This is a genomic window from Methyloversatilis discipulorum (genome assembly GCF_018780585.1).
In the GTDB taxonomy this organism is placed as follows: domain Bacteria; phylum Pseudomonadota; class Gammaproteobacteria; order Burkholderiales; family Rhodocyclaceae; genus Methyloversatilis; species Methyloversatilis discipulorum_B.
Genome location: NZ_JADMJL010000013.1, coordinates 1 through 89235 on the forward strand (window position 1 = coordinate 1; position 89235 = coordinate 89235).

The 89235-nt window shown below is 67.3% G+C and carries 86 protein-coding genes and 1 riboswitch; of the genes, 30 read left to right on the forward strand and 56 right to left on the reverse strand.

What is annotated here, in order from left to right:
- Positions 1–83: 83 nt before the first annotated feature.
- The 8 genes from IV112_RS05220 to IV112_RS05255 form a co-directional block, all read right to left on the reverse strand.
- Positions 84–635, reverse strand: a complete 552-nt coding sequence (locus tag IV112_RS05220; RefSeq protein WP_304001500.1) for a cohesin domain-containing protein — start codon at positions 633–635, stop codon at positions 84–86.
- A gap of 58 nt (positions 636–693) precedes the next feature.
- On the reverse strand, positions 694–3642 hold the full coding sequence (locus IV112_RS05225) for a fibronectin type III domain-containing protein (RefSeq protein WP_304001502.1): 2949 nt from the start codon (positions 3640–3642) through the stop codon (positions 694–696).
- A 183-nt stretch (positions 3643–3825) separates the two neighbouring features.
- Positions 3826–4392, reverse strand: a complete 567-nt coding sequence (locus IV112_RS05230) for a PqiC family protein (RefSeq protein ID WP_304001504.1) — start codon at positions 4390–4392, stop codon at positions 3826–3828.
- Positions 4389–6029 carry an intermembrane transport protein PqiB gene (locus tag IV112_RS05235; protein WP_304001506.1) on the reverse strand — a complete coding sequence of 547 codons (1641 nt, stop codon included), beginning with the start codon at positions 6027–6029 and terminating at the stop codon, positions 4389–4391. The genes IV112_RS05230 and IV112_RS05235 overlap by 4 nt, the downstream gene beginning before the upstream one ends.
- Positions 6022–6669, reverse strand: a complete 648-nt coding sequence (locus IV112_RS05240) for a paraquat-inducible protein A (protein ID WP_304001509.1) — start codon at positions 6667–6669, stop codon at positions 6022–6024. The genes IV112_RS05235 and IV112_RS05240 overlap by 8 nt, the downstream gene beginning before the upstream one ends.
- On the reverse strand, positions 6666–7298 hold the full coding sequence (locus IV112_RS05245; RefSeq protein ID WP_304001510.1) for a paraquat-inducible protein A: 633 nt from the start codon (positions 7296–7298) through the stop codon (positions 6666–6668). The genes IV112_RS05240 and IV112_RS05245 overlap by 4 nt, the downstream gene beginning before the upstream one ends.
- Before the next feature lie 87 nt (positions 7299–7385).
- Positions 7386–7847 (reverse strand): TerB family tellurite resistance protein, encoded by a 462-nt coding sequence (locus IV112_RS05250; protein ID WP_304001512.1) that lies wholly within the window; start codon positions 7845–7847, stop codon positions 7386–7388.
- A 102-nt stretch (positions 7848–7949) separates the two neighbouring features.
- Positions 7950–8852 (reverse strand): LysR family transcriptional regulator, encoded by a 903-nt coding sequence (locus IV112_RS05255; protein WP_304001678.1) that lies wholly within the window; start codon positions 8850–8852, stop codon positions 7950–7952.
- Positions 8853–8999: 147 nt separating this feature from the next.
- Between IV112_RS05255 and IV112_RS05260 the strand changes: the two genes are divergently transcribed.
- The 3 genes from IV112_RS05260 to IV112_RS05270 all read left to right on the forward strand — a co-directional run bounded on the left by IV112_RS05260 (position 9000) and on the right by IV112_RS05270 (position 11220).
- On the forward strand, positions 9000–9866 hold the full coding sequence (locus IV112_RS05260; RefSeq protein ID WP_304001514.1) for a pirin family protein: 867 nt from the start codon (positions 9000–9002) through the stop codon (positions 9864–9866).
- A gap of 110 nt (positions 9867–9976) precedes the next feature.
- A complete protein-coding gene (gene ycaC / locus IV112_RS05265) occupies positions 9977–10600 on the forward strand; it encodes an isochorismate family cysteine hydrolase YcaC (RefSeq protein WP_304001515.1) in 624 nt (207 codons plus the stop codon).
- A 101-nt stretch (positions 10601–10701) separates the two neighbouring features.
- Entirely contained in the window at positions 10702–11220 is a 519-nt protein-coding gene (locus IV112_RS05270) for a metal-dependent hydrolase (RefSeq protein ID WP_304001517.1), read from the forward strand.
- A gap of 85 nt (positions 11221–11305) precedes the next feature.
- On the opposite strand, the gene IV112_RS05275 is transcribed toward IV112_RS05270, so the two are convergent.
- From IV112_RS05275 to IV112_RS05285, 3 genes are all read right to left on the reverse strand, one after another.
- Positions 11306–11758 carry a PRC-barrel domain-containing protein gene (locus tag IV112_RS05275; protein WP_304001520.1) on the reverse strand — a complete coding sequence of 151 codons (453 nt, stop codon included), beginning with the start codon at positions 11756–11758 and terminating at the stop codon, positions 11306–11308.
- Between the two features lie 122 nt (positions 11759–11880).
- Positions 11881–12888, reverse strand: coding sequence for an extracellular catalytic domain type 1 short-chain-length polyhydroxyalkanoate depolymerase (locus tag IV112_RS05280; protein WP_304001522.1), 1008 nt, complete (start codon positions 12886–12888; stop codon positions 11881–11883).
- Between the two features lie 75 nt (positions 12889–12963).
- On the reverse strand, positions 12964–13752 hold the full coding sequence (locus IV112_RS05285) for an SDR family NAD(P)-dependent oxidoreductase (protein ID WP_304001524.1): 789 nt from the start codon (positions 13750–13752) through the stop codon (positions 12964–12966).
- A gap of 116 nt (positions 13753–13868) precedes the next feature.
- Between IV112_RS05285 and IV112_RS05290 the strand changes: the two genes are divergently transcribed.
- The 6 genes from IV112_RS05290 to IV112_RS05315 all read left to right on the forward strand — a co-directional run bounded on the left by IV112_RS05290 (position 13869) and on the right by IV112_RS05315 (position 17752).
- Positions 13869–14768 carry a LysR substrate-binding domain-containing protein gene (locus tag IV112_RS05290; protein ID WP_304001526.1) on the forward strand — a complete coding sequence of 300 codons (900 nt, stop codon included), beginning with the start codon at positions 13869–13871 and terminating at the stop codon, positions 14766–14768.
- Between the two features lie 112 nt (positions 14769–14880).
- Positions 14881–15750 carry an RNA polymerase sigma factor SigJ gene (gene sigJ, locus IV112_RS05295; protein WP_304001529.1) on the forward strand — a complete coding sequence of 290 codons (870 nt, stop codon included), beginning with the start codon at positions 14881–14883 and terminating at the stop codon, positions 15748–15750.
- Positions 15751–15837: 87 nt separating this feature from the next.
- The gene (locus IV112_RS05300; protein ID WP_304001531.1) at positions 15838–16290 is read left to right on the forward strand and encodes a carboxymuconolactone decarboxylase family protein; all 453 of its coding nucleotides are present in this window, start codon (positions 15838–15840) and stop codon (positions 16288–16290) included.
- Positions 16287–16697: a cupin domain-containing protein gene (locus tag IV112_RS05305; protein WP_304001533.1), complete on the forward strand. Its 411-nt coding sequence runs from the start codon at positions 16287–16289 to the stop codon at positions 16695–16697. Before IV112_RS05300 ends, IV112_RS05305 begins: the two co-directional genes overlap by 4 nt.
- 75 nt (positions 16698–16772) lie before the next feature.
- Complete coding sequence (arsC, locus tag IV112_RS05310; RefSeq protein ID WP_304001536.1) at positions 16773–17132, forward strand: arsenate reductase (glutaredoxin); 360 nt, start codon at positions 16773–16775, stop codon at positions 17130–17132.
- Positions 17129–17752 carry a 3'-5' exonuclease gene (locus tag IV112_RS05315; protein ID WP_304001538.1) on the forward strand — a complete coding sequence of 208 codons (624 nt, stop codon included), beginning with the start codon at positions 17129–17131 and terminating at the stop codon, positions 17750–17752. The genes arsC and IV112_RS05315 overlap by 4 nt, the downstream gene beginning before the upstream one ends.
- Before the next feature lie 327 nt (positions 17753–18079).
- On the opposite strand, the gene IV112_RS05320 is transcribed toward IV112_RS05315, so the two are convergent.
- From IV112_RS05320 to IV112_RS05355, 8 genes are all read right to left on the reverse strand, one after another.
- Positions 18080–18589, reverse strand: coding sequence for a GNAT family N-acetyltransferase (locus IV112_RS05320; protein ID WP_304001540.1), 510 nt, complete (start codon positions 18587–18589; stop codon positions 18080–18082).
- A 71-nt stretch (positions 18590–18660) separates the two neighbouring features.
- Positions 18661–19935: a mechanosensitive ion channel family protein gene (locus IV112_RS05325; protein ID WP_304001542.1), complete on the reverse strand. Its 1275-nt coding sequence runs from the start codon at positions 19933–19935 to the stop codon at positions 18661–18663.
- 124 nt (positions 19936–20059) lie between these two features.
- On the reverse strand, positions 20060–23743 hold the full coding sequence (gene metH / locus IV112_RS05330; RefSeq protein WP_304001544.1) for a methionine synthase: 3684 nt from the start codon (positions 23741–23743) through the stop codon (positions 20060–20062).
- Positions 23744–23827: 84 nt separating this feature from the next.
- Positions 23828–23906: riboswitch (SAM riboswitch) on the reverse strand.
- Positions 23907–23936: 30 nt separating this feature from the next.
- Complete coding sequence (locus IV112_RS05335) at positions 23937–24320, reverse strand: c-type cytochrome (protein WP_304001546.1); 384 nt, start codon at positions 24318–24320, stop codon at positions 23937–23939.
- A 171-nt stretch (positions 24321–24491) separates the two neighbouring features.
- The gene (locus tag IV112_RS05340) at positions 24492–24863 is read right to left on the reverse strand and encodes a hypothetical protein (RefSeq protein ID WP_304001548.1); all 372 of its coding nucleotides are present in this window, start codon (positions 24861–24863) and stop codon (positions 24492–24494) included.
- Between the two features lie 40 nt (positions 24864–24903).
- Positions 24904–26178 (reverse strand): THUMP domain-containing class I SAM-dependent RNA methyltransferase, encoded by a 1275-nt coding sequence (locus IV112_RS05345; protein WP_304001549.1) that lies wholly within the window; start codon positions 26176–26178, stop codon positions 24904–24906.
- Between the two features lie 3 nt (positions 26179–26181).
- Positions 26182–26610 (reverse strand): CopD family protein, encoded by a 429-nt coding sequence (locus IV112_RS05350; RefSeq protein ID WP_304001551.1) that lies wholly within the window; start codon positions 26608–26610, stop codon positions 26182–26184.
- Positions 26611–26621: 11 nt separating this feature from the next.
- Positions 26622–27560: an SDR family oxidoreductase gene (locus IV112_RS05355; RefSeq protein WP_438362228.1), complete on the reverse strand. Its 939-nt coding sequence runs from the start codon at positions 27558–27560 to the stop codon at positions 26622–26624.
- Positions 27561–27582: 22 nt separating this feature from the next.
- Between IV112_RS05355 and IV112_RS05360 the strand changes: the two genes are divergently transcribed.
- The gene (locus tag IV112_RS05360) at positions 27583–28596 is read left to right on the forward strand and encodes a CDP-6-deoxy-delta-3,4-glucoseen reductase (protein ID WP_304001555.1); all 1014 of its coding nucleotides are present in this window, start codon (positions 27583–27585) and stop codon (positions 28594–28596) included.
- An 8-nt stretch (positions 28597–28604) separates the two neighbouring features.
- Positions 28605–29741 (forward strand): EAL and HDOD domain-containing protein, encoded by a 1137-nt coding sequence (locus tag IV112_RS05365; RefSeq protein WP_304001557.1) that lies wholly within the window; start codon positions 28605–28607, stop codon positions 29739–29741.
- A gap of 59 nt (positions 29742–29800) precedes the next feature.
- Here the strand turns inward: IV112_RS05365 and ruvA are convergent, their stop codons facing one another.
- The 7 genes from ruvA to IV112_RS05400 all read right to left on the reverse strand — a co-directional run bounded on the left by ruvA (position 29801) and on the right by IV112_RS05400 (position 36149).
- Positions 29801–30376, reverse strand: a complete 576-nt coding sequence (gene ruvA / locus IV112_RS05370; RefSeq protein ID WP_304001560.1) for a Holliday junction branch migration protein RuvA — start codon at positions 30374–30376, stop codon at positions 29801–29803.
- Positions 30377–30419: 43 nt separating this feature from the next.
- Positions 30420–30956 (reverse strand): crossover junction endodeoxyribonuclease RuvC, encoded by a 537-nt coding sequence (gene ruvC, locus IV112_RS05375; RefSeq protein WP_029644358.1) that lies wholly within the window; start codon positions 30954–30956, stop codon positions 30420–30422.
- 5 nt (positions 30957–30961) lie between these two features.
- Entirely contained in the window at positions 30962–32710 is a 1749-nt protein-coding gene (ptsP, locus tag IV112_RS05380) for a phosphoenolpyruvate--protein phosphotransferase (RefSeq protein WP_304001562.1), read from the reverse strand.
- The gene (locus IV112_RS05385; RefSeq protein WP_019915688.1) at positions 32711–32980 is read right to left on the reverse strand and encodes an HPr family phosphocarrier protein; all 270 of its coding nucleotides are present in this window, start codon (positions 32978–32980) and stop codon (positions 32711–32713) included.
- Positions 32967–33374 carry a PTS sugar transporter subunit IIA gene (locus IV112_RS05390; RefSeq protein ID WP_019915689.1) on the reverse strand — a complete coding sequence of 136 codons (408 nt, stop codon included), beginning with the start codon at positions 33372–33374 and terminating at the stop codon, positions 32967–32969. Before IV112_RS05390 ends, IV112_RS05385 begins: the two co-directional genes overlap by 14 nt.
- A gap of 79 nt (positions 33375–33453) precedes the next feature.
- The gene (locus tag IV112_RS05395) at positions 33454–34269 is read right to left on the reverse strand and encodes a symmetrical bis(5'-nucleosyl)-tetraphosphatase (RefSeq protein ID WP_304001567.1); all 816 of its coding nucleotides are present in this window, start codon (positions 34267–34269) and stop codon (positions 33454–33456) included.
- Positions 34266–36149, reverse strand: coding sequence for a polysaccharide biosynthesis protein (locus IV112_RS05400; RefSeq protein WP_304001681.1), 1884 nt, complete (start codon positions 36147–36149; stop codon positions 34266–34268). The genes IV112_RS05395 and IV112_RS05400 overlap by 4 nt, the downstream gene beginning before the upstream one ends.
- 362 nt (positions 36150–36511) lie before the next feature.
- Here IV112_RS05400 and waaA point away from each other — a divergent pair, with 362 nt between their 5' ends.
- Entirely contained in the window at positions 36512–37771 is a 1260-nt protein-coding gene (gene waaA, locus IV112_RS05405; protein ID WP_304001569.1) for a lipid IV(A) 3-deoxy-D-manno-octulosonic acid transferase, read from the forward strand.
- Here the strand turns inward: waaA and IV112_RS05410 are convergent.
- Positions 37764–38966, reverse strand: a complete 1203-nt coding sequence (locus IV112_RS05410) for a TIGR03790 family protein (RefSeq protein WP_304001570.1) — start codon at positions 38964–38966, stop codon at positions 37764–37766. The two genes, waaA and IV112_RS05410, sit on opposite strands and share 8 nt — an antisense overlap.
- 144 nt (positions 38967–39110) lie before the next feature.
- Here IV112_RS05410 and IV112_RS05415 point away from each other — a divergent pair, with 144 nt between their 5' ends.
- The gene (locus tag IV112_RS05415; protein WP_304001573.1) at positions 39111–40121 is read left to right on the forward strand and encodes a zinc-dependent alcohol dehydrogenase family protein; all 1011 of its coding nucleotides are present in this window, start codon (positions 39111–39113) and stop codon (positions 40119–40121) included.
- 47 nt (positions 40122–40168) lie between these two features.
- Here the strand turns inward: IV112_RS05415 and ypfJ are convergent, their stop codons facing one another.
- The 8 genes from ypfJ to scpA form a co-directional block, all read right to left on the reverse strand.
- Positions 40169–41044, reverse strand: coding sequence for a KPN_02809 family neutral zinc metallopeptidase (ypfJ, locus tag IV112_RS05420; RefSeq protein ID WP_304001575.1), 876 nt, complete (start codon positions 41042–41044; stop codon positions 40169–40171).
- 37 nt (positions 41045–41081) lie between these two features.
- The gene (locus IV112_RS05425; RefSeq protein ID WP_304001594.1) at positions 41082–43934 is read right to left on the reverse strand and encodes a CHASE domain-containing protein; all 2853 of its coding nucleotides are present in this window, start codon (positions 43932–43934) and stop codon (positions 41082–41084) included.
- A gap of 32 nt (positions 43935–43966) precedes the next feature.
- Positions 43967–44350, reverse strand: coding sequence for a response regulator transcription factor (locus tag IV112_RS05430; protein WP_304001597.1), 384 nt, complete (start codon positions 44348–44350; stop codon positions 43967–43969).
- Positions 44351–44498: 148 nt separating this feature from the next.
- Positions 44499–46490 (reverse strand): acetyl-CoA carboxylase biotin carboxylase subunit, encoded by a 1992-nt coding sequence (locus IV112_RS05435; protein WP_304001598.1) that lies wholly within the window; start codon positions 46488–46490, stop codon positions 44499–44501.
- Positions 46483–46608, reverse strand: a complete 126-nt coding sequence (locus IV112_RS05440; protein ID WP_304001601.1) for a hypothetical protein — start codon at positions 46606–46608, stop codon at positions 46483–46485. The genes IV112_RS05435 and IV112_RS05440 overlap by 8 nt, the downstream gene beginning before the upstream one ends.
- 68 nt (positions 46609–46676) lie before the next feature.
- On the reverse strand, positions 46677–48209 hold the full coding sequence (locus tag IV112_RS05445) for an acyl-CoA carboxylase subunit beta (RefSeq protein WP_304001604.1): 1533 nt from the start codon (positions 48207–48209) through the stop codon (positions 46677–46679).
- Positions 48210–48227: 18 nt separating this feature from the next.
- Entirely contained in the window at positions 48228–49202 is a 975-nt protein-coding gene (meaB, locus tag IV112_RS05450) for a methylmalonyl Co-A mutase-associated GTPase MeaB (RefSeq protein ID WP_304001608.1), read from the reverse strand.
- The gene (gene scpA, locus IV112_RS05455; RefSeq protein WP_304001611.1) at positions 49199–51352 is read right to left on the reverse strand and encodes a methylmalonyl-CoA mutase; all 2154 of its coding nucleotides are present in this window, start codon (positions 51350–51352) and stop codon (positions 49199–49201) included. Before scpA ends, meaB begins: the two co-directional genes overlap by 4 nt.
- A 209-nt stretch (positions 51353–51561) precedes the next feature.
- Between scpA and IV112_RS05460 the strand changes: the two genes are divergently transcribed.
- The 7 genes from IV112_RS05460 (at position 51562) to IV112_RS05490 (ending at position 59427) form a co-directional block, all read left to right on the forward strand.
- Complete coding sequence (locus IV112_RS05460) at positions 51562–52227, forward strand: GntR family transcriptional regulator (RefSeq protein WP_304001612.1); 666 nt, start codon at positions 51562–51564, stop codon at positions 52225–52227.
- A 177-nt stretch (positions 52228–52404) separates the two neighbouring features.
- Positions 52405–53220 carry a spherulation-specific family 4 protein gene (locus tag IV112_RS05465; RefSeq protein ID WP_304001615.1) on the forward strand — a complete coding sequence of 272 codons (816 nt, stop codon included), beginning with the start codon at positions 52405–52407 and terminating at the stop codon, positions 53218–53220.
- Positions 53221–53399: 179 nt separating this feature from the next.
- Positions 53400–55091, forward strand: a complete 1692-nt coding sequence (locus IV112_RS05470; protein WP_304001617.1) for a SulP family inorganic anion transporter — start codon at positions 53400–53402, stop codon at positions 55089–55091.
- Positions 55092–55362: 271 nt separating this feature from the next.
- Complete coding sequence (locus tag IV112_RS05475; RefSeq protein WP_304001620.1) at positions 55363–56403, forward strand: aliphatic amidase; 1041 nt, start codon at positions 55363–55365, stop codon at positions 56401–56403.
- The gene (locus tag IV112_RS05480) at positions 56400–57230 is read left to right on the forward strand and encodes a CbbQ/NirQ/NorQ/GpvN family protein (RefSeq protein WP_304001623.1); all 831 of its coding nucleotides are present in this window, start codon (positions 56400–56402) and stop codon (positions 57228–57230) included. Before IV112_RS05475 ends, IV112_RS05480 begins: the two co-directional genes overlap by 4 nt.
- Positions 57214–58887 carry a nitric oxide reductase activation protein NorD gene (locus tag IV112_RS05485; RefSeq protein ID WP_304001625.1) on the forward strand — a complete coding sequence of 558 codons (1674 nt, stop codon included), beginning with the start codon at positions 57214–57216 and terminating at the stop codon, positions 58885–58887. The genes IV112_RS05480 and IV112_RS05485 overlap by 17 nt, the downstream gene beginning before the upstream one ends.
- Positions 58888–58941: 54 nt before the next feature.
- Positions 58942–59427 carry a tRNA (cytidine(34)-2'-O)-methyltransferase gene (locus IV112_RS05490; protein ID WP_304001627.1) on the forward strand — a complete coding sequence of 162 codons (486 nt, stop codon included), beginning with the start codon at positions 58942–58944 and terminating at the stop codon, positions 59425–59427.
- On the opposite strand, the gene IV112_RS05495 is transcribed toward IV112_RS05490, so the two are convergent.
- Genes IV112_RS05495 through IV112_RS05515 form a run of 5 tightly spaced genes read right to left on the reverse strand, consistent with a single transcriptional unit; the run spans position 59415 to position 62122 of the window.
- Positions 59415–60464 (reverse strand): NAD(P)H-dependent glycerol-3-phosphate dehydrogenase, encoded by a 1050-nt coding sequence (locus tag IV112_RS05495; protein WP_368500328.1) that lies wholly within the window; start codon positions 60462–60464, stop codon positions 59415–59417. The genes IV112_RS05490 and IV112_RS05495 overlap by 13 nt on opposite strands.
- 16 nt (positions 60465–60480) lie before the next feature.
- Positions 60481–60927, reverse strand: a complete 447-nt coding sequence (locus IV112_RS05500) for an SH3 domain-containing protein (RefSeq protein ID WP_304001683.1) — start codon at positions 60925–60927, stop codon at positions 60481–60483.
- Positions 60927–61409: a protein-export chaperone SecB gene (gene secB / locus IV112_RS05505; RefSeq protein WP_019915744.1), complete on the reverse strand. Its 483-nt coding sequence runs from the start codon at positions 61407–61409 to the stop codon at positions 60927–60929. The genes IV112_RS05500 and secB overlap by 1 nt, the downstream gene beginning before the upstream one ends.
- Positions 61410–61443: 34 nt before the next feature.
- Positions 61444–61701 carry a glutaredoxin 3 gene (gene grxC / locus IV112_RS05510; protein ID WP_019915745.1) on the reverse strand — a complete coding sequence of 86 codons (258 nt, stop codon included), beginning with the start codon at positions 61699–61701 and terminating at the stop codon, positions 61444–61446.
- Between the two features lie 4 nt (positions 61702–61705).
- Positions 61706–62122, reverse strand: a complete 417-nt coding sequence (locus IV112_RS05515) for a rhodanese-like domain-containing protein (protein ID WP_020163033.1) — start codon at positions 62120–62122, stop codon at positions 61706–61708.
- Between the two features lie 264 nt (positions 62123–62386).
- Here IV112_RS05515 and gpmA point away from each other — a divergent pair, with 264 nt between their 5' ends.
- The 5 genes from gpmA (at position 62387) to IV112_RS05540 (ending at position 67214) form a co-directional block, all read left to right on the forward strand.
- Positions 62387–63208 (forward strand): 2,3-diphosphoglycerate-dependent phosphoglycerate mutase, encoded by an 822-nt coding sequence (gene gpmA / locus IV112_RS05520; protein ID WP_020163032.1) that lies wholly within the window; start codon positions 62387–62389, stop codon positions 63206–63208.
- The gene (locus tag IV112_RS05525) at positions 63196–64428 is read left to right on the forward strand and encodes a murein hydrolase activator EnvC family protein (RefSeq protein WP_304001634.1); all 1233 of its coding nucleotides are present in this window, start codon (positions 63196–63198) and stop codon (positions 64426–64428) included. The genes gpmA and IV112_RS05525 overlap by 13 nt, the downstream gene beginning before the upstream one ends.
- Positions 64429–64484: 56 nt before the next feature.
- Positions 64485–65873 (forward strand): S41 family peptidase, encoded by a 1389-nt coding sequence (locus tag IV112_RS05530; protein WP_304001636.1) that lies wholly within the window; start codon positions 64485–64487, stop codon positions 65871–65873.
- Between the two features lie 65 nt (positions 65874–65938).
- Entirely contained in the window at positions 65939–66400 is a 462-nt protein-coding gene (locus IV112_RS05535) for a hypothetical protein (RefSeq protein WP_304001638.1), read from the forward strand.
- A 55-nt stretch (positions 66401–66455) separates the two neighbouring features.
- Positions 66456–67214, forward strand: a complete 759-nt coding sequence (locus IV112_RS05540) for a HesA/MoeB/ThiF family protein (protein WP_304001641.1) — start codon at positions 66456–66458, stop codon at positions 67212–67214.
- 40 nt (positions 67215–67254) lie between these two features.
- Here the strand turns inward: IV112_RS05540 and IV112_RS05545 are convergent, their stop codons facing one another.
- The 13 genes from IV112_RS05545 to IV112_RS05605 form a co-directional block, all read right to left on the reverse strand.
- Complete coding sequence (locus tag IV112_RS05545) at positions 67255–68577, reverse strand: NAD(P)/FAD-dependent oxidoreductase (protein WP_304001643.1); 1323 nt, start codon at positions 68575–68577, stop codon at positions 67255–67257.
- A 125-nt stretch (positions 68578–68702) separates the two neighbouring features.
- Positions 68703–69182, reverse strand: a complete 480-nt coding sequence (locus IV112_RS05550) for a disulfide bond formation protein B (RefSeq protein WP_304001645.1) — start codon at positions 69180–69182, stop codon at positions 68703–68705.
- A 36-nt stretch (positions 69183–69218) separates the two neighbouring features.
- On the reverse strand, positions 69219–70541 hold the full coding sequence (gene hslU, locus IV112_RS05555) for an ATP-dependent protease ATPase subunit HslU (protein WP_304001647.1): 1323 nt from the start codon (positions 70539–70541) through the stop codon (positions 69219–69221).
- 26 nt (positions 70542–70567) lie between these two features.
- Positions 70568–71107 (reverse strand): ATP-dependent protease subunit HslV, encoded by a 540-nt coding sequence (gene hslV / locus IV112_RS05560; RefSeq protein ID WP_304001649.1) that lies wholly within the window; start codon positions 71105–71107, stop codon positions 70568–70570.
- Between the two features lie 67 nt (positions 71108–71174).
- Positions 71175–72383, reverse strand: a complete 1209-nt coding sequence (locus IV112_RS05565) for an STAS domain-containing protein (RefSeq protein WP_304001651.1) — start codon at positions 72381–72383, stop codon at positions 71175–71177.
- A gap of 203 nt (positions 72384–72586) precedes the next feature.
- Positions 72587–74590: a TonB-dependent receptor gene (locus IV112_RS05570; RefSeq protein ID WP_304001652.1), complete on the reverse strand. Its 2004-nt coding sequence runs from the start codon at positions 74588–74590 to the stop codon at positions 72587–72589.
- Positions 74591–74686: 96 nt separating this feature from the next.
- Positions 74687–75016, reverse strand: a complete 330-nt coding sequence (locus IV112_RS05575; RefSeq protein ID WP_304001655.1) for a hypothetical protein — start codon at positions 75014–75016, stop codon at positions 74687–74689.
- A gap of 19 nt (positions 75017–75035) precedes the next feature.
- Positions 75036–75473 carry an RNA polymerase-binding protein DksA gene (gene dksA / locus IV112_RS05580; RefSeq protein WP_019915761.1) on the reverse strand — a complete coding sequence of 146 codons (438 nt, stop codon included), beginning with the start codon at positions 75471–75473 and terminating at the stop codon, positions 75036–75038.
- 70 nt (positions 75474–75543) lie between these two features.
- Positions 75544–76758: a class I SAM-dependent rRNA methyltransferase gene (locus tag IV112_RS05585; RefSeq protein ID WP_304001657.1), complete on the reverse strand. Its 1215-nt coding sequence runs from the start codon at positions 76756–76758 to the stop codon at positions 75544–75546.
- Positions 76759–77070: 312 nt separating this feature from the next.
- Positions 77071–77721 carry a DUF484 family protein gene (locus IV112_RS05590; RefSeq protein WP_304001658.1) on the reverse strand — a complete coding sequence of 217 codons (651 nt, stop codon included), beginning with the start codon at positions 77719–77721 and terminating at the stop codon, positions 77071–77073.
- Positions 77722–77728: 7 nt separating this feature from the next.
- The gene (gene dapF / locus IV112_RS05595; RefSeq protein ID WP_304001659.1) at positions 77729–78562 is read right to left on the reverse strand and encodes a diaminopimelate epimerase; all 834 of its coding nucleotides are present in this window, start codon (positions 78560–78562) and stop codon (positions 77729–77731) included.
- Entirely contained in the window at positions 78559–78987 is a 429-nt protein-coding gene (locus IV112_RS05600) for a CoA-binding protein (RefSeq protein ID WP_304001661.1), read from the reverse strand. Before IV112_RS05600 ends, dapF begins: the two co-directional genes overlap by 4 nt.
- Before the next feature lie 5 nt (positions 78988–78992).
- Entirely contained in the window at positions 78993–79868 is an 876-nt protein-coding gene (locus IV112_RS05605; RefSeq protein WP_304001663.1) for a lysophospholipid acyltransferase family protein, read from the reverse strand.
- Between the two features lie 169 nt (positions 79869–80037).
- Here IV112_RS05605 and metK point away from each other — a divergent pair, with 169 nt between their 5' ends.
- Positions 80038–81201, forward strand: a complete 1164-nt coding sequence (gene metK / locus IV112_RS05610; protein ID WP_020163016.1) for a methionine adenosyltransferase — start codon at positions 80038–80040, stop codon at positions 81199–81201.
- Positions 81202–81279: 78 nt separating this feature from the next.
- Here metK and IV112_RS05615 read toward each other — a convergent pair whose 3' ends face one another.
- Complete coding sequence (locus tag IV112_RS05615; RefSeq protein ID WP_304001665.1) at positions 81280–82359, reverse strand: TRAP transporter substrate-binding protein; 1080 nt, start codon at positions 82357–82359, stop codon at positions 81280–81282.
- Between the two features lie 2 nt (positions 82360–82361).
- Entirely contained in the window at positions 82362–83702 is a 1341-nt protein-coding gene (gene pmbA, locus IV112_RS05620; RefSeq protein WP_304001668.1) for a metalloprotease PmbA, read from the reverse strand.
- Between the two features lie 72 nt (positions 83703–83774).
- Between pmbA and yjgA the strand changes: the two genes are divergently transcribed.
- Together yjgA and mog are read left to right on the forward strand one after the other, a co-directional pair.
- The gene (yjgA, locus tag IV112_RS05625) at positions 83775–84353 is read left to right on the forward strand and encodes a ribosome biogenesis factor YjgA (protein ID WP_304001669.1); all 579 of its coding nucleotides are present in this window, start codon (positions 83775–83777) and stop codon (positions 84351–84353) included.
- The gene (gene mog / locus IV112_RS05630; protein ID WP_304001670.1) at positions 84346–84945 is read left to right on the forward strand and encodes a molybdopterin adenylyltransferase; all 600 of its coding nucleotides are present in this window, start codon (positions 84346–84348) and stop codon (positions 84943–84945) included. The genes yjgA and mog overlap by 8 nt, the downstream gene beginning before the upstream one ends.
- 341 nt (positions 84946–85286) lie before the next feature.
- On the opposite strand, the gene IV112_RS05635 is transcribed toward mog, so the two are convergent.
- On the reverse strand, positions 85287–86498 hold the full coding sequence (locus tag IV112_RS05635; RefSeq protein ID WP_304001671.1) for a hypothetical protein: 1212 nt from the start codon (positions 86496–86498) through the stop codon (positions 85287–85289).
- 204 nt (positions 86499–86702) lie between these two features.
- Between IV112_RS05635 and IV112_RS05640 the strand changes: the two genes are divergently transcribed.
- Positions 86703–88250 carry a type I restriction-modification system subunit M gene (locus tag IV112_RS05640; RefSeq protein ID WP_304001673.1) on the forward strand — a complete coding sequence of 516 codons (1548 nt, stop codon included), beginning with the start codon at positions 86703–86705 and terminating at the stop codon, positions 88248–88250.
- Complete coding sequence (locus IV112_RS05645) at positions 88247–89191, forward strand: restriction endonuclease subunit S (RefSeq protein ID WP_304001675.1); 945 nt, start codon at positions 88247–88249, stop codon at positions 89189–89191. The genes IV112_RS05640 and IV112_RS05645 overlap by 4 nt, the downstream gene beginning before the upstream one ends.
- The last annotated feature ends 44 nt before the right edge of the window (positions 89192–89235 follow it).

Consider the following 89235-nt stretch of genomic DNA (forward strand, 5'->3'; position numbering starts at 1 on the left):
ACAAGCTATTCCTACGCTTGCCAGGGCAGAACATACAAGCGAGCTTGATCGCGATGCGGCCGACGCCAACCAGCCGGCGTCTCTCAGCCGCGGCGACGCACTGCCAGCGACAGCAGGCCGAGGCCTGCCAGCAGCATCGCGTAGCTGCCGGGCTCGGGCACGGCGAGCGCCAGCGCATGCGACGCCTGCACGTCCAGCGTCGGCGCCATCGCGTAGAGCAGGCCCTGATTGAAGTCGCTCGCCGAATCGCTGATCACGCCGACCGAGGTATTGCCACTGCCCAGCACCTCGAACGACAGGGTCGCCAGCGTCAGCGAGGTCTGACCTGCGTCGACCACACCGGGGAAGGCGGAACCGGACAGCACGAGGCCGGTGAAGGCCGAATCGTCGCTCCAGCCGTCGGCAAGCGACACACCCAGCAGCTTCAGCAGGCTGCTGTCGAAGGACAGCGCCAGACCGAAGGCGAGCAGTTCGTCGCCGGCGCGTTCGCCGTCGAAGGGCTGCAGCAGCGACACATCGAGCGTGAAGGTCTGGCCGACAGCCGCGCTCGCGGTGCCGGACAGCGAGACGGTGGCGGCTTGGGCCGACAGGGTGCCGGCGGCGATCAGCGCGGCGACGAGGGTCTTGATCATCATGTGGATTCTCCTTGCGGGGCGGCGCCGTCAGGCGCCGCCGCCTGTGGTCACTGAGCGCTCACTGCTTGGTGAACAGTGCGTACCAGAGCTTGTAGTCGGCCTGGGTGATGCAGCGGTCGCTGTCGAAATCAGCCAGCGGCTGGTAACGCGCATCGCCGTCGCAGCTTCCGAGCGCGGCGCGCTGGGCATCACGGTCGGCCACGTTGATGACGCCGTCACCGTTGATGTCGCCACGCTTGCGCACCGCGAAGGGCACGCGGGCGGCGGCTTCCTCGTAGCCGTCGTTCAGCAGGAAGACCGCGTAGTACTCGCCGGCAGCCAGACCGCTGAACGACGCCGTACCTGCGGCCCCGCCGGCATAGCGCCACAGCACCGACGGGCTGCTGCTGCCCGGCGTCTGGGTCGAGCGGTAGATGCCTATCCAGTCCTTCGCATTGCCGGGCATGCCCGACCAGTTCACCTCCAGCGTGTCGCCGGTGCGGATGAGGTTGCGGGTGACGCCGAGCACGCGCGGATCCGGTTCCGGCTCGCTGCCCTCACCGACCGTGAATTCCACGCGGTTGGATACTTCGGTGTAGGAGTCGTTGATGTACAGCGCGAGGAAGTACTCGCCATCCGGCAGCGGTTCCGGCGGCGACAGGCTGCCGCTGGCGCGGCCATCGACGTAGTAGTAGTTCACCAGCAGGTCGATGCCCGGCACGGCGCCCTTGCGGAACACGCCGATATAGTCCTTGGCCGTGGCCGGACCGTCGGAGAAGCGGATGTCCAGACGCTCGCCACTGGCCAGTGCGGTCTTGACCAGGCTGACGCTCGCGATCTCGCTGCCCACCGCGAACGGCACGCGGTCGGAAATTTCGAAGTAGGCATCGTTGATGAAGAAGGCCGCGTAGTAATAGCCCTTGTTCAGCGAGCCCAGCGTGACGCTGCCGGACTCGGTCGGCGTATAGGCCCAGGTGGTGGAACCAATGCCGCCCGGCGTCTGGCCGACGCGGTACACGCCGATCCAGTCCTTGGCGCCGGCCGGCGCGCCGCTCCAGCTGAAGGCCGGCCGCTCACCGACATTGAACTGGGTCTTGTTGATCGTCAGTTCCGGCATGTTGCCGACATAGAAGGCCACGCGCGGCGCGATCTCGACATAGCTGTCGTCGGTGAAGAAGGCGGCGAAGTATTCGACGCCTGGCGCCAGTCCCGAGAACGCCATCTGCCCGCTCACGCCCGACACATAGCCCCACTTGATCGACGGCGTGGCAGAACCCGGCGTCTGACCCTTGCGATAGATGGCCACCCAGTCCTTGGCCTTGCCGCGACCGTTCAGGTACTCGACGGTGACAGGCTCGTCCGGTGACCACACCTTCTTCGCCAGACGCAGAGCCGGGTCGCCGTCGGCGCTGCCTTCGACCTTGAAGCTGCGCGCCTCCGACCACGGCGACCATTCGGCATTCGCGTCGCGGTGGCGGGCGCGGATGTAGTAACTGCCGTTGTTCAGGCCGTACTGCTGCACGGTATAGGTTTCGATATCGACGCCGGCATGGATGTCCACCGGCTCGTAATCCGGTGCGCCGGTGTCGCCGTAGACGTTCTCGACGTCGCGGATCAGGTCGACCACGGTGCTGGAGAAAGCGGCATCGCGGGCGATCTGGAACTGCGTGCTGTTCAGCGCCATGCCCGACATCGACATGAAGGGCGACAGCTTGAACGACTGCGGCAGCGTGACCGCCGCGCCATCCGGCGCGCCGTTCAGCTCCGGCTTCTCCGGTGCGGCCGCATCGAGGTGACGTTCGAATTCGTCGATCAGCCGGCTGTTGTAGGCGAAGCCCAGCTTCGGGTGACCTTCGGCATAGGTCGACACCTTCATCGAGCGCGCGTCGAGATCGAAGTCGATCAGCTGCCAGGTCCAGTTGGCGATGGTCTTCTGCACGTCATCCATGTCGCGCTCGGTCGACTGGCCCCAGAACTGGTCCCAGGCGGTACCGCCGCTGATGATGTGGTAGATCGGCCAGTCGCGGGTCTGACCACGCGCGTACAGGTGGTGGTGGGCGCCGATGTTCAGCGCGTGCTTGCGCGTGCCGGCCAGTATCGGCATCGCGGTGTCGCGGAACCACTGCGAAATGTCGCCGACGTACTGTTCCGCCTGATAGGGACGATGCACGACGCTGATCACCCAGTCGACGTCCGGATCGGCGTCGGCCGCGGTCACCACCTTGCGCAGCCATTCGGCCTGTGCCGAAAAGCCCGATTCCGAGTTCAGATACACCAGCAGTACGCGACCAACCTGATGCGCGTAATAGCTTTCGTCGGCCGCAGCGGCGATGCCCTTGTAGCTGATCTGGTCGTAGAAGTTGTGCGCGCGCCAGTTGGCCAGACCCGGGTCGTAGTAGGTTTCGTGATTGCCCAGCGCGGTCATGATGGCCAGATTGCCGGACACCACGGCCGACGGCTTCATGTGCACGAATTCGTAGTGATCGAGCGTGCCGACGTCGACCTGGTCGCCGTTGTTCAGCATGAGCTGCACCGACTCTTCCAGCGGCAGACCGGTCAGGGACTGGATCTTGGCCTTGGCCGCCTGCAGCAGCGGTGTGTGGCGATCGTCGTTGCGCAGCTGATGGTCACCGGTGAGCAGGATGCGGAAGTGACCGCTCTTGCGCGCCGCCGTGGGCTGGGTGCGGAAGCGGAACACTGGCGACACCTGGCTGCCGGTGCGCACGCGGTAGGTGTACAGCGTTTCCGGCTGCAGGCCGGTGAGCTGTACGCCGTGCAGGCGGTAGTTCGCGGCCAGCGTCTGCGCCGAGCCGGAGGCGGTGCGGTTCAGCGGTCCGCCATCCACGCCGTATTCGACGACGGACTCGTCGCCTTCGGCGGTTTTCCACGATACCCAGATCGAGTTCGCGGTCGGCGTCTGCAGGTAGGGAACGATGTCGGCTGCGGCTGCGCTCAGCGACGCGCAGGCGCACACCAGCGCGGCGACGGCGATGCGCAGCCGTCGCAGGAATGCGGCATGGAAGTTCATGGTCGGTACATCCGGAAGAAAACCGCCGGATTACAGCGACCCCGGATTACATCTTCGAACGGCTTACCGCCTCGCGGGTGAGCCGTTCGGATCATCCATGCGGCGAAAACATCGACAGCTCAACGGCTTGCACGTCCCGCACACTGTACCGGTCGCGCAACCGCTACAGCCGTGCGCAGACGCTCAGCGGATCGCGGCTGCGATGTCCGCGGCCAGCGCATCGGCCAGCCGGCCGTGCGCCTCGACCAGCGCTTCGTAGGTCTGCGCGCGTACCGGTTCGCTGCGGCTGAAGCGTCCGCTGCCGATGTCGTTGCCATGGCCGCGGACGGCCCACACGGCTTCCAGCGTGACTGACGAGAAGCCGTCGGCATCGAGTCGCAGCACGTCCACCGGCACCGTCAGATCGGGCCGGGCGACGCTGTTCTGCGGGGCAGCCACCACGCGCGCCAATCCACGCTCACGTGCGATGGCGGTGGCGAGCCGGCGAGCCAGTTCGGCTTTCAGCGACCCCGCCCAGCGGTGACCCTGTGCCGGCTCTGCGCGCGCACCGGCGACGCGCTGCACGATCTGCAGGCGGTCCACCGCTTCCGGCAGGCTGATCGGACCGACGACGACGCTCGGTGACGCTGCGCCGGCAGCGACCGGCGCTTCGCCGGTGGTGAGCGTGTAGTGGCGTACGGTGGGCGAACTGCCGCATCCGCCAAGCAGCAGTGCGACGATGGCGACCGGAATCAGACGAAGAAGGATCACGGTTTCTCCTCGGGCTTGCCGCGCAACAGCGCTTCCGGGTTGCGTTCAAGCGTGTCGGCGAGATGGCGCAGCGACTGCGCGGCGCGCGACAGCTCCTGCAGGCTGTCGCGCAGGTCCTGCTGCAGCGGCGCGTCGCTGGCCAGCAGGCGGCGGCCGTCGGCGACCGCGGCGCGCGCCTCGGCCATGGTCTGCTGCGTTTCGGCGACGGCGGCGCGCACTTCGTTCGATGCCAGTCCGTCCAGTCGCTGCATCAGCGCCTCGGTGCGCTCGACCGCGCTGGCCAGACCGGCGATGGCGCGGCGCGTTTCGGCGGCGATGTCGTCCAGCGGCAGGCGGTCGATCTTGGCGGCGATGCGGCTCAGCGTCGCCTGCAGTTCGTCCAGGCTGCCGCGCTGCGTCGGCAGCTGCGGCGGCCGCCCGGCCCAGTCGACCTTCGCCGTGTCCGCATTGGGAAAGAAGTCCATCGCGACATAGAGCTGACCGGTGACCAGGTTGCCGTTGCGCAGCTGGGCGCGCAGACCGCGCTTGATCAGGCGGTCGACGAAGGCGCGGAAGTCGGCCTCGCTCATGTCCTGCGTGGTGTCCTTGCGCGACTGCATGCGCTCCGGGAACACCGCGATGTCCACCTGCAGGCCGACGTCGGCGGCATCGACATCGACGTCGGGCGAGATCGCGATCACCTCGCCGATCTGGATGCCGCGGAAGTCCACCGGCGCGCCGACCGACAGGCCGCGCAGGGTTTCGGTAAAACGCAGCTGCCAGATCTGCGCGTTCGAGCTGGGCTGCTTGAGCGCCTCGGCGCGGGTCGAGAACAGACGGAAGTCCTGGCCCGCCGGGGCTGCGTCGGTATCGCCTCCGGGCGGTGTTTCGAAGGCCAGCCCGCCGGCCAGTATCGCGGTGGCCGATTCGGTGTTCAGCTGCAGCCCCTCGGCGCCCAGCTTGAGATCGATGCCGCTGGCGTTCCAGAAGCGCGTGTCTATCGTGACGAAGCGGTCGTACGGCGACTTGATGAACACCTGGATGTCGAGATGCTGACCGGCGTCGTCAAGCTTGAAGGCGGTGACCTGCCCGGCCTGGATGCGCCGGAAGTACACCGGCGTGCCGACGTCGATCGAGCCCAGCGAGTCGGCGTGCAGCGCAAAGCTGCGCCCGGGCACGCCGAGCGACACCACGGGCGCATCCTCCAGCCCGACGAAATCGCGGCGCGCCTCGCCCGACTTGCCGGCATCCATGCCGACATAGGTACCCGACAGCAGCGTATCGAGACCCGACACCGCGCTGCCCGACACCTTGGCGCTGACCACCCAGAAGCGCGTGTCCTCGACCAGCAGCGGTGCCGCCTCGCGCGCCATCTGCGCGATGGCGACGACGTGGCTGCCGTCCTCCGCCAGCCGCACGGTGCTGATCTGGCCCACGTCGACGTCCTTGTACTTGATGCGCGTCTTGCCCGGCTCGAGGCCGGCGCCGGTGCGGAACTGCAGCGTCACCACCGGCCCCTGTTCGTACCAGGTGCGGGCGGCGAGGAAAAGACCGATCAGCGCGGCGACGATGGGAATGACCCAGACCAGCGGGATGCGGAAGCGGCGCGGCGGGTCGACCACGGCGGTGGGCAGCGCGGGCGGAGTCGGGTCAGACATGGGTGGCAGGTTTCCCGGGTTCGGTGAGGGGGTCCCAGATCAGTCGCGGGTCGAAGCTCATCGCCGCAAACATGGTCAGCACGACGACGGCACCAAAGGCGATCGCCGCCGGCCCCGCCTCGATGGTGGCGAGGCCACGGAAATTGACGAGTGCCACCAGTATCGTGATGACGTAGATGTCGAGCATGGACCAGCGGCCGACGAATTCAACGACGCGATAGAGCCGCGTGCGCTGCATGACGCTGCGGCGCGACCGGCGCTGCACCGTCACGGTGAGCCAGGCGAGCGCGATGATCTTCAGCAGCGGCACCATGATGCTGGCGAAGAACACCACCGCTGCCAGCGGCCACGAACCGCTCTGCCACAGGAACACGACGCCGCTCATGATCGTGTCCTGCTGTCGACCGAGCAGTGAGGAAGTGGTCATCATCGGCAGCAGGTTGGCCGGCACGAACAGCACGGCCGCGGCGATGATGAGCGCCCAGGTGGTCGATACGCTGGCCGGCTTGCGCGGGTGCATCGGCGCCCGGCAGCGCGGGCAGCGCAGCAGCGCCGCGTGGTCAGCAGGAATGTGCGCCAGCTGGCCGCACACGTGGCAGCTCATCAGCCCGGCTTCGCGTGCGGTCAGGTCGCGCCTCATCCGTTCGCGCCCTCCGGCGGCACCTGCCACAGCAGCCGCGTGTCGAAGGCGCGCCCGGCCAGCGTCAGCGCGACGATCAGCGTCGCCATCGCCCAGAAGGCGGTGCCGAGCAGCACGGTCGCCATGTGCGACAGCTTCACCAGCGACACCAGCATGCCAAGCAGGAACACCTCGACCATGCCCCAGGGCTGCACCGAACGGACCAGCCGGAAGAAGGGCGCCAGCCGCGGTGACACGCGGCCGAGGCGCAGCGGCAGCAGCACCATCAGGATCATCAGCAGTTCGAGCAGCGGGAACAGCAGCGCGGTGCCGAACACCAGCGCGGCGACCGGCGTCATGCCGTCCTGCCACAGCACCTGCACCGCGCCGATCAGCGTCACCTCGACGCGCCGGCCCTGCAGTTCGAGGCCGACCAGCGGATAGACGTTGGCGATCACGTACAGGATGGCGGCAGTCAGCGTCAGCGCCAGCGTGCGATCGAGGCTGTCCGGCGGGTTGCGTGCGAGGAAGGCGCCGCAGCGCACGCAGCGCGCAGTCTGCCCGGGCGCGAGTTCGGGCTCGGTCTGCAGCAGATCGCACTCGTGGCAGGCGATGGTCTGGGCGGGCAGCGTGGGATGCGCGTGGGACATGGGCATTACCGTGGAATCAGCGACGATTGTGCGGGCCGCTGCCCCGCCACGCAACGAGGTCGCCGCCGGAGCGCCTGCAGTGCGGCGTCAGCGTACACCGACGCCGTCGCGCGCCGCCAGCTTGGCGGTGATGTAGTCGGCGTGAGGGATGTAGAGCAGATCGGCCACCTTGCGCATCACGTGCGCCTCGTGCGCGTGCAGGTGACCGTCGGCATAGGCGACCTGCCACATCAGCTCGATCACGCGCAACTTGCGTGCGGCGTCGAAAGCGCGGTTCAGCTGGCCGGTGAAGCGCTGGTAGTCGTAGGCCTCGGCCGCCGCGGTGGTGGCCAGTTCGATCAGACGTTCGATCTCGTCGTCGGCGAGCGCGAACTTGTCGCGCAGTGCCTGCATCGCGGCGGCACGCTCGTCGTCGCCGATGTCCGGGTCGGCGCGCATCACTTCGACCAGCAGCACGGCGGTGGCCAGCTGCAGCTGGTGTTCGGTGGCAACCGGATCGACCGCCGGTGCGGCGAAGCTGTCGAACAGCTCTTTCAGGGTACGGAACATCCATTCATCCTCGTTCGGGCCGGCGCAGGTCGCCGGCCGTGTTGTGCAGAGTGTGCATCGGTGCGGCGTGTTCCCGCCCGCGCCGCATCGGGCGACGGACGATCACGCCGGAAGCTGCGCAAACTCGCGCGCCAGATGATCGACCAACCCGCGCACCGCCGGCAGCAGGCCGCGGCGCGACGGGAACACGACGTGGGCGATGCCGCAGCGCGGCGCCCAGTGCGGCAGCACGTCGATCAGACGGCCGCTGGCGAGGTCGTCGCGCACCATCATGGTCGGCAGCTGGGCGACACCGACGCCGTGCAGCGCCGCGCTGCGCAGGGCGGCCAGATCGTCGGTCACCAGTCGCGGCGCGTGGCGCACCTGCGCGCTGGCCCCGTCCGGGCCTTCCAGCATCCACGCGTGGTCGCGCTGCGCCGGCCCCCAGGCCACGCTGGGCAGCGTTGCGAGATCGGCCGGCACGCGCACCTCGCCCAGCGGCGCGATCAGGTCCGGGTGAGCGACCAGGCGTTGCAGGCTGTCGCCCAGTACCTTCATCACGAGGTCGGTGTCCTCCAGCGGCGGAAAGCGCACCCGGATCGCCAGGTCGAAACCTTCGCGGATCACATCCACGCGTCGGTTGGTGCTCTCCAGATGGATCTGCACACGCGGGCAGGCCGCCATGTAGCGGCTCAGCATGTCGGCCACCTGGTATTCGAGCAGCGCGGTCGGACAGGCCAGCCGTACGATGCCCTGCGGCTCGGCGCGCGTGCGCTCGACCGCCTCCTGCGCCGCCTCCGCCTCGACCAGCATGGCGACGCAATGACCGTAATAGGCCTGGCCGATCTCGGTCACCGCGAAGCGGCGCGTCGAGCGCTGGATCAGGCGCACCCCGAGACTGTCCTCCAGCAGCGCGATGCGCCGGCTGAGCTTGGACTTGTGCATGTCGAGCGCGCGCGCCGCCGGCGCGAAGCCGCCGTGCTCGACCACGCGGGCGAAGTAGTAGAGGTCGTTCAGGTCCTGCATCTCAGTTGCCACACCGCCTCCATCGTTCCATCAATAGAACACTGAATAGCGATTTTGCCGTCTAGTGCGTCGATTGTCCCGAATCTAGTATTCACCTCAACGCAGCACGGTTCAGACGGAACGGTGCGAACGAACAGGAGAAACACCATGAAGAAGATTGCAGGTCTGTACAGCGCACCGCGCCAGCACTGGGTCGGCGACGGTTTTCCGGTGCGTTCGCTGTTTTCCTACGATTCGATGGGCCGCCACGTGAGCCCCTTCCTGCTGCTGGACTATGCCGGCCCGGCGAACTTCGAGCCGTCGGACACGCCGCGCGGTGTCGGCCGCCACCCGCACCGCGGGTTCGAGACGGTCACCATCGTCTATGAGGGCGAAGTCGCCCACCAGGACTCGACCGGCGCCGGCGGCGTGATCGGCCCGGGCGACGTGCAGTGGATGACCGCCGGTGCCGGCATCATCCACGAGGAATTCCATTCGCCGGACTTCACCCGCCGCGGCGGCCCGCTGGAAATGGTGCAGCTGTGGGTGAACCTGCCGGCGCGCGACAAGCGCGCCGCGCCCGGCTACCAGCACCTGGCGAAGAAGGACATTCCGGTGGTCGAACTGCCGAACGGCGCCGGACATCTGCGCGTCATCGCCGGTGAGTACGCTGGGCACAGCGGCCCGGCCCGCACCTTCACGCCCATCAATGTGTGGGACTTGAAGCTGAAAGCCGGCGCCGACCTCGAACTGACGGTGCCGGAAGGTCACACGCTGGCGCTGGTGGTGCTGCGAGGCCTGATCCGTGCCAACGGCAGCCAGCCGGTGCGCGAGGCGCAGATGGCGCTGTACCACCGCGAGGGCAGCCGTTTCTCGATCGCCGCCGAAACCGACGCCACCGTGCTGCTGCTGGCCGGCGAACCGATAGACGAACCGATCGCCGGCTACGGGCCCTTCGTGATGAACACGAAGGACGAGATCCGCGAGGCGATCGACGATTTCAACAGCGGGCGTTTCGAGACCGCGACCGCCTGAACCGCCTCACCCCCTGCGCGCACCGGGGCGCGCAGGGATCACTCCGCCGGGAGCCACAAAGGCCAAAGCCACCCACCCGGCACCCAACCTCAACTGCAAGGAGAATTGCCATGACCACGAAGACCTACAAGAAGCTGAACAAGGACGACGCCGTGATGCTGCTGGTGGACCACCAGGCGGGCCTGCTGTCGCTGGTGCGCGACATCGATCCGGACAAGTTCCGCAACAACGTGCTGGCCACCGCCGATCTGGCCAAGTACTTCAAGCTGCCCACCATCCTGACCACCAGCTTCGAACAGGGCCCGAACGGCCCGCTGATGCCGGAACTGAAGGAGATGTTCCCGGACGCGCCCTACGTCGCCCGCCCCGGCCAGATCAACGCCTGGGACAACGAGGACTTCGTCAAGGCAATCAAGGCCACCGGCCGCAAGCAGCTCATCATCGCCGGCGTGGTGACCGAAGTGTGCGTCGCCTTCCCGGCCCTGTCGGCGATCGAGGAAGGGTTCGACGTGTTCGTCGTGACCGACGCCTCCGGCACCTTCAACGACATCGCCCGCCATTCGGCCTGGGACCGCATGTCGCAGGCCGGTGCACAGCTGATCAACTGGTTCGGCGTGGCGTGCGAACTGCATCGCGACTGGCGCAACGACGTCGAAGGCCTGGCGACGCTGCTGTCCAACCACATCCCGGACTACCGCAACCTGATCACCAGCTACAACGCGCTGAAGGGCTGAAGCCCGGAGGCATGAGGGCGGGTCATCCGGACGGATGACCTGCCAGCGTCATGTCCGGCGATATCATAGGCACGCTCTGAACCGCTCGATGCCCGCCGCCTATGTTCATCGCCCATGCCCCATCGGGCTATCTTCTCGCCACGCAGTTCGTCGATCGTGCGCGAACGCTGCCCGTCCGCGCGAGCGTCGCCGTGGCGGCCGGGGTGATCGGCGCTCTCGCGCCGGACTTCGACATGCTGTGGTTCTACCTGGTCGACGCCCGGCAAACCCACCATCACAAGTACATCAGTCACTGGCCTGTCTTGTGGCTGTCGCTGCTTCTGCTTGCACTGCTGTGGCGGCACACGAGGCCCTTGAGTGCGGGCGCCGCCGTGCTCGGCATCTTCTCGGCGGGAGGGTTGCTGCATATGGTGCTGGACAGTGTCGTCGGCGACATCTGGTGGTTCGCACCCTTCATTGACCGCCCGTTCGCGCTGTTCACCGTGCCTGCGCTGCACACGCCCTGGTGGCTCAACTTCCTGCTGCACTGGTCGTTCGCGCTCGAACTGGCGATCTGCGTCGGTGCAGTGATTACCTTTCGCCACCGCCGCCAGCGCAGCGGTGTCCCGGCCAAGGTCTGAACCGGTGCGCGAGACGCACCGCCGGACGGAGGTCCCGCCGGCACTTGCGTGAATCACGCTGCAGGTGCCGGCAGGGTCCGCACGATCAGACGATGGACGACGTGTCCGCCTGACCGTAAGGCCGGGTGCCGTAGTAGGCGTGAATGCCCTTCTCCCAGGCGACGTCGGCCATATCGGGCCAGTGGTTCTTGTCGAAGCCCGGTGCGCTTTCGAGGCGCTCCTTGTTCACGTCGAGCACGAAACGCTTGTTCTCGGTGTCCAGCTTCAGCGCGTCCCACGGGACAGCGAACAGCTTCTCGCCCATGCCCAGAAAGCCGCCGAAGGACATCACCGCGTAGCTCACGTGGCCGGTGCGCATGTCCAGCATGATTTCCTTGATGTCTCCGAGTTCTTCCGACTGCTTGTTGTAGACCTCGTTGCCGATGAGGGTGTCAGCCCCCATCAGATGGGGCCCGGGGCCGGTGTGCGCATCCGGTCCTGCTCCGTTGTTTCCTGCCGGCTTGTATATGCCGTAGGCGTCGCGATCTTCATAGTTCATGGTCATCTCCTGTCGAAGGTGTGCAGTCGTCGCAGCGGAACCCGCCGCGTACCTGCTTCCTCCTGCAGCAGACTAGGCGCCCGCGACAACGCGGTCTGTTCGGCAGCCCACGCAGCCACCGCTCAGGCCCGGAACTGCGCCGCCGCGAATGCCCAGACCATGCGTGAGGCATCGGGCCCGCGCGGGTCGCTGCTGGGCAGTTGTGCGGCACCGCCGCTCCATGCGTGCGCCAGTCCGTGGATCTGGACCAGCCTGGACACGAGGACGCTGCCACGGCGGAAGTCGGTCACCGTCATCGCGTACCGCTGACCGCGCTGCACGCTGCGCGACGGCCGGGCGCGGGCGCCCAGGCCCTCGGCCCACTGCTGCGCGGCGGCGTGGGCGTTCTGCAGCGCCACCACCCTGTCGGCGTCGCCGTGAATGACCAGCAACGGCGGCCAGCCGCTTTCCTTCTCCAGCGGCGTCGCCTCCAGTGGCTTCGTGGCGCGATGGCCGTGCATCGCGCCGAGCGCTGACAGGCTTGAATGGGCGGTGCCCGGCGGCACGCCGGAGTGCATCACCACGGCACGGAACCGTGCGGGGTGACGGGTCGCCAGCAGGGCCGCCATGCTGGCGCCGGCTGACAGTCCGGCGATGGCCACCCGCCCGGAGTCGGCCGGGTGCAGCAGGCACACCTGGTCGATCATCTTCATGATCAGCGCCGCTTCGCCACTGGCGCGGCCGGCGGTGGCGTCGAACCAGTTCCAGCACCCCTGCGCGTTGGCCAACCTGTCCTGCTCCGGGTAGAGCACGAGGAAGCGCTCGCGCATCGCCACCCGGTTCATGCGCGTGCTGCGGGCGAAGGCGTTCGCATCCTGGCCACAGCCGTGCAGCATCACCATCAGCGGCAGGCGCTCGCCGATCGCGACACCGGGCGGTCGATAGAGCCTGAAGCGGCGCGCACCGGCGACACCGGTGGCAATGCCGAGCACCCACGCCCCGTCGCCCGGCGGTGGTGTGCGCCGGCTGACCACCGGCTTCATCGCCCGCCCCACTGCGCGCGCGCCGGTCTTCATTGCGCTGCGGGTGATGGCAACCAGGCTGCGTTCGAGACTTCGGGCCCAGACCGACTTGCGTGTGCGTTTTTTCATCGGTCCATTATGCGGTGCCTTGTGCGACAGCCCTGCGCATGCCGACGGATCACCGTGTCATCGGCGCGTCGCCGGTCAGAAGGCCGTGCGCACCAGCCCGCCCTCGGCACGGATCGCCGCGCCATTGATCACCGCGGCGCGGGCGCTGGCGATGAAGGCGACGACGGCGCCGATTTCCGCCGGGTCGATCAGCCGCGCGATCAGCGACGACGGCCGGTTTTCGGCCATGAAGCGGCGCTGCGCCTCGGCCGGTGCCAGATCGGGAAACAGGTCCTGGATGAATTTCTCGACGCTTTCGGTGCGCGTGGGGCCAGGCAACACCGCGTTCACCGTCACCCGCGTGCCCTGCGTCAGTTCCGCCAGCGAGCGCGACAGGCCCAGCTGCATGGTCTTGGTCGCGCTGTAGTGCGCCATTTCCGGCGCCGGGCTGATGCCGGATTCGCTGGATATGAACACCACGCGCCCGTCGCCGCGGGCCAGCATGCCGGCGAGGTAGTGCCGGGCCAGCCGCACACCGCTCAGGATGTTCACCTCGAACAGACGCTGCCAGTCGGCGTCGCTCTCGTCGAAGAAGCCGACCGCCTCGTAGATGCCGAGGTTATTCACCAGAATGTCGACCTCCGGCAGCGCGGCCAGCGTGGCGGCACACCCGTCCGCCGTGCCGTTGTCGGCCACCAGCGGCAGCAGGTCGGCCTGCGGATGGCTGGCGCGGATGCTGGCGACGCCGGCCTCCACGCTGGCCGCGCTGCGCCCGTTGATTACCACCTGCGCACCTTCGGCCGCCAGCGCGCGGGCGATTTCCAGCCCGATGCCATTCGACGACGCGGTGACCAGGGCGCGCCTGCCCTTCAGTTCGAGATCCATGTGCAGCTCCTTGCAGTTGATGTGCCTGCAAGTGTGCCGCCGGCTTATCATTTCATTAACCGTCGAAAATACAATTGATTGTTGACTGTGCGTCAAATATCAACCGGACCACGCCCATGACGACGCGCACCGAAGACCTGCTGGCCTATCTGGCGGTGGTCGATGGCGGCTCGCTGACCGCGGCCGCCGAACAGCTCGGGCAGACGGTGTCCGGCGTCAGCCGTGCGCTGGCACGGCTGGAACGCGGGCTGGACAGCACGCTGCTCGTGCGCACGACGCGGCGCATCGACCTGACCGAAGAGGGCCGGCTGTTCGCCGACCATGCGCGGCGCATCGTCGCCGCGCTGGCTGAGGCGGAGGAATGCATGGCCATCCGCCGTCAGCGCCCGGCCGGGCGGCTGCGCGTGGACGCCGCCTCGCCCTTCGTATTGCATGTGCTGGTGCCGCGCGTCGGCGCGTTTCGCGCGCGCTACCCGGACATCGAACTGGAGCTGCACAGCAACGACCGCATCACCGACCTGATCGAACAGCGCACCGACGTCGCGCTGCGCATCGGCACGCTTCCGGATTCGACGCTGCACGCGCGCCTGCTCGGCCGCTCGATGCTGCGCATGCTGGCATCGCCGGCCTATCTGGCCGTACACGGCGAACCGGCTGACGCGGCGGCACTCGCCGCGCACCGGCTGATCGGCTTCACCGCGCCGGCCCATCTGAACACCTGGCCGCTGCGCACGGCGGACGGCGAAGGCTGCGCGATCCGCCCGTCGCTGTCCGCGTCCAGCGGCGAAACGGTGCGCCAGCTCGCGCTCGCCGGCGAAGGCATCGCCTGCCTGTCGGACTTCATGACCGAGGACGACCGGCGCAGCGGCCGGCTGGTCGAGCTGCTCGCACCGCTGCGCGTGGCGAGCTTCCAGCCGGTGCATGCCGTGTATTACCGCAACACCACGCTGGCCGCACGCATCGCCTGCTTCATCGACTTCCTCGCCGAAAGCTGGCCGGCGCCTGGCGGGGATTGAAGGCGACGGTAGGGCGGGCGGACAATCTGCCCTATTTCGCTGAGCGCGCTGTCACAAGTGCAGGCGCTGGCGCGTCTTCGACGCGTATCCACTCCCGCTCTGGCGCCCGCACATGACCTTGACCACCCACACCTTCGATCAGCACCGCCGGCGACTGACCGGCATCGCCTACCGCATGCTCGGCTCGCGCGCCGACGCCGACGACGTGCTGCAGGACGCCTGGCTGCGCTGGCACGAGTCCGCCCCGGCCGACCTGCGCTCCGCCGAAGCCTGGCTGGTCACCGCGGTGACCCGGCTCAGCATTGACCGGCTGCGCGCACGCAAGGCCGAAGCGCAGCACTACGTCGGCCCCTGGCTGCCGGAACCGCTGGCCGAGCACGACCTGATCACGCCGGAATCGCGGCTGGAGCGAGCCGACGACCTGTCGTTCGCCTTCATCGCGGTACTCGAACGCCTGAGCCCGGACGAGCGCGCCGCCTTCCTGCTGCGCGAAGTGTTCGACTACGACTACCCCGAGGTCGCACAGGCGCTGGACAAGAGCGAGGCGGCCTGCCGCCAGCTGGTGCATCGCGCGAAGACACGGGTGGGCGAACAGCAGCCGCGCTTCACCGTCGACCGCGAGGCCCATCTGCGCGTGCTGCGCCGTTTCATGGCCGCCGCGCAATCGGGCAAGCGCGACGACATCGAAAGCCTGCTGGCGGACGACGCGATCGCCGTGTCGGACGGCGGCGGCAAGACCTGGGCGACCCTCAAGCCGCTGCACGGCGCTTCGCGCATCGCCTGGCTTTACTACGCGGTCGCGCGCAATCCGAACATCAGTCTGGAATGGCGCGAGGGCCTGGTGAACGGCGAGCCGGCCATCCTGCGCTTCCGCAACGGCGTGCTGCACTCGACGCTGTCCATCGTGACCGACGGCGAACGCGTGCTCGCCCTGTACGGCGTACTCAATCCGGACAAGCTGGGCAGCTTCCGCATCGACTGATACAGGCGGCTGTCACACCGGGCGGCCGGTCGTCGTCTTGTCCATGAGCGCATCGATTCCGCTGCGCCCTCACATGGAGAAGCTCTCATGCACGGCCTGCGTCTGCCCTACTTCCGCCTCGCGCCGGAAGCCTACAAAACCCTGTACGCCCTGTCCGACCAGATCGGCCGTGGCGCGCTCGACAAGAAGCTGGTCGAGCTGGTCTATCTGCGCGTGTCGCAGATGAATGGTTGCGCCTTCTGCCTCGACATGCACGCCACCGCGCTGCGCGGGCTGGGCGAGGATGCCCAGCGCATGGACGTCGTCGCCGGCTGGCGCGAGTGCAGCTTCTTCAGCGACGCCGAGCGCGCCGCGCTGGACTGGGCGGAAACGCTGACCCGCATCGGTGACGGCGCACCGGAGGACGCGCAGTTCGACGCGCTGAAACAGCACTTCGCCGACGCGCAGATCGCCGAACTGACCTTCGCCGTCGCCACCATCAACGCCTGGAACCGCATCGCCGTATCGATGCAGCAACCGATCGAGCGGAGGGCGTCATGATGCGCCGCGCGTCGCTGTTCACCGCGCTGCTGTCGCTGGCGTTCATCGCGCCGCCTGCCCCCGCGCACGAAGCCGGTCACGGCGGCGGCGGCGTTGCGCAGCGCCTGAGCCAGCCGTTGCAGCCGGGTCTGGACGAAGGCGTGCTGCTGGTCGTCACGCTGGCCCCCGGCGAAGCCAGCCCGGCGCATCGCCATCAGGCGCATGTCTTCGTCTACATGCTGGAGGGCGAAGTGCTGATGCAGGTGGCGGGCGGACCCGAGCGCCGGCTCAAGCCGGGTGACGTGTTCGAGGAAAAGCCGGACGACATCCACACGCAGGCGCGCAACCTGAGCAGCACGGCGCCCGCCCGTTTCGCCGTGTTCATGGTGAAGAAACAGGGCGTGCCGGTGGTGCTGCTGGCGAACTGAGCGACCGCCGTTCCGCGGCGCGCCGCGGAACGCAGTCTGCTATCGTCCCGACGCTCCGACATCACGGCAAGTCTCATGAGCGTCATCACCGTCTATCACAACCCGAAATGCAGCAATTCGCGCGGCGCGCTCGAACTGATATGCGAACGCGGCTTCGAGCCCCAGGTCGTCGAATACCTGAAAACCCCGCTGTCGACCGCGGCGCTGCGTGCGCTGGTCGCCGCCTGTGGCGTGCCGGTGCGCGAGCTGATGCGCAGCAAGGAAGCGCTGTATGGCGAACTGGGCCTCGACGACCCGTCGCTGGACGACGACACGCTGATCGCTGCGATGGCCGAACACCCGGTGCTGCTGAACCGGCCCATCGTCGCCACGCCGCTCGGCACCCGGCTGTGCCGACCGCCGGAACGGGTGCTCGACATCCTGCCCGCGCGATGAGAAAGACCGGGCCGGGCAAGGCCGAAACCGATCTGATGCAGCCGTTCGAAGGACTGACGCTGAAAGACATCGTCATTCCCGACACGAGGGAAGCCGTCGCTGCCGCGGTCGCTGAGATCCGCGAAGCCGGTGAAGCCGGCTTCGACACCGAATCCAAACCCACCTTCAAGCCGGGTGAAGTGAGCAGCGGGCCGCACCTCGTGCAGTTCGCGCTGCCCGACCGCGCCTTCCTGTTCCAGATGCACGACAGCGCCAGTCGCGATGCGGCGTCCCTGCTGCTGGAGGATCCGGCGGTGCTGAAGATAGGCTTCGGCCTCAGCGCCGACCGCAGCCAGATCCACGCGAAGCTCGGCGCCACGCTGCAGTCGGTGCTCGACCTCGATCACCTGTTTCGCCGTCGTGGTTACAACAACTCGCTGGGCGCACGCGCCGCCGTCGGCCTGGTGCTGGACCGCAATTTCCGCAAGTCGAAATCGGTGACCACCACCAACTGGTCGCTGCCCCGCCTGAGCGATGCGCAGAAGCTCTATGCCGCCAACGACGCCTACGCCGCGCTACGCGTATACCTCGCGCTCACGCTGACGCCGCAGGAAAGACAGGCGCTGCTGCCTGGGCGCTGAGCGCGTCTTGTCGCGGTCGGAAGACCGCTCCTGCAGCCTCCCGAGGCTCAAGCCACGAGTCTGGCGCCCTCCTGTGGGAACGGCCGTGGCCGCGACACGGCCACTGCAGTCCGCAGGCTTCGATACAGGCCGCAGTCGGGGTCAGAAGACCCCTCCCACAGAAACCCGGCTCCGGCCACCGACCGCGAGTCTGGCGCCCGCCTCTGTGGGAGCGGCCTTGGCCGCGACGCGACCGCTGCGGTCCGCAGGCTTCGATACAGGTCGCAGTCGGGATCAGAAGACCCGCCCCCTCTCTCAGAGACCCGCGAAGCTTGCCCGTGCTGCGCCTCAGCCGAGCACGCGGGTCATGTAGCAGGCACCTTCGCCATAGCTTGCAAGCGCCTGCACAGGCACAGTCCCAAGCGCCGGTCGGTAGCCGCGCTGCGCCCAGTAGCCGGCGGCATCGCCGACCGCCACCAGGGCGGCACAGCGAAGTCCGCGGCATACCGCCGCATCGTGCGCCGCCTCGTACAGCGCGGCCGCCACGCCGCTGCCGCGGGCCGACGCGGCCACCGCGCAGTCATGCAGATACCAGCGCGTCGCCGGCACCGGCAGCGCGGCAAGTTCGGTGTCCAGCGCCGGCGGCTTGCCGTCGTGCCACGGATGCGAAACCAGATAGCCGAGCAGATCGCCGGCCGCTGACTGCGCGACCAGGCAAAGATCCGGCGCCAGCCTCATGCGATTCCGATAGACGGCCGCGCCCTCGGGTACGAAGGCCGCATCGGCATAGGCGATTGCCTGCAGCGCAAGCACGGCGTCGACATCGTCGGCGCGCATCGGGCGGATGAGCGGATGCATCGGTACTGCAAAGCCTCAGAAAGTGAAATGCGCGTCGGCACCTGGCGGCGTTGTGACCCCTGCGCGCCGTCTCACGACGCGGCGCGCAGCTCTGACCGGTGTCCCGCAGCAAGACGGCGACCGATCTCGCGCAGATCCACACCGATCGGATGCTGACTCACGCGCAGACCGAACTCCGGCAGGATGGCCAGCAGATGGTCGAAAATGTCGGACTGTATGCCTTCGTACTCAGCCCACACGGTCGTATGGGTGAAGCAGTAGATCTCCAGCGGCAGGCCGTCCGGCGTCGGTGCGAGCTGACGCACCAGCAGCGTCATGTCGCGGTGTATACCCGGATGCGCGCGCAGGAAGCGCTCCACGTAGGCGCGGAAGCAACCGATATTGGTGATGCGGCGGTGATTGACCGGCGCCTTGCCGCGCGCTTCGAGCTGACGGTTCCAGTCGTCGATCTCGCGCTGTTTCTCGCCCAGATAGTCCTCGAGCAATGCAAAGCGTGCCAGGCCGCGCCGCTCCTCGTCGGACAGGAAACGCACGCTCTGCTGGTCGAGCAGCAGGCTGCGCTTGATGCGGCGACCGCCCGACTCCTGCATGCCGCGCCAGTTCTTGAACGGGTCGGTGATGAAGCGTTTGGTCGGAATGGTGGTGATGGTCTTGTCCCAGTTCTGCACCTTCACCGTGTGCAGCGCGATGTCGATCACGTCGCCGTCGGCGTTGAGCTGCGGCATTTCCACCCAGTCGCCGACGCGCACGATGTCGTTCGACGAAATCTGCACGCTGGCCACCAGCGACAGCAGCGTGTCCTGGAACACCAGCATCAGCACCGCGGCCATCGCACCGAGACCGGACAGCAGGATGAGCGGCGAACGGTCGATCAGCGCCGCCACCATCAGGATGGCGGCGACCGCGTACAGCAGTATCTTCACCACCTGGATATAGCCCTTGATCGGCTTCAGGTGGGCGCCGGGCCGCCGCTCGTACAGCGCGTTCAGCCAGCTGAGCAGCGCACCGAGCGCGAGCGCGACGGTGAGCACCATGAACGCGCCGGCGACGTTCTGCACCACGGTGACCGCGGTCGCCGGCATATCGGGCAGCAGTGCGATGCCGTTATGCACGATCAGTGCCGGCACGACATTGGACAGCCGCCGCACGACGGTATCATCGAACGCGGTCTGCCCCTCGGCCACCGGCAGCATGCGCAGCGCGCGCGACAGGAGGCGCAGCAGTACCTTCTTGACCACCCAGTTGGCCACCCAGGCCAGCAGCGCGATCAGCGCGATGCCGATCAGCGCGCGCAGCTCCGGCGGGTAATGGTCGAAGGCCTCCATGAGCTCGAGGTAGCTCGTCATTGTTGTCTCCCTGTGAATGGCCGATGGCGGCGGCGCCGCGAAGGCGCGCCGGCTCTGTCGGCATGCAGGACCGACAGCCGCCCACGGCAGGGGTTCCGCAAGGCGGGGGCTGACCCCGCCCGCGTCAGATCACCGGCGCCAGCCAGCGCTTCATGATGGGCTCGGGCATACCCTTGCGCGCCGCCAGATCGGCCACCTGATCGGCACCGACCTTGGTGATCGCGAAGTACTGCGCGTCCGGGTGGGCGAGGTAGAAGCCGCTTACCGCGGCCGTTGGCAGCATGGCGTAGCTTTCGGTCAGCGACACGCCGATCGCCGCCTCGGCGTCGAGCAGGCGGAACAGATCGCCCTTCTCGGTGTGGTCCGGGCAGGCAGGATAGCCCGGCGCCGGGCGGATGCCGCGGTACTTCTCGGCGATCAGCGCGGCGTTGTCGAGCTGCTCGTCAAGCGCATAGCCCCAGTCCTCACGCCGCACCTTCGCGTGCAGGTACTCGGCGAAGGCCTCGGCCAGACGGTCGGCCAGCGCCTTCAGCATGATGCTGCTGTAGTCGTCGTGCGTCTTCTCGAACTCGGCGAGCTTGGTTTCGATGCCGATGCCGGCGGTGACGACGAAGGCGCCGGCCCAGTCGGCCACGCCGCTGGCGCGCGGCGCCACGAAGTCGGCCAGGCAGTAGTGCGGCTTGCCGGCCGGGCGCTCGTGCTGCTGGCGCAGGTTGTGCCAGGTCATCGCGGTATTCAGGCGCGTCTCGTCGCTGTAGAACTCGATGTCGTCGCCGCGGCTGTTGGCTGGCCAGATGCCATATACGGCGCGCGCGGTGAGCCACTTGCCGGCTATCACCTGCTGCAGCATGGCCTGCGCGTCGGCGAGCAGCTTGCGCGCCTCCTCGCCGACGATTTCGTCGTCGAGAATGGCCGGATACGGACCCGACAGTTCCCAGGTCTGGAAGAACGGACCCCAGTCGATGTAGTCGACCAGCGCCGACAGATCCTGGTCCTCGATCACCTGGCGGCCGATCTTCTGCGGCCGCTCGGGGATCACCTCGCTGCCCCAGCCGCAGCAGTAGGCGTTGTCGCGCGCGTCGTTCAGCGACACCAGCTTCTGGCCCTTCTTGGCCGCATGCTGTTCGCGGATCTTCGCGTAGTCGGCCGCCACTTCTTCGGCATAGGCCGCGCGCTGATCCTTCGACAGCAGGCTGGTGGCGACGCCGACCGCGCGCGAGGCGTCCGGCACATACACGACCGGAGATGCGTAATGCGGCGCAATCTTGATCGCGGTGTGTGCACGCGATGTGGTGGCGCCGCCGATCAGCAGCGGAATGTCGAAGCCCTCGCGCGTCATTTCCGACGCGACGTGGCTCATCTCTTCCAGCGACGGCGTGATCAGGCCCGACAGGCCGATGATGTCCGCCTTGTGCTCGCGTGCGGTCTGCAGGATGCGGTCGCACGACACCATGACGCCCAGATCGACCACGTCGTAGCCGTTGCAGCCCAGCACCACGCCGACGATGTTCTTGCCGATGTCGTGCACGTCGCCCTTCACCGTCGCCATGACGACGCGGCCCTTGGTTTCGCCGACCTTCTTCGACGCCTCGATGTAGGGCTGCAGGTGGGCCACCGCCTGCTTCATCACGCGGGCCGACTTCACCACCTGCGGCAGGAACATCTTGCCGGCGCCGAACAGGTCGCCGACGTGGTTCATGCCGGCCATCAGCGGACCTTCGATCACCGCCAGCGGCGGCTTGCCTTCGGCTTCCAGCCGCGCGCGCACCTCTTCGGTGTCCTCGACGACGAATTCGGTGATGCCCTTGACCAGCGCGTGCTCGAGGCGCTTCTCGACCGGCCATTCGCGCCAGGCCAGATCCTGCGTCGATTCCTTGGCCTGTCCCTTCACCGTGATCGCGAACTCGACCAGCGCGTCGCCGGCACCGGGGTGGCGGTTCAGCACCACGTCCTCGACCTTGTCGCGCAGCGGCTGCGGAATGTCTTCGTACACGCCGAGTTGGCCGGCGTTCACGATGCCCATCGACAGGCCGTTGCGGATCGCGTGGTACAGGAACACGGTGTGGATGGCTTCGCGCACCGGGTCGTTGCCGCGGAAGGAGAAGCTCACGTTGGACACGCCGCCCGAAGTCTTCGCGTACGGCAGGTTCTTGTGTATCCAGCCCACCGCCTCGATGTAATCGACCGCGTAGTTGTCGTGCTCGGCGATGCCGGTGGCGATCGCGAAGATGTTCGGATCGAAGATGATGTCTTCCGGAGGGAAGCCCACCTGTTCGGTCAGCAGCGTGTAGGCGCGCTGGCAGATTTCGGTCTTGCGCTGGTAGGTGTCGGCCTGGCCCTTCTCGTCGAAAGCCATCACGATGACCGCCGCGCCGTAGCGGCGTGCGAGCTTGGCCTGGCGCAGGAACTCCGCCTCGCCTTCCTTCATCGAGATCGAGTTGATGACGCCCTTGCCCTGGATGCACTTCAGGCCGGCTTCGATCACGCTCCACTTCGACGAATCGAGCATGATGGGCACGCGCGAAATGTCCGGCTCGGAGGCGATGAGCTTGAGGAAGCGCTCCATCGCGGCGACCGAATCCAGCATCGCCTCGTCCATGTTGATGTCGATGACCTGGGCGCCGTTCTCGACCTGCTGGCGGGCCACCGCCAGCGCGTCGTCGAAGCGCGATTCCAGAATCATTTTCGCGAAGGCGCGCGAGCCGGTCACATTGGTACGCTCGCCGACGTTCACGAACAGCGAGTCGGCGCCGACATTGAACGCTTCCAGCCCGGACAGGCGCAGCTTGCGTTCGATCTCGGGTACGGCGCGCGGCGGCATGCCGTCCATCGCCTCGGCGAAGGCGCGGATGTGGTCGGGCGTCGTGCCGCAGCAGCCGCCGACGATGTTCAGGAAACCCGACTGCGCCCACTCGCGCAGGTGATTCACCATGTCGGCCGGCGTTTCGTCGTACTCGCCGAAGGCATTCGGCAGGCCGGCGTTCGGGTGGGCGGACACGTGGGTGTCGGCCAGGTGCGCCAGTTCCTCGACGTGCTGGCGCATGTCCTTCGGGCCGAGCGCGCAGTTGAAGCCGAAGGAGATCGGATTCGCGTGGCGCAGCGAGTTCCAGAACGCCTCGGCGGTCTGGCCGGACAGCGTGCGGCCGGAGGCGTCGGTAATGGTGCCGGAAATCATGACCGGCCAGCGGCGACCGACCTCGTCGAAGAACTTCTCGACCGCGAACACCGCGGCCTTCGCGTTCAGCGTATCGAACACGGTCTCGATCAGCAGCAGGTCGGCGCCGCCTTCGGTCAGGCCACGCGCGGCGGCGACGTAGTCATCGACCAGCTGGTCGAAGCTCACGTTGCGGAAGCCCGGATCGTTCACGTCCGGCGACAGCGAACAGGTGCGCGAGGTCGGGCCGAGCACGCCGGCGACGAAGCGCGGCTTGTCCGGGTTCTTCGCGGTGTACTCGTCGCACGCCGCGCGCGCGATGCGCGCGCCTTCGACGTTCAGCTCGTGCACGATGGCTTCCAGGCCGTATTCGGCCTGCGAAATCACCGTGGCGTTGAAAGTGTTGGTTTCGATGATGTCCGCGCCGGCCTCCAGATAGGCCGCGTGGATGCCGCGGATCACGTCCGGCCGCGTCAGCAGCAGCAGATCGTTGTTGCCCTTGAGGTCCTTCGGGTGATCGGCGAAGCGTGTGCCGCGGTAGTCAGCCTCGACCAGCCGGTGCTTCTGCACCATGGTGCCCATCGCGCCATCCAGAATCAGGATGCGGCGGGCCATCAGGGCCTTGAGCTGTTCGGTGCAGTCTGGACGAATCATCGGTCTCTCCGTGGAGCGGCGACCCGTGATCATCGAATGGCGGACACAAAAGCGAAAAACCCGCCGAACGCGGAAAGCGTGCTGACGGGTCGTGGGCAGCTCGCTTTAGCGGCATTTATAACGCGCCCGCAAGCTGGAGGCTCAAATCGGCGCGGACCCGCACCTTAAGGGGGTGCGGGGTTCAAGTCAAGTTTCAGCGGACGTCCATCGACAGTATCCAGCCGACCAGCTTGCTGGCGTCGGCTTCGTTGATCGCCACCGCATTGGGCGGCATCGCCAGACCCGCGGCCTTGCCCTTCCAGTGGCTGTCGTAGGGGTTGGAGCCCTTCATCACCGTCTGCACCAGCTGCTTCTGCGCGTCCTTGATGCCGTAGTAGCGCGCGGCGACGTCGCGCCACGGCGGGCCGACCGGCTTGTCCGCCTTGTTTGACGGCTCGACGCTGTGACAGACGGTGCAGCCACTGCTGGCGGCGAGCTTCAGCATGGCGGCATCCTTGGACGGATCGGCCATCGCCGGGCTGCTGCCGAGCGCGAGCGACAAGGCGCCTGCTGCAACTGCGTAACGGAAGGTGTTCATGGTCTTTCTCCCTGATGAATGTAGGCGTCCGGTACCGTGACGGTTCTCGTGAAACCGTTGCGGCATCTCATGTCGCCACGCTAATCCCACACGCTTGATAGGGGATTGACGTGCATCAAGGGCGTGCTGCGGCGCAAAAACTATCGCTTCGCACGCGAAAGACCGACCTGGTCAGAAGCAGTTCGCCTCGGCCAGCCCGAGCCGGCAGCTCCACTGGAACTGTTCGCGCGCCTGCTTGATCGAGCGCTGGAACATCGCGGTCGGCTCGGCCAGGATGGCGTCCGGCAGCGGCACGGCCGGGACCGCACCGCTGCTGTTGGTGAAGAAGCGCAGGAAGCAGGTTTCTTCCTTGTCGCAGCTCTGCTCGATCACGCGGTTGTAGTAGGCGCGGTCGCGCGCGGACGCTTCGGGCACGACGATGAACTGCATCAGGCCGAGCCGGCCGGCGACGATCCAGTCCTGCGTGTTCGCCGGCGCCTGCCCGGCAGTCGCGCCGGCAGACAGCGTGAGTGCGCAGAACAGCGCACACAGCATGCGTTTCATGGCTTCTCCTCCGGATCGGCGCAAACGCGCCGCTTGCCGGTCAGACCGGCCCGGCGCTGCCCGGTTCGTCGTCGGTGCCGGCGCGGCGCGTGCGCAGGCTGCCCTCGACCATGCGGTACTCGAACAGCCGGCACTCGAGCGCGCCATTGAACAGCGGCGTGCGCCGGCTGGCCTTCAGCTTGATCAGCTTAGGGAAGTCCGGGTCAGCCGTGATGAAGTGGCAGCGCCAGCCGGCGTAGCGCTGCTTCAGCAGGTCGCCCAGCTTCGGGTAGAACGCGTCCAGCGCCGGTTTGTCTTCCAGCCGCACGCCGTAGGGCGGGTTGGTCACCATGACGCCGTGGTCGGCCGGCGGATCGCGGTCAAGCACATCCGCGCCCTCGACCCGCACCACCCAGGGCAGCTTCGCCGCCTGCAGGTTTTCCTTGGTACGTGCCAGTTCGCGGCCGGAAATGTCGGAGCCGAAGATGGGCAGTTCGCGCGGCGTCTGCGCGCGCGCAGCGGCGGCGTCACGCACCGTCGTCCATACCGCGGCGCTGAACGGCGTGAGCTTTTCGAAGGCGAAGCTGCGACCGAGGCCGGGCGCGATGTCGAGCGCCATCTGCGCGGCTTCGATCAGGAAGGTGCCGCTGCCGCACATCGGGTCGAAGAAGGGCTCCACCCGGTCCCAGCCGGACAGCATGATGATGCCGGCGGCGAGGTTTTCCTTGATCGGCGCCTCGACCGCGGCCACCTTGAAGCCGCGCTTGTACAGCGGCTCACCCGAGGTATCGAGGTAGAGCGTGGCTTCGCGGTCGGTCAGGAAGACGTGGGCGCGCACGTCCGGATTGGCGGTGTCGATGCTGGGCCGCTGCCGGGTCTGTTCGCGCATGCGGTCGCAGATCGCGTCCTTCACGCGCAGCGTCACGAAATCAACGCTCTTCAGCGGCGAGCGCACCGCGGTCGTGTAGACGCGCAGCGTGCGCTTGGGGCTGAACCAGCGCTCCCACGGCAGGCCGTAGGCGAGCTTGAAGATGTCGTCTTCCTTGCGGTACGGCCCCTGGCCGACGCGCCACAGCACGCGGGTGGCGATGCGGCTTTCCAGGTTGACGGTGTAGGCCAGCTTCCAGTCGCCGGTGAAGCCGACGCCGCCCGGCACGACCTTGACGTCGGCCGCACCGAGCCGCGTCAGCTCGTCGGCCAGCACGGGTTCGAGGCCGCGCGGACAGGGCGAGAAGAAATACTGGCCGGACTTCAGTTCCGGCTCCTCGCGGACCACGCGACGGACGGCGCGCACGCCGGGCTTGGGGGCATTCGATGCGTTCGGTGGTGTGTTCATGGATCAAAAGGGCTTCAGCACGACGAGGATGACGACCACGAACAGCACCAGCACCGGCGCTTCGTTGAACCAGCGGAACCAGACGTGGCTGCGCGTGTTGCGCCCGGCCTCGAAGTCGCGCAGCAGGCGCGCGCAGTAGTGGTGATAGCCGACCAGCAGCAGCACCAGCGTGAGCTTGGCGTGCATCCAGCCGCCGGAAATGCCTTCGCCCAGCCACAGCCAGAGGCCGAAACCGACCGCCAGCCCGGCCAGCGGCCCCATGAAGCGCAGCAGCTTGCGCGACATCAGCAGCAGGCGGTCGCGCACCGCGGTTTCGTCCGGCCCGAGCATGGCCAGATTGACGAAGATGCGCGGCAGGTAGAACAGGCCGGCGAACCAGCTGGTGACGAAAACGATGTGCAGGGCCTTGGCCCACAGGTAGCTGCTTTGCATGGTCGACAGGATCAGGAGGTCGTGGAAGGGGTTTTCAGTGCGGCGGCGAGCACGGCGTCGACGTCTGGCCGGGCCAGCCGGACGCGCAGCTCGCGCTTCATGCGGCGGTTGTCGAGCACGCGCGACTCACCCATGAAGGAAAGCGTCATCGGCGACAGCTTCTGCGCCGCTTCCGCGCGCGTAACGCGCGGCGGGCGCGGCAGCGCGAAGGCGTCGGCGACGCGGTCGAAATAGTCGGCCATCTTCAGCCGGGTGTCGTCGCTGGCGTTGAAGGTGCGGCCGCCGCGGGCGCGATGCAGCGCGGCCCAGGCCAGGCGGGCGAGATCCTCGGCGTCGATGTGATTGGTGTGCACGTCGTCGTCGGCCTGCAGCACCGGATCACCACGCTGCAGCCGCTCCAGCGGCAGGCGGTCCGGCCCGTAGATGCCGGGCGCCCGCAGGATGGACACGGCAACGCCGCGCCGTGCCAGCGTGCGCACGGCGCGCTCGGCATCGACCCGTCGCCGGCCGCGCGCGCTGGCCGGCCGCAGCGGCCGGCTTTCCGGCACCAGCGCGCCGGCGCAGTCGCCATAGACGCCGCTGGTGCTGATGTAACAGAGCCGGCGCACGCGACCGGCGCGCGCCAGCGTGTCGACCAGCGCGCGGCTGCGCGGATCAGTCGCCGCGCCGGAATTCGGCGGCGGCGCAAAATGCCACACCCAGCCGGCAAGCGACGCGACGCGGCGCAGGCTGCGCCGCTCGTCGAGGTCGGCGCGCACGCAGCGCACGCCCAGCGGGCGCAAATCGGCCGCCGCGGCGTCGCTGCGCACCAGCGCCAGCACGCGGATCCGGCGGGCAAGCCACGGCAGGGCGCGACGCGCAACGTCGCCACAGCCTACAATCAGCAGTCTTGACCGGGCGCCACACCAGTTTGCGGGGGTGGCGCGTCGCGGTCTGCTCTTCATCTTCATTAACGGATTGTCTCACGCAGCCATGTCCTATCAGGTCACGCTCCAGCCCAGCCAGCACCAGTTCACCACCGATTCCGAAACCCGCCTGCTCGACGCCGCCCTGGCCGCCGGCTTCAACCTGCCCTACGGCTGCCGCAACGGCGCCTGCGGTTCGTGCAAGGGCAAGGTGCTGTCGGGCACCGTCGATTACGGCAAGTACCAGGCCGCCAAGCTGACCGAGGCCGAGAAGGCCCAGGGCTATGCGCTGTTCTGCGTCGCCACCGCCTGTTCGGACCTGCAGCTGGAATGCCGCGAAGTGGGCGGTCTGAAGGACATCGCCGTACGCACGCTGCCCACGCGCGTGCAGGAGATGCAGAAGCTCGCGCCCGACGTGATGCTGCTCAAGCTGAAGCTGCCGGCCAACGAACGCCTGCAGTTCCTGGCCGGCCAGTACATCGACTTCCTGCTGAAGGAAGGCAAGCGCCGCAGCTTCTCGATCGCCAATGCGCCGCACGACGACGAATTCATCACGCTGCACATCCGCGAAGTGCCGGGCGGCCATTTCACCGGCCACGTGTTCGGTGCGATGAAGGAACGCGACATCCTGCGTTTCGAAGGCCCGCACGGCAGTTTCTTCCTGCGCGAGGACGTCGAGCGGCCGGTGGTGATGCTGGCCGGTGGCACCGGTTTCGCGCCGATCAAGGCGGTGATCGAGCACGCGATCAAGATCGGCTACACGCAGCCGATCACGCTGTACTGGGGTGCGCGCACGAAGCAGGATCTGTACATGCACGAACTGGCCCAGAGCTGGGTCGGCGCCCTGCCCGGCTTCCGCTATGTGCCGGTGCTGTCGGAGCCGGCAGCCGGTGACGCGTGGGACGGCCGCACAGGCTTCGTCCATCAGGTCGTCATGGCCGATCTGCCCGACCTGTCGGGTCATCAGGTCTATGCCTGTGGCGGCCCGGCGATGATCGATGCGGCGAAGGAGGACTTCACCCGCCAGTGCCGTCTGCCGATAGAACACTTTCACGCTGACTCCTTCACCTATTCAACGTAATCGACGTAATGGACCAGGACGTTTTCTTCACCCGGGAACCGGTGGTCAACAAGCAGCGGGCGATCACTGCCACACGGCTGCGCGTGCACGCACCGGACTGCGCGACGGCGGTGGCCGCGCTCGAATCGATCGGCGATGACTGGCCGCTGGCGCGCCCGGTCTTCGTCGGCCTCGCCGGCTGCCGGCCGGACGCCACGCTGGCCGACTGGATCGCGCCGGAAGGCGCCATGCTGGAGGTCGCCGCGCCCTCGCTGGCCGACCCGGTGACCGCGCAGGCGGTGTCGCAACTGGCGCAGTCAGGTCTGCCGCTGGTGCTGTCCGACTACAAGGCCGGTACCGAAATTCCTGCCGGCCTCGCCTTCCGCTTCGTGATGGCCGACGCCCGCGTGCAGCCGGTCACCATCCGCGTGCCGGGCATCCTGATCGCCACCGGCATCGACGAGCCGGCCGCCTTCGACGCCGCAATCAAGGCCGGTTACGGCGGTGCCGCCGGCTGGTTTTTCAAGGCCGGACAGACCACGGCGAAGAAGCTCGCACCGGCGCACGCACAGATCGTGCGCGTGCTGAATCTGGTCCGCCGCAACGCCGACCCGAAGCAGATCGAGGACGCGATGAAGCAGGACGTGGCGCTGTCCTTCAAGCTGCTGCGCTACATCAACTCGGCCGGCTTCGGCCTGATGTGCCAGGTGCAGTCCTTCCGCCACGCCGTGGTCATCCTCGGCTACGAAAAGCTGAACAAGTGGCTGTCGCTGCTGCTGGTGACCGCCGGCAAGGACCCGTCGGCGCCGGCGCTGATGCAGGCGGCGATCGCCCGTGGCCGGCTGATGGAAGTGCTGGGCGCCGAGTTCTTCCCGCGCGAGGAACACGACAACCTGTTCATCACCGGCGCCTTCTCGCTGCTTGACCGCCTGCTGGGTGCGCCGATGGACAAGGTGCTGGAAGAAATGTCGCTGCCGGACCGCATCAGCGACGCGCTGCTCGGCCAGGACGGCGCCTACACGCCCTTCCTGAAATTGGCCCGCGCCTGCGAGGACGCCTCGGCGGACGGGCTGTCGGAATTGACGCACGCACTCGGCCTGAGCGCCGATGCGGTGAATCGCGCCCAGCTGTCGGCGCTGAAGTTCGCCGATACGCTGGAGTTCTGAGTTCCGGTTCTGAAGGCCGCGCAGCGGAGGCCGGTCCCGCAGTGTGAGTCCCGGCCGTATCAGGCCTTTGACAGCGCCTTCAGGGCCTGGCGGATGCCATCCGACACGCTGACGCCTTCCGGCAGCGTCTTCAGCGCCGCCTGCGCCTCGCGGTCGCTGTAGCCGAGCGCCATCAGCGCGTTCAGGATGTCGGCGCCGGCATCCGGCGCGACCGCGGCGGCCAGCGACGCGGTGGGCATCAGCTTGTCGCGAAGTTCCAGCAGCAGGCGCTCGGCGGTCTTCTTGCCGATGCCCGGTATCTTCGTCAGCCGCCCCGCCTCCTGCATCGCCACCACGCGCGCAAGTTCATCGACCGACATGCCGGACAACACGGCCAGCGCCATGCGCGGGCCGATGCCGCTGATCTTCACCAGCTGGCGGAAGGCCGCCAGCTCGGCCGGCGCACCGAAGCCGAACAGGAAGTGCCCGTCCTCGCGGACGACGAAATGCGTGTGCAGCGTCACCCTCTCGCCGATGGCAGGCAGGTTGTAGAAGGTGCTCATCGGCACATCGACTTCATAACCCACACCCTGCACATCGAGCAGGATGCGCGGCGGGTTCTTTTCCAGCAGTGAGCCGGTGAGGCGACCGATCATGAAAACTCCGGGAGACTGTAGGCGCTTGCCGCGACGAATGCGGTCAGGCCGGACGACGCGCGATGATACGCCCGCCGCGACGGCGCGCACCGGGGCCGCCGATGGCGCCCATGCCGCGTGCGGCGTGCGCGTGGCAGATGGCGCAGGCCAGCGCGTCAGCGGCGTCGGTGCCGGGCGCCGCGGCGAGCGCGAGCAGGCGGGCCACCATGTACTGCACCTGTTCCTTGTTCGCCTTGCCGTGCCCGACCACCGCCTGCTTCACCTGCAGCGCGGTGTACTCGGCGACCGGCAAGCCGGTGGCGGTCAGCGCCGACAGCGCGGCGCCGCGCGCCTGACCGAGCAGCAGCGTAGATTGCGGGTTCACGTTCACGAAGACGATTTCCACCGCCGCGTGCGTCGGCTGCCAGGTATCGACCACCTCGCGGATACCGGCGAACAGCGTGGCGATGCGCGACGGCAAGGGCTCGCGTTCGTTCGAGGTGATGCGGCCGCTGGCGACGTAACGCAGCTTCGCACCCTCGGCTTCGAGCACGCCGAAGCCGGTGATGCGCAGGCCGGGATCGATGCCCAGGATGCGCATGTCGCTCACTGCACCATGCCGCTGCCGACGTTGATGCGTTCGAGTTGCTCGCGGATGCGGATCGGGTCGTCGGAACGCAGCAGCTTGATCACGCGCGGCGCGATGTCGCCGCAGTCGCAGCGCAGTACCTCGCGTTTCACTTCCAGCAGCTGCGACGGATGCATCGAGAACTGGCGCAGGCCCATGCCCAGCAGCAGGCGCGCGAACTGCGGCTCGCCGGCCATCTCGCCGCACACCGCCACCGGCATGCCGGCCCGCTTGGCCTGCGCGATCACCTGCTGCACCAGCCGCAGCACGGCCGGATGCAGCGGGTCGTAAAGGTGCGCCACCGCCTCGTCGGCGCGGTCGATCGCCAGCGTGTACTGGATCAGGTCATTGGTGCCGATGGACAGGAAGCTGAAGTGGTTCATCAGCGTGCCAAGCGCCAGCGCCGCAGCCGGAATCTCGACCATGGCACCGATCTCGACACGGTCGTCGAACTTGCGGTTCGCTTCGCGCAGCTGCTGCTTGGCCAGCGCGACCATCGCCAGCGCCGATTCGATCTCGTGCTGGAAAGCCACCATGGGCAGCATGATGCGCACCTTGCCGTAGTGCGCGGCGCGCAGGATGGCGCGCAGCTGGGTGACGAACATGCGCGGTTCGGCCAGGCAGTAGCGGATCGCGCGCAGGCCCAGCGCCGGGTTCGCTTCGCTGCGCTCGGCGCCACGCAGCGCCTTGTCGGCACCGATGTCCAGCGTGCGCAGGGTGACCGGTTTGCCCTTCATCGCCTGCACCACGCTGCGGTAGGCCTCGAACTGTTCGTCTTCGTCCGGCAGGTCGTCGCGGTTCAGGAACATGAACTCGGTGCGGAACAGGCCGATGCCGTCGGCCTCGACCTCGCGCACCTGTTCGACGTCCTGCGGCAGTTCGATGTTGGCGAACAGTTGCACCGCCTCGCCGTCGAGCGTGGTGGCAACGGCGCCGGTCAGGCGCTTCAGCTTCGAGCGCTCGATCTCGATCTCGCGCGCACGCAGCCGGTATTCGTCGAGGATGCGCTCGTCCGGATTGATGATGAGCACACCGCGCACGCCGTCGACGATGAGCATGTCGTCGTCCTGGATCAGCCGGCGCGCCTGATGCATGCCGACCAGCGCGGGAATCGCCAGGCTGCGGGCGACGATGGCGGTGTGCGAGGTGGCACCGCCGAGGTCGGTCACGAAGGCCGCGATGCGCTGCGCCTTGAACTGTATGGTGTCGGCCGGGGACAGGTCGTGTGCGACGACGATGCTGTCGGTGTCGCGCCGGCGGGTACTGACGCGATTGCGCTTGCCGGCCAGCGCCTTGATCACGCGCTCGACCACCTGCACCACGTCGGCGCTGCGGCTGCGCAGGTAGGCGTCGTCGATCTGTTCGAACTGCTCGACCAGCCGGTCCATCTGCCGCTTGATCGCCCACTCGGCGTTGCAGCGGCGGCTGCGGATGTACTCACCGGCCTCGTCGAGCAGCAGCGGATCGTCGAGAATCATGCTGTGCAGGTCGACGAAAGCGAGCAGTTCGCCGCGCGCCTCGGTGCCGTCGTTCAGCAGGCCGCTGCGCAGCTCGGCCAGTTCGGCGCGCACGGCGTCGAAGGCGCGGCCCAGCCGGACCACTTCGTCATCGACCTTGCGCGGCGGCAGCGAATAGTGGGCCACCTCGAGCGTCGCGTGCGACACCAGATAGGCGTGGCCGATCGCGATGCCGCCGGAAACGGCGAGACCGTGCAGCGTGAAGGTCACTTACTCGCCCTCGCCGAACTTGTCCTCGATCAGCGCGACCAGTGCAGCCATGGCAGCGTCGGCGTCGGCGCCTTCGGTCTCGATGACGATGACCGAGCCCTTGGCGGCCGCCAGCATCATGACACCCATGATGCTCTTCGCATTGATGCGTCGCCCATTGCGCTCCAGCCACACCTCGCAGCCGTGGCGGCTGGCGATCTGGGTCAGCTTGGCCGAGGCGCGGGCGTGCAGGCCCAGCTTGTTGGTGATTTCGATCTCACGTCTTGGCATCGCGCCCCACCTTCATCGCCATCACTCCGTCGCGGCCACCGCTGACCGCCTTGTTGACCAGCCCGTGCAGCGTTTCGCGCTCGCGATAGGTCAGCGTGCGCAGCAGCATGGGCAGATTGACGCCGGACACCGCCTCGACCTTGTCCGGCACGCAAAGTTTGAGCGCCAGATTGGACGGCGTGGCGCCGAAGATGTCGGTCAGCAGCAGCACGCCTTCACCGCTGTCGACGACCGACATCATCCGCCGCGCCAGCGGCAGCAGGTCCAGCGGATCGTCCTGCCCGGACACGCCGAGCTGCGCGATCTGCGCCGGCCGTGTGTTGAGCACGTGGCAGGCGCACTGGATCAGCGACTCGCCGTAGCTGCTGTGCGTAATCAGAAACAGGCCGATCATGTTTTGAATTCTCCCTTGGCGGCATTCTAAGCGCTGCAACCGGCTTGAACCGGGATGCCGGCACGGCGGACTGCGCAGATCAGAAGCGGGCGCAGCGCTCGCAAGGCACCTGCACCACGGCGTGGTCTTCCAGCCGCACCGCGGTGAGCTCGCCGCCCCACAGGCAACCCGAGTCCAGCGCGATCAGATTGGAAGCGCGGCGATAGCCCAGCGCCGACCAGTGGCCGCACACGACGGTGTGCGTGCGCCAGCGCGCGGCCTCGACGTCGAACCACGGCAGGTGTCCGGGCGGCGGCTCGTCCGGCGCCCCCTTGCTGAAGAACTCCATGTGACCGGCCGGCGTGCAGAAGCGCATCCGTGTGAGCGCATTGACGATGACGCGCAGGCGGTCCCAGCCGGTCAGCGTGTCGCTCCAGGCTGCCGGTTCGCTGCCCCACATGCGATGCATGAACTCGGCGTGCTGCGGCCCGCGCAGCGCGTCCTCGACCTCGCGCGCGAGCAGCATCGCCTGCACCACGTCCCACTGCGGCAGCAGGCCCGCATGCACCATCGCGAATCCGCCCTCGACGTGCATCATCGGCCGCTCGCGCAACCAGGCCAGCAGCTCGTCGCGGTCAGGCGCGTCGAGTACGTGGTGGAAGGTGTCCAGCCGGTGCTGTTTGCCGTGACCGGCGGCGATCATCAGCAGCGACAGGTCGTGGTTGCCGAGCACGGTCACCGCAGCGTCGCCGAGATCGCGCACGAAACGCAGGGTTTCCAGCGACTTCGGACCACGATTGACCAGATCGCCGACAAACCACAGCCGGTCACGACGGCGATCGAAGCCGCAGCGCTCGAGCAGCGTTTCGAGCGGGTCGAAACAACCCTGCAGATCGCCGATCGCCCAGGTGCTCATGCGCCGGTACCGCTGCGAACCTCGCCGGACGGGGCCGGCGACGGTGCCGGGCCGTCACCCTGCGGTACGTATTCCGGCACCCATTGCGCCAGTTCGGCGCGCACGGCGGCCGGCTCGGCCGGCAAGGGGCCGGTCAGCCAGCGCTCGAGCCGGCCCAGCCACAGTGCGTCGTCGATCGCCCGCGCACGCGCGATGCGCACCTTCGGGTGATGGGTGGGGCGCGTCGTCTCGTCGCTGGCCAACAGCTCCTCGTACAACTTTTCGCCCGGGCGCAGTCCAGTGAACTCGATCTTCACCTCGGATTCCGACGCACCGGACAGGCGAATCATGTCGCGCGCCAGATCGGCAATGCGCACCGGTTCGCCCATGTCGAGCACGAAAATCTCCCCGCCCTCGCCCATCAGCGCCGCCTGCAGCACCAGTTGTGCCGCCTCGGGGATGGACATGAAGTAACGGATGATGTCCGGGTGAGTGACCGTGACCGGACCGCCACGGGCGATCTGTTCCTGGAACTTCGGGATGACGCTGCCGGCACTGCCCAGTACGTTGCCGAAGCGCACCGTACTGAACAGGGTATCGCCACCGCGCGCCGCCAGCGCCTGGCAGCCCATCTCGGCCAGCCGCTTGGTCGCGCCCATCACGTTGACCGGATTCACCGCCTTGTCGGTCGACACCAGCACGAAACGCGGTACGCCGCTGGCCTGCGCAGCCCGTGCCGCGGCCAGCGTGCCGCCGACGTTGTTGCGCACGGCTTCCGCCGCGTTCACGTCCTCCATCAGCGGCACGTGCTTGTAGGCCGCCGCGTGGAACACCGCCACCGGCCGGAAGCGCTGCATCGCCGCGAGCAGGCGGTCCTCCTCGCGCACATCGCCGATCACAGGCTCGATGCGCACGTGCGGAAACAGCTCGGCGAATTCCTCGACCAGCGTGTAAAGGAAGAACTCGCTGCGCTCGAAGGCGACGATGGCTGACGGCGAAAAACGTGCGATCTGGCGGCACAGCTCGGAACCGATCGAACCGCCGGCGCCGGTGACCATCACCATCTGCCCTTCGATCAGCTGACGCAGCCGCGGCGCATCGATCTTGACCGGATCCCGCCCGAGCAGATCCTCGACCTCGACCTCGCGTACTGCCGCAACCGCCACCTTGCCGCTGATCAGGTCGTCGAATGACGGCACCGTCATCGGCTTTACGCCGGCACGCACGCAGGCGTTCGCCGCTTCGCGCCGCACCTCGTGCGACGCGTTGGGCATGGCGATGATGGCGTGCGACACCTTCAACTCGCGTGCGAAGCGCTCGAGATCACGAATTGCGCCAAGCACCCGCAGGCCATAAAGGGTGCGATCGTGTTTGCGCGCGTTATCGTCGAGCAGGCCGACCACACGCCACTGCCCGGACCGCCCCAGCTCGCGCAGCAGGCTGGCGGCAGCCTCGCCGGCACCGAGGATGAGCACCGGCTTTCCCTTGGCCATCAGCGATCCGAACTCGCGGTGCTCGCGCCAGGCGCGGTAGGCGAAGCGTCCGCCGCCCATGAGCAAAAGAAGCAACATGGGGTCGAGCACATAGACAGAACGAGGTACCACACCCTTGCCTTGCAACAACCACACGACAACCGGACCGAGGACAGCAACGGCGAGAATCGCTCGTACAAGTCGTTGCAGATCGGGCAGGCTGGCAAAGCGCCAAATACCTTGATAAAGCCCAAACATCCGGAACACCACGACCTGCATCGCGACAATGAACGGCGTCGCATATAGCATGCCGGAAACATACTCGTAGGGGATCGAGAGGTTAAATCGCAACAAGAAGGCCCCCCACCACGCAAGCATGGAGAACAAAGCGTCACTTAAAAATACGAGTGCAGAACGGGAAAAGCGCATGTCAACAGGCAGACTCCGGATTCGGTGCTCAAAACCGCCACTACTGTACATTATCGATCTCGCGTAGAGGGAAGGCGCCCCGATCCGTAGTGGGCCATCGGCACAAGGCCTTAACACGGCAAACACTGCACAGTGGGGTAGCAGGCCGTGATAGGCGAAGTTCGAATGCCGGCACTTTTACGCAACAAGGCCGTCTAGAAAACGAGGGGCGATAAAGTAAGCAGTAGCTCAGCGGGGTGACGCACCAGCGACTCGAGTACTGCCCCTGAATGTCCTGGTTTGCCGCCTGCCATGCGTTCACTGGCGTCCGCAATTTGCTTGTTCTGGATGATATGGGCCGCAGATGACGGCCGTTACCTGTCATGAGACGCACCCTTTACTCGCTAGTCTTACTGACCGCACTTCCTTTCATTCTGCTTCGCACTCTTTGGCGAGGCCTGTATGAACCAGGTTACCGTGAGGACATTCCAGGACGTTTTGGTGTAGGGCGGAAGCAGCTTTTTTTACCGACTCTCTGGCTCCACGCAGTGTCCGTTGGGGAAGTACGTGCCGCGGCTCCGCTCATCGCAACATTGCGTCACCACTGTCCTGATCATCGCATCCTGATCACCCAGATGACCGCCGCTGGACGCGCCACTGCCCATCAGTTGTATGGCGATTTCGCCGACATCGCATGGCTACCGTGGGATCTGCCCTGGGCGCAGCGAGCGTTTCTTCGTCGATGGCGCCCGACACTGGGCATCGTGATCGAGACAGAAATCTGGCCGAATCTGTTACACGAAGCCCGCCGGCTGACAGTGCCGGTGGTGTTGGTCAATGCGCGGCTGTCGGCCCGCTCTGCAGCTCGCTACACTCGGGCTGGCGAGCTTACTCGCGAAGTGCTGGCTGACTTCTCCGCCATCATCGCGCAAACCGACGCCGACGCGGCTAGATTTGCGTCTGTTGGTGCGCTATCCGTGGCGGTTGCGGGTAATCTCAAGTTTGACATCAACCCGCCAGCCGGACAGGTCGACCAGGGGCGCCACTGGCACGCTGCATTGGACAAGCGACGCGTTCTCCTGCTGGCAAGCACCCGCGACAGCGAGGAAGCATTGCTGCTCGACGCACTGCTGCCGCACTTGCCCACCGACGTGCTCATTGCGCTGGTGCCCCGTCACCCTCAACGCTTCGACGAAGTGGCAACGCTCGTTACGGCACGCGGACTAAGCCTTTGCCGGCGCAGCTCTGGCGCACTGCCGGCCGCCGACACGCGTGTCTGGCTTGGCGATGCAATGGGTGAGATGTTCGCCTGGTACGCGCTGGCCGACCTGGCGCTGATCGGCGGCAGCTGGCTGCCCCTGGGCGGACAGAACCTGATTGAGGCCTGCGCCGTCGGCTGTCCGGTGCTGATCGGCCCTCACACCTTCAACTTCGCGCAAGCCACCGAAGATGCGATCGCTGCTGGCGCCGCTGTGCGGGTCGACGACGTACACAGTGCGGCCCGCGAGGCAGGCCGTCTGCTGGCGGAGCCGGCAACGCTCAAGGCGATGGGCGAAGCGGGCCGGGCCTTCGCACAAGCCCATCGCGGCGCCACCGCGCGCACGATGGCGTTGATCGAGCCGCTGCTACCCGACGCTACCTGACCCTCACCGCCCCCGCCTCCACCTTCAGTCGCTGTCGTCCATGTCCGGCGGGAATCTGCACGGTGCCGGCCAGGCGATACGGCCCGACCACGCTCGGTGCCACTTCGACCACGGCGCGGCGCCCGGCGGCCGAGTGGCTTTCCAGCCACCAGCCCTTGTCGTCGCGCGTCGTGCGCATGCCGAAGGGCCGCGCCAGCGGCTCGCCGACGAACACGCCTTCGCCGGGCCAGGCCACGCTTTTCCAGTAGGCCTCGATCAGCGTTTCGCCCTCGGCGTAGTAGGTCATCAGGATGCCCGGGTGCGGAAACTTGCCGAGGTGGTTGCACGGCTCGACCACCGTGCCGTAGCTGCCCGTGGCGCCGGCCCGCAACCATTCGAGGGCGCTCATCTGCGTCCGGTTACCGGTCAGCTGGCCGCCGAAGGAGGTCAGATGATCGGCCGGCGCGCCGGGCAGGAAGGTGAGCGTGTCGATCGCCGGCACCCTGACCGCACCGGTGAAATAGCCGATCACGTCGCGCCGCCCGCCCGCCTCGGCTGCAGTCGGTGTCTCGAAATGCAGGCCGCGCACCTGCTGCACGATTTCGTCGAACATGCCGGCGCGCACATTGCGCGCGGAATCCTCGGTGCGCACCAGATAGACGCTGCCTTTCGGATAGCTGTAGTCCGAGGCGATGCCGCGGTCGATCAGCTGACGCACCTGCTCGACCGATTCGCCGGCCAGCAGCATGGCCGGCCGTGGCATCGGCATGTCCTCGCTCATGGCGCGACCGCCATTGAACATCCGACTGGTCTGCGTCGGCCCGCAGCTGTCGGAGCAGAAGCGTTCGTCGTAGCCGAAGGCGAAGGCCGAGGTGATGCTCATGCAACCGGCGCGCCACGGCTTGGTCCACGCCAGCGCGAACGCCTGGATGCCGGACGGCAGCTTCTGCTCGACTTCCGCCTGCAGCGCCTCGAACTCGGCGCGTGTCAGTGCCGCGCGGTCGTGCGGCAGCCGCACCTCGATCAGGTTCGCCTCCGGTATGCCGCGTCGGATGCGGTAATAGGTGCCGGCATCGACGCTGGCCGGATCGGACACATTGACGATGACCGCCAGCTCGCCCGGGCCCAGCGCTCGCGCGACTTCGGCGAGCGGAAGCAGCAGGGCGAGCAGCAGGGCGAGCAGCAGGCAGCGAAGAAAGACAGTGAGTTTCGGCATGTGGCGTCCGGAGCGCATTTCGATCAGGCCGACAGTCTATATAGGCAAGCGCCTGCGAGACACCTGTCCGCGCGCGGGCATGGCACCATCCGGGCGCAGATCCAGCCCTGCGCCCACGACACTATCCAACGGAGGTTCACTCGAATGCGTTATCAAGCCTATCGTGAGCAGTGCAATGCGGACAGCCTGACGATGATCGACGCTGAAGTCCCGCGCCCCGGTCCGGGTCAGGTACTGGTCAAGATGCGCGCAGCGTCGCTGAACTATCGCGATCTGTTCATCCTGCAGGGCCTGTATCCCGGCGTCGACTCGAAGGATCTGATCCCGCTGTCCGACGGCGCTGGCGAGGTGGTCGAGATCGGCGCTGGCGTCGATCGTTTTGCCGCTGGCGACCACGTGATCGGCACCTTCTTCGAAACATGGATCGCTGGCCGGCTGCAGCCGGCGTATTTCGGCAAAACCCTGGGCGGCACCGCACCTGGCGTGCTTGCCGAATACCGCCTGTTCCCGCAGGAATCGCTGGTCGCCAAACCGGCGCACCTGAGCTTCGAGGAAGCGGCGACCCTGCCCTGCGCCGCGCTGACCGCGTGGAACGCGCTGTTCGAAGGCCCGGCCCCGCTGCGTGCCGGCGAACGCGTGCTGGTGCTCGGCACCGGCGGCGTGTCGATGTTCGCGCTGCAACTGGCGAAGGCGGCCGGCGCCGAGGTGATCGCGACCTCGTCGAGCGACGCCAAGCTGGAAAAGGCAAAGTCGCTGGGCGCGACCACGCTGATCAATTACCGCAGCCACCCGGAGTGGGATCAGGAAGTGCGCACCGCCACCGGCGGCGCAGGCGTGAATCACGTGGTCGAGGTCGGTGGCCCGGGCACGCTGCAGCGCTCGATCGCATCGCTGGGCCAGAACGGCCAGGCGCACCTGATCGGCGTGCTGACCGGCGGCGAAATCAACCCGCTGCCGCTGCTGTTCACCACCTCGACCGTGCGCGGCGTGTTCGTCGGCTCGCGCGAAATGTTCGAATCGATGAATGCGGTGATTTCGCTGCACAAGATCCACCCGGTCATCGATCGCGTGTTCGGCTTCGACGAGGCACGCGCAGCACTCGCACACCAGCAGAGCCAGGCCCACGTCGGCAAGGTGGTGGTGAGTATTGGCTGAGGGTAGAGGGGCTAGGGGCTAGCTGCGTCCAGTCTCCCCAGCCCCTCTCACAGCGCCTTCGCCGAGAAGGTATCGCAGGCCGCCATCTCGCCCTGTTCCAGCCCGCGGCGGAACCAGCGCATGCGCTGCTCGGCGCTGCCGTGGGTGAAGCTCTCCGGCACCACATAGCCCTGCGCCTGCTTCTGCAACGTGTCGTCGCCGATGGCGGTGGCGGCACGCAGGGCCTCCTCGACGTCGCCCTGCTCCAGGATGCTGCGCGAGCGGTTGGCGTGGTGCGCCCAGATGCCGGCGAAGCAGTCGGCCTGCAGTTCCATCCGGACCTGCAGCAGGTTGGCCGCGCGCTCGCCTGCGCGCTGTTTCGCACGCTGCACCTTTTCGGCAATGCCCAGCTGGTGCTGCACGTGGTGCCCGACCTCGTGCGCGATCACATAGGCCTGGGCGAAATCGCCGGGGGCGCCGAAGCGGCGCTGCAGGTCGTCGTAGAAACCGAGGTCGAGATAGACGCGTTCGTCGGCCGGGCAATAGAAAGGCCCCATTGCCGCCTGCCCCATGCCGCAGCCGGTCTGCGTGCCGCCGGTGTAGAGCACCAGCCGCGGCTCGCGGTACTCGCCGCCGCCGGCGCGGAACAGCGCACCCCAGGTGTCCTCGGTGTCGGCCAGCACACGCGAGGTAAAGCGCGCCAGGCCGTCCTGCTCGGCCTGACCGGTCGACTGCACACCCGGCTGTACCGGTGCCTGCTGCTGTGCATCCGGCAGGCCACTGCCCATATTGAGCACCACCGACGGATCGACGCCGAAATACATCGCCACCAGCGCCAGCACGATGGTGCCGATGCCTATGCTGCGCCCGCCACCCGGCAGGCCGCCGCGGGTGCCGCGCCTGTCCTCGATGTTCTCGCTTTCCCGTCCGTCGTCCAGTCGCATGCTCGCCCCCTCCTCGCAGACGCACATGATAGGCGGATCAGGTGGTGGCGGTATCCATCACCGGTAGCCACAGCGTGACCGTGGTGCCCGCGCCGGGCGCACTGACGATTTCGATCTCGCCGCCGTGCAGATCCATGATCTCCTTGACCAGCGACATGCCCAGACCGGTACCCGGAATGTTGCCCGAGGGGTCGGCGCGATAGAAGCGCTCGAAGATGCGCGCCTGCTGCTCGGGCGTCATGCCGATACCCTGGTCGCTCACGTGAATGCCGGCCATCAGGCGCGAGTTACGCGTCACCTCGGTCACCGACAACCTGACCTCGCCGCCGTCCGGCGAGTACTTGAAGGCGTTGGTGATGATGTTGCTCAGCGCGCGCACCATCTTCTCGTGGTCGACGCGGATGCGCGGCATCGACTGCGGCATGTCCAGCGACACGCGATGCGTGTCGCCGGGCATCGTCAGACCTTCCAGCGTCGCGTTGATGAGCATCTTGACCGGCAGGTCCTCGTAGCGGAAATCCTGTCCGGCACGCGCTTCGATGCGGGCAAGGTCAAGCAGGTCGTTGATCAGGTTCACCAGCACGCGCGACTGCCGGTGGATGATGCCGTGCATGCGCCGGCGCGCCGTCTCGTCGTACTCGCGGTTCAGCAGCAGTTCGGCGAAACCGAAGATAGACGACAGCGGCGTGCGCAGTTCGTGCGCCGCCGTGCTGAGGAACTCGCTCTTCATCCGGTCGACTTCGAACTGCTGGGTAATGTCGCGGAAGTAGAGCACCGTTTCCGACCGCCCCTGCGGTGCCACGCGCGCACTGCGCTCGAGCACGCGGCGCTCCGGGCGCAGCAGCCACAGCCGCTGCGCCGCCTCGCTCGACCCGTCGAGCGCGAACTCCGGCCAGGGCTGCGCCGGGTCCGACAGCCCGGCCATGCGCCGGTCGAAGGTCTGCGCGTCCAGCCCCAGCAATTCGCTCTGCGCCAGATGCGTCATGCGCACGAAAGCCGGGTTCACATTGGTCAGGATGCCGTCCGCATCGAAGGTGACGAAGCCGTCGGGCGACAGCGCGAACACCGTGTGCAGGCGATTGGTCCGGCGGATCAGCTTCTGCTCGAATTCGACCCGCTCGGTGATGTCGTCGAACACATCGACGTAGTGCGTCACCTGTCCATCGTTGTCGCGTACCGGTGACGAAGACAGCGCCACCCACATCGTGCGCCCGTCGGCCCGCCGCACTTCTGCCGTCGTGCTGAAGGGCTTGCCATGGGCAACGGCCCAACGCATCTCGTCGCCGACGCGGTCGTCCGACGCACCGTCGGCGGCATACGAGAAAGGACGCCCGATGAGCGCCTGCGCACTGCGCCCGGTCAGTCGCTCGAAAGCTGCATTCACATAGACCACGGGCAGGCCGGCGCGCTGCACGTCGCGAATGAGCACCGCCTCGCTCGACGACTCGAGTGCCCGGTCGTGCAGGCGCATGCGCGTCTGCGCGGCAACCTGCTCGCTCACGTCGCGCAGCAGCAGCGTGTGAACCACGCGCCCGTCATGCATGAACCCGCTGGCCGAGACGGTCACCGGGAACTGCCGTACGCCGCCGCGCAAGCCGGTGCAGTCCTCGTGCCGCGCCAGGCGGGCGCCGGATTGCGCATCGTGCAGCCGCGCGGCGAACCACGCGGCGTCGAACTGCGGCAGCAGACGCGACAGCGGCAGGCCGATCACCTCGTCCGGACGGCGGTCGAACATGTCGGCAGCCGAGCGGTTCATGGTCAGCACCATGCCGCTCTCGTCGGTCGTGACGATGCCGTCGGCAGCCGTGTCGAGCACCGCCGACAGCCGCGTTTCGCTGAGTGCCAGTTCGCGCGTCGTTGCCCGCGCATTGCGGTGCGCCCGGGCGGTCTCGGCCAGCAGTCGCAGCAGATGGAAAAGTACCGCGCTCAGCGCGATACCCATCAGCGGCACCAGCCACAGCACCAGATGGTCGGAGCCGAATCCGGCGGGCGCGCAGGTACGCACCGTCCAGACGTGCCCGGCGACCTCGATCTCGCGCACATCCTCCAGGCCGGACAGCTTCTGACCGGCGCCGGCATTGCTGTAGAGCAGCGTCTCCTTGTCCACGCCCCGACCATCGTGAATGGCGACCACGACATGGTCGGCATAGCCGCGCAGCGCGCTGCCGAACAGATCGTGCGCGCGATAGGGGCTGTAGGCGTAGCCGATCAGCGCGCGCCGGCGCGCCTCGACGGTATCGACTGCGGCGCCGCGCGCATACACCGGGTAGTACAGCAGGAAGCCCGGCTGTACGCCTTCCTTGCCCTCCTGCACCAGAACGACGCGCCCCGAGAGCGCGGCGTCACCGCTGTCGCGCGCGCGGCTCATCGCCGCCGACCGTATCGGCTCCGAATTCATGTCGAAGCCGATCGCCCTGCGGTTGCGCTCGTTCAACGGGGCGAGGAAGAGGATGCTGTGATACTCGGCGCGCGGCGTGTCTGGCTTGATCGCGTAATCGGGCATCTGCCGGCGGATCGCCGCCTCGTGTGCCGCCTTGTCGGCCGCCGGCAAACGCACCGACAGACCGACGCCGAGGATGCCCGGAAAGTTGCGCTCCAGATTGAGCTCGTTCACATAGTCGCGCCACTCGTCGCGCGTGACCTCGCGGCTTGCGCGGACGAGACCGGCCGCACCGCGCAGGATTTCCTCATGCGCGACCATGCGCCGGCGCAACTGGGCAACCACTTTGTCGACTTCGCTTTCGAAGCGCTGCGCGGTGGCGGCGTTCAAGCGGTCCCAAAGCAGCGTACTCACCGCCGCAGTCACCAGCAGGCCGAGCGACAGCGACAGCCAGGCCAGCCAGTCGGGAATGTTCAGCCGGTGGCGCAGGCTGGCGTCGGTCGATGCCATCGTCGCGCTCCGGGCCTGCGGCCCGTCAGCCATCATCGCGCCGACGAGCCTCCGAGCAGGGCGGCGATCCGGTCGAGCAGTTCCATCGGGCTGAAAGGCTTGGTGAGATAGGAGTCAGCCCCCGCCTCACGGCCTGCCTCGATGTCCCGCTGCTGGCCGCGGGCGGTCAGCAGGATGACCGGCACCTGCGCCGTCGCCGGCTGCGCACGCAGACGCCGGCACATTTCCAGCCCGTCCATCGAGCCCGGCATCATCACGTCGAGCAGCACCAGATCAGGCGTGTGCTGCTGGATCTTGCTCCAGCCGATATCGGCGTTCTCGGCCTCGCTCAGTTCGAAGTCGCCGAACTCCAGGGTCATGCGGATGAGCTGACGGATTTCGGGCTGATCCTCGATCACCGCGATGCGGGCGCCCATGTCAGTGCGCCCCCAATGCGCTGGCAGGGGTGGCAATGCAGACAGGGGATGCGTTCATCGCAAGCTCGCGGGAAAGGAATCCGGACAGCTTAACGACGTGAACACGAGTTTGCTTGAGTGGTGTGCGGGACCGGCCCGCACCTCGCGCTCAACCCGCCGCGAACACCAGGATGACCTGATCGACGGCCAGGCTCTCGCCCGCTGCGGCCGACACCTTCTCGACCACGCCGTCGCGCTCGGCACGCAGGATGTTCTCCATCTTCATCGCCTCGATCACCGCCAGCCGCTCGCCAGCCTTGACCGCCTGTCCCGGCTTGACCGCGACTTCGCGCAGCAGACCGGGCATCGGTGACAGCAGGAAGCGCGACATGTCGGGTACGGCCTTCACCGGCATGCGAGCAAGCAGTTCGGCCGCGCGCTGGCTCATCACCTCGGCGTCGACGCGCACGCCGCGATGCTGCAGCCGGTAGCGCAGGCCGATGCGCTCGACCTGCACCGCGAAGGGCTTGCCGTCCAGTTCGCCGCGGTAGACCGGGTCCGATACCTTCCAGTCGGCCACCAGACGATGCGGCTTGCCGTCGATGCTGACCACGTGGTCGTCGCCGTCGACATCCAGCTGTACGAAGTGGGCGACGCCGCGCAGGCGCACCACCGCTTCCGGCTTGATGCGGAACTCGTGGCCCGGCATCTGGCCGACGATGCGCGAGGCGCGCTCGTTGTATCGCTGGTGCACGCTGGCCGCCACCGCCAGAAGAAGCGGCTCGTCCTCGAAGGCCGCGGCGGACGGGTCGAAGCCCTGCGGATACTCCTCGGCGATGAAGGCCGTCGTGAAGCGGCCGGCGGCGAAACGCTCGTGTCCCAGCACCGACGACACGAAGGCGATGTTGTGGTTCGGTCCGCGGATGACGAAGGCGTCGAGCGCGTCGCGCAGGCGGGCGATGGCCTCCTCGCGCGTACGTCCGTGGCAGATGAGCTTGGCGATCATCGAGTCGTAGTGCATCGACACTTCGCCACCTTCATAGACACCGGTGTCGACGCGCACGGCATCGGTCTGCACCGGTGGCCGGTACTTCACCAGACGTCCGACCGAGGGCAGGAAGCCGCGCGCCGGATCTTCGGCACAGATGCGCGCTTCCATCGCCCAGCCATCCAGCTTCACGTCGGCCTGATCGAAAGTGAGCGGCTCGCCGGCGGCGACGCGGATCATCTGTTCGACCAGATCGAGTCCGGTGATCAGCTCGGTCACCGGGTGCTCGACCTGCAGCCGGGTATTCATTTCGAGGAAGTAGAAGGACTTGTCGCGGCCGACCACGAATTCGACCGTGCCGGCCGACTGGTACTGCACCGCCTTGGCCAGCTTCACCGCCTGTTCGCCCATCGCTCGCCGGGTGTCGGCGTCGATGAAGGGCGACGGCGCTTCCTCGATCACCTTCTGGTGGCGGCGCTGGATCGAGCACTCGCGCTCGTTCAGGTACACCACCTTGCCGAACGCATCGCCCAGTACCTGGATTTCGATGTGGCGCGGCTCCTCGACGAATTTCTCGATGAACACGCGATCGTCGCCAAAGGCATTGCGCGCCTCATTGACGCAGGACGCGAAGCCCTCGTGCGCCTCGGCGTCGTTGAAGGCCACGCGCAGGCCCTTGCCGCCGCCGCCGGCACTGGCCTTGATCATCACCGGGTAGCCGATGCCGCGCGCGATCTCGACCGCGCGCTCCGGGCTTTCGATCGGATCGTTCCAGCCGGGAATGGTGTTAACACCCGCTTCCTTGGCCAGCTTCTTCGACGCGATCTTGTCGCCCATGGCGGCGATGGCGTGCGTCTTCGGGCCGATGAACACGATGCCTTCGCGCTCCAGCGCATCGCAGAACGATTCGTTCTCCGACAGGAAGCCGTAGCCCGGGTGCACCGCCTGGGCGCCGGTCGCCTTGCAGGCAGCGATGATCTTGTCAGCCACCAGATAGGACTCACGCGCCGGCGCCGGGCCGATGCAGACGGCTTCGTCCGCCAGTTCGACGTGCAGCGCGTTGGCGTCCGCTTCGGAGTACACCGCGACGGTGGCGATGCCCATGCGGCGCGCGGTGCGGATGACGCGGCAGGCGATCTCGCCGCGGTTTGCGATCAGGATCTTTTCAAACATGGCGGGTCTCCGCTGCGAGGTCGCCCTCACACGCTGCGCGTGTGAAGCGGGGAGTGAGGTTCGCAGCGCGACCGCGCTGCGAGTCGCCGCGGTTCGCGATCAGGATTTTTTCAAACATGGCAGGTCTCCGCTGCAACTTGTGCGACCAACATTCTCATCATCATGTTCAACCTTCCTTCCGCACCATCACAGCGGGATGTTGCCGTGCTTGCGCCACGGGTTCTCGATCTGCTTGTCGCGCAGCATGGCCAGCGAGCGGCAGATGCGCTTGCGCGTTTCGCTCGGCATGATCACGTCGTCGATGAAGCCGCGCTTGCCGGCGATGAAAGGGTTGGCGAACTTCTCGCGGTACTCGGCTTCACGCGCGGTGATCTTGGCCGGGTCGTTCTTCTCTTCGCGGAAGATGATTTCCACCGCGCCTTTCGGCCCCATCACCGCAATCTCCGCACTCGGCCAGGCGAAGTTCACATCGCCGCGCAGATGCTTGGAGCTCATCACGTCGTAGGCGCCGCCGTAGGCCTTGCGCGTGATCACCGTCACCTTGGGCACCGTGCATTCGGCGTAGGCATAGAGCAGCTTGGCGCCGTGTTTGATGATGCCGCCGTATTCCTGCGCGGTGCCCGGCATGAAGCCCGGCACGTCGACCAGCGTGATGACCGGAATGTTGAAAGCGTCGCAGAAGCGCACGAAGCGCGCCGCCTTGATCGAGCTCTTGATGTCCAGACAGCCGGCCAGCACCAGCGGCTGGTTGGCGACGATGCCGACCGTGCTGCCTTCCATGCGCGCGAAGCCGACGACGATGTTCTTCGCGTAGTCGGGCTGGATCTCGAAGAAGTCGCCGTCATCGACGATCTTGAGTATCAGCTCCTTCATGTCGTAGGGCTGGTTTGCGTTGGCCGGCACCAGCGTGTCGAGGCTGGGGTCGAGGCGGTCGGTCGGGTCGGTGCTCGGGCGCACCGGCGGCTTCTCGCGGTTGGACAGCGGCAGGTAATTGAACAGGCGGCGCGTGTACATCAGCGCATCGACGTCATTCTCGAAGGCGAGGTCGGCCACGCCGGATTTCGTCGTGTGGGTGGTCGCACCACCGAGGTCCTCGGCGGTCACTTCTTCGTGCGTAACCGTCTTCACGACTTCCGGGCCGGTCACGAACATATAGCTCGAATCGCGCACCATGAAGATGAAGTCTGTCATCGACGGCGAATACACCGCGCCGCCGGCGCACGGTCCCATCACCAGCGAAATCTGCGGAATGACGCCAGAGGCCATCACATTGCGCTGGAACACTTCGGCATAGCCGCCGAGCGAGGCGACGCCTTCCTGGATGCGGGCGCCGCCCGAATCGTTGAGGCCGATCACCGGCGCGCCCACCTTCATTGCCTGGTCCATCACCTTGCAGATCTTTTCCGCGTGCGACTCGGACAGCGAGCCGCCGAACACGGTGAAGTCCTGCGAGAACACAAACACCAGCCGGCCATTGATGGTGCCGTAGCCGGTCACCACGCCGTCGCCCGGCACCGAGTCGTCGGCCATGCCGAAGTCGGTACAGCGGTGTTCCTTGAACATGTCCCACTCTTCGAAACTGCCTTCGTCGAGCAGCACTTCGAGGCGTTCGCGCGCGGTCAGCTTGCCGCGCGCATGCTGCGCGTCGATGCGGCGCTGGCCGCCACCGAGGCGGGCCTTCTCGCGCTTTTCGTCGAGCTTGCGGATGATGTCGTGCATCGTCAGTCCTCCGTGAATTCAGTCCATCGCCTGCAGCAGCCGCAGTGCGGCCGCCGATGCAGGCAGGGTGCCGGCGGCCACCGCCGCGCGGATGTCCGGCAGCGCAGCGCGCACCGCCGCGTGATGTTCGAAACGATGGCGCAGGCCCTGATCGACCAGCGCCCACATCCAGTCCAGCGCCTGCCGGCTGCGCCGCGCCTCCCAGGCGCCGCTGGCCTGCATGGCATCGCGGTAGCGCAGGATGGCCGACCAGAAATCATCCAACCCGGCATGCTTCACCGCCGACACCTTGAGCACCGGCACCGTCCAGTCGGGCGAGGCCGCGCGCAACAGGTGAAGCGCGCCCTTCATCTGCTGCATCGCGCGCTCGGCCGCGGTTTCATCGAGATCGGCCTTGTTGAACACGACCACATCGGCCAGTTCGACGATGCCCTTCTTGATCGCCTGCAGGTCGTCGCCCGCATTGGGCAGCTGCAGCAGCACGAACACGTCGGTCATGCCGGCCACCGCGGTTTCCGACTGACCGACGCCGACGGTTTCGACGATGACCACATCGAAGCCGGCCGCCTCGCACACCAGCATGGCTTCGCGCGTGCGCGCCGCCACGCCGCCCAGACTGCCGGCCGACGGTGACGGACGGATGAAGGCGTCCAGGCTCTGCGACAGATGCTCCATGCGCGTCTTGTCGCCGAGGATGGAGCCGCCGGTGATCGAGGACGACGGGTCGATCGCCAGCACCGCCACCTTGTGCCCCTTCGCGATCAAGGCCAGACCGAGCGCCTCGATGAAAGTCGATTTGCCGACACCGGGCACGCCGGAAATGCCGACGCGGATCGAGCGGCCGGTGCGTGGCAGCAGCGCGCGCAGCACCTCGCCGGCGCGCAGCTGGTGATCGTCGCGCGTCGATTCGATCAGCGTGATGGTCTTGGCCAGCGCGCGGCGCTGGCCGGCCAGAACGCCATCAATCAGGGACTGATCGGACGCTTCGATCACGCGACCTTCGCCCGAATCGCGTCCAGCGTGTCCTTCGCGGCTTTCGGGATCGGCGTGCCGGGACCGAACACGCAGGACACACCGTGACCGTACAGCTCGTCGTAGTCCTGCGCAGGAATGACACCGCCGACCACCACCACGATGTCGTCCGCGCCTTCTGCCCGTAACGCCGCGATCAGCTGCGGCACCAGCGTCTTGTGGCCGGCCGCCAGCGTCGATACGCCGACCGCATGCACGTCGTTCTCGATCGCCTGGCGCGCCGCTTCTTCCGGCGTCTGGAACAGCGGTGCGATGTCCACGTCAAAGCCGAGGTCGGCGAAGGCGGTGGCGATCACCTTGGCGCCGCGGTCGTGACCATCCTGGCCCAGCTTGGCGATCAGGATGCGCGGGCGACGACCTTGCTCTTCGGCAAACTGGCTGACCTCCTCCTTCATCGCGCCCCATCCTTCGTCATCGGCCACCACGGACTGATACACGCCACTCACCGCCTGCGTACTCGCGCGGTGACGGCCCCACACCTTCTCCAGTGCATCCGACACCTCGCCCACCGTGGCGCGCGCGCGCATCGCGGCGACCGACAGTTCGAGCAGATTGCCCTGGCCGGATTCGGCCGCGGTGGTCAGTGCCGCCAGCGCGGCATTCACTGCCGCGGCGTCGCGGCTGGCGCGGATGCGTGCCAGCTGCGCCACCTGCGATTCGCGCACCGCGACATTGTCGATCACCAACACGTCGAGCGCGTCTTCCTTGTCCAGCCTGTACTTGTTCACGCCGACGATAACGTCGCGGCCGGAGTCGATGCGCGCCTGTTTTTCGGTCGCGCACTTCTCGACCTGCAGCTTGGCCCAGCCCGACTCGACCGCCTTGGTCATGCCGCCCATCTGCTCGACTTCCTCGATGATGGCCCAGGCGTGGTCGGCCATGTCCTGGGTCAGCTTTTCCATCATGTAGCTGCCGGCCCAGGGGTCGATCACATTGGTGATGTGCGTCTCTTCCTGCAGGATGAGCTGGGTGTTGCGCGCGATGCGGGCCGAAAATTCGGTCGGCAGCGCGATCGCCTCGTCGAAGCTGTTGGTGTGCAACGACTGCGTGCCGCCGAACACCGCGGCCATCGCCTCGACCGTGGTGCGGACCACGTTGTTGTACGGGTCCTGCTCGGTGAGCGACCAGCCCGAGGTCTGGCAGTGGGTGCGCAGCATCTTGGACTTCGGGCTTTTGGCACCGAAGCCATCCATGATGCGGCTCCACAGCAGTCGTGCCGCGCGGAGCTTGGCCACTTCCAGATAGAAGTTCATGCCGATGGCGAAGAAGAAGCTCAGTCGCCCGGCGAATTCATCGACGTCCATGCCGCGCGCCATCGCGGTGCGCACGTATTCCATGCCGTCGGCCAGCGTCAGCGCCAGTTCCAGGCCCTGGGTCGCACCCGCTTCCTGCATGTGATAGCCGGAGATCGAGATCGAGTTGAAGCGCGGCATGTTGCGCGCGGTGTATTCGATGATGTCGGCGACGATGCGCATCGACGGCTGGGGCGGATAGATATAGGTGTTCCGCACCATGAACTCTTTGAGAATGTCGTTCTGGATCGTGCCCGACAGCTGCGCCTGCGGCACGCCCTGTTCCTCGCCGGCGACGATGAAGCCGGCCAGCACCGGCAGCACGGCGCCATTCATCGTCATCGACACGCTGATCTTGTCGAGCGGAATGCCGTCGAACAACCGCTTCATGTCTTCCACGCTGTCGATCGCCACGCCGGCCTTGCCGACGTCACCGACCACGCGGGGGTTGTCCGAGTCGTAGCCGCGGTGGGTGGCCAGGTCGAAGGCCACCGACACGCCCTGGGCGCCGGCGGCCAGCGCCTTGCGGTAGAAGTTGTTCGATTCTTCGGCGGTCGAGAAGCCGGCGTACTGGCGGATGGTCCACGGCCGCGCCGCGTACATCGTCGCCTGCGGGCCGCGCACGAAGGGCGCGAAGCCGGGCAGCGTATCGGCGTTGGGCAGCCCCTCGACGTCGGCGCGGGTGTACAGCGCTTTCACCGTCAGGCCTTCCGGCGTCTTCCAGTCCAGGTTGGCGGCGTCGCCGCCGGGCGCGGATTTGGCGGCAGCCTTGAGCCACGCTGCGTATTCAGGGTGGGCGCTGCCCGTCGTGTCGGCCATGGTTCTGTCCTTGCGGATTGCGGGTCGGCGCTGCCGGCACGGCATCGGTCGGATACCGGCTTGACTCAGCGCGCAACGGAGAATACTTTATCCATAATTATGAATGCAAGCGGATGTTGCGTTGCAGAAAACAGGGTCGGTCCCGATCTTGGCCGGCTGGCTGCAACCGGCTTTTCGCCCCTCATCCGCGCTCAGCTCGAAACACACACATGAACAGCGAAACCCTGAATCCCTCCGCCGAAGCCATCGCTCCGCGCGCTCTGTATATAGAGGTCGCCGACCGTCTGCGCCGGCTGATCCAGAGTCACGCGATGGCACCCGGCGAGTGGATAGACGAACAGGCGCTCGCCACCCAGTACGGTATTTCGCGCACGCCGCTGCGCGAGGCGCTGAAGGTGCTCGCCACCGAGGGCATGGTGGTGCTTAAGCCGCGCCGCGGCTGCTACGTCGCGCAGATCAGCGGCGGCGACCTGGAAGAGATCTATCCCATCATGGCGCTGCTGGAAGGTGAGTGCGCCGCCGGCGCCGCCCGCCGCGCATCCGACGCCGACCTCGCCGAACTGGCGACGCTGCACCAGATGCTGGAGGACAGCGCGGCCGCGCGCGACATCGACCGCTTCTTCGACGCCAACCAGCGCTTCCACCTGCTCATCCATCACATCGCCGGCAACAGGCGGATGGCGCAGATGATCGACGAACTGCGCGCCGTGCTGAAGCTGCAGCGGCACGACTCGCTCTACCTCGAAGGCCGGCTGGTCGCCTCTTTGGAAGAGCACCGCGTGCTGCTCGCCGCGCTGCAGGCGCACGATGCCGAAGCGGCCCGCCGCGCGATGCAGGAACACATCGAAAGCAGCCGCCGGGCACTGAGCAGCTGACGTCTGCAGGAGGTCTCGACCCCGGCCGAGGCGTGTATCGAAGCTCGCCCACCGAGGTGGGCGCGTCGCGATCAAAGCTGGCGCCTACAGTCGCGGCAGCGCCGGCCGTAAAGGCGATTGCCTCGTCGCCGGCACCGGCGCAGGATGCATCCGCCTTGACCTTATCCGGGAGTCGCCGTGAAATCCGCTGTCGCCACCGCCCTGCTCGCCCTGTTCATGCCCACCGCGCATGCCCTCGAACTGCTGGTTCCCGCCTACTTCTATCCGGCCGATGAGGGCGCGAGCTACTGGCAGTCCCTGACCGACTCGGCGCCCGAGGTCGGCATCACCGCCATCCTGAATCCGGACAGCGGGCCGGGCAGCACGCTCGACGCCCACTACACCGCCGTGGTGGGCAGCCTGCAGGCTGCAGGCGGCCGCGTGATCGGCTATGTGCACACGTCCTACGGTACGCGCAGCGCCGCCACCGTGCGCACCGAGATCGACCGCTACTACGCGCTGTACGGTGTCGACGGCATCTTCATCGACGAAATGTCGAACGACACCGCCCACCTCGGCTACTACCAGTCGCTGCACGACTACATCCGCGGGCTGGATGGCAGCGGCTTCATCGTCGGCAATCCGGGCACGCAGACCGCCCCGGACTACCTCGCCACCGCCGACGTGCTGGTCACCTTCGAAAGCCCGGCCGCCGAATACGCCGGCTACGAGGCGGACGCCTGGACACAGTCGCAGGACGCCAGCCGCTTCGCTCACCTGGTCTACGAGGTGCCGGACGCTGCCGCAATGCAGGCGGTGATCGCCCGCGCGCGCGCGATGAACGTGGGCCATGTCTATGTCACCGACGACGACATCAGCAACCCGTGGGATACGCTGCCGTCCTACTGGGCGGCCCAGACCGCCGCCGTGGCCGCGGTGCCGGAACCGTCTGCCTGGGCGACGCTGGCAGCCGGCCTTGGCCTGATCGGCGCCCGGCTGCGCCGCCGTCGCTGAGGCGCTGGACACGCGGCGCCAGCCGCGAACACAATGCACGCATGAACACCCGTGGCCGACCACCATGCCGCTGACCCCGACCAAGCGCTGGGTCGCGCTGCGCCACACCGGCCACGGGCACCCGTCTCCGCACCGCCTCACGCGACGCGTTTCGCGCCCCTTCTCATTGCGGAGACACCATGAACTTCAGCTTCCGACCCAAGCTTCTCGACACGCTGCCCGGTTATGACCGCGGCCAGTTTTCCGGCGACCTGTCGGCCGGCCTGACGGTCGGCGTGCTGGCGCTGCCTCTGGCCATGGCCTTCGCCATCGCCAGCGGCATGTCGCCGACCGCCGGCATCTGGACCGCCATCGTCGCCGGTTTCCTGATTTCCGCACTCGGCGGATCACGGGTTCAGATCGGCGGCCCGACCGGCGCCTTCATTCCCATCATCTACGCCATCGTCGCCGACTACGGCGTGCAGAACCTGCTGATCGCAACGATGATGTCCGGCGTCATGCTGCTGGCCATGGGCGCCTTCCGGCTCGGCAGCATGATCCGCTTCATCCCGCTGTCGGTGGTGATCGGCTTCACCAACGGCATTGCCGTCGTCATCTTCATTTCGCAGATCAAGGATTTCCTCGGGCTGAAGATCGACGCGCTGCCGGGCGAGTTCTTCGGCAAGATGCGCGCGCTGTTCGACGCGCTGCCGACGCTGGACCTGCCGACGCTGTCGCTGTCGCTCGCGTCGCTGGCCGTGCTGCTGGGCTGGAATCGCGTGGCGAAGGACATCGCCTGGATGCGCCGGCTGCCCGGGCCGCTGGCGGTACTGCTGATCGCCACCGCAGCCAACGCGCTGCTGCAGCTTCCGGTCGACACCATAGGCAGCCGCTTCGGCGGCATTCCGCGCGAACTGCCGGACGTCGGCCTGCCGGCACTGTCGCTCGGCCTGCTCGGCAAACTGATCGCACCGGCGCTGGCGATCGCGCTGCTCGGCGCCATCGAGTCGCTGCTGTCTGCGCGCGTGGCGGACAGCCAGATCGACGACCGGCACGACCCGAACCAGGAACTGATGGCGCAGGGCATCGCCAATGTCGCCGCACCGCTGTTCGGCGGCTTCGCGGCCACCGGCGCCATCGCGCGCACCGCCACCAATGTGCGCACCGGCGGCCGCACGCCGGTGGCCGGCATGCTGCACGCGACGGTGCTGCTCGTCATCGTGCTGGCGGCCGCACCGCTGGCCGCGCACATCCCGCTGGCCACGCTGTCGGCCATCGTCGTCGTCGTGTCGATCAACATGGGCGAATGGCACGCTTTCGCGCCGTCGGAACTGCGCCGCTATTCGGCGCCCTACCGCACCATCCTGCTCGCCACCTTCTTCGTCACCGTGGTGTTCGACCTGACGCTGGCGGTGGAACTGGGCATGGTGCTGGCCAGCCTGTTCTTCATCTACCGCATGTCCGACCTGACGCGCATCGATCGCCTGCCGCTGGAAGAGCACTACGGCATCGAAGCACTCGCGCGCGCCGACGGCACGCCGCGCATCCTCGCCTACCGGCTGACCGGTTCGCTGTTCTTCGGCGCCGCCAACAAGCTGGAGAACCTGCTGCTGATGCAGGACGGCCATCCGGACGCAGTCATCCTCGACCTGGAAAAGGTGATCAGCATCGACACCACCGGCCTGGACATCCTGCAGACACTGCAGCGCAATCTCGCGCGGCGCGGTGCCACGCTCATCCTGTGCGACCTGAACGACCAGCCGGCCTCGCTGATCCGCCGCTCGGGCTTTGCTGCGCGGCTGGGCGAGGACAACATCGCCGGCAACCTGACCGACGCCCTGCTGCGCGCGCAGGCGGTGCACCCGACGACGCCAGCCGTCAGCTACACGTGAGCGCCCCCAGACCTGCCGCTTCGCGTCAGGCCCCCCGAGGGGGTCAAGAAAACTCGGAAGCGGCCCAGCGTTTTGTTGTGAGCGCCCCCAGACCTGCCGCTTCGCGTCAGGCCCCCCGAGGGGGGTCAAGAAAACTCGGGAACGGCCCAGCGTTCTCTTGAGAGTTCCGGCCGGCCGATACGTCGTTCACCGTATTGGCCGCGCCGGCCGCATTCGCAGAATGGGAGGTCTTCCACCTTCTTTTCCACCCATTCCGCAGCGGAGGCCACTCATGCACCACGGGGACATTTCGAGCAGCAAGGACACGGTCGGCGTCGCCGTCGTCAACTACAAGATGCCGCGCCTGCACACGAAGGCCGAGGTGCTGGACAACGCCCGCAAGATCGCCGACATGATCGTCGGCATGAAGTCCGGCCTGCCCGGGCTCGATCTGGTCATCTTCCCGGAGTACAGCACGCACGGGATCATGTACGACTCGAAGGAGATGTACGACACAGCCTCCGCCATCCCTGGTGAGGAAACCGACATTTTCGCGGCCGCCTGCAGGAAGGCCAAGGTGTGGGGCGTGTTCTCGCTGACCGGCGAACGGCACGAGGAACACCCGAACAAGGCGCCGTACAACACCCTCATCCTGATGAACGACCAGGGCGAAATCGTCCAGAAGTACCGCAAGATCATGCCCTGGGTGCCGATCGAGGGCTGGTATCCGGGCGACTGCACTTACGTGTCGGACGGCCCCAAGGGCCTGAAGGTGAGCCTCATCATCTGCGACGACGGAAACTACCCGGAAATCTGGCGCGACTGCGCGATGAAGGGTGCCGAACTGATCGTCCGCTGCCAGGGCTACATGTACCCGGCCAAGGACCAGCAGGTGACGATGGCGAAAGCCATGGCCTTCGCCAACAACGTCTACGTCGCGGTCGCCAACGCGGCCGGCTTCGACGGCGTCTATACCTACTTCGGCCACTCGGCCATCGTCGGCTTCGACGGCCGCACGCTGGGCGAATGCGGCGAGGAGGAAATGGGCATGCAGTACGCGGCACTGTCCAAGAGCCTGATCCGCGATTTCCGCAAGAACGGCCAGTCGGAAAACCACCTGTTCAAGCTGCTGCACCGCGGCTACACCGGCCTGATCAATTCGCGCGAAGGCGACAAGGGCGTGGCCACCTGCCCCTACGACTTCTACTCGAAGTGGATCAACGATCCTGAAGGCACGCGCAAGGCGGTCGAAGCCTTCACGCGCGACACCGTCGGCACCGAGGAATGCCCGATCGAAGGCCTGCCCAACCCGTCTACCGTCGGTCACAAATGAAGTTGCACGACCCGGTGGCGCCGGACGACGCGCTGGCCGACTGGCGCATCCGGGACGAACCCTGGTATGCGCCGGTCGGCGGCGAGATCGCCGCCTTCGAGGCGGCGCACGCGCGCGGCCTGCCGCTGATGCTCAAGGGCCCGACCGGTTGCGGCAAGACGCGCTTCGTCGAGCACATGGCCTGGCGGCTGGGCCTGCCGCTGATCACGGTCGCCTGCCACGAGGATCTGTCGGCCGGCGACCTGATCGGGCGCTTCCTGCTCGACGCCGGCGGCACGCGCTGGCAGGACGGTCCGCTTACCCGAGCGGTGCGCTTCGGCGCGATCTGCTATCTGGACGAGCTGGTGGAAGCGCGCGCCGACACCACGGTACTGATCCACCCGCTGACCGACGCGCGCCGCCAGCTGCCGCTGGCCGCCACCGGCGAACTGCTGCACGCGCATCCGGATTTCCGGCTAGTCGTGTCCTACAACCCGGGTTACCACGGCGTGCACAAGACGCTGAAGGCGTCGACCCGGCAGCGTTTCACCGCACTCGAGTTCGGCTACCCGGATCCGGCACGCGAAGCGGCCATCGTGATGCACGAATCTGGCGTCGTCGAGGTCATCGCGAAGCAACTGGTGACGCTGGCCGAGCGCACGCGCCGTCTGGCGGGCGATGTCCTGGACGAGGGCGCATCCACCCGCATGCTCATCCACGCTGGCCTGCTGATCGCCGAGGGCCTGGCACCCCACGCCGCCTGCCTGCAGGCCATCGCGGTGCCGCTGTCCGACGACCCGGAAGTCGCTCAGGCGCTGGTCGCCATGGTCGATGCCTGCATCGCCTGAATCCGCACTGCCCGGCGGACGTCCGCTGGGCATCTATCTGGACGCGCTGTGGTCGGTGCAGCCGCGACTGACGACGCTCGCCACGCAGGACGACCGCCCGCGTGCCGTCCTGTCGCGTGCCGGCACGCGGCCGGTGCTGCACCTGCCAGCAGACAACGCGCTGCTCACCCGCGCCCGCGCCGCCCACGCGGCTGCCCACCTTGTTTACGGCGACGCGCCGCAGCCGCGCGCGAAACTGAAGCAGATACAGCGCGTGCTGCTGGAAACGCTGGAGGACGCCCGGGTCGAATGGCTGGCGATGCGGGACCTGCCGGGCCTGCGTTCGCTGTGGGCGCCCTTCCATATCGCCGGCCCGGACGACGGCAACGGCTTCGACGCGCTGCTGGTGCGGCTGGCGCACGCGCTGTTCGACCCGGCGCATGCCGACGGCCACGCCTGGATCGCCAAGGTGCGCCGGCTGTTCTTTACAGCCGATGGCACGCTCGCGCTCGACACGCCGCAGCGGCTGCGCGAGGCGGCATCGCTTCTCGGCAACGACATCGGCCAGATGCGCCTGAATTTCAATGCCGCCGGCTGGCGGGTCGAGCCGGCCTACCGGGACGACAACCACCACCTGTGGATCGCCGATGACAAGCTGCCGCCGTCCGCTACGCCACTCGAACGCGAGGACGCCGACAGCCACGGCAGCGGCGACGACGACAACGCAGTGACGGCGGAACGTCCGCCGCCGCAGGCGACCGGCAGCGCCGATCAGGGCGAAGGTGCGGCCACCGCACTGTGGTCGGAAGCGCCGCTGCGCGTGCTGAAGTACCCGGAGTGGGATCGCCTGATCACGCGACTGCGGCCGGACTGGTGCACGGTGATCGAAAGCCGCCCGCTCGAAGTCGACGCCACGGCACTGCGTGCGCGACTGCGGGCGCAAGTCCGCCGGCCACCCGCTGCGCAACGCCGCTCAGCGGGGCGCCCCAACAGCGGCCGCGAGCGCGACGGCGAAGTGCTGCACACGGACGCGCTGATCGAGGCGGGCATCGCGCTGCGCACACGCACGCGGCCGCCGTCACGGCTGTATCGCGCAGCCCATGCAACGGACAGCGGCCGCGATCTGCTGCTGCTGATCGACGCGTCCGCCTCCACCGCGCAGCCCTGCGCGGATGGCCGACCGCTGCTCGAACACCTGCGCGACGCCGCCTTGCTGGCCGCACACGCACTCGAACGCGAAGCTCACATTGTCCGCGTGTGGGCTTTCGCGTCGGATACGCGACATCGCGTGCGCGTGCAGCACCTGAAGGACGAGCACGACGGCGCGCTGGATGCGCGCGTCTGCGCCCGCGCTGCCGGGCTGCGCAGTCACGGCTCGACACGCATCGGCGCCGCGCTGCGTCACGCCGCCGCCCATGCGCGGGGCGAGCGGCCGCTGATCGTGCTGCTGACCGACGGCGAACCGCACGACATCGACGTGCATGACCCGCGCTATCTGCTTGAGGATGTGAAGAAGGCGGTCGGCGAAGCGCGCCGCGCCGGCGTGACGGTGCAGTGCTTGCACGTCGGCCCGGCCGCACCGTCAGCGCTGCGCCACGCCTTCGACGCCGGCCGCTGCGTTGCCGTCGATCCGCGGCACATCATCGACGTGCTGCTGTCCGGCCTGCGGCGTGGCTGACCCGCCACCGCGTCCGCTGGCACAATCGCGCCTCCGCCCGACCGCGCACGCCCAATGTTCCACATCGTCCTGTACCAGCCCGAGATTCCACCCAACACCGGCAACGTGATGCGCCTGTGCGCCAACGGCGGCTTCCGCCTGCATCTAGTGAAGCCGCTCGGCTTCGACATCAGCGACAAGCAGCTGAAGCGCGCCGGCATGGATTACCGCGACCTGATCAACGTGACGGTGCATGAGGACTGGTCTGCGCTGTCGGCAGCCCTTGCACTGCAGCCGGAGGACAGCCGGCTGTACGCGCTGAGCACGCGCGGGCGGGTGGCGCACACGACGCCGCACTACCGTGCCGGCGACATCTTCCTGTTCGGTCAGGAAACCGCCGGCCTGCCCGGCAGCCTGCTCGACACCGTGCCGGCGGCGCAGCGCCTGCGCATTCCGATGCGCCCGGACTGTCGCAGCCTGAACCTCAGCAATTCGGTCGCCATCGTCGCCTACGAAGCGTGGCGACAGCACGGCTTCGACGGCGCGCTTCAGCCCGACTGAGCGCCCGTTTGCAGAACGCCGAGATCAGCCTCGTCGGCGCGTTCGAGCACCGCTTCCTGTTCCACCTTGGGGTCGCGCGCCAGCAGTCGTTCGGCCGCCTGCGCCGCGCTGAGGCGGCCGTCGAGCACGTCGGCGACGGCGCGCGTGATCGGCATGTCGACGCCCATGCGGCGCGCCAGCGCAGCGGCTTCGCGCGCCGTCGACACCCCTTCGGCGACGTGGCCCAGCTTCTGCAGCACCGCGTCGAGCGACAGGCCTTCGGCCAGCATCAAGCCGACGCGGCGGTTGCGCGACAGGTCGCCGGTGCAGGTCAGTATCAGGTCGCCCATGCCGGCCAGACCCATGAAGGTGATGCCGTGGCCGCCCAATGCTTCGCCGAGGCGGGCGATTTCGGCCAGACCGCGGGTGATCAGCGCAGCGCGTGCGTTGAGTCCGAAACCCAGTCCGTCGCAGACGCCGGTGGCGATGGCGAGCACGTTCTTGACCGCACCGCCGACCTCGACGCCGGTCAGGTCGTCCTGCGCGTACAGGCGCAGCCGCGGGCTGTGCAGCTCGGCGGCGATACGGCTGGCAAAAGCGAGGTCGTTGCTGGCGACGGTGATCGCGGTCGGCTGGCCGCGCGCCACCTCGACCGCGAAACTGGGGCCGCTCAGTGCGCCGCGGCTGACCGCCGCGGGCAACACCTCGTCCGCCACCGCATGCGGCAGCAGGCCGGTGCCCGACTCGAAGCCCTTGCACGCCCACAGCACGGCCGGCACGCCGGACGCGGCGACGGCATGCAGAGCGTCGCGCAGACCGGCGATCGGCGTGGCGATCAGCGCGAGCTCGCAGCCGGACAGCGCGTGCGCGACGTCGGCGTCGATGCGGATGCCGTCCGGCAGCGCGATCTCGGGCAGGTAGCGCTCGTTGCGACGCGACGCGCGCAGCGCCTGCGCATGCGCCGCATCGCGCGTCCATAGCGTGACATCGTGATCGGCCGCGTAGGCGACGGCCAGCGCCGTGCCCCAGGCACCGGCGCCGAGGACGGCGATCTTCATGCGCAACGGGCGGGGCTCACAGGCCCCACACCTGGCCGATGCGGACAAAGCCGCTCTGGCCGTCGCGGTGCTTCACGCGCGCCCAGCCGGCCGGCGCCGGTTCCGACACCGGTTCGAGCAGCACGCGGCGCTCGGCTTCGAACACCAGCGGCGCGTTGTCTTCCGGCTTGGCCAGGATACGCGCCTTGTCGACGCTGACGATGACGGTGCGCTGCGGCGACAGCGCCGACGATTCGAGCCATGCGAGCATGCCGCCCGGCTCGCGCACCTTGACCCAGCCGGCCTGCGTGCGCACCACCTCGACCGGCGTCTGGCGCGCGATCACGTATTGCTGGCGCGCCTGCTTTGACGGCGCGTCGTACATCACAGCGACGTCGGCAAGCGAGCGATATTCGAGCCCCGCCGCCTGGGCGGCCGGGGCGATGGCGAAGGCGGCCAGCGCCGCCAGCGCGATGCGCTTCATCACTGGACCGTCGGCGCGCCGTCCTGGCCGGCTGCGGCCTGCTGCGCGCGCTGCTGGTAGAGCGCTTCGAAGTTGACCGGCGCCAGCACGACCGGCGGGAAGCCGGCGCGGTTCACCGCATCCGACACGCTTTCGCGGGCGTACGGGAACAGGATGTTCGGGCAGGCGATGCCGAGGATGGGCTGCAGGTCTTCCTGCGGCACGTTGCGGATCTGGAAGATGCCGGCCTGACGCACTTCGACCAGGAACATCGTCTTCTCGCCGATCTTGGCGGTGACGGTGACGGTCAGCGTCACGTCGAACACACCGTCCTGCACCGCCTTGCCTTCCGTCTGCAGCTGGATCTGCACGTTCGGGTTCTCGCGGGTCAGGAAGATTTCCGGGGCGTTCGGGACTTCGAGCGACAGGTCCTTCACGTAGACCTTCTCGATGGAGAACACCGGGCCCTGGGGCTGTTGGGGTTGCACTGCTTCGTCGGCCATTTTTCGCTTCTCGGTTGGTGATGAACGCCGCAGGTCAGGCCTGCAGCAGCGGGTCCAGCTTGCCTTCGCGGTCGAGTGCGTGCAGATCGTCGCACCCGCCCACATGGAAGTCGTCGATGTAGATCTGCGGCACGGTACGCCTGCCGGTTTTCTCCATCATTTCAGTACGCCGTGCCGGGTCGGTGTCGACCCGCACTTTCTCGATGTCGGTCACGCCCTTGGACACGAGCAGGCGCTCCGCCTGTACGCAGTAGGGGCAGTAGCCGCTGGTGTACATCAGCACGTGTGCCATCGCGTCACTTCTTGGTCAGTGGCAGACCGGCCTGTTCCCAGGCGCCGATACCGCCGTCGAGTGCAAACACCTTTTCGAAACCGGCCTTGCGCAGCGTCGAGCAGGCGCTGGCGGAACGCATGCCGCTGGCGCAGACGACGATGAGCGGGCGCTCCTTGAACTTCTCCAGGTCACCGATGCGCTGGTCGAGCTGGCCGACCGGAATGTGGCGCGAACCGGCAATGCGGCCCTTGGCCCATTCCGGCTGTTCGCGCACGTCGATCACCTGGGCGTCCTCGCGGTTGATCAACTGCGTCGCCTGCGCCGGCGTCAGCCGCGGTCCGGAGGTCTTCGTGCGCACCGTCATGACGAGCAGCGCGACGCCGCTGATCAGGGCCGAAATGGCCCAGAGGTAATTGTTGTTCTGAGTCAGGAATTCCATGGGAGAGAGGTGCTGGCAGGCTGTGGGGCTCGCGGCAGGCGGTCCGCTGTAACGGGGTCCGCATCATCGCCGGGATCGTGTCATCCGGCAACGCGGATGTTTCGACATGTCATCTTCTGTCGAATTTTTACGGGGCCGCGCGCTGCGTTTTCTGGGAAAATGCGCATTTTAGCCCAAGCGCGGTCAGTCCACCTGCAGACCACGAGTCCGCAGTGCAGCACGTCTCACCGGGGCGCCGCGCCCTTCACACATAGCCCACCCGATATGTACAAGCTCGTTCTGCTGCGCCACGGCGAATCCGTCTGGAACAAGGAAAACCGTTTCACCGGATGGACCGACGTCGGTCTGACCGACAAAGGCGAAATTGAGGCCCGCGAAGCCGGCCGCCTGCTCAACCGCGAAGGCTACCGCTTCGACATGGCCTTCACCTCGGTGCTCAAGCGCGCCAACAAGACACTCTACGTCGCGCTCGAACAACTGAACCTGATGTGGATTCCGATCCGTCCGACCTGGCGCCTGAACGAGCGTCACTATGGCGCGCTGCAAGGCCTGAACAAGGCGCAGACGGCGCAGAAGTTCGGCGAGGAACAGGTGCTGGTCTGGCGCCGTTCCTACGACACGCCGCCGCCGGCGCTGGAAGAGGACGATCCGCGCCTCGATCGCAAGAACCCGCGCTACGCCGAAGTGCCGGACGAGCAGTTCCCGCGCACCGAATGCCTGAAGGACACGGTGGCCCGCGTCATCCCGTTCTGGGACGCCGAGATCGCGCCGCAGATCAAGGCCGGCAAGAACGTGCTCATCGTGGCGCACGGCAATAGCCTGCGCGCGCTGATCAAGTACCTCGACAACGTGTCGGAACAGGACATCCTCGGCCTGAACATCCCGACCGCCCAGCCGCTGGTGTATGAGCTGGACGAGAACCTGAAGCCGATCCGCCATTACTACCTCGGCGACCAGGAAGCCATCCGCGCCGCCATCGACGCCGTGGCCAACCAGAGCCGCGCCGTGCCGCAACGCCAGCGTCCGCCCATTCCCGAAACCGAAGAGCCGCAGACGGCCGAACAGCGCGCACCGTGGATGGAGTGAAGCGCTGGCTGATCCGGGCGCTGCTGTGCGCATTGCCCGGAGCCGCCTTCGCCGAGCGCGCAGTCCAGTCCAGCCCGGAACAGCTGCGCGCCCTTCAGCAGCGCATGGAAGCGCTGCGCGATGAACTGAACCAGTCGGAAAGCGCCCACCGCGAAGCCCGCGACGAGCTGCGCAGCTCGGAAAAAGCCATTTCCGACGCCAGCCGTGCGCTGCGCGACATCGCCGGCCGCCGCAAGGCGGTCGAAAGCGCACTGACGCAGACGCGCAAGGACGTGGCCGCCGGCGAGGAGCGTCTGCGCACCCAGCAATCGCAACTGGCGCAACTGCTGCGCGGCCACCAGCGCGCCGGCGAGGCCGATGCGTTGCGCCACCTGCTGTCCGGCACCGACCCCAACCAGAGCGCACGCGACCTGCACTACCTGCGCAGCCTGTCGAAAAGCCAGCTCAGGCTGATGGACGACCATCGTGCGACGCTGACGCGCCAGCGCGAGCTGCTGGCGCAGCAGGACGCCCAGCTGGACGAGATCCGCACACTGGAAGCGGAGCGCGAACGCGAACGCGGCAAGCTGCAGGCCGAGCACGACGTGCGGCGCAAGGTGCTTGATCGCATCGCCACCCAGTTGCGCACCGAACGCAAGGAACTGGCCCAGCTCAAGCGCGACGAGGCGCGGCTGAGCCGGCTGATCGAAGCGCTGTCGCGGCGCAGCGCCCGCAGCACACCGCCGAAGACGCCCGCGGCAGGCCCTGCCGACGACGCGCCGGCGCCCGCCGGCCGCGAAAGCCGCGGTCCGGTCGTGCAGTCGGCGCCGGTCGATCACGGCGGCGTTGCCTTCCCCAAACTGCGCGGTCGACTGCCCTGGCCGGCCAGTGGCGAACTTGCGCGCCGCTTCGGTGCCCAAGGCGCGGATGGCGGAACACCGCTGCGCGGCATCTTCATCCGCGCAACGGCGGGCGACGTCAAGGCGGTGGCTGCCGGTACCGTGGTGTTCGCGGACTGGCTGCGCGGTTTCGGCAACCTGGTCATCGTCGATCACGGCGACAACTATCTGAGTGTCTATGGCAACAACGAAGCCGTGCTGAAGTCGGTTGGCGCAGCGGTACGCGCCGGCGAGGTGATCGCCTCGATCGGCGCCAGCGGTGGGGCTTCGGAATCAGGTTTATACTTTGAATTGCGGCATCAGGGACAGGCGCTGGACCCGCTGAAATGGGTTGCCCGCTAGGCTGCACCGAGGGTGCAGCTTCCGTTACCTGCCGAAAAATATGCGGAGTGCAATCGATGCAAAAGAAGCTGCAGCAAACCGGGCTGGTCATGATCGGACTGTGTGCCGGGGTACTGCTCAGTCTCAATTTCTCCGCCAACGCGAACAAGCCGGTCGGCAGCACGCTGCCGGTCGAGGAACTGCGCCAGTTCGCCGACGTGCTGAATGCGGTGAAGTCGGGCTATGTCGAGCCGGTCGATGACAAGAAGCTGATCACCCACGCGATCAGCGGCATGCTGTCGGGTCTCGACCCGCACTCGGCCTACCTCGACCAGGACGCGTTCAAGGATCTGCAGGCTGGCACCCAGGGCGAATTCGGCGGCCTCGGCATCGAGGTCGGCATGGAAGACGGCTTCGTCAAGGTGGTGTCGCCGATCGAGGACACGCCGGCCTTCCGCGCCGGTGTCAAGGCGGGCGACCTGATCATCAAGCTGGACGACACCTCGACCAAGGGCCTCACGCTGAGCGACGCCGTCAAGCGCATGCGCGGCAAGCCGGACACCAGCATCCGCCTGACCATTGCGCGCAAGGGCGAAACAAAGCCGATCGAGGTCACGCTGACGCGCGAAATCATCAAGGTGCAGTCGGTGAAATCGAAGCTGGTCGAACCCGGCTACGGTTACCTGCGCCTGACCCAGTTCCAGGAAGCCAGCGCCGAGGATCTCGCCAAGCACATCGGCAAGCTTTACAAGGACGGCGAGCTGAAAGGTCTGGTGCTCGACCTGCGCAACGACCCGGGCGGCCTGCTGCACGGCGCCGTGGGCGTATCTGCCGCCTTCCTGCCGCCGAAGGCGACCGTGGTGTCGACCGACGGCCGCACCGAAGACGCCAAGCGCCGCTTCATCGCCGCACCGGAAGATTACCTGCGCGGATCGCGCGAGGACTATCTCGCCACGCTGCCGGCCGGCGCCAAGTCGGTGCCCATGGTCGTGCTGGTCAACTCGGGTTCGGCTTCGGCGTCGGAAATCGTCGCCGGCGCGCTGCAGGACCACAAGCGCGCGGTCATCATGGGCACCCAGACCTTCGGGAAAGGCTCGGTGCAGACCATCATGCCGCTGGCCAACAACACCGCGATCAAGCTGACGACGGCGCGTTACTACACGCCGAACGGCCGCTCGATCCAGGCCAAGGGCATCGTGCCGGACATCATCGTCGAAGAGACGCCGAATGGCAGCGGTGGTGGCATCCGCCTGCGCGAAGCCGACCTCGACCGTCACCTCGGCAACGACAAGGAACCCGAGGAAGCCGCACCGAAACCTGCCGCTGGCGCCAAGGGCAAGCCGGCGAAGGAGGAGGACGAGGAGGCCAAGCCGGCCGCGCCGTTCGAGTTCGCCACCGCGTCGGATTACCAGTTCACCCAGGCCTTGAATCTGCTGAAGGGATTGCAGATCATCCAGAAAAACTGAGGCCCGCCGTACCTGGCGGGCCGTGCGGCGATCTGCGGATCGCCGCCGGATGCAGGAGCTGAACCATGGTCGCACATGCCAGCCAGCGTCGTTTCGGCCGCGAACACCGCGCGCCGCGCAAGCCCGGATACGGCCCCCAGGCCGGCCTGATGAAGCACCGCGAACTGCGCTTCTGTCGCCGCTGCCCGCGCCGCGTCGATGAGGCGCTCGCGCTGCTCGCCGCGGTCGGCGGCATTTCGGTCACCGCGCAGGGCGATCGCGTGGTCGCCATCGAGTACAGCCTGACCGACCACAGCTTCCGCAGCATAGAGCGGGCACTGCGCGCGCACGGCTTCGTGCTCGACGGTTCGCTGAAGATGCGACTGATCCGCACGATGCTCTATTTCTGCGAAGACACCCAGCTGCGCAACCTGAAGCAGCCGGAGCGACTGATCAAGAAGTCGAACGAAATCTACGTCAAGGCCTGGCAGCACCACCCGCACGGCGATCACGACGACACGCCGAGCGAGCTGCGCGACTACCGCTGACCCCCCTTCTTCCTCACCGATATACGCCGCCGCATCCGCTGGCGGCCTGCTCTCCATGAATGACCAGCAACTGCTGCGCTACAGCCGCCACATCCTGCTCGACCCGATAGGCATCGAAGGACAGGACAGGCTGCTTGCCTCGCGCGCCCTCATCGTCGGCGCCGGTGGCCTCGGCTGCCCTTCGGCGCTCTACCTTGCGGCGGCCGGTGTCGGCACGCTGGTGATCGCCGACGACGACGACGTCGACCTGACCAATCTGCAGCGGCAGATCCTGCACCGCGAACATTCGGTCGGCCGCGCCAAGGTCGAATCGGCGCGCGAAACACTGCACGACGTCAATCCGGGCACCGAGGTGATCGCGCTGAAGAAGCGGCTGGCCGGCGACGAACTGCTGGAACAGATCGCCGCCGCCGACGTCGTGCTCGATTGCAGCGACAACTTCGCCACCCGGCACGCGATCAACCGCGCCTGCGTGGCCACCCGCACACCGCTGGTGTCGGGTGCCGCAATCCGCTTCGACGGTCAGGTGTCGGTATTCGACAGCCGCGAGCCGGACGCGCCGTGCTACCACTGCCTGTTTCCCGAGGGCGGCGAGGTCGAGGAGGTGCGCTGCGCGGTGATGGGCGTATTCGCGCCGCTGACCGGCATCATCGGCACCGTGCAGGCGGCCGAGGCGCTGAAGATACTGGCGCAGACCGGCCGCACGCTGGCCGGCCGTCTGCTGCTGCTCGACGCACTCGGTATGGAGTGGCGCAGCATCACGCTGCCGCGCGACCCCGACTGCGCCGTATGCGGCGAGGGCCGGAGCCCCTAGCCCCTAGCCCCTAGCCCCTAGCCCCTAGCCCCTAAAAAGGCTAGTGCAGCTTCACGTGCGGCTCGGTGCTCTGCTTGATGAAGCGCGCCACCGCGTCGAGCGAGCTCTTGATCCAGCCATGCAGCGCGATCTGGTGCATCTGGTACAGCGAGCGGTACATCATGCGCGCGACCAGCCCTTCGATGAACATGCTGCCGCCGACCACGCCCCCCATCAGGTTGCCGGTGGCGCCGCTCTTGCCGAGCGACACCAGCGAACCGAAGTCCTTGTAGCGGAAGGGGCCGGGGTCACCCTTGCCTTCGAGCCGCATGGCGAAGATCTTCACCAGATAGCTGGCCTGCTGGTGCGCCGCCTGGGCGCGCGGCGGAATCGTGCCTTCGCCGCCCAGCCACTGACAGGCCGCGCAGTCGCCGAAGGCGTAGATGTCCGGATCGTGCGTGGTGACCAGATGGTCATCCACCACCAGCTGGTTGATACGGTTCGACTCCAGCCCGCCGAAGCCGGACAGCATGTTCGGTGCCTTGATGCCGGCCGCCCACACCATCAGGTCGCCGCGGATGAAATGGCCGCTGGCGGTGACCAGACCGTCATGGCGCACCTCGCTGACGCGCTCAGACTTCAGCACGTCGATGCCCATGCCACGCAGCAACTCTTCGGCCGACGCCGAAATGCGCGCCGGCAGCGCCGGCAGCACGCGGTCGGCCGCCTCGATCAGCGTAATCCGCACGTCCTGGCGCGGGTCCATGCTGTGCACCCCGAAGGCGCGCAACACCTTGCTGGTGTGGCGCAGTTCGGCCGACAGTTCGACGCCGGTGGCGCCAGCGCCGATGATGGCGATCGACACTTCGTGCGGTTCGCCGCGTTCGGCACGCGCGTCCGCGCGCATGCAGGCGGCGACCAGCTTCTGCCGGAAGCGCTCGGCGTCGTGCGTGGTGTCGAGCGCCATCGTGTGCGCGTCCGCACCGGGAATGCCGAAGGTGTTCACCGTGCTGCCGATGGCGATCACCAGATAGTCGTAATGCAGCTCGCGCTCGGGCAGCATCGGTTCGCCGTCGAAGTCGGCCACCGCCTCGATGTGGATGGTCTTGCGCGTGCGATCGATGGCCGTCATGCGGCCCATCTGGAACTCGAAGTTGTGCCAGCGCGCCTGCGCGACGTACTCCAGCCGGTGCATGTGCATGTCCATGCGCCCGGCGGCGACCTCGTGCAGATGCGGTTTCCAGATGTGGATGGGCGAAGCATCGACCAGCACGATGTCGGCCTGCCCTTTGGCGCCGTAGCGGTCGCCGAGCTGGGTGACCAGTTCGAGGCCGCCGGCGCCGCCGCCGACCACCACGATGACGGGTTTCTTGGAATTATTCATGATCTCCTCGGAGCGAAGCCCGCCCTGCACGGGAGCGGACGGCGCATTCTGCTACAGCCCCCGCCGCTTGTGCAGGGCGGGGCTCCGGGTGTCATGGCGGCGGAGCAGTCGACCGCCCAGTGTGTTCAGCCGCGGCGCAACGAAAGCAGCACAGCAACGACGGCGAGCGCGCTCAGCCACAGAAGCGACCACTCGGGAATGTCGAGGCCGAGTATCGGCGGCAGCTTGGCACCGCAGGCGCCATCGGCGAAGAAGGCCTGCGGAAACCACTGCGCCGGCGGCAGGCTGTTGACGAAATCCTCGACCGGATCGAGGCCGCAGCTGACCGACGGGTTGTACAGCACATAGACGTGACGCCCGGCCACCGCCGCGCCGGCGGCCGCGATCAACGCCGACACCCACAGTCCGCTGCGCGCCAGCGCCCCGCCGAACAGGCCGCTCAGCAGGAAGAACACGCCGGCACCAAAGAAGGCGTAGCGCTGCAGGATGCACAGCGGGCAGGGCGCCAGACGCTCGACGTGCTGCAGCCACAGCGCGAAGGCGAGCAGACCAAAACAGAAGTAGGACAGCAGGAAGTAGATGCGCGTACGGGCAATCGGGGTCATCGGGGACTCGTTCTCGTTGTTGGGACAGCCGCTGCGTCAGAGCACGTAGCGCGCGAGGTCCTCGCTCTGCGCCAGTTCGCCCAGCCGGGCGTCCACGTAGGCAGCGTCTATGGTGAGCGAGCGGGCGTGCTGGCCGGCGTCGAAGGACACCTCCTCCAGCAGCTTTTCCATCACCGTGTGCAGTCGCCGCGCGCCGATGTTTTCGGTGCGCTCGTTCACCGACCACGCCACTTCGGCCAGCCGGCGGATGCCGTCCGGCGCGAAATCCAGCGTCACGCCATCGGTTTCCAGCAGCGCCGCGTACTGGCGCGTGAGGCAGGCATCGGTGGCGGTCAGGATGCGTTCGAAGTCATCGACCGACAGCGACTCCAGCTCGACGCGGATCGGAAAACGGCCCTGCAGCTCGGGAATCAGGTCACTCGGCCGCGACAGGTGGAAGGCGCCGCTGGCGATGAACAGGATGTGGTCGGTCTTCACCATGCCGTACTTGGTCGTAATCGTCGTGCCTTCGACCAGCGGCAGCAGGTCGCGTTGCACGCCCTGGCGCGAAACATCGGCGCCACCGTGGTCCGAACGCGAAGCCACCTTGTCGATCTCGTCGAGGAACACGATGCCGTTCTGCTCGACCGCGACCAGCGCCTGCTGCTTCACTTCGTCCTCGTTGATCAGGCGCGCCGCCTCTTCGTCGGTCAGTACGCGCAGCGCCTCGCGGATCGGCATCTTGCGGCTGCGCCGGCGTTGCGCGCCGATGTTCTGGAACATCGACTGCAGCTGGCCGGTCAGTTCTTCCATGCCGGGCGGCGTCAGGATTTCCATCGCGGCCGGCGCCACCGCCACCTCGATGTCGATCTCCTTGTCGTCCAGCTCCCCCTCGCGCAGCTTCTTGCGGAATTTCTGCCGCGTGCCGCTCTCGTCGGCGGCCGGTGCATCGACGCCAAAGCCGACCGGCCGCGCCGGTGGCAGCAGCACGTCGAGAATGCGGTCCTCGGCGGCGTCCTCGGCGCGCGTGCGCACCGCCTTCATCGCGCGCTCGCGCAGGTCCTTGATGGCGATCTCGACCAGATCGCGGATGATGGTGTCGACATCCCGGCCGACATAGCCCACTTCGGTGAACTTGGTCGCTTCGACCTTGATGAAGGGCGCGTTCGCCAGGCGCGCCAGCCGGCGCGCGATCTCGGTCTTGCCAACACCGGTCGGGCCGATCATCAGGATGTTCTTCGGCGTGATTTCGCTGCGCAGCGGCTCGGCCACCTGGGCGCGGCGCCAGCGGTTGCGCAGCGCGACGGCCACCGAGCGCTTGGCGCGCGTCTGGCCGACGATGTGCTTGTCCAGTTCGGACACGATTTCGGAAGGGGTCATGACTTGATCCGCAGGGGTCACGGCGCTCACCACTCGATGCTTTCTATGGTGTGACTCTGGTTGGTGTAGATGCACAGGTCACCGGCGATGCCGAGCGACTTCGACACCACGTCGCACGCCGACAGTTCGGTATTCTCGACCAGCGCACGGGCCGCCGACTGGGCGTAGGCGCCGCCGGAGCCGATGGCGACGATGCCGCCCTCGGGTTCGAGCACGTCGCCGTTGCCGGTGATGATCAGCGAAGACTCGCGGTCGGCCACCGCCAGCATCGCCTCCAGCCGGCGCAGCATGCGGTCGGTACGCCAGTCCTTGGCCAGTTCGACCGCGCTGCGCAGCAGGTTGCCCTGGTGCTTTTCCAGCTTGGATTCGAAGCGCTCGAACAGCGTGAAGGCGTCGGCCGTGCCGCCGGCGAAGCCGGCCAGGATGCGGCCCTGATAAAGCCGCCGCACCTTGCGCGCGGTGGCCTTGACGACGATGTTGCCGAGCGTCACCTGGCCATCGCCACCGAGGGCGACCTGACCCGGGCGACGCACCGAAAGTATGGTGGTGCCGTGATACTGTTCCATCGCAATTCCCGAAAAATGCCGCGGAGGCTGCGCACTTTAAACCATGCGCAGCGGGGCGCCGGTGGCGCTAGAAGCGGCGTTGCTGGATTTCCGCCACGGCGGCGACACCGATCAGCAGCAGCAGCGCCGCCACCATCGGCCGCACATCGACCAGACGGGGCTGGCGACCGGTCGCCTGCACCGCGGTGATCACGTTGAACAGCAGGCCGGCGCTGATGAAGTCCATCCGGCAGAGCTCGGAACAATCGACCTTCATGACCCCCTGCGGCAGGTCAGCCGCCTGCAGCACGGCAAAGGCGTCCTGACGGGCGCCGACGATCTCGCCGCGCAGCGCGATGCGCGCATTCTTCTCGACCGGCGCCGGTTCAGCCGCGACCGGCGCGAGCACCGACGACACCCAGCGGGCGTCCCATGACGGCGGTGACAGTTCGAAGGTGACCGCGTACTGGATCGCGAATTCCTCGAAGTTGGCTTCGTCGCCCAGCTGCTGCAGCGCTTCCAGGTAGAGCAGCCACTGCGCCGGCCCTTCGGCCTTGCCCGGCACGATGCGCGGCGCCAGCAGGTCGCGCAGCACGGTGGCGCTGAGCATGGCCACGCCGTGGCCGCAGCGGCGCAGCGCAACCAGCACGTCGAGCAGCATGCGCGCGCCGTCCTCGTCCACGTCGTGCAGACGGGCGACATCCACCCGCACCACATGCGCCTTTGAACACAGGCGGTCGATCTGGTCGATGGAGGCGCGGCTGGCCGCGGTCAGCTTGCCCGCCAGCGTCAGCGTGGGCGGGCCAGCGGTCGCGCCGCGCGACGGAGACGCCGGCCAGGCCGGCGCCGAACGTTCGAAGCGCTCAGCGTAGGCCAGCGCGTGCGCCTCGAAGGCGTCGACACGGCCGAGCGCGTGACAGAGGTCGAACAGCATGGCCCACACCTGTTCGGTCGAACTGCCGAGGTCGCCGAAGGTGGCGCGCTCGAGCGTGGACAGGGCAGCCTCATCGTCGCCATTGGCGAACAGCATGGCCGCTTCCTCGACCACCGGATGCAGCCCGCTGGACACGTCCTGCACCTGCAACTCGCCCTTGCCCGCGCGACGGGCGCCCTCCAGCGGATCGCGCGACACGAAGTCGAGCGACATCAGGCCTGCAGACGACGGCGGATCGCTTGCCGGCATGCTGTCGGGCGGGCGCGACGCGGTGGCCGTCGCCGCGGCCGGTGCGGTCGGTCGCACCGGCTTGCGGGTTTCGACCTGCGGCGCAGGTGTTTTCTTGAAGAAGGAGAAAGCCACGGATGGGTCCGGATCGGGGCGCGAACCGTAATTAACGGCGCATCGATTCACAACTGCAACGATCGGTAACTTTACCTTTCAACCGCGGCGGGCGGCACCCCCGAAGGCGTAAGAAGACGTGACAAGGTGCTGCAAGGGCACGAATCGGCGCTCAGGCGCGACGGGCGCGGCATTCACCGCGCCCTTGATGCACCGGGCAATGGTCAGAAGGTGGCACGCAGGCCGGCCATGATGCTGCGGCCCGGCATCGGTGCGATGCCCTTGAGGAAGGACACGTGGTTGCGCGCCTCGGTATCGAACAGGTTGTTGCCGCGCAGCCAGGCTTCCCAGCTCACGCCGGCCGCCTGGAAACCGTAGCTGGCGAAGGCATTGACCAGCGCGTAGCCGGCAGTCGGCGTGCCGAGGTCGTCGACCCGGTCCTGCCGGCGGGCACCCTGCACCTCAAGCCGCAGGTTCAGCGCCTCGCGGTGCCAGTTCAGCGCCGCCATGCCACGCATCGGCGCGATGCGCGGCAGCGGCTCGCCGGTGTCGCGATTGGCGGCGCGCACCATGTCGGCCTGCAGGTCGAGGTGCAGTTCGCCGGCGCAGCGGCACAGCAGCAGATGGGCCTGCGCCTCCAGGCCGTAGAACTTCGCCGGCACCGCCTGGTAGGCGAACTCGGGCAGTTCCCCGGCCGGATCGATCAGGCCGTCCTCTTCGCGCCGGAGGCCACTGTCGGCGAGCGCGATGAAATTGCGGAAGCGGCTGTGGAATACGCCGATGCTGCCGCTGTGATCGCCGCGCTTGACGCGCAACTGGGCGTCGATCGAGTTCGACTGTTCCTTGTCCAGCGCGGCGTTGCCGACCTCGTAGTTGCCGGTGGCGGCGTGCGGGCCGTTGGCGAACAGCTCGTAGAAGGTCGGGGCGCGCTCGGTATGCGCCAGCTGGGTGGCGACCGAGAAGGTGTCGTTCAGCGGATAGACGGCGCCGAAGGCAGCGCTGCGCGCGGTGAAACGCCGCTCCTGCGACGGGTCGAAGCGCGGCGTCCCCGGATTGTTGGGGTCATCGGGGCCGCCGCCGTCACTGCCCACCTCGACCCGCTCGACGCGACCCCCGAAGGTGAGCTTGAGGTCGCCGATGCGGGTTTCCTCGAACAGGAAGAGTGCGCGCGTATCGGTGTTGGTCGAGGGCACGAAGGCTTCGTCGCCCAGCGCCGAGAACTCGCTGCTGTCGAGCTGAACGCCGACCACACCACGGAAGGGGCCCAGCTGCGCATGGGCCGCCTCGACCCGCAGGTCGGTGCCCTTGCTGAAGAAGCGCGTCTCGGGCGATCCGCCGTCCAGTTCGACGTGCTTGTAGTCGGTATGGCCGGCGCGGAACTTGACGCCAGTAATGAAGCCGTCGATTTCGCGCAGTTCGCCGGCGAGGTCCCAGCGCTCGCTGCGCATGTCTATCGTGATGTTCTCTTCGGCCACGGTGCCGTAGGTCGAATCGAACACGCCGTAGGAGGCGCCGAGGTAGCCGCGCTCGCCAGCGAACGAGGCGCCGAAGCCGCCGCCCTCGGTGTCGGCGGCCGAATTGCGCAGCCGGCCATCGGGGATGCGCAGATCGGAGGTCGAGCGGGTGAAGCCGTCGGCGTGCAGGTTGAGGCCGTTCTTGCCGAACTCGACGCGGCCGGCCAGCGCGCGGGTCGAATCGGCGCCGCCGACGATGCCATCGACCCGGCCGCTGGCGCCGTTCATCGGCGACTGCGGAATGCGGTTGTCCAGCGCGTTCACGACGCCGCCGACCGCGTTCCCGCCATACATCAGCGCCGCCGGGCCACGCACCACCTCGACCCGCTCGATCACCAGCGGATCCACCGTGGTCGCGTGATCGAAGGACAGCGAGGACGCGTCGACGGTGGCACCACCGTTGCCGAGGATGCGCACGCGGTCGCCATCCAGGCCGCGGATGACCGGCCGGCTGGAATTCGGGCCGAACCAGGTCGAACTGACGCCCGGCAGGTTGCCGACGGTTTCGCCCAGCGTGCTGGCACCGCGCAGCGTGAGGTCGTGGTCGTCCATCACCGACACCGGGCTGACCAGGTCGGACAGGTCGCTGCCCAGCGGATTGCCGGTGACAACGATGGCCGGGAGGTTCTGGATCGCCTGGGCGAACACCGGAACGGAAAAGGACACGGAGGCGGCCGCCGCGAGGGCGCCACCGACAAAACGATGGATCTGCATGAAGTTCTCCCCGCGCCCGGATATGGACGCGCGCCCGCGCGTGATCACGCGGGTCAGTCTGAATGTATGAAGTGCACGCCCCGGAGGGGCGACGGATCAGAGCGGGGAGACGGCGGGCGGCCCGTGCGCGCAGGGCTCGGGCGCCGCACCATGGACCGCGACGCGCAGCGAAGCGGCACGCAGCACGTGGGACAGATCGGGAACAGCCGGGTCGGGCGCGGCACCGACGGACAGCTGGGTCAGGGAATGGGCCGACAGGCAGTCCGGACAGACCGGCGCGTGCGCGGGGCCGCCGTCGTCCTCGGCAGCCAGCGCGATGCCGGCCGTCGGGACGTGTTCGAAAGCGTGGACGAGCGTGACCTGCTGTGCCCCGAGCAGGCACAGCAGCAACATGACGAGCCGCAGCGCGGACAGGCGTCGGAACATCGCGCGTCCGGGCCCGGCCTCAGTCGCCGTACAGCTTCTGCAGACGTTCGCGGCGCTCCTGCGCCTCGATGGTCAGCGTCGCGGTCGGGCGGGCGAGCAGGCGGCCGATGCCGATCGGCTCGCCGGTTTCGTCGCAATAGCCGTATTCGCCGGCATCGATGCGGTCGATCGCCTGTTCGATCTTCTTCAGCAGCTTGCGCTCGCGGTCGCGCGTGCGCAGTTCCAGCGTGTGTTCCTCTTCCACCGTGGCGCGGTCGGCGGGGTCGGACACATTGTCGACCTCGCGCATGTGCTCCACGGTTTCATCGGCCTTGCGCAGGATGTCGTCGCGCATGCGGGCGAGCAGGTCGCGGAAGAAGGCGAGCTGCGCCTCGTTCATGTAGTCCTTTTCCGGCATCTTCAGGATGTCGGCTTCGGTCAGCGGCTTGTCGGCCTTGCTGGCGTTCTTGGTGGCCATCCGCATGAACTCCCGGGGATTGGAAAGGCGAAGAGGATACCAATGTTTTGGCAAAAAACTGCGTAACGCTTCACTCGATCCTGAGCAGCAGCCCCTTCAGGTACTCGCCCTCGGGAAAAGCCAGCCCCACCGGGTGATCCGCCCCGGCGGACAGGCGCTTCAGCACGCGCGCCGACACCCCGGCGTCGGCTGCCGCGTCGGCGACGATCTTCTGGAAGAAGTCGACATCGACACCGCCCGAACAGGAATAGGTCATCAGCAGGCCACCCGGTGCCAGCAGCCGGAAACCGAGCAGATTGATGTCCTTGTAGGCGCGTGCCGCCGACTTCGCGTGCGCGGCCGACGGCGCGAATTTCGGCGGGTCGAGCACGATCAGGTCGAACTTGCGGCCTTCGGCACGGAAGGTGCGCAGCGCCTGGAACACGTCCGCCTCCAGCCATTCGGCGCGAGCGGCGTCGATCTGCGGGTTGTGGCCGACATTGCGCTGCGCGGTCGCCAGCGCCGGGCCGGAGGAATCGATGGACAGCACCGATTCGGCGCCACCGGCCAGCGCGTGCAGCGAAAAGCCGCCGGTATAGCAGAAGCAGTTCAGCACGCGGCGATCGGCGGCCAGACCGCCGCACAACCGGCGATTTTCGCGCTGGTCGAGATAGAAGCCGGTCTTGTGGCCGCTGGCCACGTCGATTTCGATGTTCACGTCGCCGGTCACGCCGGGTTCGGCAATCACCGGGAAGGGCGCCTCTCCGTCGCCGATCAGCCAGCCGCTGCGCGGCTCCAGACCTTCGAGCGCGCGCACGTCCGAATCCGAGCGCTCATAGACGCGTTCGATGCCGGTCGCGCGCACCAGCGCGTCGGCGAGGGTGGTGCGCCACTTCTCGCCACCGGCACTGGTGATCTGCAGCACGATCACATCGGCGTAGCGGTCGGCGATGACGCCGGGCAGACCGTCGGATTCACCGTGCAACAGGCGCACACCGCCGCGCGGACCGAATTCGCCCGCCAGCTCCGGCAGATCGCGCCGCTGCTCGACCGCGCGCGCGACGGTGCGGCGGAAGAAGGCGTCGTCGATCGATTCGTCACCGAAGGTCCACATGCGGGCGCGGATCTGCGACGCCGGCGAAAACGCGGCGCGGCCGAGCGCACGCCCATTGGCCGCCTGCACCAGCACGGTGTCGCCCGGCCGGGCGCGACCGTCGAGACGGTCGACCGAACCGGCGAATATCCATGGGTGACGGCGCATGACCGAGCGCTCGCGGCCCGGTGCGAGAATCAGGGTGGCACTCATGCTCTGTCAGTCATTACGCTGCGCCTGCCGAACAGGCCGGCTGTGCAGCGGCGACCTGCACGAACAGTCGGGGCATCGAAGCCAACGCGCCGTCCGAAGGGCCGCCCCGAAGGGTGTGGCGGGGGTTTCGGCAAGCACTGCTCGCCGCCCGCGCAACCGGTCGGCTGTGCAAAGCCGACCGTGGACGAGCGCAGCCCCCTTGGCGGGGGTGAAGCCGGGGTTTCGCGGCGCAAGCGCCGCGCAGGCTGAACAGGCCGGCTGTGCAAAGCCGGCCCTCCTGAGCGAACAAGGTGAGCGTGGGGGCCAACACTCTCAACCGAGTTCGCGGATCAGCGCGGCACCGAGCAGCTCGCCGATGCGTTCCAGATAGAGCGTGCCCATGTCCGGTACGAAGCGTGCCGCGTCGTTGGCACCCAGCGCCAGCAGACCGACCACGCGCGATTCGCGGCGCAGCGGCACCAGCGCCATCGACTGCACGACCGGGGCCGACTCGCCGAACCAGGCGACGACACCGAGGTCGTTCACCGGGCCGCAGTAGGGCTGACGCGCCTCGTTGGCGAACACGCGGATGCGCTCCTCGACTGGCTCGAACACGTCGCCGTCGCGGGTGAGCACGCTGTTCCACAGGCGCAGCGCGGTGTGCGGCACCGAAAAGCCCTCGGACAGCTGCTCGCGCAGCGCCACCATCACGGCGTCGAAGCTGCCGGCCGTCATCAGCGCCATCGACAGCGCGTGCACACGCGTCGAAATGACGTCGTTGTCCTCGCCGAAACGCAGCAGTTCGGCCAGTTTCAGCTCCAGCAGCTTGGCCTTCTCGCGCAGGGTCAGGATCTGCCGCTCGGTGATCGAGATCGCGCGACCGCCGTGCGGGTGCGGCACGTACAGATGGGCGAGCAGGTCGTGATAGTCCTCGAAGAACTGCGGGTGGTCCTGCAGGTAACGCGCGACGTCGTCGGCTTTCATGGGGGTACTACTCCAGATGGATGTCGGCTTCGAATACGGTGACGGCGGGGCCGGTCATCAGGACCGGCTGGCCCTCGCCGGCCCAGGCGATGTTCAGTTCGCCGCCGCGCGTGCTCACGCGCACCGGGCTCTCCAGCAGATTGCGAACGATGCCGGCCACCACGGCGGCGCAGGCGCCGGTGCCGCAGGCCAGCGTTTCGCCGGCGCCGCGCTCGTACACGCGCAGCCGGATGTGGTGGGCATCGACCACCTGCATGAAGCCGGCGTTCACGCGCGCCGGAAAACGCGGGTGCGATTCGATCAGCGGGCCCTGTTGCGCCACCGGCGCGCGGTCGACGTCGGCCACCACCTGCACTGCGTGCGGGTTGCCCATCGACACCGCGGTGATCGGCACCGCGCTGCCGGCCACGTCCAGCGGCTGCACGAAGGCGTCGGAATCGGACTGGAAGGGGATGCGCGCCGGCTCGAACACCGGTACGCCCATGTTCACCGTCACGTTGACGTCGTCGGCGGCGGTCAGCGTGATCACGCCGCTCTTCGTTTCGACGCGGATCTCCCGCTTGTCGGTCAGGCCCTGCTCGCGCACGAAGCGCACGAAACAGCGCGCGCCGTTGCCGCACTGCTCGACCTCGCCGCCGTCGGCATTGAAGATGCGATAGCGGAAATCGACGCCCGGCTGCTGCGCGCGCTCGACCACCAGCAGCTGGTCGCAGCCGACGCCGAAATGGCGGTCGGCCAGAAAGCGCACCTGGTCAGGCGTCAGATCGACGCGCTGACGGATCGCGTCGATCACGACGAAATCGTTGCCCAGCCCGTGCATCTTGGAAAAACGCAGCTTCATTCGCTCACCATGGAAACGTAGTCTCGCCACACGCAACGGTCCATCACGACGGTCAGACCGGCCGCCTGCGCGCGCAGCGCCGCCGCCTCGTCGATCACGCCGTCCTGCAGCCACACGGCGGGCAGGCCGAGCGCGATCGCCTGATCGACGAAAGTACCGACGCGGTCGGCGGCGATGAACAGGTCGACCAGATCGATCTGCCGGCGCAGGTCTGCGGGAATGTCGGCCAGCGAGGCATAGGCCTGCTCGCCCAGCACCTCGGTCACCGCCGGGCGCACCGGCACGATGCGCCAGCCGAAGCGCTGCATGCCACGGGCGACGCGATGACTGGGACGGGATTCGTTCGGCGACAGGCCGATCACGGCGACCGTGCGCACGCGGCGCAACAGGTCTGCGATGGCCTGCGGCGCAGGATTCGTAAACATGGCCGTCATTCTACAGGGGCGGGCCGCTGCACACCCGGCGGGCACTTATAGCGCTTGTAGCCCCAGATGTACTGCGCCGGATACCGGCGCACCAGCGCTTCGACATTGCGGTTGATCGCCTCGACCCGCTGCGCGGTATCGCCGTCGACCGGCACTTCGGGTTCGATGAAATGCAGGTGGAAGCCGCGCCCGGCCGGCAGCCGCTCGGCGAACACCATGACCGTGCCGGCTGCCATCGCCGTGAGCCGCGCGGCCAGCGTCATCGTGTAGGCCGGACGACCGAAGAAATCCGCCCACATGCCTTCGCCGTTGGCCGGTACCTGGTCCGGCAGTATGCCGACCAGACCGCCGCCCTTGAGGGTGCGCAGCAGCCGGCGCACACCGGTGCCGTCGGCCGCCGCCAGCGACACGCCGTCGCCGTCGCGCCCCTGTTCCATCAGCGGGCGCAGCCAGTCCTGGCGTGGTGCGCGGTAGAGCACGGTGATCGGGATGCGCGAACCGATCAGCCGGGCGGCGATCTCGAAAGCACCCATGTGCGGCGTCAGCAGCACCACACCGCGGCCGCTGGCGTGCAGCCGCTCGACATGTTCCCAGCCGCTGACCTCGACCACGCCGGCCACCACGGCCGGGCGCGGCCGCATCCAGATCCACGGCAGTTCGAGCATGGCGCGGCCGGAATGGGCCGCCGCCTCGCGGATCAGCGCGGCGTCGGCGCCAGGTATCGCCGACGTCAGATTGCGGTCGAACTCGCGTCGGAACCTGGTGGAGCGTGCATGGATCAGACGCCCGGCGATGGCGCCGATCGCCTGCAGTGTACGTAGCGGAAGGTGGGAAAGCAGCCGGAAGGCGGCGGTGGCCACCCGGCTCGCGAAGTCGGACATGGAAAAAAGCTGGATTCGCGAAAACGACAGGACGCGGTAGACTACTGTTTCCGCCGAGTTAAACGAGACAACTTGCAGGGCGGATTAAAAATACTGCTAAAGCGTCGCCTGCTCGCTTCCCGGGGCTGGTTCGACGAACCGCAACAGGGAAGTTACAAGGAGCAGGTGCATGTCAGAGTATTTCTTCACTTCGGAGTCGGTGTCCGAAGGCCACCCGGACAAGGTGTCCGACCAGATTTCCGACGCCATCCTCGACGCCATCCTGGCGCAGGACCCGACCGCCCGTGTCGCCGCCGAAACGCTGTGCAATACCGGCCTCGTCGTGCTTGCCGGTGAAATCACGACCACTGCCAACGTCGATTACATCCACGTCGCGCGCGACACGATCAAGCGCATCGGCTACGACAACACCGAATACGGCATCGACTACAAGGGCTGCGCCGTGCTGGTGGCCTACGACAAGCAGAGCCCGGACATCGCCCAGGGCGTCGACCGCGCCAGCGACGACTACCTGAACCAGGGCGCTGGCGACCAGGGCCTGATGTTCGGCTACGCCTGCGACGAAACGCCGGTGCTGATGCCGCTGGCGCTGCACCTGTCGCACCGTCTGGTCGAGCGCCAGGCCCACCTGCGCAAGGACGGCCGCCTGCCGTGGCTGCGCCCGGACGCCAAGAGCCAGGTCACCATCCGCTACGTCGACGGCAAGCCGGAGCGCATCGACACCGTGGTGCTGTCCACCCAGCACGCGCCGGACATGTCGCTCGAAGCGATCCGCGAAGCGGTGATCGAGGACATCATCAAGCCGGTGCTGCCGCCGGAACTGGTCAAGGGCGAAATCAAGTATCTGGTTAACCCGACCGGCCGCTTCGTCATCGGCGGCCCGCAGGGCGACTGCGGCCTGACCGGTCGCAAGATCATCGTCGACACCTACGGCGGTGCCGCACCGCACGGCGGCGGCGCTTTCTCCGGCAAGGATCCGTCCAAGGTCGACCGCTCGGCCGCCTACGCCGGCCGCTACGTGGCGAAGAACATCGTCGCCGCCGGCCTCGCGTCGAAGTGCCAGGTGCAGGTGAGCTACGCCATCGGCGTCGCCCAGCCGACCTCGGTCATGGTCGAAACCTTCGGTACCGGCAAGATTTCGAACGAAAAGCTGACCGAACTGGTGAAGCGCCACTTCGACCTGCGCCCGAAGGGCATCGTGCAGATGCTCGACCTGCTGCGTCCGATCTACCAGAAGACCGCCGCCTACGGCCACTTCGGCCGCGACGAGCCGGAATTCAGCTGGGAAGCGATCGACAAGGCAGCCGCACTGAGGGCCGACGCGGGCCTGTAACCGGTCAGTCAGCGCGTCGCACAACGACAAGGGCCGCATTGCGGCCTTTGTCATTTTTAGCCGCATGACCGGCCACGCTCACTCCACCGGATGCCGCCCCACGAACGCATCCACCGAGTTCTCGGCGATGCGGGTCCATAGGTGCTGTTCCGAGCGGAAGCGGTTCCACGGTTCGAACACCTTGCGGAACTGCGGGTTGGCGGCGGCGGTTTCGCGGTACAGCGCGAACGCCTCCTTCTGCAGCGCGAGCAGGATGTCGCGCGAGAACATGCGCAGCTGGGCGCCGCCTTCTATCAGCTTCTTCATCGCCGCGGGATTGCGCGCGTCGTAGCGTGCCTGCATGCCGATGTGGGCCGCCGCGCAGGCGGATTCGAGGATCTGCCGGTACTCGGCCGGCAGTGCGTCGTACGCCTGTCGATTGACGTAGATGGTGAGCTGCGGACCGGCTTCGGCCCAGCCCGGGTAGTAGTAATAGGGCGCGACCTTGTAGAAGCCCAGCTTGAGGTCGTCGTACGGGCCCACCCACTCGGCGGCGTCGATCGCCCCTTTTTCCAGTGCCGGATAGACGTCCGCACCCGGAATCTGCTGCGGCACCACGCCCAGCCGCGACACCACCTGGCCCGCGTAGCCACCGATACGCATCTTCAGGCCCTTGAGGTCGGCCACGCTGCGGATTTCGCGGCGGAACCAGCCGCCCATCTGCGCACCGGTGTTGCCGCAGGGGAAATTGACGATGTTGTAGCCGGCGAACAGTTCGCGCATCAGCGCCATGCCGCCGCCATCGACCAGCCATGCCGCCTGCTGCCTGCTGTTCAGGCCGAAGGGCATGGCGCAGTCGAAGGCGAAGGTGGGGTCCTTGCCGATGTAGTAGTAGGACGCCGAATGGCCGCACTCGACCGTGCCTTCGCGCACCGCGTCGAGCACGCCGAAGGGCGGCACCAGTTCGTTGGCCGCGAAGACCTGTATCTGGAAGCGGCCGCCAGTGGCGGCACTGACCTGCTGCGCCACCTGTTCGGCGGCGGCATACAGCGCATCGAGCGCCTTCGGGAAGCTCGACGCCAGCCGCCAGCGGATGGCTGGCAGGGCGCCGACGACCGCCGGCGCGCCGGCCAGACCGAGCAGCGGCGCTGCGCTCAGGAAGCCACGCCGACTGGTCATGCTCAGGCGCCGGCGATCCGCATGCGGTCGATCAGCACCGAGCCGCTCTGCTTCGAGCCGCGCACCAGCGCGTCGGCGCCGACTTCCTGTATGCCCATGAACATGTCGCGCAGATTGCCGGCGATGGTGATTTCCTGCACCGGGTAGGCGATTTCGCCGTTCTCGATCCAGTAGCCGGCGGCGCCGCGCGAATAGTCACCGGTCACGTAATTGACGCCGTGGCCCAGCAGTTCCGTCACCAGCAGACCGCGCTTGATGCCGCGGATCAGCTCTTCCAGGCTCTTCCTGCCCGACTGCAGGATGAGGTTGTGCGAGCCGCCTGCGTTGCCGGTGGTTTCCATGCCCAGCTTGCGCGCCGAATAGGTGCTCAGGAAATAGCCGTTCAGCACGCCACCCTGCACCACTTCGCGGTCGCGCGTCGCCACGCCGTCGTCGTCGAACATGCCGGAGCCCATCGCGCCCGGCAGGTGCGGCCGCTCGGAAATGTTGATGTGCTTCGGAAAGATCTGCTTGCCCAGGCTGTCGAGCAGGAAGGAGGACTTGCGGTACAGCGCGCCGCCGCTGGTCGCCTGCACGAAATGGCCGAGCAGGCCGATCGCCAGCGGCGCCTCGAACAGCACCGGCACGCGCGTCGTCTTGACGCGGCGGGCACCCAGACGCGACAGCGCGCGGCGCGCGGCGTAATCGCCGATCGCCTCCGGCGCCGGCAGGTCGCGTGCATTGCGGCGGCTGCCGTACCAGTCTTCGCGCTGCATGCCGTCGCCCTCGCCGGCGATGACCGAGCAGCTGATGTACTGCCGCGTGCTGGCGTAGCCGGCCATGAAGCCCAGGCTGTTGGCGGAAACGAACTGTGACTGCTGGGCCGACACCGAGGCGCCTTCCGAATTGCGGATGTCGGGCGACACGCCGAAGGCGGCGTCCTCGCAGCGGCGGGCCAGATCGATGGCCTGTTCGACCGGCAGTTCCCACGGGTGGAACAGGTCGAGGTCGCGGAACTCGGTGGCCAGCAGCGACTTGTCCGGCAGGCCGGCCGCGTCGTCTTCGGCGGTGAAGCGGGCGATAGACAGCGCGGCATCGACGGTGGCGCGCATCGCATCCAGCGAAAAGTCGCTGGAACTGGCGTAGCCGCGGCGCTGGCCGACATAGACGGTGACGCCGATGCCCTTGTCGCGGTTGTACTCGATGGTTTCGACCTCGCCGCGGCGCACGGTGACCGACTGGCCGAAGCCTTCGGACACGTCGACTTCGGCGGCAGTCGCGCCACCGGCGCGGGCATGATCGATGAGCTGTTGCGCGATGTCGCGCATGCTGGCGTCGGTATAGCTGAAACCCTGTCGGGACATGGCGGATTCGTGGTCGGGCAAAGGCTGCAATAATAGCCGCTTGCCACGCTCTGCCCCGTCCTCTGTATCCCAATGCACCCCAAATCGATTTCCACCACCGAAAACCCCGACGATCAGGATCTGCCGGACCGTCCCAGCAAGAGCCAGCGGAAGCGCGACGCCCATGTGCTGCAGGACATCGGTACGCAGCTGGTCGCGCTGTCGGCTGAACAGCTCAAGCGCATCGACATGCCGGAAAACCTGCGCATCGCCATCACCGAAGCGCAGCGCACGCGCAGCCACGAAGGCCTGCGCCGGCAGATGCAGTACGTCGGCAAGGTAATGCGCGGCATCGACACGGCGCCTTTGACCGAAGCGCTGGACGCCATCCACGGCCGGTCCGCCCGCGCGGTCGCGCGCGAACAGATGCTGGAGCGCATGCGCGAGCGGCTGATCGCCGACGAGCTCGTGCTGGGCGACATCGCCGCCCAGTGGCCGGGCGCCGACCTGACCCATCTGCGCACACTGCGTCGCAACGTGCTGCGCGAACGCGAACTGAACAAGCCGCCGCGCGCGTTCCGCGAAATCTTCCGCGTGCTGCGCCAGCTCGACAACGCGCAGAGCGGCGAAGACGACATCGAACCCGAACAGGACGAGAACGACGATGAGTGACACACAGGATCTGCTGACGGTCGGCCTGGTTTCCGTCTCCGACCGCGCATCGAGCGGCGTCTATCAGGACCAGGGCATCCCGGCGCTGAAGGACTGGCTGTCGGCCGCGCTGAAGAACCCGGTGCTGTTCGAAACGCGGCTGATCCCGGACGAACAGCCGCAGATCGAGGCGACGCTGATCGAACTGTGCGACAGCGCCGGCTGCGATCTGGTGCTGACCACCGGCGGCACCGGCCCCGCCCCGCGCGACGTGACGCCGGACGCCACCGTCGCCGTGGCACACCGGGTGATGCCCGGCTTCGGCGAACAGATGCGCCAGATCAGCCTGCGCTTCGTGCCGACCGCCATCCTGTCGCGCCAGACCGGCGTAATCCGTGGCAAGACGCTCATCCTCAACCTGCCGGGCCAGCCGAAGTCGATCAAGGAAACGCTGGAAGGCGTCAAGGACGCCGACGGCAGCCAGCTCGTGCCTGGCATCTTCGCCGCCGTGCCCTACTGCATCGACCTGATAGGCGGGCCCTACATCGAGACCGACGAAAACGTCGTGAAGGCCTTCCGCCCTAAATCGGCAATCCGCGCCGCGAAAACCTGAGCTCGCCGAGCCGCAGCGGCCGCGAGTCGCGCCCCCTTGTGGGAGCGGCCTTGGCCGCGACACGGCTACTGCAGTCCGCCGGCTTCGCTGCAGGCTGCCGTCGGGGTCAGAAGACCCCTCCCACAGAACCCCGGCCCAGGTTCCGGCCGCCGGTCTGGCGCACCTCCTGTGGGAGCGGCCTTGGCCGCGACGCAGCCACTGCGGTCCGCCAGCTTCGATTCATGCCGCCGTCGGGGTCAGAAGACCCCTCCCACAGAACCCCGGCCGGAGCTCAGGTCAATGTCGGGATCAGAGGGCCCCTCCCAACGAATTCCACGGCCAGTCCTCCGCCAAACCCGTCCTTACCGCACCAGAAACGGCAGATTGGCGGTCGCCACCTTGCCGATCCGGTCTGTCACCGTAATGAACAGCCGGTAGGCGCCGGGCACGTTCGGGGCGACGAAGCGCACGCTGCGCGCGTCGGCGTGCAGCACGCGCACCGGGATGCGCGGCGGCACGACCTCTTCGTCACCGCCGAGGCGCAGATCGGTCGCTTCGGCCCACACCGTCCATTCGGTCGTCAGCACCGAACCATCGGACGACTGCGCATCGACGCCCGCCGACACCTCGCCCCCCGCCCGGAACTCATCGGCCGCGATACCGATGCCGAGGATGCGCGGCGCCGCGGCCGTCGGCGGGCGTCCCCAGGCGACCGCCAGCGCGTCGGTCATCGCGGTCGGCCGGCCGACGTCGAGCAGGCTGTGCCAGGTCGCGGTCTGTTCCTGCTTCTCGCCCCACAGGAAGGGAAAGGCGGCGACGATCTGCGGCTGCCCGGCGACGAAGGCCAGCGCGTCGCGGAAGAAATCCGCCTTCTGCGTGCTGGTCAGCTCCACCGGCGCGCCCCAGGATTTGCGCCCGGCCTGCCACTGACCGAGCGGACCCAGCTCGGTCACCAGCACCGGCTTCGCGATGCCCAGCCGCTGCAGCCGGGCCGGCAGTTCGAAGATGGAACCGCCATACAGGTTCAGTCCCAGCATATCGACATCGGGGCAGCAGCCGGCAAGCGGCGCGAGCCAGGCGTCGCTGTTGTCGGCAACCACCATGACGGTCGGGTGCTTCGCGTCGAGCGCCTTCACCAGCGCGGCGACGCGGTTCACTTCGTTCCACAGCGGTCGCGGATCGCCGACGCCGGTCTCGATCTCGTTGCCGATCCCCCAGGCGAGCAGCGCCGGGTGCTCACGGTAGCGCCGCACGAAATCCGCGATCCGTGCGTCCTGGGCGGCGACGAGCCGAGCGTCGCGGTAGTTGAAGCCGTGGCGCGGATGGCCGAGCCACAGCCCCATCACCACCTTCATGCCCATCGTCTGCGCCGCATCCAGCACCCAGGCGTCGCTCTCGCGATAGACGCGCACCACGCGCGCGCCGGCATCGGCCAGCTTCTGCAGCGCCACGCGGTCACCCTCGAAGGCAGCGCCCTGCCAGGCGGGGTCGGCGGCGCGGCTGGGCAGCGGCAGGCACAGCAGTGCGACGAGCGTGAGCAGGGTCAGCGCCCGGGAAAGTTCACGGAATGCCATATATATATGCACGACGCCGCCAGCAGGCGGCCACGAAGCTGAGAGGCGCGGGGCCGTCCAGTGTTCCCGCAGCCTTGCCTTCATGCCGGGCACCGGGCGCGGACGGAGACGCACCCTTCTTCGTGAAGCCTCATCCCGTATTCGGTAGCATTGCCGGTCCTCCGCGGTCCGCGGCGACACAACGACAGAACCCGGTAAGAACGCATGTTGACAGGTGAACTCCGCAGCCAGATCGACGCCATCTGGAACGCCTTCTGGACTGGCGGCATTTCCAATCCGCTGGAGGTGATCGAACAGCTCACCTATCTGCTGTTCATCAAGCGGCTGGACGACGCCCACACGCTGGAAGAGAGCAAGGCGCTGCTGCTGAAGAAGCCGATGGCGGCGCGCATCTTCCCGGAAGGTCGCGACGAGCGCGGCCGGCCCTTCGAGGACCTGCGCTGGTCGCGCTTCCGCAATTTCGCGCCGGCAGAGATGTACGTGGTGGTCGGCGAGCACGTATTTCCCTTCCTGCGCACCGGCCTGCGTCAGGGCGACGGCTCGACCTACGCGCTGCACATGAAGGACGCCCGCTTCACCATCCCGACGCCCGGCCTGCTGGCCAAGGTGGTGGACCTGCTCGACGACGTGCCGATGGACGACCGCGACACCAAAGGCGACGTCTATGAATACATGCTGGGCAAGATCGCCAGCGCCGGCCAGAACGGCCAGTTCCGCACGCCGCGCCACATCATCCAGCTCATGGTGGCGATGACCGCGCCATCGCCGAAGGACACCATCTGCGACCCGGCCAGCGGCACCTGCGGCTTCCTGGTCGCCGCCGCCGAGCACGTGCGCGAGCAATACCCCGACCTGTTCCAGGACGAACTGGCGCGCGCCCACTTCCACCACGCCATGTTCCACGGCTACGACTTCGACAACACCATGCTGCGCATCGGCAGCATGAATATGGCGCTGCACGGCGTCGACAACCCGGACATCCGCTACAAGGATTCGCTGGCGCAGGACCACGCCGGCGACGAGGAAAAGTATTCGCTCATCCTCGCCAACCCGCCCTTCGCCGGCAGCCTCGATTACGAAAACACCGCCAAGGACCTGCTCGCGCTGGTCAAGACGAAAAAGACCGAACTGCTCTTCCTCGCCCTCTTCCTGCGCCTCTTGAAGCCGGGTGGTCGCGCCGCGGTCATCGTGCCGGACGGCGTGCTGTTCGGCTCCAGCAAGGCGCACAAAGAATTGCGCCGCATGATCGTCGAGGAGCACAAGCTCGACGGCGTGCTGTCGCTGCCCTCCGGCACTTTCAAGCCCTATGCCGGCGTATCCACCGCCGTCCTGCTGTTCACGAAAACGAATTCAGGCGGCACCGACCACGTGTGGTTCTACGACATGCGGGCCGACGGCTGGAGCCTGGACGACAAGCGCCAGCCGCTGCTCGCACCGGAACTGCTGGGCGTGCGTCCGGCGCGCGCGCTCGACGAAGCGGAGCATGCGAAGAACAACCTGCCGGACGCGCTCGCCCGCTGGGCCGACCGCACCGGCGGCGAACGCAGCCGCCCGCGCACCGCGCAGAGCTTCTGCATCCCGCGCGCCGACATCGCCGCCCAGGGCTACGACCTGTCGATCAACCGCTACAGGGAAGTGGTGCACGAAGCGGTCGAACACGAAGCGCCGCAGGTGATTCTGGCGAGGTTGCGGGCGCTGGAGGATGAGATATTGGAGGGGATGGAGACGCTGGAAGGGATGCTGGGGCGATGAGTAATTCGCTCATCTCTCTCGGTGAATTGATGGCTGAGAAAATCGGGACAATTGAGCCGAAGAAGTTTCCCGAGGAAACCTTTGATCTCTACAGTATTCCCGCGTTTGACTCGGGCTCTCCGGAAATCTTGCCCGGCGCGTCGATTGGTTCGGCTAAGCAGTTCGTGTGTTCCGGGGATGTACTGCTCTCCAAAATCGTCCCCCATATTCGAAGAGCGTGGGTTGTTGGCCCTGCAAACGGACGGCGGATCATTGCTTCGGGCGAATGGATTGTTTTCCGATCTGATCATGTTGACCCGGCGTACTTGAAACATGTGCTGCTCGGCGACCCGTTTCACGCACAGTTCATGCAGACGGTTGCGGGGGTGGGAGGCTCACTGTTGCGAGCCAGACCGGCGCAGGTGGCCAATATCCGTATTCCGCTCCCAAGTCTCGCCGAACAACGCCGCATCGCCGCCATCCTCGATCAGGCCGACGTCCTCAAGGCCAAGCGTCGGGAAGCCCTGGCGCAACTCGACCACCTCGCGCAGGCCATCTTCATCGACATGTTCGGTGATCCGGTCGAAAATCAGAGCGGAGGGGAGGCAGCCCGAATGGACGCGCTATGCGAGGTGACTTCAAGTAAGAGGGTTTTCGCCGACGAGCTTGTCGAGCAAGGGGTTCCCTTTTTCCGAGGCACTGAGATTGGGCAGCTCGGTGCAAACGAGGCTGTGAAACCTACGCTTTTTGTTTCGTCAGACCACTATGAGCGACTTAAAGCCGAAGCAGGGGTGCCGACCAGGGGCGATTTACTGCTGCCGTCAATTTGTCCGGACGGCAGAATTTATGAGGTGGAAAGGGATGATCCGTTCTACTTCAAAGACGCTCGTGTCCTTTGGATAAAGGCGAACGAAGCTCGAATTAGCAGCACTTATTTGAAGCACTATTTAAGGAAACGCTGATCAAAGCCACCCTTCCGGGATTTTTCGTCCGTGAGGCAGCAACT

Excerpts from the sequence above, each read along its gene's own strand:
- IV112_RS05220 (WP_304001500.1), bottom strand. The coding sequence starts at position 635 with ATGATGATCAAGACCCTCGTCGCCGCGCTGATCGCCGCCGGCACCCTG.
- IV112_RS05225 (WP_304001502.1), bottom strand. The coding sequence starts at position 3,642 with ATGAACTTCCATGCCGCATTCCTGCGACGGCTGCGCATCGCCGTCGCC.
- IV112_RS05235 (WP_304001506.1), bottom strand. The coding sequence starts at position 6,029 with ATGTCTGACCCGACTCCGCCCGCGCTGCCCACCGCCGTGGTCGACCCG.
- IV112_RS05240 (WP_304001509.1), bottom strand. The coding sequence starts at position 6,669 with ATGAGGCGCGACCTGACCGCACGCGAAGCCGGGCTGATGAGCTGCCAC.
- IV112_RS05245 (WP_304001510.1), bottom strand. The coding sequence starts at position 7,298 with ATGTCCCACGCGCATCCCACGCTGCCCGCCCAGACCATCGCCTGCCAC.
- IV112_RS05250 (WP_304001512.1), bottom strand. The coding sequence starts at position 7,847 with ATGTTCCGTACCCTGAAAGAGCTGTTCGACAGCTTCGCCGCACCGGCG.
- IV112_RS05255 (WP_304001678.1), bottom strand. The coding sequence starts at position 8,852 with ATGCAGGACCTGAACGACCTCTACTACTTCGCCCGCGTGGTCGAGCAC.
- IV112_RS05260 (WP_304001514.1), top strand. The coding sequence starts at position 9,000 with ATGAAGAAGATTGCAGGTCTGTACAGCGCACCGCGCCAGCACTGGGTC.
- ycaC (WP_304001515.1), top strand. The coding sequence starts at position 9,977 with ATGACCACGAAGACCTACAAGAAGCTGAACAAGGACGACGCCGTGATG.
- IV112_RS05270 (WP_304001517.1), top strand. The coding sequence starts at position 10,702 with ATGTTCATCGCCCATGCCCCATCGGGCTATCTTCTCGCCACGCAGTTC.
- IV112_RS05275 (WP_304001520.1), bottom strand. The coding sequence starts at position 11,758 with ATGAACTATGAAGATCGCGACGCCTACGGCATATACAAGCCGGCAGGA.
- IV112_RS05280 (WP_304001522.1), bottom strand. The coding sequence starts at position 12,888 with ATGAAAAAACGCACACGCAAGTCGGTCTGGGCCCGAAGTCTCGAACGC.
- IV112_RS05285 (WP_304001524.1), bottom strand. The coding sequence starts at position 13,752 with ATGGATCTCGAACTGAAGGGCAGGCGCGCCCTGGTCACCGCGTCGTCG.
- IV112_RS05290 (WP_304001526.1), top strand. The coding sequence starts at position 13,869 with ATGACGACGCGCACCGAAGACCTGCTGGCCTATCTGGCGGTGGTCGAT.
- sigJ (WP_304001529.1), top strand. The coding sequence starts at position 14,881 with ATGACCTTGACCACCCACACCTTCGATCAGCACCGCCGGCGACTGACC.
- IV112_RS05300 (WP_304001531.1), top strand. The coding sequence starts at position 15,838 with ATGCACGGCCTGCGTCTGCCCTACTTCCGCCTCGCGCCGGAAGCCTAC.
- IV112_RS05305 (WP_304001533.1), top strand. The coding sequence starts at position 16,287 with ATGATGCGCCGCGCGTCGCTGTTCACCGCGCTGCTGTCGCTGGCGTTC.
- arsC (WP_304001536.1), top strand. The coding sequence starts at position 16,773 with ATGAGCGTCATCACCGTCTATCACAACCCGAAATGCAGCAATTCGCGC.
- IV112_RS05315 (WP_304001538.1), top strand. The coding sequence starts at position 17,129 with ATGAGAAAGACCGGGCCGGGCAAGGCCGAAACCGATCTGATGCAGCCG.
- IV112_RS05320 (WP_304001540.1), bottom strand. The coding sequence starts at position 18,589 with ATGCATCCGCTCATCCGCCCGATGCGCGCCGACGATGTCGACGCCGTG.
- IV112_RS05325 (WP_304001542.1), bottom strand. The coding sequence starts at position 19,935 with ATGACGAGCTACCTCGAGCTCATGGAGGCCTTCGACCATTACCCGCCG.
- metH (WP_304001544.1), bottom strand. The coding sequence starts at position 23,743 with ATGATTCGTCCAGACTGCACCGAACAGCTCAAGGCCCTGATGGCCCGC.
- IV112_RS05335 (WP_304001546.1), bottom strand. The coding sequence starts at position 24,320 with ATGAACACCTTCCGTTACGCAGTTGCAGCAGGCGCCTTGTCGCTCGCG.
- IV112_RS05340 (WP_304001548.1), bottom strand. The coding sequence starts at position 24,863 with ATGAAACGCATGCTGTGTGCGCTGTTCTGCGCACTCACGCTGTCTGCC.
- IV112_RS05345 (WP_304001549.1), bottom strand. The coding sequence starts at position 26,178 with ATGAACACACCACCGAACGCATCGAATGCCCCCAAGCCCGGCGTGCGC.
- IV112_RS05350 (WP_304001551.1), bottom strand. The coding sequence starts at position 26,610 with ATGCAAAGCAGCTACCTGTGGGCCAAGGCCCTGCACATCGTTTTCGTC.
- IV112_RS05355 (WP_438362228.1), bottom strand. The coding sequence starts at position 27,560 with ATGAAGATGAAGAGCAGACCGCGACGCGCCACCCCCGCAAACTGGTGT.
- IV112_RS05360 (WP_304001555.1), top strand. The coding sequence starts at position 27,583 with ATGTCCTATCAGGTCACGCTCCAGCCCAGCCAGCACCAGTTCACCACC.
- IV112_RS05365 (WP_304001557.1), top strand. The coding sequence starts at position 28,605 with ATGGACCAGGACGTTTTCTTCACCCGGGAACCGGTGGTCAACAAGCAG.
- ruvA (WP_304001560.1), bottom strand. The coding sequence starts at position 30,376 with ATGATCGGTCGCCTCACCGGCTCACTGCTGGAAAAGAACCCGCCGCGC.
- ruvC (WP_029644358.1), bottom strand. The coding sequence starts at position 30,956 with ATGCGCATCCTGGGCATCGATCCCGGCCTGCGCATCACCGGCTTCGGC.
- IV112_RS05385 (WP_019915688.1), bottom strand. The coding sequence starts at position 32,980 with ATGCCAAGACGTGAGATCGAAATCACCAACAAGCTGGGCCTGCACGCC.
- IV112_RS05390 (WP_019915689.1), bottom strand. The coding sequence starts at position 33,374 with ATGATCGGCCTGTTTCTGATTACGCACAGCAGCTACGGCGAGTCGCTG.
- IV112_RS05395 (WP_304001567.1), bottom strand. The coding sequence starts at position 34,269 with ATGAGCACCTGGGCGATCGGCGATCTGCAGGGTTGTTTCGACCCGCTC.
- IV112_RS05400 (WP_304001681.1), bottom strand. The coding sequence starts at position 36,149 with ATGCGCTTTTCCCGTTCTGCACTCGTATTTTTAAGTGACGCTTTGTTC.
- waaA (WP_304001569.1), top strand. The coding sequence starts at position 36,512 with ATGAGACGCACCCTTTACTCGCTAGTCTTACTGACCGCACTTCCTTTC.
- IV112_RS05410 (WP_304001570.1), bottom strand. The coding sequence starts at position 38,966 with ATGCCGAAACTCACTGTCTTTCTTCGCTGCCTGCTGCTCGCCCTGCTG.
- IV112_RS05415 (WP_304001573.1), top strand. The coding sequence starts at position 39,111 with ATGCGTTATCAAGCCTATCGTGAGCAGTGCAATGCGGACAGCCTGACG.
- ypfJ (WP_304001575.1), bottom strand. The coding sequence starts at position 41,044 with ATGCGACTGGACGACGGACGGGAAAGCGAGAACATCGAGGACAGGCGC.
- IV112_RS05425 (WP_304001594.1), bottom strand. The coding sequence starts at position 43,934 with ATGGCATCGACCGACGCCAGCCTGCGCCACCGGCTGAACATTCCCGAC.
- IV112_RS05430 (WP_304001597.1), bottom strand. The coding sequence starts at position 44,350 with ATGGGCGCCCGCATCGCGGTGATCGAGGATCAGCCCGAAATCCGTCAG.
- IV112_RS05435 (WP_304001598.1), bottom strand. The coding sequence starts at position 46,490 with ATGTTTGAAAAGATCCTGATCGCAAACCGCGGCGAGATCGCCTGCCGC.
- IV112_RS05440 (WP_304001601.1), bottom strand. The coding sequence starts at position 46,608 with ATGTTTGAAAAAATCCTGATCGCGAACCGCGGCGACTCGCAGCGCGGT.
- IV112_RS05445 (WP_304001604.1), bottom strand. The coding sequence starts at position 48,209 with ATGCACGACATCATCCGCAAGCTCGACGAAAAGCGCGAGAAGGCCCGC.
- scpA (WP_304001611.1), bottom strand. The coding sequence starts at position 51,352 with ATGGCCGACACGACGGGCAGCGCCCACCCTGAATACGCAGCGTGGCTC.
- IV112_RS05460 (WP_304001612.1), top strand. The coding sequence starts at position 51,562 with ATGAACAGCGAAACCCTGAATCCCTCCGCCGAAGCCATCGCTCCGCGC.
- IV112_RS05470 (WP_304001617.1), top strand. The coding sequence starts at position 53,400 with ATGAACTTCAGCTTCCGACCCAAGCTTCTCGACACGCTGCCCGGTTAT.
- IV112_RS05475 (WP_304001620.1), top strand. The coding sequence starts at position 55,363 with ATGCACCACGGGGACATTTCGAGCAGCAAGGACACGGTCGGCGTCGCC.
- IV112_RS05480 (WP_304001623.1), top strand. The coding sequence starts at position 56,400 with ATGAAGTTGCACGACCCGGTGGCGCCGGACGACGCGCTGGCCGACTGG.
- IV112_RS05485 (WP_304001625.1), top strand. The coding sequence starts at position 57,214 with ATGCCTGCATCGCCTGAATCCGCACTGCCCGGCGGACGTCCGCTGGGC.
- IV112_RS05490 (WP_304001627.1), top strand. The coding sequence starts at position 58,942 with ATGTTCCACATCGTCCTGTACCAGCCCGAGATTCCACCCAACACCGGC.
- IV112_RS05495 (WP_368500328.1), bottom strand. The coding sequence starts at position 60,464 with ATGAAGATCGCCGTCCTCGGCGCCGGTGCCTGGGGCACGGCGCTGGCC.
- IV112_RS05500 (WP_304001683.1), bottom strand. The coding sequence starts at position 60,927 with ATGAAGCGCATCGCGCTGGCGGCGCTGGCCGCCTTCGCCATCGCCCCG.
- secB (WP_019915744.1), bottom strand. The coding sequence starts at position 61,409 with ATGGCCGACGAAGCAGTGCAACCCCAACAGCCCCAGGGCCCGGTGTTC.
- grxC (WP_019915745.1), bottom strand. The coding sequence starts at position 61,701 with ATGGCACACGTGCTGATGTACACCAGCGGCTACTGCCCCTACTGCGTA.
- IV112_RS05515 (WP_020163033.1), bottom strand. The coding sequence starts at position 62,122 with ATGGAATTCCTGACTCAGAACAACAATTACCTCTGGGCCATTTCGGCC.
- gpmA (WP_020163032.1), top strand. The coding sequence starts at position 62,387 with ATGTACAAGCTCGTTCTGCTGCGCCACGGCGAATCCGTCTGGAACAAG.
- IV112_RS05530 (WP_304001636.1), top strand. The coding sequence starts at position 64,485 with ATGCAAAAGAAGCTGCAGCAAACCGGGCTGGTCATGATCGGACTGTGT.
- IV112_RS05535 (WP_304001638.1), top strand. The coding sequence starts at position 65,939 with ATGGTCGCACATGCCAGCCAGCGTCGTTTCGGCCGCGAACACCGCGCG.
- IV112_RS05540 (WP_304001641.1), top strand. The coding sequence starts at position 66,456 with ATGAATGACCAGCAACTGCTGCGCTACAGCCGCCACATCCTGCTCGAC.
- IV112_RS05545 (WP_304001643.1), bottom strand. The coding sequence starts at position 68,577 with ATGAATAATTCCAAGAAACCCGTCATCGTGGTGGTCGGCGGCGGCGCC.
- IV112_RS05550 (WP_304001645.1), bottom strand. The coding sequence starts at position 69,182 with ATGACCCCGATTGCCCGTACGCGCATCTACTTCCTGCTGTCCTACTTC.
- hslU (WP_304001647.1), bottom strand. The coding sequence starts at position 70,541 with ATGACCCCTTCCGAAATCGTGTCCGAACTGGACAAGCACATCGTCGGC.
- hslV (WP_304001649.1), bottom strand. The coding sequence starts at position 71,107 with ATGGAACAGTATCACGGCACCACCATACTTTCGGTGCGTCGCCCGGGT.
- IV112_RS05570 (WP_304001652.1), bottom strand. The coding sequence starts at position 74,590 with ATGCAGATCCATCGTTTTGTCGGTGGCGCCCTCGCGGCGGCCGCCTCC.
- IV112_RS05575 (WP_304001655.1), bottom strand. The coding sequence starts at position 75,016 with ATGTTCCGACGCCTGTCCGCGCTGCGGCTCGTCATGTTGCTGCTGTGC.
- dksA (WP_019915761.1), bottom strand. The coding sequence starts at position 75,473 with ATGGCCACCAAGAACGCCAGCAAGGCCGACAAGCCGCTGACCGAAGCC.
- IV112_RS05585 (WP_304001657.1), bottom strand. The coding sequence starts at position 76,758 with ATGAGTGCCACCCTGATTCTCGCACCGGGCCGCGAGCGCTCGGTCATG.
- IV112_RS05590 (WP_304001658.1), bottom strand. The coding sequence starts at position 77,721 with ATGAAAGCCGACGACGTCGCGCGTTACCTGCAGGACCACCCGCAGTTC.
- dapF (WP_304001659.1), bottom strand. The coding sequence starts at position 78,562 with ATGAAGCTGCGTTTTTCCAAGATGCACGGGCTGGGCAACGATTTCGTC.
- IV112_RS05600 (WP_304001661.1), bottom strand. The coding sequence starts at position 78,987 with ATGTTTACGAATCCTGCGCCGCAGGCCATCGCAGACCTGTTGCGCCGC.
- IV112_RS05605 (WP_304001663.1), bottom strand. The coding sequence starts at position 79,868 with ATGTCCGACTTCGCGAGCCGGGTGGCCACCGCCGCCTTCCGGCTGCTT.
- metK (WP_020163016.1), top strand. The coding sequence starts at position 80,038 with ATGTCAGAGTATTTCTTCACTTCGGAGTCGGTGTCCGAAGGCCACCCG.
- IV112_RS05615 (WP_304001665.1), bottom strand. The coding sequence starts at position 82,359 with ATGACCAGTCGGCGTGGCTTCCTGAGCGCAGCGCCGCTGCTCGGTCTG.
- pmbA (WP_304001668.1), bottom strand. The coding sequence starts at position 83,702 with ATGTCCCGACAGGGTTTCAGCTATACCGACGCCAGCATGCGCGACATC.
- yjgA (WP_304001669.1), top strand. The coding sequence starts at position 83,775 with ATGCACCCCAAATCGATTTCCACCACCGAAAACCCCGACGATCAGGAT.
- mog (WP_304001670.1), top strand. The coding sequence starts at position 84,346 with ATGAGTGACACACAGGATCTGCTGACGGTCGGCCTGGTTTCCGTCTCC.
- IV112_RS05635 (WP_304001671.1), bottom strand. The coding sequence starts at position 86,498 with ATGGCATTCCGTGAACTTTCCCGGGCGCTGACCCTGCTCACGCTCGTC.
- IV112_RS05640 (WP_304001673.1), top strand. The coding sequence starts at position 86,703 with ATGTTGACAGGTGAACTCCGCAGCCAGATCGACGCCATCTGGAACGCC.
- IV112_RS05645 (WP_304001675.1), top strand. The coding sequence starts at position 88,247 with ATGAGTAATTCGCTCATCTCTCTCGGTGAATTGATGGCTGAGAAAATC.